The organism is Streptomyces sp. LUP30, assembly GCF_001746365.1.
In the GTDB taxonomy this organism is placed as follows: domain Bacteria; phylum Actinomycetota; class Actinomycetes; order Streptomycetales; family Streptomycetaceae; genus Streptomyces.
The window spans coordinates 1-105,483 of the sequence record NZ_MJAJ01000027.1 but is presented as its reverse complement, the minus strand read 5'-3'; the positions used below and the strand labels follow the sequence as shown (position 1 = coordinate 105,483).

Below are 105,483 nucleotides of genomic sequence, written 5' to 3'. Positions count from 1 at the left end.
CGCCGCCCGGCCGACGGGCGCGCGGCGCGGCGCCGGTCCGCGCGCCCGCCCACCGCCTCGGGCGGCGGAACCCGGGGAAGCCGCTGCGTCTCGTCGTACGCGTTCTCCCACCCGTGGGCCGCCGCCGGGTCGGCGTACCGCTCGTACGGGGCCGGGTCGGCAACGGTGTACGGGTGGTACACGTTCGGCCCCACCCGGGGCACGTCTTCTTCACCTGACCTGGACATGACCCGGGATTGTAGGGACAGGCGTGACACCTGGGACAACCGTCGACGACTCCGTCGGCGATAACGCACCAAATCACCCGTCTCGCGTGGCGGAAAACACGCCCCACGGAGCGTTACCGGGCCGTAAGCTCCCAGACATGCAGGTGATCCAGTCGACCAAGCTCGCCAACGTCTGTTACGAGATCCGGGGGCCAGTTCTCGAGGAGGCGATGCGCCTGGAAGCGGCCGGCCACCGCATCCTCAAGCTGAACACCGGCAACCCGGCCGCCTTCGGCTTCGACTGCCCGCCGGAGATCCTGGAGGACATCCTCCGCAACGTCTCCTCGGCGCACGGCTACGGCGACGCCAAGGGCCTGCTGGCCGCACGCAGGGCCGTCGTGATGCACAACCAGACGCTCGGCATCGAGACGGACGTCGAGCACGTCTTCATCGGCAACGGCGTCTCCGAGCTGATCGTCATGGCGATGCAGGGCCTGCTGGACGACGGCGACGAGGTCCTGGTCCCGGCTCCCGACTACCCGCTGTGGACCGCCGCCGTGTCGCTCTCCGGCGGCACCGCCGTGCACTACCGGTGCGACGAGCAGTCCGACTGGATGCCCGACCTCGCGGACGTCGAACGCAAGGTCACCGACCGCACCAAGGCGATCGTCATCATCAACCCGAACAACCCGACGGGCGCGGTGTACGACGAGGCGATGGTGCGGGGGCTGACCGACATCGCCCGCCGTCACAACCTGCTGGTCTGCTCGGACGAGATCTACGACAAGATCCTCTACGACGGCGCCACCCACACCCCCACCGCCAAGGTCGCGCCGGACCTGCTCACCCTCACCTTCAACGGCATGTCGAAGGCGTACCGGGTGGCCGGCTACCGGGTCGGCTGGATGGCGATCTCCGGCCCGCGCGCACACGCCGACTCCTACATCGAGGGTCTGACCATCCTGGCGAACATGCGCCTGTGCGCGAACATGCCGGGCCAGCACGGGGTGGTGGCCGCGCTCAGCGGGCGCCAGACGATCGACGACCTGGTGCTGCCGGGCGGACGGCTCAAGGAGCAGCTGGACACGGCGTACGAGCTGCTGACGCAGATCCCGGGGGTGACGTGCGTGCGGCCGAAGGGGGCGCTGTACCTCTTCCCGCGTCTGGACCCGTCCGTCTTCAAGATCAAGGACGACCGGCGGATGGTCCTGGACCTGCTGCGCCGGGAGAAGATCATGGTCGTCCAGGGCACCGGCTTCAACTGGCCGGAGCCCGACCACTTCCGGGTCGTCACCCTCCCCTCGGCGACGGACCTGCGGGACGCGGTCGGCCGGATCGCCCGCTTCCTGGACGGCTACAGCCAGCCTTAAACCCCGTTCCGGCAGAAACTTTATGAGCGACGCAACTTTAGACGGAATCTAAGCTAGGATGGTTTCCTGACAGCACAGGAGGCCATCCTCATGTACGAGCCGATCCGCACCCCGTCTTCCCGTGGGTCTGTCCACACGATGGCCGACACGCCCGCGGACTTCCCCCACCGTTCCCGCGAGGAGGAGCTGGACATCCAGCTCGCCGGTCATCTCGCGGCACTGCTCGCCGTCACCGACGAGCTGCGAACGGTCTCGCCCTCCACCGACCTGGACACCGCGGCCGCCCGGCTCGCGCAGCAGGTGTCCCGGCTGCGGGGAGGCCGGACGCCGGTCCGCTCACCCCTCGCCGCCGACCTCGCGAAGCCGCGCCTCACGGCCGCGCACGAGCGGGCGCACGCCCTCGCCGGTCGCGCGCTCCTGGTCGCCGCCTCCCGCGCCGACACCTCGGCGGCGATCCTGGCGGCCCAGCGCATGGACGCGCACGCCGCCGCGCTGGGCAAAACCGCGGAACTGAGCGCCACCGGCTGACCCCCTCCTCAGGGGCCCCTCGACGGCCCCGGTCCGCGTGCACCCGCAGCGACGCGCGGACCGGGCGCCATTTTTTTCTCCGCCGCCGCACGAGGGCACCATTCGCCGTATCCGCAACGGCCCGGTCGAACGCCCGGATTCCCCTCGCCCGCCCGGGCCGCTCCTGCGAGAAACGGCAGGCCGAGCGGCTGACGGCCGGGCTCCGGGAGATCGAGGCGCGGCGGCGGGAGACGCACACCCGCTACCTGGAGGACAGGAAAACCGGTGGGGACGGGCGAAGGCCTGTCGCCGTCCTCCCGTCGGGGCGGACGGGGAGACGACGACAGGCCCATGGCCGCGTACGCCGTTGTACGCGGCTCGCCGGTTCGCACCGCGGCCGGCCGTGACGATCACTGGTCAGGGCTCATCCATGCCGGCCGCGGAGTCTTCGGGGCGGGTGTCAGCCCAGGCGCTCCACCAGCGCGCGGTACTCGTCCCACAGTTCCTTCGGGGTGTGGTCGCCGAAGGTGTTGAGGTGCTCGGGGACCAGGGCGGCCTCCTCGCGCCAGATCTCCTTGTCGACGGTGAGGAGGAAGTCGAGGTCCTCGTCGGCGAGTTCGAGACCCTTGGTGTCCAGGGCCTCCTTCGTCGGCAGGACGCCGATCGGGGTCTCGACGCCCTCGGCGCGGCCGTCCAGACGCTCCACGATCCACTTCAGGACGCGGCTGTTCTCGCCGAAGCCGGGCCAGACGAACTTGCCCTCGTCGTTCTTGCGGAACCAGTTGACGTAGTAGATCTTGGGCAGCTTCGCCTGGTCCTTGCCCTTGGCGACGTCGACCCAGTGACCCATGTAGTCACCCATGTTGTAGCCGCAGAACGGCAGCATGGCGAAGGGATCGCGGCGCAGCTCGCCGACCTTGCCCTCGGCGGCGGCGGTCTTCTCGCTGGCCACGTTGGCGCCGAGGAAGACGCCGTGGTTCCAGTCGAAGGACTCCGTCACCAGCGGGACCGCGCTCGCACGCCGGCCGCCGAAGAGGATGGCGGAGATCGGCACGCCCTTCGGGTTCTCCCACTCCGGCGCGATGATCGGGCACTGGGCGGCGGGAGTGGTGAAGCGGGCGTTGGGGTGTGCGGCCGGGACGCCGGACTCGGGGGTCCAGTCGTTGCCCTTCCAGTCCGTGAGGTGGGCGGGAGTCTCCTCCGTCATCCCCTCCCACCAGACGTCGTTGTCGTCGGTGAGAGCGACGTTGGTGAAGACCGAGTTGCCCCACAGCGTCTTCATCGCGTTGGCGTTGGTGTGCTCACCGGTGCCGGGCGCGACGCCGAAGAAGCCCGCCTCGGGGTTGATGGCGTACAGCCGGCCGTCCTCGCCGAAGCGCATCCAGGCGATGTCGTCGCCGATGGTCTCGACGGTCCAGCCGGAGATCGTCGGCTCCAGCATGGCGAGGTTGGTCTTGCCGCAGGCGCTCGGGAAGGCCGCGGCCACGTACTTGGACTCGCCGGTGGGCGGGGTGAGTTTGAGGATCAGCATGTGCTCGGCGAGCCAGCCCTCGTCGCGGGCCATGACGGAGGCGATCCGCAGGGCGTAGCACTTCTTGCCGAGCAGCGCGTTGCCGCCGTAGCCCGAGCCGTAGGACCAGATCTCGCGGCTCTCGGGGAAGTGCGAGATGTACTTGGTGGAGTTGCACGGCCACGGGACGTCGGCCTCACCCTCGGCCAGCGGTGCGCCGAGCGTGTGCACGGCACGCACGAAGAACCCGTCGGAGCCGAGTTCGTCCAGCACCGGCTGTCCCATGCGGGTCATGGTGCGCATGGACACGGCGACGTAGGCGGAGTCGGTGATCTCGACGCCGATGGCGGAGAGGTCCGAGCCGAGCGGGCCCATGCAGAAGGGCACGACGTACATGGTGCGGCCGCGCATCGAGCCGCGGAACAGGCCCTTGTCACCGGCGAAGATCTCCCGCATCTCGGCGGGGGCCTTCCAGTGGTTGGTCGGGCCCGCGTCCTCCTCCTTCTCGGAGCAGATGAAGGTGCGGTCCTCGACGCGCGCGACGTCGGTGGGATCGGAGGCGGCGTAGTAGGAGTTGGGGCGCTTGATCGGGTCGAGCCGCTTGAAGGTGCCCTTCTCGACGAGCTCCCCGCACAGGCGCTCGTACTCGGCCTCGGATCCGTCACACCAGACCACGTTGTCCGGCTGGGTCAGTTCGGCGATCTCGTTCACCCAGGAGACGAGTTCCTGGTGGTCGGTGGGGATGACGGGGGGAGCCGCGATGTCGCGCGCCACGATTGCTCCTAAAAAGAGGGATTTTTTGTTGGAGGCCCCGTGGGGGCTGCGACCCGGATGCTTCTCAATGTTGACCTTGGGCGCTCATCCGGTGTCGACCGCACTCATTTGATCATCCGATGGTACCGCCCATATGTCCAGAGGGCCTCACAGGTGAGCGGAGTGAGGATGGCCACGTGTAGAGCCGCCACTTTGCGTCCACTTGACGTTCAGCCGATCGTCCGTTGACCGAACTCCCCTGAGACGCCCACCACTCCCGGCACTCGCACGACCGCGATGAGCCGTGACTTACGGGCGCGTAGGTACGATTGAGTGCATGACAGCGCCCGTTCCCGACGCGCCCACGGACACGCCGGCCGCCGGCCGCGGCCCTGTGGCGCTCTCCCTGCCGCATCCGGTCAAACCCAAGCTCCGCGGCTGGCTGCACCTCGGAATGTTTCCGGCCGCCCTCATCGCGGGTCTCGTGCTCACCGCCCTCGCCGACTCGACCCGCGGCCGCATCGCCTGCGGCATCTACGCCCTCACCGCCTGCCTGTTGTTCGGCGTCAGCGCCCTGTACCACCGGGGCGACTGGAGTCCGCGCATGGACCGCATCCTGCGCAGGCTCGACCACGCGAACATCTTCCTGATCATCGCGGGCACCTACACCCCGCTCGCCCTGCTGCTCCTGCCGAGCTCCACCGGGCGCTGGCTGCTGTGGGGCATCTGGGCGGCGGCGCTCGCCGGGATCGCCTTCCGCGTCTTCTGGGTCGGCGCCCCGCGCTGGCTCTACACCCCGTGCTACATCGCGATGGGCTGGGCGGCGGTCTTCTTCCTGCCGGACTTCATGCGCACCGGCGGTGTCGCGGTGCTGATCCTGGTGGTCATCGGCGGACTCCTGTACAGCGCGGGCGGCGTGATCTACGCCATCAAGCGCCCCAACCCCTCCCCGCGCTGGTTCGGCTTCCACGAGGTGTTCCACTCCCTCACGCTCGCCGCGTTCGTCGCGCACTACGTCGGCATCTCCCTGGTGGCGTACCGGCACGGCTGAGGCCCCCGCACGCTCCTCCGATCCGCCCCCGCCCTTCCGGCGACTCCTCTCGGCCACGGCTCCAGCCGTGGCCGTTTTCCGTATGCCGAAAGTACCCACCAATTGACATGGACTATATTTTGAGAGCTACTCTCATTTCATGGCTACTGTCACTGTACCGTCCGGGACGCAACGCGACCCGCGCCGCTGGTGGGCCCTCGGGGCCCTGGTCGCGAGCATGCTCGCGCTCGGCTTCGACACCACGATCCTCAACGTCGCCCTCCCGACCATGGCCGAGGAGCTCGGCGCCACCACGGGGCAGCAGCAGTGGATGGCCGACGCCTACGTCGTCGTCTTCGCGGCGCTGATGCTTCCCGCCGGCCTCCTCGGCGACCGGTTCGGCCGACGCCGGATGCTGATCGTCGGGCTCGGGATCTTCCTCGTCGGCTCCCTGGCCGGCGCGCTGGCCCGGGACGTCCACGCGGTGATCGCCGCCCGCGCGGCGATGGGCGTGGGAGGCGCCCTGGTCACCCCGCTCGCCCTGTCCGTGCTGCCGTCGCTGTTCGCGCCCGAGGAGCGGACCAAGGCCGTCGGCATCGTCTCCGCCGGCTCGACGCTGGGCCTGCCGCTCGGACCGATCGTCGGAGGCTGGCTGCTCAACCACTTCTGGTGGGGCTCGGTCTTCCTGATCAACCTGCCGATGGCCGCGCTGGGCATCGCCGCCTGCGTGTTCCTGCTGCCCGAGACCCAGGACCCCGCCTCCCCGCGGGTGGACGCCGTCTCCGCCGCGCTCACCGCCGCCGGGCTCGGCGCCCTCGTCTACGCGATCATCGAGGCGCCCACCCGCGGCTGGGGCGACCCGCCGGTACTGGCCGTGTTCGCGGTGGCCGCCGCCCTGATCGCCGCGCTGGTACTGCGCGAGCGGCGGGTGGCACGGCCCATGCTCGACATGACGCTGCTCGCCCACCGCGGCTTCCTGTTCAACACGCTCGCCGCGACCCTGGTGATGTTCGTCCTGTCCGGGCTGCTCTTCGTGCTGCCCCCCTACCTCCAGTCCGTCCTCGGCCACGACGCCCTCGGCACCGGCCTGCGACTGGCGCCCATGATGGTCGGCCTGATGCTCGCCGCGCGGGCCGCTCAGCCCGTGGTGGCCCGCTTCGGGGCGCGGGCCGCCGTCAGCGCGGGCCTGGTGGTGCTCGCCTTCGCCGCACTGCTGGGCAGCCGCACGACCGTCGACTCCGGTTACGGCTTCACCGCGCTGTGGCTGACCGTCGCCGGGATCGGCTTCGGCTTCGCCGTCGTGCCCGCGATGGCCGGCGCCCTGGAGACCCTGCCCGCCGACCGCGCCGGCAGCGGCTCCGGCCTGCTGATGACCCTGCGCCAGGTGGGCGGCGCCGTCGGCATCGCGCTGCTCGGCAGCCTGCTCGCGGGCGTCTTCCGCGACCGGCTCGACGTCAGCGGCCTGCCCGCCGGCGTCGCCGACACCGCCGGAGGCTCGGTGGTCGCCGCCCATGTGATCGCCGAGAAGGCCCACGCGGCCGGACTCGCCGCCTCCGCGAACGACGCCTACGTCCACGGCATGGACGTCGTCATGCTGGTGTGCGGGATAGCCGCCCTCGTCTCCGCGCTGCTGGCGGCCGCGTTCCTGCCCGGCAGCGGGCCCGCCCGGGCCGCCGGATCCGAGGACGCCGGTCCCGGCAGGGCGGCCGCGAAGGCCGATGCCCGACAATGAGTTACATGACGGCCGCACGCATCAGCCCTCCCGCCGACCGCCCCCGACCGGGTCTGCGCGAGCGCAAGAAGATCAAGACCCGCGAGGCGATCCGCGCCGCGACCTACGCGCTGGTCGAGGAACAGGGCTACGACGCCACGACGATCGACCAGATCGCCGAACGCGCCGAGGTGTCGCCGTCGACCGTCTTCCGCTACTTCCCGACCAAGGAGGACATCGTCCTCACGGACGAGTACGACCCCGTCTTCCTGGAGGAACTGCGGGCCCGCCCGAAGGACGAGGCCTGGACGGACTCCATCCGCCACGTGATGCTGGCCGCCGCCCGCATCGGCGTCGAGGACGACGCCGAGGTGGCCCGGCTGCGCACCCGCCTGCTCGTGGACGTCCCGGCCGTGCGCTCGCGCATGATGGAGAGCATGTCGGTCACCGGCCGGCTGCTCTGCGTCGCGATCGCCGAGCGCACCGGCCGCGATCCGGACGGCCTGGAAGTCCGCGTCCACGCGATGTCGCTGATCGGAGGCCTGATGGAGACCTCCCTGTACTGGGCGGAGAACGGCCACCAGGGCGACTTCGCCGCCCTCCTCGACCGCGCCCTGGACGTCCTGGAACACGGCCTGGGCCGGGAAAAGAGCTGAGCCCCGACGGCTCCCCCGTGCCATCCTGACCAGGTGAACGCACACCGGATCCGCGTCGAAGTCGCGCCCGAGCTGGCCCTGTTCGTCCCGCACGCCCGGCGCGCCGGCGCCACCGACCTCGCCGTCGACGGCGTCTMGACCCTCGGCCACGTCGTCGAGTCGCTCGGGGTGCCCCTCACCGAGGTCGGCGCTCTGCACGTCGACGGGCAGGAGAGGCCCGTCTCGCACATCCCCGCCGACGGCGAGTCGGTGAGCGTGCGCCCGGTCGCCCGCCCCCAGCGGGTGCCGGGCGCCCCGCTGCGCTTCCTCCTCGACGTCCACCTCGGCACCCTCGCCCGTCGGCTGCGCCTGCTCGGTGTGGACGCGGCCTACGAGTCGACCGACATCGGAGACCCGGCCCTCGCCGCCCTCTCCGCAGCCGAACAACGGGTCATGCTCAGCCGCGACCGGGGTCTGCTGCGCCGCCGTGAGCTGTGGGCCGGCGCCTACGTCTACAGCACCGCCCCCGAGGAACAACTCCGCGACGTCCTCGACCGGTTCGCGCCCGAACTGCTCCCCTGGACCAGGTGCACCGCCTGCAACGGCCTGCTGCGGCAGGCCACCAAGGACGAGGTCGCCGACCAGCTGCGCCGAGGCACCCAGCAGTCCTACGACGTCTTCGCCCAGTGCCGGTCCTGCGGCCGCGCCTACTGGAAGGGCGCGCACCACGAGCAGCTGGTCGCCATCGTGGAACGCGCCCTTGCGGAGTTCGCGAGCCGGCCGGAGCCGGGGCCCGTCAGCCGCTGAGCGCGTCGCGCAGTCGCGTCGGGTCGGTGGTCGGGGCGTCGCAGGTGAAGCCGCGGCAGACGTAGGCGGCCGGCTCGCCGTCGACCAGCGGCCGGCCGGCGAGCAGCGGGAACTCGTCGCTGCCCGCGGAGCCGAACGCGACGACGGCTCCGGGCGCGGTGCCCAGAAGCGCCGTACGGTGCAGCTCCTTCGCGGCCCCGTCGTCCGGACCCGTGCCGACGACCGCGACCTCACGCGGGCCGTCGAGCAGCGCCTCGGCCGCGGCCAGCCCCCAGCCGATGAACCGGGGGACGCGCGGACCGAGCGCCTTCACCACGCCCAACGCCCGTTCGGCGGCGGCGCGATGGGGCTCCGAGCCGGTGTGCGCCGCATACCCGAGCAACGCTCCGGCGGCGGCCGTCCACCCGGAGGGCACGGCGTTGTCGGTCGGATCCTGCGGACGCCGGATGAGCTGCTCGGCGTCCGCGGCCGTGTCGTAGAGGGAGCCGGACCCGGCGTCCACGAACCGGGTCAGGACGTGGTCGAGCAGGAACCCGGCGAACTCCAGCCAGACGCCCTCCCCGGTGACCGAGGCCAGCGCGAGAAAACCCTCGGCGACGTCGGCGTAGTCCTCCAGGACGCCCGCGTTGGCCCCGACCTGCCCGTCCTTGCTGGTGCGGGCGATGCGGGCCTGGTCGTCGAGGTGCAGCCGGACGAGGAGATCGGCGGCGGCGAGGGCCGCGTCGACGAGATCGGGCCGGTCGAAGTACGCGCCCGTCTCGGCGAGTGCGGCGATCGCCAGCCCGTTCCACGCGGCGACGACCTTGTCGTCCCGGCCGGGAGCGGGGCGTCCGTCCCGGGCCCGAAGCAGCCGGCTCCTGATCGACTCGATCCTCGCGGCGTCGAACAGTCCGTCCTGTTGCGGGAGTTGAAGAACCGAGGAGCCGTGCTCGAAGGTGCCCTCCTCGGTCACCCCGAAGTGGCGGGCGGCGAGCTCGGCGTCCTCCTCGCCCAGCACGTCCTTCAACTGCCCGGGCGTCCACGCGTAGTACGCGCCCTCGACATGCCGGCCGGCGCCGTCGTCGCTGTCGGCGTCGAGCGCGGAGGCGAACCCGCCCTGCTCGGTGCGCAGTTCCCGCACCATGAAGTCGGCCGTCTCCAGGGCGACCCGCCGCGCGAGCTCCGAGCCCGTCGCGCGCCAGAGGTGCGCGTAGACCCGGCACAGCAGCGCGTTGTCGTAGAGCATCTTCTCGAAGTGCGGCACGATCCAGTCACGGTCCACGGAGTACCGGGCGAACCCGCCGCCGAGCTGGTCGTAGATCCCGCCGCGGGCCATGCGTTCACACGTGTCCCGGGCCATCTGCAGAGCGCCCTCGGCCCCGGTGCGCGCGTGGTGCCTCAGCAGGAACTCGATCACCATGGACGGCGGGAACTTCGGCGCCCCGCCGAACCCGCCGCGCTGCGGGTCGTACTCCCGGGTGAGCCCGAGCAGCGCCTGCGACAGCTCCTGCTCGCCCGGAGCCTGGCTGTCTCCGTAGGAGATCTCCCGCCCCGCCAGATCCCGGACGATCTTCCCGGCGACCTCGGCGACCTCGTCCGGCCGGTCCGTCCAGGCCTGCCGGACCCCTTCCAGGACCTGCTTGAAGGAGGGCATCCCGTGGCGGGGCTCGGGCGGGAAGTACGTGCCGAAGTAGAAGGGCTCGGCGTCGGGCGTCAGGAACACGGTCATGGGCCAGCCGCCCTGTCCGGTGGCCGCCTGGACGGCCTCCATGTAGACGGCGTCGACGTCGGGCCGCTCCTCCCGGTCGACCTTGACGCTGACGAAGTGCTCGTTGAGACGGTCTGCGGTCTCCTGGTCCTCGAAGGACTCGTGCGCCATCACATGGCACCAGTGACAGCTCGCGTACCCGACGCTGAGCAGCACCGGGACGCCCCGCCTGCGCGCCTCCTCGAACGCCTCCGCCGACCAGGGCCACCAGTCGACCGGGTTGTCGGCGTGCTGGAGCAGGTACGGGGACGTTTCATGGGCCAGTCGGTTCGCCATGGAGTCCATCCTGCCGCAGTACCCGCCCCGGGAGGCGGCAGGCATGTCCCGCCGGGGACGTCACCCCCGCGACGGTGACCGCCTTCCGGCCGTCGGAGAAAGGGCCCGCGCTCCGGCCGTCGGCGGTGCGGCGGCCCGGCGGTCCGGCGATCAGGGGGTCTGCGCCCCCTCGCGCCGCGCGGCCGACCGCAGCACACTTGACCAAGGAAAGCGGTGACCGCCGGAGGGGGACGGTACATGCGGGACGGTCATAGGGCGGACGCAGAGCGGTTGTTGGCGCGGGCAGTGGAGGAGGAGGTGCGTCGCTCCGGCGGGCGCGCCGACCGGCAGGCGCTGATGACGCGGGCGCGCGGCGCGCTGGACGTCATGGCGCAGACGGCCGCCGAGGAGTACGAGGCGTATGCGCGGGCCCTGGACGAGACGGAGGCCCGGCGCGTCAGTTTCGGGCAGCGCTACGCGCGCGAGGGCGGCCGAACCCCCCTGCTGGTGGCAGGCGTCGCCGCCGTGACGGCCGCGGTCGCGGACCTCGCGCTGGGCACCGGACCGGGCACGGCTCTGGGCGCCGGGGTGACCGTCGGGGTCGTCGGGGCCGCCGCGACCGTCGTCAAGGTGGCCGGGTCGCATCTGCCGGCCGCGCATCACCGGGCCGGCGAGGCGGGACAGCCCGGCGGCGCCGAACAGCTGCGGCTGCAGTGGCTCACGGCGCTGGAGGTGCGCGGTATCCGCCCCTTCCTCGACCAGCAGCGGGTGCTGCGTGCGACGACCGGCTCGAAGAAGCTCCCCGGACCGCGACTGCGCGGCACGGACAAGAGCGCGGCGGCCCGCGGACGCAACCTGCTGCAGCAGTCGTTCGCCCAACTTCCGGAGCCCGCGGGCCCGTTCGCCGGACGCCGGACGGAGCTGGCGCAGATCCGGCAGTGGGTGCAGGCGTCACGCGCCGGTACCGAGACCCGGCCCACCGTGGTCGTGCTGCACGGCGATCCCGGCAGCGGCCGCACCACGCTCGCGGTGCGGGCCGCACACGACCTGCGCGACCAGTTCCGCGGCGCGTGCGTGGTGGACCTGCGCGGCGACAGCGCCCAGGAGACGCCGCTGCCCACCCGGGACGCCCTGCTGCATCTGCTGAACCGCCTCGGCGCGCCCCGCGAGCAGCTCCTCTTCCGTGAGCGCTCCTCCGCGGAGCAGCAGGTCAAGCGGCTCGGCGAGCTGTATCACCAGCATCTGACCGGGCTCCCGGTCACGGTGATCCTGGACGACGCCTCCGACCCCGAGCAGGTCCGCGCGCTCGTCCCGGAACGTTCCGAGAGCCTCGTCCTGGTCACCGCCCGCTCCCCCCTCGCGCTGCCCGCCGAGCTGTCGCCCTGGGTGCACGAGCTCGCCGTGCGGCCCCTGGAGGCGGCGGGCGCGGAGGAGCTGCTGGCCGCGGCGGCGCAGGACGTCTCCGGTCCCTACGACGCCGAGTCCGCCGACCTGATCACCCGGTTGTGCGGTGGGCTGCCACTGGCGCTGCGCGTCGCGGGCTCCTCGCTGGGCCCGCGTTCGCCGCGGGCGCTGGCGGCGGACCTCGGCGCATACGGTCCGGTGCAGCCCGTCGAGCGTGCGCTGTGGCTGCGCTACACCGACCAGCCGGACCCGGCCCGCACGCTCCTGCGCCGGCTGGCGCTGGCCGGGCGGGCCTCCCTCGGCGCGGCGGCGGCGGCCGCGCTGCTCGCCACCGACCGCGCGGAGGCGGCCCGCCACCTCACGGCCCTCGCCGACGCCGGGCTCGTCGACCACGTCCGCGGCGACCGCTACCGCCTGCACGACCTGGTCCGCGCCTTCGCGCAGGCCCGCCTCCAGGACGAGGAGCCGCAGAGCGAGCGCGCGGCGGCCCAGGAACGTCTGATCGTCAGCTACGCCGAACTCGCCGACTCGGTGCTGCGGCTGGTCGACGGGAACATGTCGACCCGCTCGGACCGGTTCACCCCGCACGGCTTCACCTCCCTGGACGAGGCCCTGCGCTGGCTGGACGACGAGTCGAGCTTCATCACGGCGACGCTGCGGCACGCCGAGGGCGTCGACCAGAACGCCGTGATGAGTCTGCTGGGCGCGCTGTGCGACTACTGCCTGCTGCGCGGCGACCTCTACCGGCTCGGCGAGATCAGCGAACTGGCCCAGTCCGTCGGCCAGGACCTGCTGGTGCGGTCGGTGCAGTGGCGCACCGGCATCGCGGCGCGTCAGCTGGGCGAGCTGGACAAGGCCCGCACGACCCTCAGCTCGGTCGTCGACCTGTACCTCCAGGCCCACCACGACGCGGGCGCGGCGCGCGCGCTGTGCTCGCTGGGCATCACCCTGCACCATCAGGGGCAGCTCACGGAGGCCGCGGCGAAGCTGCGGGAGGCGATGGATCTGCAGGCCGGACCGGAGCTGGCCACGGACCGTGCCTGGACGATGCACGCGCTGGCGGCGGTGGAGCGCGACCGGGCGCATCTGGCCGAGGCCCTGGATCTCCTCACGCGCTCGCTGGTCCTGCACCGTGCGGGCGGCTCCGTGCACGGCGAGGCCTGGGCCCACTTCCAGCTGGGTCAGCTGCACCTGCGTCGCGGCGACGTCGGGCGGGCGCAGACCGACCTGCGACGGGCCCTCGACCTGTACGGCCGCACCCGTGACGCCCGGGGCGAGGCCTGGGCCCACACCCAGCTGGCCCGGGCCCGGCTGATCGCCGGGGATCCCGGCCCGGCGGCGGAGGACCTGCGCCGGGCGGCGGCCCGGCACCGGGACAACGAGGACGCGCGCGGCGAAGCCTGGACGGTGTACTACCTGGGCCTGGCCCTGGAGGAGACGGGCGATCTGGACCACGCCGTCCGCGAGCTGGAACGTTCCCGCTCCCTGTTCTCCCGGATGCGGGACGTCTACGGTCTGGCCTGCGCCCGCCATCACTCGGCCCGGGTCACCCGCGACCAGCGCGCGGCCCAGACCGGCTCCCTGCGCAACTCCGGGTTCGCCCGGCAGCTCCTGGTCGACGCCCGCGCCGACTTCCAGCGCATCGGCGTCGCCCACGGCGAGGCCTGGACCTGCCTGGAGCTCGCGATCGTCGACGCGGGCAACGCGCGCGCGCAGGCCGCGCTGGCCCTGTGTGAGGAGGCGGCGGCGCTGTTCGCGTCCTACGGCGACCGGCGCGGCGAGGACTGGGCGCGCTTCCTGCGCTGCACCCTGCTGCCGTACGCGGCGCCGGGCGGCGTCGAGGTCGGCACGGCGGTGGCCCAGGAGGAGCTGGCTCAGCTGGTCCGGGCGGACCACCCGCTGCGTGACACCGGGCTGACCGAGTGCCTGGAGGCCTATGGCCTGCTGCTGGAACGAGGCGTGCGCCTGGAGTCGGGCTGGCAGGCCTGGCGCCTGGGCCTCGTCCCGGGCAGACCCGCCCGCGAGGTGATGGGCGTGGCGGTGAACGCCGCTGCGGACCCCGCAGCCGCACCCGAGACCCACCCCGGCTGAGCGCGGGCCCGGGGTGGGGGCCTGCCCCGAGTCGGACGGACTCGGGTGAGCGGCCACTCGGGTCAGGGGCGACCCCCGGCCGGGGCGGCCGGGCATGAGGCCGCGCTCCCGGTCGGCGCGCCCCGGCCGCAGGCCGGGCGTGAGCAGGCGTGGACGGACTGCCCGCGCCCTTGCTCACGGGCTGCTCTTCGCTCGCCGCGCCCGGCCGCCGGTGTTGCCGCCGTCAGGGCCTCAGGTCGCCGACGAAGGCTTGCCCGTCGTCCTGCCCCCGGCCTCGGGGCCCGGCGCCGCGGTCGCGGAGGAGTTCGCCGTCGTGCCGTCCGGGACGCTCTCCTGGTCCGCCGGATCCTTGAAGTCGACCTTGCCCATGTGCTTGCTCATGGACCTCATCAGGCCCCACACCGCCACCGCCATCGCCGCGAAGACGATGAAGCCGAGGACGCCGGGGGTGACCTTGTTCTCGTCGACCTCCTTGGCGAGGGGGACGAGATGCGTCATTGCCAGGCTCACGCTTGCGCTCATGTCAGGCATTGTCGCGGATGCCCGCAAAGAGGTCGTCCTCGGGGAGGGAGGTATCGACGCGGGACTTCGCGAGCTCGTACTCCTCGGTCGGCCAGACCTCCCGCTGGACGTCCATCGGCACGCGGAACCAGCCGCCGTCCGGGTCGATCTGCGTGGCGTGGGCGATCAACGCCTTGTCGCGGATCTCGAAGTAGTCGGCGCACGGGATGTGCGTGGTGAGCGTGCGCTCGCGCTGCCCGAACTCCGCCCAGCGCTTGAGCCACTCGCCGTAGGGCGACTCCATGCCGCGCTCGATCAGCGCGTGGTGCAGCGCCTCGGTGCGGGGACGGTTGAAGCCCTGGTTGTAGTACAGCTTCAGCGGCCGGTACGCGGGCCCGAACTCTGCCTCGGGGTACTTCTCGGTGTCGTCCGCGCCCTCGAAGGCCACCATCGAGATCTTGTGGGTCATGATGTGGTCGGGGTGCGGGTAGCCGCCGTTCTCGTCGTAGGTGGTGATCACCTGGGGACGGAAGGAGCGGATCTGCTTCACCAGTTCGCCGGCCGCCCGGTCGACGTCCTCCAGGGCGAAGCAGCCCTCGGGCAGCGGCGGCAGCGGGTCGCCCTCGGGCAGCCCGGAGTCGACGAAGCCGAGCCATTCCTGCTTGACGCCGAGGATCTCCCTGGCCTCGTCCATCTCCTTCTTGCGTACCTCGTGGATGTGCTCCTCGATGTACTTGTCGCCCTGCAGCTTGGGATTGAGGATGGAGCCGCGCTCCCCGCCCGTGCAGGTCACGACCAGCACGTCCACCCCCTCGGACACGTACTTCGCCATGGTGGCCGCGCCCTTGCTCGACTCGTCGTCGGGGTGGGCGTGGACGGCCATCAGTCGCAGCTGGTCAGTCAAGACTCAATCCTCGGTAAGTCGGCGCCCGGAGTGACCCGGCGCGATCGCAGGCTTCTATAGTGACCGAATCGGGGGACGAAAAATTCCGCGCCGAGAGGACGATCATGAGCACGGCGAGCACGCGACTGCCCGAGGGCCGCTACGGCCGTTCCTCGGACGAGCGCGCCGACCACAAGCTCAAGATCGCCGGCGCCGTCCTGGGCGCACTGCTCCTGGCCTTGATGGGCTACTTCGCCTATCACTACGTCGGCCAGAACAAGATCAGCGCCGAGGTGATCGCGTTCAAGGCGACCTCGGACGACGCCGTGGAGGTCCACCTCGAGGTCCGCAAGGACTCCGGCACGAGCGGCTACTGCACGGTGCGCTCACAGTCCGCCGAGGGCGCCGAGGTGGGCCGGGCGGACTTCCGCTTCTCCGGCGCGGACTCGCGCATCGACAAGGTGGTCACGCTGCGCACGACGGCGAAGGGCACGACGGCGGAGCTGCTCGGCTGCCACGCGGACTGACTCCGGGCCGTTCACACGTTCCGGTCTCCCCCGCAATACGTCCACGCTGACCAGCGCCGACGTAATTCTGGTGGCTTATGTCCTCCCCCTACGGCCGCTGAATTGTTAGGCTCGTGGTTTCGCCCATCACCTGAGGAACATGCTTCTGGGTAGGGCGATGCTTTGTATTCCCAGTACCGACGAGGAGCACCTGTGACCCAGACCAGCGAGTCCGTCACCTGGCTGACCCAGGAGGCGTACAACAAGCTCAAGGTCGAGCTTGAGTACCTGACTGGTCCTGCGCGCACGGAGATCGCCCAGAAGATCGCCGCCGCGCGCGAGGAGGGGGACCTGCGCGAGAACGGTGGGTACCACGCGGCCAAGGAGGAGCAGGGCAAGCAGGAGCTCCGTGTGCGCCAGCTGACCCAGCTTCTCGAGAACGCCAAGGTCGGCGAGGCCCCGGCCTCCGCTGACGGTGCGGTGGCGCCGGGCATGGTCGTGACGATCGCCTTCGACGGCGACGAGGACGACACCATGACCTTCCTGCTCGCCTCTCGCGAGTACGCGAGCTCCGACATCGAGACCTACTCGCCGCAGTCCCCGCTGGGCACCGGCGTGATCGGTCACAAGGTCGGCGAGGACGCGGAGTACGAGCTGCCGAACGGCAAGAAGGCCTCCGTGCGCATCCTCAAGGCCGTGCCCTACGACGGCTGAGCCGCCCTCCTACCTGGACCTTTCTCTCTCCGGGCAGTCCCGACGAGCCCCCGGCGCCTCGCGCGCGGGGGGTTTCGCCGTACCGGGCCCCTCATGCGCGCCCGGCCGTGCTTCCCCCACGGGTCGCCTTCTCACGCCGTCGCCGAGCGGTACTTGCGTACCGCCAGCGTCCGGAAGAGCACGATGATCAGCACGGAGTAGATCAGCGAGGCCCAGACCGGGTGCTGCATCGGCCAGGCCCCGGACTGCGACTGGCCGGGGTTGGCGAACAGCACCCGGCAGGCCTGGACGGTGGCGCTGAACGGGTTCCACTCGGCGACGTGTCGCAGCCAGGGCGTCATGTTGCTGGTGTCCACGAACGCGTTGGAGATGAAGGTCACCGGGAAGAGCCAGATCAGCCCGCCGGAGGTGGCCGCCTCGGGCGTGCGGACGCTCAGGCCGATCAGGGCGCCGATCCAGGTGAACGCGTAACCGAGCAGGAGCAGCAGTCCGAAGGCTCCCAGCACCCGGCCGGCGTCGGTCTCGCCGTCGGAACCGACCCGCCAGCCGACCAGGAGCGCGACGATCGCCAGGACCAGCAGGGTCAGCGCCGTCTGGACGAGGTCGGCCAGGGTGCGGCCGGTGAGCACCGCGCCGCGCGCCATGGGCAGGGAGCGGAAGCGGTCGATGAGGCCCTTGTGCATGTCGTCGGCGATGCCGGCGCCGGCGCCCGCCGTGGCGAAGGTGACGGTCTGCGCGAAGATGCCCGCCATGAGGAAGTTCTTGTAGTCGGTGGCGCTCGTGCTGCCCCCGATCCGCATGGAACCGCCGAACACATAGGTGAAGAGCACGACGAACATGATGGGCTGAATCAGCCCGAAAATGACCACTTCCGGAATTCGGGCCATGCGGATCAAGTTGCGTTTTGCAACGACCAGCGAGTCCCGGATCGGCTGCCCGAGAGAGCGGGCGGACTGGGGCGCCGCGCCGCCCGCGGCGTCGGTGACGGCACTCATCTGACGGTCTCCCTCTCGCTCTGTCCCTTGTCCTGGCTCTCCTCCGCCTTCGCCTCGGCCACGTGTCCCGTCAGGGACAGGAAGACGTCGTCGAGGGTGGGGCGGCGCAGGCCTATGTCGTCGATCTCGATGCCGCGCGCGTCGAGCTCGCGGATGACCTCGGCGAGCAGCTTGGCGCCGCCGGTCACCGGCACGGTGAGCCTGCGGGTGTGCTGCTCGACGGTGGTCTCGCCCTTGCCGAAGCCGGACAGCACCTGCCGGGCCACGGCGATGTGCTCGCGCTCGTGCACCACGACCTCCACGCGCTCGCCGCCGGTGCGGGCCTTGAGCTCGTCGGAGGTGCCTCGGGCGATGACCCGGCCGTGGTCGACGACGGCGATGTCGTGCGCCAGATGGTCGGCCTCTTCGAGGTACTGCGTGGTCAGCAGGAGCGTCGTGCCGCCGGAGACCAGACGCTTGATCACCTCCCACAGCAGCTGGCGGTTGCGCGGGTCGAGGCCGGTCGTCGGCTCGTCCATGAACATCACGGGCGGCGAGACCACCAGGGCCGCGGCCAGGTCGAGGCGGCGGCGCATGCCTCCGGAGTAGGTCTTGGCGGTGCGGTCGGCGGCGTCCGCCAGGTCGAACTGGTCGAGCAGCTCGGCGGCCCGGGCCTTCGCCGCGCCGGCTCTCATCTGGTAGAGCCGGCCGACCATCTGCAGGTTCTCGCGACCGGTGAGGTATTCGTCGACCGCGGCGAACTGGCCGGACAGGCCGATCGAGCGGCGCACCTCGTCGGGATGCTTCAGCACGTCGAAGCCGGCGACCACGGCCCGGCCCCGGTCGGGGCGCAGCAGGGTGGTCAGACAGCGGACCGCGGTGGTCTTGCCCGCGCCGTTCGGCCCGAGCAGACCCAGGACCGTGCCCTGCGGCACGTCCAGGTCGACGCCGTCCAGAGCCTTTACGTCACCGAAGGTCTTCACCAGACCTTCGGCGTAGATGGCGCCTGGCATATGAGTCTCCACCTCGTCGGGGATTCTTCGGGGTCGGGGATTCTTCGGAAAGCCTAGGTTTGCACTTTTCGTGCGGCCTGATGGGGTAATCGGCCGAGCAGCGCAGGAGACACACCATAACGCGATGTATCGCGTCTCACAATGGACTTACCCGAACGAGTGATCGGAAGGATCCTGACCTGCGCCGGGCCGGGCTGGCCGTGCCGGGCCGGGCCACGGCCGCCTCAGTCGATGACGGTGTATCCGGCGTCGCGCAGCGCCCGGCCGACCTCGGCGCAGTGCGCCGGCCCCTTCGTCTCGAGGTGCAGTTCGACCTCCGCCTCCGTCAGCCCGAGCCGGGGGTCGGTGCGCAGGTGGCTGACGTCCAGGATGTTGGCGTCGACCCCCGACAGCGCCCCGAGGAGCGAGGCGAGGGCGCCGGGCCGGTCCGTCAGCCGCAGACGTACGGCCAGGTAGCGGCCCTGTGCGGCCATGCCGTGCCGCAGGACGCGCTCCATCAGCACCGGGTCGACATTGCCCCCGGACAGCACCGCGACGACCGGGCCCTCGAACGCGTCGGGCGTGCTCAGCAGCGCGGCCACCGGGCTCGCCCCGGCCGGCTCGACGACCAGCTTGGCCCGCTCCAGGCACAGCAGCAGCGCCGCGGCCAGCTCGTCCTCCGTGACCGTGCGGACCTCGTCCACCAGATCGCCGACGATGGCGAACGGCACCTCGCCCGGACGGCCCACCTTGATCCCGTCGGCCATCGTCGCCGGGTTGTCGAGCGCCACCGGCCGCCCGGCCGCCAGCGAGGGCGGATACGCCGCGGCCCCCGCCGCCTGCACGCCGACGATCCGCACGTCCGGCCGCAGCGCCTTCACCGCGACCGCGATGCCCGCCGCCAGTCCGCCGCCGCCGATCCCGACGACGATCGTGCGCACCTGCGGGCACTGCTCCAGGATCTCCAGGCCGACCGTGCCCTGCCCCGCGATGACGTCGGGGTGGTCGAAGGGGTGGATGAACACCGCGCCGGTCTCGGCCGCGTACTCCTGGGCCGCGGCCAGCGTCTCGTCGACCACCTGACCGTGCAGGCGCACCTCGGCCCCGTACTCGCGGGTTGCGCTGATCTTCGGCAGCGGCGCGCCCTTCGGCATGAACACCGTGGAACGCACGCCCAGCAGCGACGACGCCAGCGCCACGCCCTGCGCGTGGTTGCCCGCGCTCGCCGCGACCACCCCGGCCGCCCGCTCCTCCGGCAGCAGCCCGGCGATGCGCACGTAGGCCCCGCGCAGCTTGAAGGACCCCGTCCGCTGGAGGTTCTCGCACTTGAAGTGCACCGGCGCCCCGACCAGCTGGGTCAGGTGCCTGCTGCCCTCCACCGCGGTCGCCCGTGCCACGCCCGCCAGCATCTTCCGGGCGCCGCGCACGTCGTCGAGGGTGACGGGGCGAAAGGAGTCAGCCGTGCCGTAGCTCATGACACCAGCATCGCAGTTCACAGGCGGGAACGGCCGCTGTGACCAACCTCCGAGATCGGTTTGCGCAGCGCCGGTACGACCCGCCTTCCAGCCGCGTACTCTGTCCCCCATTCCAGCAGCCCCTTGATGAAGTGAGCCTCCGGCCATGCCCACAACACCTGAAATGTCGATGGACATGACGACAGTCGGTGACACCGGTCTTCTCGACACGTTGCAGCACGAGGTCGCGGTGTTCGCCCGCCGGGCCGAGCAGACCCGGCTCGGCGGCGTCGGGCAGGTGCGCAACTCCATGGACCGCGCCGCGTACCTGCTGCTCAACCGCCTCGACAAAGAGGGCCCCATGGGCGTCAAGGCGCTCGCGGCGAGCATGGGCATCGACTCGTCCACGGTCACCCGACAGGTGGCTCCGCTCGTGGACACCGGTCTGGTCAAGCGGACCTCGCACCCCGAGGACGGGCGGGCCGTGGTCCTTCAGCTGTCCCCGCGCGGGCAGGCGCGGCTGGAGGAAGTCCGTTCCTCGCGGCGGCAGTTGATGGCCGAGCTGACGGACGACTGGGCCCCGGAGGAGCGCGAGACGTTCTGCGCGCTCCTCACCCGCTTCAACACCGCCCTGTCCTCGCGGATGTCCGCTCAGGGCATTCCGGGTGCGGAGTCCACGCCGACCGCCTCCTGAAACCGGGCACGCGCGCGAGGGGCGACTTTCCGACGGGGGTGCGCGACTCTTGACCGAAAGCCCGCCCCGGGCCTCATATGAGACCGGGGCATATGGCCGCCCAGGGGGACGCCGTCAGGCGGGAGGCTCGGTGTGCGGGACAGTCGTGCGGCCCAGGAGACCCGCCGGGCCAGGGAGTTCGAGGCGTTCGTCGCGGGCGCGGGCGGTCGGCTGCTGCACGCCGCCACACTGCTCACGGCGGAGTCCCCCGCGGACAACCCGCGCGCGCGTCACCTGCTGACCCTCGCCCTCGCGCGCACGTACGCGTGCTGGGGCCGGCTGCACGGCGAGGACCCCTACAACCGCGCCCGCGAGCAGCTGGCGACCAGCTTCGCCCACGGCGCCTGGCACGAGTACGCGTGGCGCCTGTACGACGTGCTGCCGCTCGGCCGCGTCCCGCTGCTCGGCCGTGGCCCGTCCCCGAACCGCGGTCAGCCCCAGGGACGTCCCCGGCGGCGCCCGGCGGCCGTCGGCGCGCTGGCCCGTCTCGCCCCGCAGGAACGTCTCGTGCTGGTCCTCAGGCTGTACGAGGGTGTCGCCGAGGAGCAGACGGCGGCCCTGCTCGGCCTGCCTGCGGACCGTGTCCGCACGCTCTGCGACCGGGCGACGACGAACTTGCTGCGCCCGCCCCGCGCGCAGCCGCCCGTGGCGCCCCGGGCGAAGGCGACCGCCTCGTGAACCGCGCCGAGCGGGAGGCCGCCGCCCGCCGGGTCATGGAGCGGACGCCCCCGCATGTGCCGGCGGAACTCCACCTCGAGATCGTGCGCCGGGGCAGCCGCATGGTGCGCCGCCGCAGGATCGCCCGGCGGCTGGTGTGGCTGCTGCTGTGCGCGGCGATCGTGGCGTTCGTGGTCTGGGCGGTGGTGGTGCAGCCCTGGGTGGAGCCGCCGTCGCAGACGACTCCACCGCTCACGGACTGGTGAGCCGCGGCGCTCGCTCCAGGACCGGCCGCCCGGGGGCCCGCCCGGCGGCCCGTCCTGCCGTGCGGCCTAGCCGAGGGCCTGCTGCAGGTCCTGGAGGAGGTCGTCGACGTTCTCGATGCCCACGGAGAGGCGGACGAGGTCGGCGGGCACCTCCAGGGCGGAACCGGCGACGGACGCGTGCGTCATGCGCCCCGGGTGCTCGATGAGGGACTCGACGCCGCCCAGGGACTCGCCGAGGGTGAACACCTTGGCCCGGTTGCAGACCTCGACGGCCGCTTCCTCGCCGCCGGCGACCCGGAAGGAGATCATGCCGCCGAAGGCCCGCATCTGCTTGGCCGCGACCTCGTGCCCGGGGTGCTCCGGCAGGCCCGGGTACAGCACGTGCGTCACGCGCGCGTGGCGGGTCAGCATGTCGGCGACCTTGCCGGCGTTCTCGCTGTGACGGTCCATGCGCACCGACAGCGTCTTGGCGCCGCGCAGCACGAGCCAGGAGTCGAAGGGCCCGGCGACCGCGCCCATCGCGTTCTGGTGGTACGCCAGCTCCTCGCCCAGCTGGGCGTCGCCGGTGATCAGCGCGCCGCCCACGACGTCCGAGTGACCGCCCATGTACTTGGTCAGGGAGTGCACGACGACGTCCGCGCCGAGCGACAGCGGCTGCTGCAGGTACGGCGTGGCGAAGGTGTTGTCGACGACGAGCTTCGCGCCCGCGTCACGGGCGACCTGGGCCAGGGCGGCGATGTCGGTGATGCCGAGGAGCGGGTTGGAGGGCGTCTCCACCCACACGGCCTTGGTCTTGGGGGTGATCGCGGCGCGCACGGCGGCCGGGTCGCTGGTGTCGGCGACCGACCACTCCACGCCCCACCGGGCGACGACCTTCGCGAAGAGGCGGAACGTGCCGCCGTAGGCGTCGTTGGGGATGACCACGTGGTCGCCGGGGCTGAGCAGCGTACGCAACAGGCAGTCCTCGGCCGCCAGTCCGGAAGCGAACGCGAGACCCCGGCGGCCGCCCTCCAGGGCCGCGAGGTTCTCCTCCAGGGCGGTCCTGGTCGGGTTGGCGCTGCGGCTGTACTCGTAACCGCCGCGCAGGCCGCCGACGCCGTCCTGCTTGTAGGTCGAGACCTGGTAGATCGGTGGGACGACCGCGCCCGTGAGGGGATCGGCGGTGTTGCCCGCATGGATCGCGAGGGTCTCGAAATGCTGACTGATGTGCCTGTCGCTCATGGGCACCGAGGGTAGTCCGCTCGCGGCCCCGGCGCGGGCCGGCCGCCCGGCACAGGGGGGCGAGCCCGGCCGGGACGGAGGTTTTCCACAGGGTCGGGGGGCGGGTTGGCCAATTGTCGGCGCGGTCTGGTTCGCTTGTGGCATGGAGATTCTGTGGGGCCTGGTGTCGCTGGTCTTGATCGGCTACGTGGTGCTGTCGCTCGTACGGCGCCGGCGCGGTGTCGTCGGGCTGGTGCCGGCGGACCACCCGGACGCGGCGGACCCGGCGACCTACGGTTTCGTGCGCACCGAGGAGCTGGACATCCGCATGCCCGGCCCGGACCCTGATCTGCTCGACGTCCTGGACGTGGTGCAGCACACGCAGGACTACCGGGCCGCGCAACAGCTGCTGGCCGGCACCGAGACGCGGGGCGAGCTGCGCTGGCAGCGCGTGCAGGCCTTCGCGGGCGCGGCGGCGCTGGAGCTGCAGCAGCGGCCGGGTGGCGTCAGCGAGGCCCCCGGCGGGCAGTGGCTGCGGGTGTGGCGCACCGAGGCGCCCAAGGACGCGGGCGGTGCGGCGGTGCACGCCGAGTTCCTGGTGCAGCAGGCCTGGCGGACGTCGACGCCGGGCACGGACGACTTCCGGATCATCATGGAGGAGGCGAGGGACGCCTGCGGACAGGCGGCGCTGCTGTCCCCCGACGACCCGATCCCGTACATCGTCGAGCTGTCGGTGGCTCGTGGTCTGCGGTACTCGCAGGCGGAGTTCGAGCAGCTCTGGCTGAACATCCTGGACCGCGACCCGGCGCACATGGGGGCGCATCTGGCGGCCCTGCACTACTGGTGCGAGAAGTGGCACGGCTCGCGCGAGCTGGCGTACGCCTTCGCGGAGTCCGCGGCGGCACGGGCCCCACGGGGCTCCCTGCTCGCGGCGATGCCCCTCTTCGCGGTCTTCGAGCACCTCCCCGAGGTGAACCTGGTCCGCAGCTTCTACCAGAGCGAGGTCGTGACCAAGGCGGTGCACGGCGCGCTGTTCGCGGTGCAGGCGGCCCGGCACGACGACCCGATGCTGGCGCACGTACGCCATCTGCTCGTGCTCTTCCTGGTGCGCTCCGAGCGCTGGTCGGAGGCGATGAGCCAGCTCATCCACGTGGACGGCCACGTCGGCGCCCTCCCCTGGACGCTCTCCCCCGACCCGGCCGGGGAGTTCGCGGTCTACCGGGCGATGGCGGTCGCCGGGTACGAGGCGAACGGCGGCAGCCCGGCGACGATGCCCCACTGACCCCGGGCGGCGGGCGGCCTGCGGGTCACCGGACGGTGAAGCCGGCCGCCTCGGTGTCCAGCGTGGTGGTGCCGTTCTGTGCGGTGGCCAGCACGGAGACGTGCCAGGCGCCGCGCGGGGACGCGTTGGCGTAGGCCCGGGTGACCGGGACGGTGTAGGTGCACCGCACGGTGTGCGTGCCGGAAGGCCTGCAGACGGCCGCCTCCACGTCGGCCATGTCCTCGGCCGTCAGCCCCTTCCCGGCGAAGGAGGAGTTCTCCGGCCATGCCAGGACCTTGACGCTCTTGACGCCGGAGGACGCCGTCACGTCGGTGACGAACGTCAACGAGCCGGCACGGTCGCCGTCGGGAGCGGCGTAACGGGCGGTGCCGTGCGCCAGCGTCGGGGACTGCTCGCCGGCGTGGGCGAGAGCGAAGGCTCCCGCGCCGCCGAGCACGACGACGCCGGCTGCCACGGAAAGAGCGATACGTCGGGACATGGGGGTTCTCCGCAACTGTCTGGGCTGATTCGGGCCGGCGCTCCTCGCCTGCGGCCGCTGTGCCGATACTCGCCGCGCAAGGGACCGCGGGGCATGAGCGCGGATACTCAACTCTCCCTGAGTAAGCCGTGCTTGGCCGCCCGCGAGGCAGCCGGGAGAAACGGGTGACCGCCCGGCCGCGCCGCGCTTCAGGCTGTACGCCCAGGGAAGCGCCACGGGACCGGCCGTCGCGCCGGACAGCCGGTCAGGGACGCAGGTGGGCGAGCAGCTCTTCACCGGCGGGGTATCCCTGCTCCCGGGGGAGCAGGCGGGCGGCTGCGTCCGGTGCACCGTCCCTGACGAGTGCGTGGATCTCGTCGGCGAGCGGAGTCACGTCACTGACGGACACGATCCACTCGTCCGCGTAACGCGACGACGCCTCACCCGAGAGCCCCAGTTGCAGCGAGCGGTGCGGCAGGGCACGCAGATGCAGATCGCGTTCGGGATCCCACTGGACACGGGCCGGTGCGCGCTTGAGGTCCCGCTGCCAGGCGCCGCGATCGGCATGCAGTCCGGGGACGTAACTCGCCAGGCAGGCATGGCGCAGCGCCCACTCGAAGCCGTCGCGAGTGATCTCGACGGCGAGGACGGTCTCCTGACCCTCCTTCGTGCCCCAGCCGGAGCGGTACATCATCCACAGGAAACTGGGCTTGATCCACGTCATGCGGCCGGGCTTCCACGCGGCGGGAAAGCGGCCGTCCCGGATGGCGGGCAGTCCTATCTCAGGGGAGTACGCCTGGTAGACGGTGATCGTGGACGCCGTGTGGAGCGCGCGGATCCTGCGGTGCGGTTCTTCCATGGCGTACAGCGTGGGCTCCGTCGGCTCAGGCGACCACCGATTTTCGACCGGCCGAAATCCGGCGTTCCCCGGTCACGGGGCAAGGGTTCGGCGGACGCTCGAGCTATGGCGTCGGGCCTCGTGTGCGCAGGGCCGTGCGGCCGGGGTCGTGACCGCTGTACGGATCACGCGAGACGGCCCTTCAGGTGATTGCGGGACGCCGCACGGGCCGGGCGGCCGTCGCGGGGGTACGCGTCCCGGCGGAGGACCGATCCAGAACGCCGTGAGGAGCTTGGTGATGTACGCAGCAGTCCGGCGGTACGAAGGGGTGACCGATTCGGCCGAGGCCGCACGTCTGGTGAACGAGGGGTTCGTGCCGCTCATGCGCCAGGTCCCCGGCTTCGTGGCCTACTACTGGATCGACACCGGGGACGGAGCGATGGTCTCGACCAGCGTCTTCCAGGACCAGGCGGGTGTCGACGAATCGATCTCGAGGGCCGCGCACTTCGTGCGGGACAACCTTGCGTCGCTGCTCCCCAACCCTCCCCAGGTCATGGCCGGCGAGGTGGTGGCCTTCGCCTGACAGCGTTCGGACCGGCCACATGAGATGGCCTCCCTCCGTGCGCTCCATGCGCTCCGTGCTCTCCGTGCGCTCCGTGTCAAGCATTTCGACCTCGTTCAAAATGCGTTCCCGCCGTACCCGCCCCGACCTACGATCGCTCGCATGCTGATTCGCCGGACATTACAGATGATCGTCGTGTTCGCTGTGGCTCTCGTCGGAGCGATCGGGGGTGGGGTGGGGACGGCGCAGGCCGAGGGGAGCCGGTCCTCGTACGACCGGCAGTTGTTGTTCTTCAACCACTCCTACGGCGTCCTCGACCGGGAGACCGCCGATGCCATCGAGCACTCGGACTACCTGAGGGACTTCGCCAACTTCCAGGTCCGCACCACGACCGGTACGGGCGGACAGACCTGGACCGGCCGCTACCTGATGGGCCGTGAGACCTACCTGGAGCTGTTCGGAGTCGGGGACCTCCCCGGCCCGGACGGCGTCCTGGGCGCCGCCGGGATGGGCCTGTCGACCGAACGGGACGGAGACCTGGCGACCGTCGCGGAGCGCATGAAGAGCGAGGGGGCCACCCCCGTCGACTTCCTCCAGACCAAGGACTTCGGCGACGGTGTGCCCGTGCCGTGGTTCGACGCCCTCCTCACCAGCACCGAGTACGACGCCTTCCAGGCGTGGGCGATGGAGTACCGGCCGGAGTACTTCGCCGATCCTCGCGGCCACACCGAGCCGGCGAGCTTTCCGGGTGACGTCGGCCGGGAGCGCTACCTCTCCGACGACTACCGCACCCATCTGATGCGCGACGTGACCGCCGTACGCCTCGCGGTCACCGAGGGCGACCTCGCCGACACCATGCCGCTGCTGCGGGCCGGCGGGTTCGCCGTCCGGACCCTGCCGGACGGCGGCGTCGTCGCGGAGTGCGGCGGCACCACGATCCGGCTCGACGCCGTCCCGCGCGGACAAGCGGGGTTGCAGCGGGTCGAGATGTCGCTCAACCGGCCCGTGAAGGACCGTCACGTGGAACGGATCGGCCGCTCGACGCTCACCGTCGGCCCCGGCAGCCACGCCGTGTGGACGTTCACCGACAGCGCCACCCGGTAGAGACCCTTACGGAGCGGTTGCCGTCGGCGGCCACGACACCGCAGACGCCGTACCGCTGCCGCCTGCCCCTCCGGGCGGGCGGCAGCTCCGGCTCCGGCTCCGGCTCCGGCTCCGGCTCCGGCTCCGGGGGAATTCACTCCACCTCGATGCCGAAGTCCTGGACGAGCTCCTCCAGGCCGCCCGGGTAGCCCTTGCCGCCCAGGACGAAGTCCCAGTCGCCGTTCGCTCTGCGGCGGAAGGAGCCGAGCACCAGGGCGGTCTCGCCGGGCCGGCCGTCGGAGACCTCGAGTCGCCCCAGCTCGGCGAGCCCCGGGTCGAGGAGGCGAATGCGGGCGTCGGTGAAACCCGACAGGTCGGCGTCCGGGTCGGTGTCCGGGTCGATGGCGGCCACGAGCACGAACCGGTCGGCCTCGTCGGGCAATCCGTCGAACGAGACGCAGATCGCGGCCTTGTCCGGTGCGGTGCCGGGAAGGGCGCGCACGGAACCGTCCGGCGTCTGCGGGTTGTTGAAGAAGACGAAGTGATCGTCGCTGAGGACCCGGCCGCCGCGGCAGACGAGGGCACAGACGTCCAGAGCGACGCTTCCGGTCCACGACATCCCGAGGACGTTGTAGTCGTCGGGCAACCGGGCGCCCGGTCCCGAGGGCGTCGCCCGGGCCGAAGGCCGCCGGCCGCTCTCCCCCAGTCGGCCGCGCAGTCCATGGCGATGCAGCAGGTCGACGAGTTCGGCGCCCGATATGAGTTCCAGCGGTTTGCCGTTGGCGAAGGCGTGCGAGCCGGGGCCGAACCCCGACGTCGTCACGAGGACGCCCTTGTTGGCGCCGGCGTCCTGCACGGTTCCGTACAGGTCCCGTACCGCGGTGGGCGGCACGGTGTTGCGGTAGCGCTTCACCTGCACGACGATCTTGCCGCCCCGGATCGGCGTCGGATCCAGCGCGTCGACGTCCACACCGCCGTCGTTGGAGCGTTGGGTGGTCACCGCCTGCATCCCCATGGCGCGGAAGAGGTCGGCGACGAGGTCCTCGAAGGCGATCGGGTCCATGGCGAACAGGTCCGGTTCCTCGTCGCCGCCGTGCGCGACGACCCGGTTCCCGACGTCCTGGGGCCTCCTGCCCGGCCGCACGGGTGCGAGCTGGTCCGGTCGCGCGGAGAGCTGGCCGCGCAGTGCGTCGGCCAGGCAACTGCCCGCCTCGACCTGTGCCAGATACAGGTCACGGAACGAGGAGCGCGAGGCCATGACGGTCGCGAGAACGATCTGGCCCGGCCGGCCCGTCGTCGGGTCATGGCCGTCGACGAACCCGTTCAGAGCCACTGACTCGAGCGCGCCCGGCTCATCCGCGCCGTACAGCTCGTGCAGCACGAGCAGCATGCACTGGGCGAGGACCTCCCGGTATAGAGCCCGGCGCTGACCCGCCGGCCGGGGAGTCTCCTTGTCCTGGTCGGCCCCGGACAGGTACCGAACGGCCTTGACCTCCGGCACGATGCCGTAGCCGGGCAGCTCCCAGTCCAGCACCAGCTGCCGTGCCGCCGGGTCGTAGGCCGCTGCCACCTGCCGTGGGAAACCTTCCGGCCATGCCGTCGAGGCGTAGAGGGCGGCGGAGAAGTACTCGACCACGGAGTCGGGATCCTGGCGTCTCACGCCTTCGGTCATCGCGCCGATGCCGGCGTTGTGCCGCCGTACATCTGCCAGCTGAGCGTCGACCCACTGCCGGTACTCCCGCTCGTACGACGCCAGTTGCTGCCGGCGCCGCGTCTCCGCGGCCTGGGCGGCCTGCAGGTCGCGCTCGAAGCGTGCTTGCGCCTCGGCCTGCGCCTGGGCCCTGCGGCTCGCGGTCCAGCCGCTCTGCGTCTGGTAGTGATCGATGTTCGGCAGGGGTACCGGCTGCGCCAGTGGTCCCGGAGCGAAGGGCTGAACCTCCTCGGGTCGCAGCAGGGAGGCGGCCCTGAAGGCCGGCGCCCGGCAGCCCGCGGCGAGCAGCCCCTGCAGCGAAGCGACCTGCGCGTCGAGTTCCTGCGTGCGTCGCAGCGCCTCTGCCTGCCGGTATTCGCGGTGGCTCTGGGCGGCCCGCCGCTGATAAGCCCGCGCTTCCTGTTCCTGCTGTCTGCGCTGCCTGGCCTCGGCTTCCCGCTGGCGCTGCTGCTGCCGTTGCATCTCGGCCCAGATGCCGACAGAACCGGTAGAACGACGACTCATGTGCCGCAGGCCCTCCCCAGGGACGGGGGCAGCCGCAAGGCATTTTGGTTGCCCCCGCAACCAATTGTCACGAGACGACTCTATACAGCAATGGCCGTCCCGCCTATCCGCGCGTCTCCCCCACGGGACCCCGGCGGCGCCCGGTTCGGAATTGGGTTGCCCGGGGTGGGTCGGCGGGGGCTAGATGGCGTCATGGCTGACATTCAGGGGTCGTACGACGAACTGTTCGCCGCGGTGCCCACCGCGCTGGCCGCGTTGCTGGACGAGGGGGACGTCGGCGGCTCGGTGGCCGTGTTCGTGGACGGTGAACCGGTGGTCGACGTCTGGGGCGGGTTCGCCGACACGGAGCGCACGATTCCCTGGCAGCGGGACACCCTCGTCAACGTCTGGTCCGTCACGAAGACGATGACGGCGCTGTGCGCGCTGGTGCTGGCGGACCGGGGCGAGCTCGACATGGACGCGCCGGTGGCCCGGTACTGGCCGGAGTTCGCCGCGGCGGGCAAGGAGGGGGTCCTGGTCCGCCATGTGCTCTCGCACACCGCGGGGCTGCCCGACTGGGTCTGGCCGGTGGCGGAGCTCTACGACTGGCCGACCGCAACGGCGCGGCTGGCCGCGCAGCCGCCGCAGTGGGAGCCGGGCAGCGCGGCCGGGTACCACTCGCTCACCCAGGGGTTCCTCGTCGGCGAGGTCGTCCGCCGGATCACCGGCCGTACGCCGGGCGGCTTCTTCGCCGACGAGATCGCGGGCCCGCTGGGCGCGGACTTCCACATGGGACTGCCGGCCGGGCACGACCACCGGGTGGCCCCGGCGGTCCCGCCGCCCTCCCACGACGAGGACTACACCGCGAGCGCGGCCGCGGGCGACGCGGCCGGGGACGCGTCGACGGCCCCGGACTCCACGGACCGGTCGACCGCTCCGCAGGCCACGCCCGCCGCGACCGCGCTGCGGGTGCGGGACGGCAACAGTGCGGCCTGGCGGCGGGCGCAGATCCCCGCCGCGAGCGGCTTCGGCAACGCCCGCTCGGTCGCCCTGGTCCAGTCGGTCCCGGCCTGTGGCGGGGCGGTGGGCGGGGTGCGGCTGCTGTCCCGGGCGGGGTGCGAGCGCGCCTGGGAGGAGCAGTTCGGCGGCCGGGACCGTCGTCTGAACATGCCGGTCAGCTGGGGCCTGGGCTACGGCCGCTTCGGCGGCACCTACGGGTGGGGCGGCTGGGGCGGCTCGATGGTCATGATCGAGCCCGAGTCGCGGATGACGGTGGCGTACGTGACGAACCAGATGCGCGAACCCGCGGCCGACACCCGGGGCATGGGGATGGTGATGGCCGCCTACGACGGACTGCAGGGGTTGCGCCCATGAGCGGCAGGGCGGGCGGGGCGGCGGCGTTCCTGGTCGGCGGCGGCTGGGACGAGTCCGTGGCCGGCGTCGTCCACGGGCCGTTCCTGCGGGCCGCGGCGGCGCGTTCCCGCCGGGGCGCGGGGGCCGTGCCCCGGATCCTGTGCGTGCTCGTCGACGAGGGCGCCGGGGCCGAGGAGTTCGACCGGTACGACGTCGCACTGCGCCGGGCGGGAGCGTGTACGCCCGTGCCGCTGCTGCTGCCGGTCGGAGAGCGGTTCGACGCGGGGGCGTTGCCCGGGGAGTCCCCGGACCCCGAGGACCCCGAGAACCCCGAGGACCCCGGGAGCGTGGACGGGGTGTTCGTCTGCGGTGGCCTGACCCCCGCCTATCAGGAGGCTTTCGGCGGTGGGGCGGGCCGGGCGCTCGCCGCGCGGGGCATCCCGTACGCCGGTTTCTCCGCCGGGGCCGTGGTCGCGGCGCGGGACGCGGTGGTCGGGGGGTGGCTGGTGGACGGGGTCCCGGTGTGTCCGCCGGACGCCGCCGAGGACCTGGAGGAGGTCGAGGTACGGCCCGGGCTGGGGCTCGTGCCCTTCGGGGTGGACGTGCACGCCGCGCAGTGGGGCACGTCGGGCCGGCTGGCCGCCGTCGTGGCCGGCGGGCGGCTCGCGCACGGGGTGGCCGTCGACGAGAACACCCTGGTCGAGGTGGCGGATGGGCGCGTGCGCGTGGCGGGGCTCGGGCAGGCCCACTCCATGCGTCCGGCTCCGGGCGGTGGGATCGTCGTACGGTCCTACGGCCACGGGGAGTCGTTCGCCGTCACCCGCTGATCCGCCCGCCAGGCACGGACGCCGCCCCGGCGGCCCTCGCCGGGACTCGCTCGCCGCTCAGGGCCCCCGGAAACGCGTTCCGGGGGCCCTGAGCGCTGCGTGATCCCGTCAGCCCGGTCCGCCCTCCGCGCCCCGCCCTGCCCTGCCCTGCCGGGGACGCGGACGCAAACGCAGACGCGGACGCGGACGCGACCGTCAGATCGTCGAGGTGTCGATCACGAACCGGTAGCGGACGTCGCTGGCGAGCACCCGCTCGTAGGCGTCGTTGATCTCCTGCGCGGCGATCAGCTCGATCTCGGCGCCCAGGCCGTGCTCGGCGCAGAAGTCCAGCATCTCCTGGGTCTCCGCGATGCCGCCGATCATGGAGCCGGCGAGGGTCTTGCCGCCGCCGATCACCGAGAAGAGGTTGAGGGAGATCGGCTCCTCGGGGGCGCCCACGTTCACCAGCGCGCCCTCCGCCTTCAGCAGGGACAGGTAGGCGTTGAAGTCCAGCGGGGCCGAGACCGTCGAGAGGATGAGGTCGAAGGAGCCGCGCAGGTCCTGGAAGGTCTTCTCGTCGCTGGTGGCGTAGTAGTGGTCGGCGCCCAGCTTCAGGCCGTCGTCCTTCTTGCGCAGTGACTGGGACAGGACGGTCACCTCGGCGCCGAGCGCGTGGGCGATCTTGACCGCCATGTGGCCGAGGCCGCCCATGCCGAGGACGGCGACCTTCTTGCCGGGGCCGGCGTTCCAGCGCTTCAGCGGGGAGTACGTGGTGATGCCGGCGCACAGCAGCGGCGCGGCGACGTCCAGGGCGAGGCCGTCGGGGATGCGGACGACGAAGTTCTCGTCGACCACGATGTTCTGGGCGTAGCCGCCGTACGTGGGCTCGCCGTCCTTGCCGACGGCGTTGTAGGTGCCGACGCTGCCCCCGGTGCAGTACTGCTCCTGACCGGCCTTGCAGTTGTCGCACTCACGGCAGGAGTCGACGAGGCAGCCGACGCCCACCCGGTCGCCGACGGCGAACCTGGTGACGCCGGGGCCTACCTCGGAGACGACGCCCGCTATCTCGTGGCCGGGCACCATCGGGAAGATCGCCTCACCCCAGCCCTCCCTGGCCTGGTGGATGTCGGAGTGACAGATGCCGGCGAACTCGATGTCGATCAGAACGTCGAACTCGCGGACCGTACGACGTTCGATGGTCGTGCGCTCCAGGGGAGCCTTGGCGGCGGGGGCGGCGTACGCGGCGACGGTGGTGGTCATGCCGGGGTTCTCCTAGGGGGGTTGCGTCGTGTCCGGCCTGCCTTCCGGCCGGACACGACGTCCAGTCTGCCCCGCGTCGTGGGATTCACCCAGGTCACACCTCTGCGTACGTCTGCCGTGCCTACCACTGGCGGGGTCAGGATGCCGTGCGTACGACCATGAATACTGGACGACATGGACGAACGCCCCGAACCCGTCGGCGCCTCGCTGGACCGGCGAGCCGAGCTCAGCGAGTTCCTGCGCACCCGGCGGGCCCGGCTCAAGCCGGAGGACGTGGGGCTGCCCGACTTCGGCCGGCACCGCAGGGTGCCGGGGCTGCGTCGTGAGGAGCTCGCGCAGCTGGCCGGGGTCTCGGTGGCGTACTACACGCGCCTGGAGCAGGGCAACGGGCGCAACGTGTCGGCGGAGGTGCTGGACGCCATCGCCCGCGCCCTGCGGCTGACGGACGCCGAGCACGCGCACCTCACGCACCTCGCCAAACCGAAGCACAAGAAGAAGCAGACGGCGCGGTCGCCGCAGACGCGGCCGGCGCTGCAGCAGCTGCTGGACGCGATGGACGCGGTGCCGGCCTACGTCATCGGGCGGCGCTCGGAGATCCTCGCGTGGAACCGGCTGGCGGCGGCCCTCTTCGGCGACTGGGGTGAACTGCCGGCGGCGGAGCGCAACTGGGCCCGGCTGACGTTCCTGCGCCCCGATTACCACGATCTCTTCGTGGACTGGGAGCAGAAGGCGATCGACATCGTCTGCGTCCTGCGCATGGAAGCGGGCTGCTATCCGGACGATCCGCGGCTGTCCGCGCTGGTGGGCGAGCTGTCGGTGAAGAGCGATGACTTCCGGCGGCTGTGGGCGACGCACGACGTCAAGGAGAAGAGCCATGGCGTGAAGCGCATGAGGCATCCGCTGGTGGGCGAGCTCTCCCTGAACTTCGAGGGGTTCAGGCTGTCGGACGACAGTGAGCAGGTAATGGTGACGTATCACGCGGAACCGGGATCGGCGTCGGCGGAGGCACTGCGGCTGCTGGCGAGCTGGGGCGCCGACGCCACCCGGGCGGGATCCCAGACGCCGTCCGCCTGAGGGTGCGGCGCCGCCGGGGGGTGCCGGGAGGGGGCTGTCGGGAGGGTGGCGGGGGTTGCCGATCCCGGGCCCCGACCGCGTCACCGGCGTGCGACGCGCCGTCCGCCCGCCGCTCCCCAGCCCCCGGCCGGCTCAGCCCCGGTAGGGGGGAGCCGCGCCCCAGCCCCACTGGGGCACCGGCTGCTCGGCGGGCGGTTTGGCGTCCGGCCCCGAGAAGTGCACGGCGAGCCGGGTGCCCCACTCGACGTAGGCGAGGAACGCCGAACGGAACTCGGGGTCGGTGGGCAGGGCGGCCTCGTCGGCGGCGTCCTGGATGAGGTTGACCCAGCGGCGGCGCTGGGGCTCGGTGATGTCGCGGCCGAAGTGCTTGGCCACCATGTGGCTGTGGCCGCCCTGGGTCGCCGAGTAGGTGTGCGGGCCGCCGAAGACCTCGGCGAGCCAGAGGGCCACGTGCTCGGCGTGCTCGGGGGCGAGGCCCGCGAAGACCGGGGCGAGCACGTCGTCCTGGAGCACCTTGGCGTAGAACGCCTCGGTCAGCCGGGCGAAGGCCTCCGCGCCGCCGGCCCACTCGTACAGCGTGGGCACGGCGGACCCGGCTCCGCGCACGGATGTGGCCTTGTAGTGGCGCATCTCGGCGATGTCGCCGACGTACGGGCGGATCTCCGCGAGGAACGCCGGGAACAGGTCGGAGGTGCGGAAACCCTGCAGGTGGTCCTCGGTCGAGGTCCAGGTGATGCGCAGGATGAAGTGGCCGAAGTCCTCCTCGCAGCGCGCGAGTTCGTAGTCGACGCAGTGCGGGGAGGCCGCCAGTTCGCGTGCTGCCCGGCTGTACGCGGCCAGGAACTCCGCCGAGCGGTCCTCCGGGATGGCGTACCGGATGTACTCGACGGTGGTGGGCGTGGTGGGCGTCTGATCCGTCTGTGGTGCCGTCATGGGGCCACGCAAGCACGAACGGCCCGCCGGAGGCTTCTCTTCCGGCGGGCGTTCTCTCAGGGCTCAGCGAGCCGCCCGCGGCGGCTGCCCGAAGCGGGCGGCCGCACCGCGGGCCCGGGGTGCTCTCGCGGGCGGCTCACTGAGCCGCCGCGTTCTCCCTCACCGTGATCCTCCCCTTGCGGATGGTCGCCACCCGCGGGGCCTTTCGGGCGATCGCGGAGTCGTGGGTGACCATGACGAAGGTCAGCCCGTGCTCCTTCCACATGGCGTGCAGCACGTCCATGATCTCGTCGCGCATGCTCTCGTCGAGGTTGCCGGTGGGCTCGTCGGCGAGCAGCACCTTCGGCTGTTTGACCAGCGCGCGGGCGATCGCGACGCGCTGCTGCTGACCGCCGGACATCTCGGACGGCAGATGCCCGAGGCGCTCGCCGAGTCCCACGGACGTCAGCGCCTCGGCGGCCCGCTCGCGCCGCTCCCCGCCCTTCACGCCGAGCGGGACGAGCGCCGTCTCGACGTTCTCCTGCGCGGTGAGCGTCGGGATGAGGTTGAAGGACTGGAAGACGAAGCCGATGTTCTCGCTGCGCACCTTCGTCAGCCTGGCCTCGGAGAGCTTGGCCAGGTCGACGCCGTCGAAGATGATCTCGCCCTCGGTGGGCCGGTCGAGCGCGCCGATCATCTGCAGCAGCGTGGACTTGCCGCCGCCGGTGGGGCCCTGGATGACGAGCCGGTCGCCGTCCGGGACGGTCAGGTCGACGCCGTCGAGGGCGTGGACGGTGTCCTTGCCGCGGGTGTAGCGCTTGGTGACGCCTCTGAGTTCGTACATGGGACTGCAACTCCTGGGTTCGGTGGGGTGGGTCGGCTACTCGACGCGGCGCAGCGCGTCCGCCGGGCGCAGCCTCGACGCCCGCCAGCCGCCGAAGGCACCCGCGATCAGACCACCGGCCACGGCGAGGCCCACCGCGACGGCCACCGTGGTGACGCTCACCGGCGCGGTCAGGGCGACGTCGAGGGTCCTGGCCGCCGCCCGGCGACCGCCCCCGCCGAAGCCGCCGGGGCCGCCCTGGCCGCCGCCACCGCCCAACTGGGCCTGCAGGGTGGGGCTGATCGCGGTCACGGCGTACGCCCCCGCCAGGCCGAGCGCGATGCCCAGGGCCCCGCCGAGCAGGCCGTTGACCATGGCCTCGCCGACCACCTGCCGGGTGACGCGGCCGGACTTCCAGCCCAGCGCCTTCAGCGTGCCGAACTCGCGGACGCGCCGGGAGACCGCCGAGGAGGTGAGCAGGCCGGCGACCAGGAACGCGGCGATCAGCACCGCGACGGACAGCCACTTGCCGACGGTGGCGGCGAGGGAGGAGGCCGTGGAGAGGGAGCCGGAGACGGTGTCCGCGAGATCGGCGGAGGTCGTCACCGTCGTCCCCGCGACGTTCTTCTGGATGGTCGACTTGACGCTGTCGATCTTCTTCGAGTCGGTCGCCTTGACGTAGATCGTGGTGACCTTGTTCTTCGAGTCGCTGAGGGTCTGGGCCTGGGCCAGCGGGATGTAGACGTTGGCGGCGGCGTCGCCGCTGTCGGCCGTGGCGACGCCGATCACCGAGAACTTGACGCCGCTGACGGTGAGCGTGGAGCCGACCTTGAGCGACTTCTCCTTGGCGTACGCGGAGTCCACGACGGCGACCTTGCCGTCGGTCTCGGAGGCCTTGAAGGTGCGGCCGCCGGTGATCCTCGAGGAGGTCAGCGGGCCGAGCTCGGGCTCGGCGACGTCGGCGCCGTAGACGGAGTAGTTGTCGACGTCGAAGTCCGCGCCGCCGCCCCGCACTTCGCCCTGCGGCCCGCCGCTCTCCTGGCCGCCGCGAGCGCCCTGGCCGCCGCCCGTGGCGCCGCCGCCGTTCTGCTGGAACTGGCCGCGGGTGAACTGGCCGTCGATCTTGATGACCCGCAGGCTCAGCCCGCCGACCGCGTCGGCGACCCCGCTCTGCTTGCCGACCTGGGCGACGGTCGCCGTCGACAGGGTCTGGAAGCCCTGCACCATGACGCGGTCGGTGCTCTGCTGCGCGCCGGAGCCGTCGTTCTGCGCGTCGAACTGGAAGCGCGGACGGTCGGAGGCGTTCGCGGTGGGCGAGGCGGCCTTGGTGACGGTCATGTCCGTGCCCAGGCCGTACAGGGACTGCAGGACCTCGTCCTGGGCCTTCCCCATGCCGGACGAAACGGAGGAGACCACGACGACGAGCGCGATGCCGAGGGCGAGACCGGAGGCGACGACGAGGGCCGCTCTTCTGCGGCGGCGCAGTTCGCGCCTCAGGTAGGTGAAGAACATGGCCGCAAGCTAGGTACGGCGCGTGATGACTGGATAAGGCCGGGATAAGAGACCGATGAGAACCTGAGAAGGCTGTGGCGGACCCGGAAAACACCGGTGCCGCCCCCTGGAGGGCGGCACCGGAAAGCTGTGAACGGACTGTCAGGACGACCCGTCAGACGGCCGAACCCGCCTTCCACTGGGCCCAGTCCATGTTCCAGCCGTTGAGGCCGTTGTCCGGGGCCACGGTCTTGTCGCCGGTGTTCTTGACCACCACGACGTCGCCGACGATCGAGTTGGTGTAGAACCAGTAGCCCGCCGTGCCCTTGTCGTCGGCGCCCTTGGTGTCGGACAGGCCCACGCAGCCGTGGCTGGTGTTCACCGAGCCGAAGACGGACTTCGCGCCCCAGTAGTTGCCGTGCACGAAGGTGCCGGAGTTGGTGAGGCGGATGGCGTGCGGGACGTCCTTGATGTCGTACTCGCCCTTGCCGTCGTCGTCGGTGAAGCCCACGGTCGCGCCGTTCATGCGCGTCTCCTTGAACTTCTCCGACATCACCATCTGGCCCTCGTACGTCTTGTTGTCGGGCGAGCCGGCGGAGATCGGGATGGTCTTGATGACCGCGCCGTTGTGCGTGACCTTCATCTGCTTGGTCTTCGCGTCGACGTAGGAGACCTGGTTACGGCCGACCTTGAAGGTGATCGTCTTCTGCTGGACGCCGAAGACGCCCTTGGCGCCCTCCACACCGTCGAGCGCGAGCTTCAGCGTGACGGTGGAGTTCTCCTTCCAGTAGTCCTTCGGACGGCAGTCCATGCGCTGGGTGGAGAACCAGTGACAGACGACCTCCTGACCGCTGGTGGAGGTGACGCTGACGCCCTTCTGCACGGCCGCCTTGTCGGTGATCGACTTGTTGAAGTTGATCGACACGGGCATGCCCACGCCGACGGTCGAACCGTCCTCCGGCGTGAAGTTGCCTATGAAGCTGTTGTCCGGGGAGACCGTGGTGAAGGAGGCGTTCTCGTGGGCCACCAGACCGCCGGAGTCCTTCGCCTCGGCCGCCACCTTGTAGGTGGTGGAGCGCTCCAGCTGCTGGTTCGGCTTCCAGCTGGTCTTGTCGGCCGAGAGCGCGCCCTCGACCGCCTTGCCGTCGGCGGTGGTCATCGTCACGGCGGAGAGCGTTCCCTTGCTCACCGTGACGGTCGCCGAGTTGTTGATGGAGGCGTTGTTCGAGCCGTCCGCGGGTGTGATCTTGATCTGGGCCGCGGAGGACTTCTGCGCCGCCGCCTCGTCGGCCTTGGCCTGCGAGGAGCTGCCTCCGCCGTCCGAGGCGCCGTCGCCACCGCCGGAACACGCAGAGAGCACCAGAACACCGCCGAGCAGGGCGGACGCGGTCATCAGACCTCGACGCCGCCTACTGTCCGTCATCACACGCTTCTCCATCGTTGCCATTGCCTGAAAACCCCGAGAGTCCCCGTTTGGAAACTTCAACGCTACGAGCGGTGCGTCCCGTTCCACATTCTCCGAAGGTGTGGGGCATGCCACGTTCGTGGCACGCATGGTGCGGGTGTCGGCTCGTGCGCCCCCCTAAGACGGCGTGACCCCGGACGGCGGTCGCCGTCCGGGGTCACGGGTTTCCCGCAACGCTCAGCCGATGCCGACCTGTTCACCGTCGGACTCGTCGTCCTGGTCCCCATCCTCGTCGACATCATCGTCGTCGAGGTCCCACTCCGGCGAATCCGGGTCGTACTCGACCCGCTCGCTGGACCAGGAGGCCTGCTGGAGCTCCACTCCGTCGACCCCGCCGACCAGGTCGAACGGATCGACGAGGTAGGCCAGGGCCTCCGCGGTGTCCTCCGTCACAGCGCCCTCGGCATGGGCGCGCTCGGCGTCCGGGATCCCCTCGTCCTCGGCGAGCCGTCGCAGCGCGGCCGCGGTCACGGCGTCCTCGTCATGAACCTCGAGGAGAATTTCCACCCGAATCCGAACAAAACGTGATGACTCTTCAGTGCTCATGGCCGGAGCGTACGACTCATGGCTCCCGCAACTTTCCCGCGACCCGCGCCTTTCATTAGCATCGGGCCACACGGCCAATTCGCCAGCGTCACAAGGGGATCGATATTCCGTGTCATCCGCTCGCCGTCCGTTGCTGACCGCCACCGCCGCGGGGACCCTGCTGGGCGCCCTGTGGTTCGTCCCGTCCGCCAACGCGTCCCAGGACGCCCCGGTCAGAACGGAGACGACGACGCAGGTCACGACCCAGGCGCGAGCCGCGTCGACGACCACGGCCGACGCGGCGGACGCGACCCGGGCGACCCGGGCGACCGCCGACAACGCGTCGACCCTGACGGCCGTCCGGACCGCGGCCGACACCACGACCGACACCACGACCGGCGACGGCACCCGGCTCGCCGACACCGGAAGCTTCGACACGACCCCCTATGTCGTGGGCGGGACCACGCTGCTCGCCCTCGGCGCGGGCTTCGTTTTCTACTCGATTCGCCGGGAACGTCTGGGTTTTTGAAATAACTTGACTGATCTTTGACGGCTTCCTCATAGTTCGCTCATGAAGAGATCACCGGGGACACGGCTGTGCGCCACCGCCGCCATCGGCGCGCTGTCGCTCTCCCTCCTGACCGCCTGCTCCGACGGGGCGAAGGACGCCGGCGACGCCAAGGGCCCGGCGTCCTCCGCGGCCTCCGGGGGCTCCACGACCGCCTCCGACGCCAAGGCGCTGCCCACGGCCGAGCTGGAGAAGCTGCTGCTCGCCCAGGGCGAGGTCAAGGGCTACAAGGTCACCTCGGGCGACGACACCCTGCCGGCCTCCAAGAGCGTGGTGAAGACCGACAAGGAGGCGTGCGCGCCGCTCGCCTACGCCATGTCCGGTCTCGCGCCCGGCGACACGGAGTCCCATGCGAGCAACACGCTGACGGAGGACAACGCGTCGGCCGCCGCCACCAAGTCCCCCGGGGACATCAGCCAGTCCGACCTCGAGGGCGCCTTCAAGGTCAAGCTGACCTTCGTGGGCCTCTCCTCGTACGAGGGCGACGGCGCGGAGAAGGCCTTCAAGTCGGTCTCCGACGGCGTCGCGGCCTGCTCCGGCGGGTTCGGGGTCACCGCCCAGGGCGAGAAGCAGAAGATCACCAAGGTCGCCCCGGAGCAGGGGGCGCGAAGCGGTGACGAGTCCGTGGCGTTCACGGTCGACTCCGACGTCGACGGCGACGGCACGGCCACCTTCCACACCCAGGTGGTGCGCAAGGGCAACACCGTGGCCTCGTTCTACACGGTGGACTTCGCCTCGCTCACGTCCACCGGCAAGTCGTCCGCCGTGCCGGCCGCCGTCGTCGCCGCGCAGGTCGCCAAGCTCAAGTGACTCCCGGCGCACACCGGGGCCCTGTCCTCGCGCCGCACGGACGCGCGGGCAGGGCCCCGTACGGTGCCGGCGCTACCGCAGCGGCCCGGTGACCGTCTCCACGGCGGCGACCACGCCTCCGTCGCGCACGAACGCGTCCGCCGCCGCGAGGTCGGGCGCGAGGAACCGGTCCGGGCCGGGGCCCTGGACGCCCGCCTTGCGCACGGCCTCGATCACGGCCCGGCTCGCCGGCGCCGGGGTCAGACCCTCGCGCAGTTCGAGGCCGCGCGTGGCGGCGTACAGCTCGACGGCGATCACCCGCGTGAGGTTGTCGACGGCGGTGCGCAGCTTGCGGGCCGCGGACCAGCCCATCGACACGTGGTCCTCCTGCATGGCGGAGGACGGGATCGAGTCGGCGGACGCCGGCACGGCCAGCCGCTTCAGCTCGCTGACCAGCGCGGCCTGCGTGTACTGGGCGATCATCAGCCCGGAGTCGACGCCGGCGTCGTCCGCGAGGAACGGCGGGAGGCCGTGGCTGCGGTTCTTGTCCAGCAGCCGGTCGGTGCGCCGCTCGGCGATGGAGGCGAGGTCGGCGACGGCGATGGCGAGGAAGTCCAGCACGTAGGCGACCGGCGCGCCGTGGAAGTTGCCGTTGGACTCGACCCGCCCTCCCCCGGTGCCGAAAGCCTGTGAGGTGTCCCCAGGCAGCACCACCGGGTTGTCGACGGCCGAGGCCAGCTCTCGCTCGGCCACCAGACGGGCATGGGCCATGGTGTCGCGGCCGGCGCCGGCGACCTGCGGGGCGCAGCGCACGGAGTAGGCGTCCTGGACGCGCGGGGCGTCGTCCTGGTGGTGGCCGGTGAGCTCCGAACCCGCCAGCACCGCGAGCATGTTGGCGGCCGAGGCGCCCTGGCCCGGGTGCGGGCGGATGGCGTGCAGCTCGGGGGCGAGGACCTTGTCGGTGCCGAGCAGGGCCTCCAGCGACAGCGCCGCCGTGACGTCGGCGGACTTGTAGAGCATGTCGAGGTCGGCGAGGGCCATGACCAGCATGCCGAGCATGCCGTCGGTGCCGTTGAGGAGCGCCAGGCCCTCCTTCTCGCGCAGTTCGACGGGGGCGATGCCGTGCTCGGCGAGCAGGTCGCCGGCGGGCCGGACGACGCCGTCCGGGCCCTCCGCGTCGCCCTCGCCCATGAGGGTGAGGGCGCAGTGCGAGAGCGGGGCCAGGTCGCCGGAGCAGCCGAGGGAGCCGTATTCGTGGACGACCGGGGTGATGCCGGCGTTCAGGATGTCGGCCATGGTCTGCGCGACCTGGGGCCGCACGCCGGTGTGTCCGGAACAGACGGTCTTCAGCCGCAGGAACATCAGGGCCCGGACGACCTCGCGCTCCACGCGCGGGCCCATCCCGGCCGCGTGCGAGCGGACGATGTTGCGCTGCAGCTGGGCGCGCAGCTCCGGGCTGATGTGCCGGGTGGCGAGGGCGCCGAACCCGGTGGAGACGCCGTAGACCGGCTCGGGCTTGGCCGCCAGCGCGTCCACGATCTCGCGGGCCGCGGCGAGTGCCGCCACCGCCTCCTCGGAGAGCTCGACGCGGGCGCCGCCGCGCGCCACGGCGAGCACGTCGGACGCGGTCACGCCGTGCGTCCCCACCACCACAGTGTGCATATCCATATTCAGGAGCGTAGTGACTGAAGACCACGATGTCACCAGTGGAGGCGGGGTTCGCCCCTTACCGACTGCGTCACACTCTCAGGGCCGCCCCCGGAACCTGCGCCGCTCGGCGGTCCGCTCCCGCTCCGGGGGCGGCTCGTCGGCCAGCCGCACCACGGGATCGTCCGGCCCCTCCCGCCCGGCGACCACCGGCCGGGCGGCCCGCACCGCCTTGGCCCGGTACTGGGCGGCGTCGGCCAGCCGGAACAGCCGCCGCGCCGAGCCCACCGGCCCGATGGGGTCCTGGGTGGAGGCGACTCCGCAGGCCACCCCCTCGCCGAGCTCCAGCTCGCCGGCCCGGCGGCAGAGCTCACCGGCGACCTCGACGACGTCGTCGGCGGGCGGGCCCACGGCCAGCAGACAGAACTCGTCCCCGCCCAGCCGGGCGGCCAGCGCGCCCGGCAGCATCGCCCCGCACAGCGAGAGCACCGACCCGAACCGCTCCAGCAACCGGTCCCCGACCGCGTGCCCCCGGGTGTCGTTGACCCGCTTCAGCCCGTTGAGATCGCACACGACGAGGCTGACGACGACCCCCTCCGCACGGTGCCGCTCGACCGCCTCCTCCAGCCGCACGTCGACGGCCCTGCGGTTGGCCAGACCGGTCAGGGCGTCGGTGAAGGCGAGTCGGCGGGCCTCCTCCAGCCGCTCGGTCTGGGCGAGCCCGGCCGCGACGACGGCGGCCAGCACGGTGGCGAAGTCGGCGTCGGCGCGGTCGAGGACGGGGGCGCCGGCGGAGCGCGCCACATACAGCTCGCCCCAGGCCCGGCCGTGCAGCACGATCGGCGCGACCACGCAGGAGCCGCGGCCCCGGCGGCGGAGGGCGGCGACCCTCTGATGACAGTAGCCGGGGCGGCCTGCGGCCGGTCCCTGGGCGGTCTCCACCCAGGCGTTGGGTTCGCCGCCGGCCGCCCAGCGCTCGTGCAGGAACTCGGTGATCTCGGGGAACTGGTGCACCGGGTAGGCCTCGGCCTCCGGGAACTCGTCCTCGTCGGCGGCCCGGTCGCCCACGTTCGCCAGGACGCGCAGCCGCCCGAGGTCGCGTTCCCACACCGAGAGGGCGGCGAAGTCCCCGGCCAGCGCGCGGCACGCGCCGAGCGCCGCGGCCCGCCACGACTCGCGGGGGGTGCGCGCGGCGGCCATGCCCTGCGCGAGCGCCACCACGGCCACAAGGCGTCCGTCCTCACCCATCGCCCTCACCCACTGCCCTCGCCCATCACCCCAGGCTAGGGATATTTGGGTGAAAAAGAGACACGGAGGGGGCACTTAGAGTGACAGCGGCCGTCCCCGCGGACTCACTCGCCCGGCCACTGCGGCTTCCGCTTCTCGTTGAACGCGGCCACCCCCTCCGCCCGGTCCCCCGAGAACGCCACCGACCGCCACGCCGCGTCCTCGACCTCCAGCCCGGCCCGCAGGTCCAGCCCCTGCCCGAGCCGCAGAGCCCGCTTCGCCGCCCGCAGCCCCACCGGCGAGTTGGCGCCGATGCGCGCGGCCAGCGCCAGAGCCTCCTCCCGGTCCCGCCCGTCCTCCACCAGCACGTCCACCAGGCCCAGCTCACGCGCCTCGGCCGCCTGCACCCGGCGGGCGGTGAAGACCAGCTCGGCCGCCCGCGCCGCCCCCACCCGGCGCGGCAGCAACTGCGTCCCGCCGCCGCCCGGGATCACGCCCACCGACACCTCGGGCAGCCCCACCACGGCCGTGCCGTCGGCCACGATCAGGTCGCAGGCGAGCGCCAGCTCGAAGCCGCCGCCCAGCGCGAAACCGTGCACCGCGGCGACCGTGGGGACCGGCAGTTCCAGCACGCCGGTGTAGGCCCCGCGCGCCACCGGCCGCTGGCGGACCAGCTCGGCGTCGCTGAGGGAGTTGCGCTCCTTGAGGTCCGCGCCGACGCAGAACGCCCGCTCGTGCGTCGAGGTCAGCACGACCACCCGGACCGCCCGGTCCCCGCCCAGCGCCGCACAGGCCCCCGCGATCGACCGGGCCATGTCGGTGGACACGGCGTTCATGGCCTTCGGCCGGTCCAGGGCCAGCTCCGCGACATGGCCGCCGTCCCCGTGCCGGCGCACCGCCACGAACTCCCCGAACCGCTCCTCGCCCCCGACGCCCACGACACCGCTCACGACACCCTCCGGGTTAACGATGGTTAACAACTGTGGTCCGATCATCGCAGCCGAGGCCCGGCAGCGAAAGAGTGAACCCGTCCCCGTCGAGAGTCCCGTCCACCCGTTCGAGTGACATCCCGCCCAACTCGCCCCGCACCACTCACAGGAGCGCATAACGTGCGTCCGCCCCGGCGCAGCGGGGGCGCGATCGCATCCGGGAGGAAACGCGATGACGAGCACGCGGACCGGGCCGGACGTGACGGCACACGACGTGACGGCCCCGACGGAGGCCGAGGCCGACCGGCCGTGGGCGCCGCGCCCCCGTGGCCGGCATCGCCGGCCCCGCCCCCACAAGGTGCTGTTCGCCGCCGGCGGCCTCGCTCTGGCCGCGGGGGTGCTGAGCTTCGTACGGCTGACCCCCGACGCGGGTGGGCCCGCCGGTGTGGGCGCCGCCGAGGCCGATCCGCAGCCCGATCCCGTCGCGAGCACCGGGGCCGACGACGACCCCGGCCGCTCGGTCGACACCGCGGCCACCGTCGCGCCCTCCCCGACCGCGCCCAGCGCGATGGGCGGCGCGAGTGCCGGTCCGGCCCCCGAGGTCGGCCTTCTGCCGGGCGCCCCCGGCTCACCGACGTCCGTCGCCCTCACTCCGGGCGCCACCTACACCCAGGCACCGCCCGGCGCGGCGCCCACGCGGCCTGCGGCCGACACGCCCCGGGAGCCCGACGCGCCACAGCCCGCGCCCACGTCGACCACGGCTCCCCGGCCCTCGGCGACGCCGGCCCCCGCCCCGGCCACGACGCCGCCCGCGCCCCAGCCGGGGCACACCGGGACCCCGCGGCAGCCGGGCGTCTGCGTCCCGGTCGTCGGCCTGTGCGTGGACCCGCTGGGAGCCACCCTGCCGAAGCTCTAGAGAGGTTCGCGGCGCCCATGAGGACACCGGAAGGCAGGGGTCTAGTCGTCCGGGTCGCCGCGGCGGGTGAGCAGCCAGGGTTCGACCACGCCCAGGCCGCGCACCGGGCGCTGCCACATCGGCTGCAGCGCGAAGCGGTACTTCGGGGGCTCCTCGCCCTCCTTCTCCGCCGCGGCCGCCTCCTCGGCGGCCTCCGCCTCGGAGGAGGGTGCGTCGCCGGTGCGGATGAGCTCCTCGGCGAAGGCGCTGTCGACCAGGACGGCGTCGCGGGGAGCTATCGACGTCAGGCGGGAGGCCAGGTTGACCGTGGTGCCGAAGACATCGCCCATCCGGGTGGTGACCGTGCCGAACGCCATGCCGACGCGCAGTTCGGGCATCGTCTCGTCGTTGCTCATCGTCTCGACCAGCAGCAGCGCGATGTCGGCGGCGGTGCCCGCGTCGTCGGCGGCGTACAGCACCTCGTCGCCGAGGGTCTTGATCAGTCGCCCGCCGCGGGCGGCCACCAGGTCGGCGGAGGTGGTCTCGAAGGCCTCCACCAGTTCGCCGAGCTCCTCCTCCTCCATGCGACGGGTCAGCCGGGTGAAACCGACCAGGTCGGCGAAGCAGACGGCGAGCCGGCGGTCGACCATCTCCTCGTCGTCCGCCGCCTGCACGACCCGGCCCGCCGAGGCGGCGAGCTGCCGGCGCCAGACGTAGACGAGGAACTCCTCCAGCTCGGGCAGCAGCAGCTCGACGATGGGATAGGTGACCTCGGTGCGGGTCATGCCCGGCTCGGGCGGCTCGGTCAGGCCCTCCAGGAAGGAGTCGATCTGCCACTCCGCCAGCCGGGCGGTGGTCTGGCCGGTGGAGCGCGCCACCTGCACGGCCATCGCCTCGCTCAGCAGTCCGGCCTCGACGAGACCGGCCAGTCGGCGCAGGGCGAGGACGTCGGCCTCGGTGAGCGCCCTGGCCTGCCCGATGTCGGCGAAGCCCATGGCCCGCCAGAAGCGCGACGCCAGCTCCATGGAGACGCCCGCGCTGCGGGCGGCCTGGAAGGGGGTGTAACGGCGCTCGGCACCGAGGATGAGCTGTTCGAGGCGCAGCGCGAGAGGATGCGGGTCCTCACCTGGGTCGCCCGGCTCGCCCGGGTCGGCGGCCGGCAGGTTGCCCCGGCCGTCCTCGCCCGCGCCGGAGCCCGTGTCGTCGACGGTCACGCCTGCTGCCCTTCCGATCTTCCGCGGTCATGTATCGACCGGCCTCAACTCTACGGCAGGTGTGCGCCAGCTCACTCCGTTCGGTCCGACGAGGGGCGCGGTGCGGTCAGGGCCCCGGAGGCCTTGGCGGCCCCGGCGGCCGCCGAGGCTCACACCGGCCTGAGGTGGACGATGTCGCCCGCTCCCACCGGCTCCTGTACCCCTTCTTCCGTGGCGATCACCAGCCGCCCGTCGCCGTCGACCGCGACCGCCTCGCCGACGATCGACCGGTCCCCCGGCAACTCGGCCCGTACCGTTCGTCCCAGAGTGGCGCACCCGGCCGCGTACGTCTCCTGCAGACCGCTCTCCGCCGGATCGCCGCCGGCCTCCCGCCAGCGCCCGTACCACTCCTCCAGCGACCGCAGCACGCTCCGCAGCAGCGTGTCCCGGTCCGTGCTCACCGCCCCGGCCAGCGCCAGCGAGCCCGCCTGCGGCACCGGGAGTTCCTCCGCGCGCAGGGAGACGTTGATGCCGACGCCCACCACCACCGCGCTCTCGTCGGCCCGCCCGGCCCGCTCCGCGAGGATGCCGCCGGCCTTGCGTTCCTCTCCCCCGACGGTCACCAGGAGGTCGTTGGGCCACTTGAGTGCCGTGTCGACGCCGGCCGCCCGGGACAGCCCCGTCGCCACCGCCACGCCGGTGAGCAGCGGCAGCCAGCCCCAGCGGGCCACCGGCACCTCGCCGGGGGTGAGCAGCACGGAGAAGAACAGGCCGGAGCGCGGGGGCGCCGTCCACCGGCGGTCCAGGCGGCCCCGGCCCGTCGTCTGCTCCTCGGCGACGAGGACCGCGCCCTCGCCCGCCCGTCCCGCGTCCGCCGCCGCGACCAGGTCCGAGTTGGTGGAGCCGGTGCGCTGCACCACGTCCACGCCCGTCCACAGGCCGCCCTCCCGGACCAGCCCCCGGCGCAGGGCCGCCACGTTGAGCGGCGGACGGTCCAGATCGGACCACCGGCCGCCGCCTGCGTCTGATGCATCTCGCGGTGTCATGCAAGCCACCCTAGGTGTGTCGAATGCCGCACTGCCGATCCGTAGGGGCAGCACTACTCTACGGATGAGTAACCGTCCCCCCTTTTGAGCAGGCAGGGAGCCGCGATCCCGATGTCCGAGCCGGAAGAGCGCCAAGAGATCCAACAGTCCCAAGGGATCGACGTCCACACCACCGCGGGCAAGCTCGCGGATCTCCAGCGCCGTATCCAGGAAGCGACGCACGCCGGTTCGGAACGCGCCGTCGAGAAGCAGCACGCCAAGGGCAAGTTGACGGCCCGTGAGCGCATCGACCTCCTCCTCGACGAGGACTCCTTCGTCGAGCTGGACGAGTTCGCCCGGCACCGCTCCACCAACTTCGGCCTGGAGCACAACCGTCCGTACGGGGACGGCGTCGTCACCGGCTACGGCACGGTGGACGGACGTCCGGTCGCCGTGTTCTCCCAGGACTTCACGGTCTTCGGCGGGGCGCTGGGCGAGGTCTACGGACAGAAGATCGTCAAGGTGATGGACTTCGCCCTGAAGACCGGCTGCCCCGTCATCGGCATCAACGACTCCGGCGGCGCGCGCATCCAGGAGGGTGTGGCCTCACTGGGCGCGTACGGCGAGATCTTCCGCCGCAACACGCACGCGTCCGGGGTGATCCCGCAGATCAGCCTGGTCGTGGGCCCGTGCGCGGGCGGCGCGGTGTACTCCCCCGCGATCACCGACTTCACGGTGATGGTGGACCAGACCTCGCACATGTTCATCACCGGTCCGGACGTCATCAAGACGGTCACCGGCGAGGACGTCGGCTTCGAGGAGCTGGGCGGGGCCCGCACCCACAACGCGGTGTCGGGCGTGGCGCACCACATGGCCGGCGACGAGAAGGACGCCGTCGAGTACGTCAAGCAGCTGCTGTCGTACCTGCCGTCCAACAACCTGTCCGAGGCACCGGTGTTCCCCGAGGAGGCGGACCTGTCCGTCACCGAGGAGGACCTGGAGCTGGACTCCGTCGTCCCGGACAGCGCCAACCAGCCGTACGACATGCACACGGTGATCGAACACGTTCTGGACGACGCCGAGTTCTTCGAGACGCAGGCGCTGTTCGCGCCGAACATCCTCACCGGCTACGGCCGGGTCGAGGGCCACCCGGTCGGCATCGTCGCCAACCAGCCGATGCAGTTCGCGGGCTGTCTGGACATCACGGCCTCCGAGAAGGCGGCCCGCTTCGTCCGCACCTGCGACGCCTTCAACATCCCGGTCATCACGTTCGTGGACGTGCCCGGCTTCCTGCCCGGCGTCGACCAGGAGCACGACGGCATCATCCGCCGCGGCGCCAAGCTGATCTACGCCTACGCCGAGGCCACCGTCCCGCTGATCACCGTCATCACCCGCAAGGCGTTCGGCGGCGCGTACGACGTCATGGGCTCCAAGCACCTGGGCGCGGACCTCAACCTCGCCTGGCCGACCGCCCAGATCGCCGTCATGGGCGCCCAGGGCGCGGTCAACATCCTGCACCGCCGCACGATCGCGGAGGCGGAGGCGAACGGCGAGGACCTGGAGGCGGTGCGCGCCCGGTTGATCCGGGAGTACGAGGACACCCTCCTCAACCCGTACGTCGCGGCCGAGCGCGGCTACGTCGACTCGGTGATCATGCCGTCCGACACCCGCCGGCACATCGTGCGCGGTCTGCGTCAACTGCGCACCAAGCGGGAATCCCTGCCCCCGAAGAAGCACGGCAACATCCCCCTCTAAGGAGCCGCTGTGACGATCAAGGTCGTACGGGGCAATCCGACCCCCGAGGAGCTCGCCGCCGCCCTGGCGGTGGTCCGGGCCCGCGCCGCGGCGGCAGTGACGGAGCCGTCCGGCGCGCAGCCCCCGAAGGACGCGTGGTCCGACCCGGCCCGCATCGCGGCACACCGGGTGCCGCAGCCGGGCCAGGCGTCCTGGACCCGCACCTACTGGCCGAGCTAGCGACACCCGGCCCTCGGGGGGCGGCTGGCCGCGTGTGTCGGCCTGCGCCCTCCACGGCCCGCAGCCGACGAACCGCCGAACGGCAGGTGAACGGCTGCGGGCCGGCGATATGAGTACGCCTACTCAGGCAGCGGCCCCCTGCCAGGCTGCACGCTGGTGGCATGCTGTGGTCCGACCCCGAGAACGAGCCCCCGAAGGAACTCCGCGACATGCAGGAGACCCTGCGGAGACTCGGCCTCTTCCTCGCGTTGGCCATGGTGGTGGCGATGATCGTGCTGGGGATCAGATAGCCCGTGCCGCGCCGCTAGGCTGGCCGCATGCGCCGACTCGTCCTCGCCTCCCAGTCCCCCGCCCGGCTGAACCTGCTGCGCCAGGCCGGCCTCGCACCCGAGGTGATCGTGAGCGGGGTGGACGAGGACGCCGTCACCGCGCCCACCCCCGCGGAGCTCGCTCTCGCCCTCGCCGAGGCGAAGGCCTCCGTCGTGGCCGCACGGCCCGAGGTCAAGGGCGCCCTGGTGATCGGCTGTGACTCGGTGCTCGACCTGGACGGCGAGGCGCTGGGCAAGCCGGCGGACGCCGCCGAGGCCACCGCACGCTGGAAGGCCATGCGCGGCCGGGCCGGGACGCTCCAGACCGGCCACTGCGTCTACGACACCGTCAGCGGGCGCTACACCTCCGCGACCGCCTCCACCGTCGTGCGCTTCGGCGAGCCGACCGACGCGGAGGTCGCCGCGTACGTCGCCTCGGGCGAACCCCTGTACGTCGCCGGTGCGTTCACCCTCGACGGCCGCTCGGCCCCGTTCATCGACGGCATCGAGGGCGACCACGGCAACGTCATCGGCATCAGCCTGCCCCTCGTGCGCCGACTGCTGGCGCAACTGGGCGTCGGCATCACGGAGTTGTGGGCGCCGCCGGAGGCGTGACCGGCTCGGCCGCGGCCGGCCGGGGCGGAGGCGGCGGGAGCACGGCGGCCGAACCTCCGCCGTCGCCCCTGCCGTCCCGGGACGCCTCGGCGACGGGCCGCTGCCGGGCGTCGTACGTCATCAGCAGCAGCACGATCAGGGCGAGCACGACCACCATGAACACGAACTGCGGCACGCCCAGCAGCCCCCACGCGAAGGCGCCCAGCAGACCGTGCACGACGGCCGCGCTGATCAGCAGGACCCGGCCGAAGCCGGCGGGCGCGCGGTCGCGCAGGGCCACCAGCAGGGCGACCACGCCGCACAGGGCGAAGTAGAGACCGAAGACGAGCCCGCCGATCTTCGAGGACATCGACATGACGTCCGGGTCCAGGCCGGCCAGGGACATGTCCTGCCGGTCCACCACGACGCCCATGAACCAGTTCAGCGCGGCGATTCCGATCGCCTCGGCGAACAGCACGATCGCCACGACCCACGCCACCGGTCTGCGTACCACCGGTCCCCACCCACTTTCGAGCCGGACCCCAGCGGGGTCGGGCAAGCTAGCTGTTACCTCAAGTACGTTCGAGACACCCGGAACGCTACTAACGGGTAAACGTTGGGACAAGGGTTCCGGGTGCGGCAAAGAATCATTGGGCCATTCGTAGGGACTCGACAAAGAAACGGAGTGGGCCGCAGCACGCTCTCACAGAGACCTTGACCACACAGGAGGGCTAGGGTTTCCCGAAGGAGTGCTGCGTACGGCGGTACTACAAGGGATTTCGCGGTCGAGTGAGCCTGACATCACGCTCCGTGTGGGCAAGCTCACCTTTGGGGACGGGTCGTAGAGCCGTGTCGGCAGTCCCTAAACTCGGCTTGTTTCAAGGAGGGAGCCTCAATCGTGCGCAAGGTGCTCATCGCCAACCGTGGCGAAATCGCAGTCCGCGTGGCCCGGGCGTGCCGGGATGCCGGTATCGCGAGCGTGGCCGTGTACGCCGACCCGGACCGGGACGCTCTGCATGTCCGCGCGGCGGATGAGGCGTTCGCCCTGGGCGGTGACACTCCGGCGACCAGCTATCTCGACATCGAGAAGGTGCTGAACGCGGCGCGGGAGTCCGGCGCCGACGCCGTCCACCCCGGCTACGGCTTTCTCTCGGAGAACGCCGAGTTCGCCCAGGCGGTCCTGGACGCCGACCTGATCTGGATCGGCCCGCCCCCGCAGGCCATCCGCGACCTCGGCGACAAGGTCGCCGCCCGGCACATCGCCCAGCGCGCCGGCGCGCCGCTGGTCGCCGGCACGCCCGACCCGGTCTCCGGGGCCGACGAGGTCGTCGCCTTCGCCGAGGAGCACGGCCTGCCGATCGCGATCAAGGCCGCCTTCGGCGGCGGCGGCCGCGGTCTCAAGGTCGCCCGCACCCTCGAGGAGGTGCCCGAGCTGTACGACTCGGCCGTCCGCGAGGCGGTCGCCGCCTTCGGCCGGGGCGAGTGCTTCGTCGAGCGCTACCTGGACAAGCCGCGGCACGTGGAGACGCAGTGCCTGGCGGACAGCCACGGCAACGTGGTCGTCGTGTCCACCCGCGACTGCTCCCTCCAGCGCCGCCACCAGAAGCTGGTCGAGGAGGCCCCAGCGCCGTTCCTGTCCGAGGCGCAGACGGCCGAGCTGTACGCGTCCTCCAAGGCCATCCTCAAGGAGGCCGGCTACGTCGGCGCCGGCACCGTGGAGTTCCTCGTCGGCCTCGACGGGACGATCTCCTTCCTGGAGGTCAACACCCGTCTGCAGGTCGAGCACCCGGTCACCGAGGAGGTCGCCGGCATCGACCTGGTGCGCGAGATGTTCCGCATCGCCGACGGCGAGGAACTCGGCTACGGCGACCCGGAGCTGCGCGGCCATTCCTTCGAGTTCCGCATCAACGGCGAGGACCCGGGCCGGGGCTTCCTGCCCGCCCCGGGCACGGTGACCCGCTTCGAGGGGCCCTCCGGTCCGGGCGTGCGCCTGGACGCGGGCGTCGAGTCGGGCTCGGTCATCGGCCCGGCGTGGGACTCGCTCCTCGCCAAGCTGATCGTCACCGGCGCCACCCGTGAGCAGGCGTTGCAGCGGGCGGCCCGCGCCCTGGACGAGTTCCAGGTCGAGGGCATGGCCACGGCGATCCCGTTCCACCGCGCGGTCGTCAAGGACCCGGCGTTCGCCCCCGAACTGACCGGCAGCCAGGACCCGTTCACGGTCCACACCCGGTGGATCGAGACCGAGTTCGTCAACGAGATCCCCGCCTTCTCCGCCCCGGCCGACTCCGAGGCCGAGGACGAGACGGACCGCGAGACGATCGTCGTCGAGGTCGGCGGCAAGCGCCTGGAGGTCTCGCTCCCGTCCTCGCTGGGCATGTCCCTGGCCCGCACCGGCCTCGCGGCGGGCGCCAAGCCCAAGCGCCGCGCGGCCAAGAAGTCCGGACCCGTGGCCTCCGGCGACACCCTCGCCTCCCCGATGCAGGGCACCATCGTCAAGGTGGCCGTCGAGGAGGGCCAGGAGGTCAAGGAGGGCGACCTGGTCGTCGTCCTCGAAGCGATGAAGATGGAGCAGCCGCTCAACGCCCACCGCTCGGGCACCGTGAAGGGCCTCGCGGCGGAGGTCGGCGCGTCCGTCACCTCGGGCGCCGCGATCTGCGAGATCAAGGACTGACCGCACCGGTCGATCGTGCCGAGGCGCCCGGACCCCCGGGCGCCTCGCCGCGTTCACGGCCCCGCACGGGCCTGAGGACGGCGCCCCCGGTCACCCGGGAGCGACGGCCGACGTCGACGGCGCACGTCGGCGACTCATGTCGACGACCGGCGTCGTCGACCGCCGAGATCAGCGACGGCGCAGGTCCGCGACCCGGGCCCGCTCCCCGGCGGGGGACTGCTCGCCCAGCATCGAGGCCGCGCGGAGCCCCGCCGGAGTGCCCGGGATCTGGCCCCGCCGGGGGGCCGGCAGCGGTACGTCCCGACGCTGCTGCTGGTGGCGCGCCGGGACCGCGTCACCCCCCTGGCCTCCCGACGCCCCGGCCACGGCGATCTGCACCCCCTGGTCCGCCAGGGCCTGCAGTTCGGTGGCGGCGCGGTCGTCGTGCGCGGGCGGCTCGTCGGTCACCAGCCGGGTGATGAGGTCCGTGGGCACCGTCTGGAACATGGTGTCGGTGCCGAGCTTGGTGTGGTCGGCGAGGACCACGACCTCGGCGGCGGCCTGCACCAGGGCCCGGTCCACGGACGCCGACAGCATGTTGGACGTGGACAGCCCGCGCTCGGCGGTCAGTCCGCTCCCGGAGAGGAAGGCCCGCGACACCCGCAGCCCCTGCAGGGACTGCTCGGCGCCGCTCCCGACGAGGGCGTAGTTGGAGCCGCGCAGGGTGCCGCCGGTCATCACGACCTCCACCCGGTTGGCATGGGCCAACGCCTGTGCCACCAGCAGGGAGTTGGTGACGACGGTCAGTCCGGGCACCCGGGCGAGCCGGCGGGCCAGCTCCTGGGTCGTGGTGCCCGCCCCGACCACGATGGCCTCGCCCTCTTCGACGAAGCCCGCGGCGAGGTCCGCGATGGCGGTCTTTTCAGCGGTCGCGAGATGGGATTTCTGCGGAAAGCCGGATTCTCGCGTGAACCCGCCCGGCAATACCGCACCGCCGTGCCGGCGGTCGAGGAGTCCTTCTGCCTCCAGTGCGCGCACGTCCCGCCGTACGGTCACTTCGGAGGTCTGGACGACGCGGGCGAGTTCACGGAGCGACACGGCCCCGTTCGCTCGCACCATTTCGAGGATCAATTGGCGACGTTCTGCAGCGAACACGAAACTGACAGTAACGCGGACGACCGTCTGCTTTCAGCTCTTTGCGCCGAATAGTAGAAGTTGTTCGCACAGAGGGACGGCCGGTGGTATAAGGCGCAACTCCGGTGCACATGCCTCCCGCACAGTCCGGCGACCGGGTGCGCCCACGCCGTCAACTCCCCATGACCGGGGCGGAGTCCACCGGGCCGCCGCAAGCGGCTGTCAGGCCTCGCCCGCCGTCTTGCGGGTGTGCAGCTGCCGCGCCACCTCTGCGATCGACCCGGAAAGGGACGGGTACACGGTGAACGCGTTCGCGATCTGTTCGACCGTCAGGTTGTTGTCGACGGCGATCGAGATGGGGTGGATCAGTTCCGAGGCGCGCGGGGCCACGACCACCCCGCCGACGACGATCCCGGTGCCGGGGCGGCAGAAGATCTTGACGAAGCCGTCGCGGATGCCCTGCATCTTGGCGCGCGGGTTGCGCAGCAGCGGCAGCTTGACGACCCGGGCGTCGATCTTCCCGCCGTCCACGTCGGCCTGGCTGTAGCCGACGGTGGCGATCTCGGGGTCGGTGAAGACGTTGGAGGACACGGTCTTGAGGTTGAGCGGGGCCACCGCGTCGCCGAGGAAGTGGTACATGGCGATGCGGCCCTGCATGGCGGCGACGGAGGCCAGGGCGAAGATCCCGGTCACGTCCCCGGCGGCGTACACGCCCGGCGCGGTGGTCCGGCTGACCTTGTCGGTCCAGATGTGCCCGGACTCGCGGACCTTGACGCCCGCCTCCTCCAGCCCCATCCCCTCGCTGTTGGGGATGGCGCCGACGGCCATGAGGCAGTGCGAGCCGGTGATGACGCGGCCGTCGGACAGCGTGACCTCGACCCGGTCGCCGACCCGTTTGGCGGACTCGGCGCGCGAGCGGGCCATGACGTGCATGCCGCGGCGGCGGAAGACGTCCTCCAGGACGGCCGCCGCGTCCGGGTCCTCGCCAGGCAGCACGCGATCGCGGGAGGAGACGAGGGTGACCTTGGAGCCGAGGGCCTGGTAGGCGCCGGCGAACTCCGCGCCGGTGACGCCCGAGCCGACGACGATGAGCTCCTCGGGCAGCTCGGCGAGGTCGTAGACCTGGGTCCAGTTCAGGATGCGCTCGCCGTCGGGCTGGGCGTCCGGCAGCTCGCGCGGGTGGGCGCCGGTGGCGAGGAGCACGGCGTCCGCGGTGAGCGTCTCCTCCGTGCCGTCGGCGGCGCTGACCACGACCTTGCGGGAGCCGTCGAGGGCCTGCATGCCCTCCAGCCGGCCGCGGCCGCGCAGGACGCGGGCGCCGGCCCGGGTGACGGAGGCGGTGATGTCGTGCGACTGGGCGAGCGCGAGGCGCTTCACACGGCGGTTGACCTTGCCGAGGTCGACCCCGACGACCCGGGCCGCCTGCTCCAGCGGCGGGGTGTCGTCGGCGACGATGATGCCGAGCTCCTCGTAGGAGGAGTCGAAGGTGGTCATCACCTCGGCCGTGGCGATCAGGGTCTTCGACGGCACGCAGTCGGTCAGCACCGACGCCCCGCCCAGACCGTCGCAGTCGACGACGGTCACCTCCGCGCCGAGCTGCGCGGCCACCAGGGCCGCCTCATAGCCGCCGGGTCCGCCACCGATGATCACGATCCGAGTCACATGTTCCATTCTCCCGTACCGGCCGCGGTGCTACCGCCCCGGGGGCCGCGGACGCCGGGACTGTGACCAGAGTGACGCCCGCGCCCACTGCCGTACTCTCCTTGCATGTCGCTCTACGCCGCGTACGCCGGCAACCTCGACGCGCGGCTGATGACCCGCCGCGCTCCCCACTCGCCGCTGCGCGCCACCGGCTGGCTGAACGGCTGGCGGCTGACGTTCGGCGGCGAGCAGTTGGGCTGGGAGGGGGCGCTGGCCACGGTCGTGGAGGACCCCGGCGCGCAGGTCTTCGTCGCGCTGTACGACGTCGCCCCCATGGACGAGGAGTCCCTGGACCGCTGGGAGGGCGTGGGCCTCGGCATCTACCGGCGGGCCCGGGTGCGGGTGCACACGCTGGAGGGCGAGGAGTCCGCCTGGATGTACGTCCTGAACGGCTACGAGGGCGGTCTGCCGTCGGCCCGGTACCTGGGCGAGGTCGCCGACGCGGCCGAATCGGCCGGGGCGCCACACGATTACGTGATGGAGCTGCGGAAGCGGCCCTGCTGAGAGGCCCGACTCCTACACTCGAGGAATCGACGCGGCAACGGGAGACGGCATGACCCCCACAACGTACGACGTCTACTACACGGTGCAGGCCGCCGAGGCCCGCGACCGGCTCGACGACCGGCAACGCATGGCGTTCGACAAGGGCATCGCCCTGCTGGCCCGGGACCCGTTCCTGTCCGTGTCCCGCCCCATAAGCTCCACCGGTGACGACCGGACGATCCGCCTCACACAGAACGTCCTCGTGGAGTACACGATCAGCCGCGGACGCCTGTTGATCTTCATCGTCGAAGTCTTCAACGACAAGGACGTGCTGATCACGGACGACTGACCGGCGCAGGCGGCCCCTCCTCGTTGGAAACGACAAGACAACGATCGCCATCCCGTCGGCTTCGGCATCTACGCGCGTAGGCCGGAAGCGGCTACCCTCAGTCGCGTGAACGCATCTCTTCTCCCGGACGACATCCAGGGCGACCCGCACGCCGCCGCCGACGCCGCCGCCGCGCGCCTGCGCGAACTGACCGGCGCCGAGACCCACGACGTCGCCCTCGTGATGGGCTCCGGCTGGGCTCCGGCCGTGGACGCGCTGGGCGCCCCCGACGCAGAGTTCCAGGTCACCGAGCTGCCCGGCTTCCCGCCGCCCGCGGTCGAGGGCCACGGCGGCAAGATCCGCTCCTACCAGATGGGCGAGAAGCGGGCGCTCGTCTTCCTGGGCCGCACCCACTACTACGAGGGCCGCGGCGTCGCCGCCGTCGCCCACGGCGTCCGCACCGCGGTGGCGGCCGGCTGCAAGACGATCGTGCTGACCAACGGCTGCGGCGGCCTGCGCGAGGGCATGCGCCCCGGTCAGCCGGTGCTGATCAGCGACCACATCAACCTCACGGCGACCTCTCCCGTCGTCGGCGCGAACTTCGTCGACCTGACGGACCTGTACTCGCCGCGGCTGCGCGCCCTGTGCAAGGAGATCGACGCCACGCTGGAAGAGGGCGTCTACGCCCAGTTCCCCGGCCCGCACTACGAGACCCCGGCCGAGATCCGCATGGCGCGCACCATCGGGGCGGACCTGGTGGGCATGTCGACGGTGCTGGAGGCCATCGCCGCGCGCGAGGCGGGGGCCGAGGTGCTCGGCATCTCCCTCGTCACCAACCTCGCCGCCGGCATGACGGGCGAGCCGCTGAACCACGAAGAGGTCCTGCAGGCCGGTCGCGACAGCGCGACGCGCATGGGCTCGCTGCTGGCGCAGGTGCTCGGCCGCATCTGAGCGCCCCCCGGGGCCACGGAGGGCGTCCGGTGATCCGGATCCGATCAGCGCGGCGGCCGGCGGGGCGCATCGCGACGCGGAGGCCCTCCCGGTGCCCGGCCCCCCGGGCGCACGGGGATCCGACCGCACAGCGGTCCGCCGTCCCGGGTGTCGCCCGCCCGGGAGGGAAGACGCGAGAACCGCCCGCCCCGCCGCGGAGCCCCGCCCGGGAGCCCGCTTCGGCCCCCCAGCAGGCCTCGTCCTCACCACTCGCCCAGAGGGACCCCAGACGGGCCGGACGACACCGGTCCGAGCCGGAAGACAACCGGCGTCCCCACGCAACCGGAGGTTGACTCCCGTGCACGACGATCTCCTCGCCCGCGCCCGGTCCTGGCTCGCCGAGGACCCGGACCCGCAGACCCGCGCCGAGCTGGCCCGGATCATCGAGGCCGGCGACGTCGCCGAACTCGCCGACCGTTTCAGCGGCACCCTCCAGTTCGGCACCGCAGGCCTGCGCGGCGAGCTGGGGGCCGGCCCCATGCGGATGAACCGCTCGGTCGTCATCCGCGCCGCCGCCGGACTGGCCGCGTACCTCAAGGCCAAGGGACAGCAGGGCGGGCTCGTCGTCATCGGCTACGACGCCCGCCACAAGTCCGCCGACTTCGCCCGCGACACGGCCGCGGTCATGACGGGCGCCGGTCTGCGCGCGGCCGTCCTGCCCCGCCCGCTGCCCACCCCCGTCCTGGCGTTCGCCATACGGCATCTGGGCGCGGTCGCCGGGGTCGAGGTCACGGCCAGCCACAACCCGCCCCGCGACAACGGTTACAAGGTGTACCTGGGCGACGGTTCGCAGATCGTGCCGCCCGCCGACGCCGAGATCGCCGCGGAGATCGACGCCGTCGGCGGCCTGGCCGAGGTCCCCCGCCCGGACGGGGGCTGGCAGACCCTCGACGACGCCGTCCTCGACGCCTACCTGGCCCGCACGGACGCCGTCCTCGCCCCGGAGTCCCCCCGCACGGCCCGCACGGTCTACACCGCGATGCACGGCGTCGGCAAGGACGTCCTGCTCGCCGCGTTCGCCCGCGCGGGCTTCCCCGCGCCGGTCCTCGTCGCCGAGCAGGCCGAACCCGACCCGGAGTTCCCGACCGTGGCCTTCCCCAACCCGGAAGAGCCCGGCGCGATGGACCTCGCCTTCGCCGCGGCCCGCGCGAACGCCCCCGACCTGATCATCGCCAACGACCCGGACGCCGACCGCTGCGCGGTGGCCGTCCCGCACGCGGGCGACTGGCGCATGCTGCGGGGCGACGAGGTCGGCTCGCTGCTCGCCGCCCACCTCGTCCGCCGGGGCGCGCAGGGCACGTTCGCCGAGTCGATCGTCTCCTCGTCCCTGCTCGGCCGCATCGCCCAGAAGGCGGGCCTGCCCCACGAGGAGACCCTCACCGGCTTCAAGTGGATCGCCCGCGTCGACGGCCTGCGCTACGGCTATGAGGAGGCCCTCGGCTACTGCGTGGACCCCGAGGGCGTGCGCGACAAGGACGGCATCACCGCCGCCCTGCTGGTCACGGAACTCGCCTCGGAGCTCAAGGAGCAGGGCCGCACCCTGCTGGACCTCCTCGACGACCTCGCCGTGGAGCACGGTCTGCACGCCACCGACCAGCTGTCCGTGCGGGTGCAGGACCTCTCGGTCATCGCCCGCGCGATGGAACGGCTGCGCGCACAGCCCCCGACCTCGCTGGCGGGCCTGGCCGTCAGCCGGGCGGAGGACCTCACCCGGGGCACGGACACGCTGCCGCCCACCGACGGCCTGCGCTACACGCTCGAGGGGGCCCGGGTCATCGTCCGCCCCAGCGGCACGGAGCCGAAGCTGAAGTGCTACCTGGAGGTCGTGATCCCGGTCGCCGCCCACGACGACCTGCCGGCCGCGCGCACCCGGGCGGACGCCGTCCTCGCCACCATCAAGCAGGACCTGTCGGCCGCGGCCGGGATCTGAGGGCCCGCACCGGCGGGCCCGCGCCACAGGGGGTTCCCGGCCCGCCCGCGATGAGTTCCGGCCGCTTCTCCGGTCTCTTCAGGTGACCGTCGTGGGACGTCTCGTACGACGTCCCGCGACGGCGCCCGGCACCAGACCCCACGGAGGACGCCATGACGACCGCCCCGGACCACCCGACCGCCACGCCGCCCGGCCGCCCGCCCGTCGTCGACCCGGCCGCGTGGCAGGCCGCCCGCGACGAGCTCCTGGTCCGCGAGAAGGCCCATACCCGCGAGGGTGACGCCATCGCCGCGGCCCGCCGCCGACTGCCGATGGTGGAGCTCGACGGGACGGCCGAGGTCGTCGGCCCCGACGGCCCGGTCCCGTTCCTGGACCTGTTCCAGGGCCGCGACGAGCTCGTGGTCTACCAGCACATGTGGTACGACGGCGCACCGCACCAGGGGCAGTGCGAGGGCTGCACCATGGCGGCCTGGCATCTGAGGGACGCCGTCTACCTCAACGCCCGCGGCGTGTCGTTCGCCGTCCTGACCACCGGCCCGTGGGACGAGGTGGCCGCGTACGTCGCCTTCATGGGCTACGCCCAGCCCTGGTACTCGGTACGCGACGTGGCCGAGCCGCTCGGCGGCGGCATGGGCCACCTCAGCTGCTTCCTGCGCGACGGCGACCGCGTCTTCCTCACCTACACCACGACGGGCCGGGGCAACGAGCCGTTCAGCGGGTCGTTCGCCCTGCTCGACATGACGCCGTACGGCCGCGGCGAGACCTGGGAGGACAATCCCGAGGGTCGGCCCGAGGGACAGCACCCGTGCTGGTACTGGCGCTCGGACGCGGACGGGAACGCCACCTGGGGCCCGACCAGCCGCCCCGTCCCGCAGTGGACCCGCCCCGACGCGACCCCCGTGGACACCCTCGGCCGACAGGGCCCCTGCCACTGACCCGGCCGCGGTCATGGCCGCCGCCGGCGCCCCGCGGGCCGGCGGCGTCGGTCGTCAGCGCAGGAACACGACCGCGCCCGCCACCGGCACCCCGACGGCGCTCCCCAGCGGCCACCGCCCGCCCGCGCAGCCGCTCTCCGGGCCGCCCGGCCGGCCTGCCGGTGGGCGGGTCCGCCGGAGGGGCCGACGGTGGCGTGGGGGGCGTCGGGGGCTCGGAGCTCAAGGCGTTGCGGGCCCGGAGTGGGCCTTCCCGGCGCTGCCGCTGACTGCGGCGGCTGGACTCGTTCCGTTGGCCGTTGCTGGAGCGCAGGCTCGGGCGGCCGCACCCGGACGAGCGGACGGCCGCCGCAATCACCGTGCTGTGGCGGGACCCGGCGGCGCGCCCCCGCACACCCACGGCGGACGTGCGCGGACGGCCGCGCAGGCCCCCCGCCGGGCGACCCCCGCCGGACGATCCCCGCCGCTCAGCCCACCGCGATCAGGATCGCCAGTACGACGGCTCCCGCCGCGGCCGGGCCGAGGATCTCCCAGGCCCAGCGGACGCTCACCTCGCCCTGCGCGCTCTCGTCCTTCTCGCGCGCCTCCCACAGGTCGCGCAGGTCCTCCATGGCCCGGTCGGAAGCGGCGCGCGCGGAACCGTCCGCCGCGGCGGCGCCCCCGCGCCCCGGGCCGCCGCCGAACGCGCCGAGTCCGGCGGTCCGGCCGCCCCGGCCGTCCTGCCCGGCCGCCGCGCGCGACACCCGGCGGTTCGCCCGCTTGCGGGCGCGCAGCGAGACGGGGATGGACCACAGCTGGAACTTCGTCCCCGCCAGGGTGAGGACCTCGTTGGAGTAGCCGGACCGCAGCGTGGCGATCTGCCCCCAGGGCAGCACGATCACCCGGAAGGGGTTGCGCACCCGCATCCGCTCCTGACCGGCGTACACGGCGGGCCGCAGGGTCAGGGCGACGATCAGCGGGACGAGGAGGATCATCGTCGCGAGCGCCAGCCACGGGGTGCGCCCCTCGCCCGCGACGATCGCGTCGATGCCGAGCCAGCCGACGAGGGCGAGCATCACCACACCGCCGGCGATGCCCGCGGACGACCGGTACACGCGGTCCCTGATCTCGGGACCCGAGGGTTCCGAGGGCCCCGAGGGCCGCGGTGCTGGTGTCTGGTCTTCCGGGCTCGTCATGGGGCCGATTCTGCCCGACGCCCGCCGTCCGCTCATACGCGGAGCCCCGGCCCGCCATGAGCACCGGAACGACTTCCGGGGCTGTACACCCGCTACGCGCGTAGATATGCTCGTCTGGTGACCATGCCCACCAATGCACCCAGCGCGGCCCGCACCCTCTCGGACGTCACCTCGTCCGACAGCACGCTGCGCCGTTTCCTCCACGGGCTGCCCGGCGTCGACGCGGTCGGCCTGGAGGCGCGCGCCGCCGCGCTAGGCACCCGTTCCATCAAGACGACCGCGAAGGCGTACGCCATCGACCTCGCCATCTCGATGGTCGACCTGACGACGCTGGAAGGCGCGGACACCCCGGGCAAGGTCCGGGCGCTCGGCGCGAAGGCGGTCCGGCCCGACCCGACCGACCGCACGGCCCCCGGCACGGCCGCGGTCTGCGTCTACCCCGACATGGTGGCCGTCGCCAAGGAGGCCGTCGCCGGCTCCGGCGTGAAGGTCGCCTCGGTCGCCACCGCGTTCCCGGCCGGCCGCGCCGCGCTCGACGTGAAGCTGGCCGACGTGCGCGACGCGGTCGCCGCGGGCGCCGACGAGATCGACATGGTCATCGACCGCGGGGCGTTCCTCGCGGGCAGGTACATGAAGGTGTACGACGAGATCGTCGCCGTCAAGGAAGCCTCGGGGGCGGCCCGCCTCAAGGTCATCTTCGAGACGGGCGAGCTGTCGACGTACGACAACATCCGGCGGGCGAGCTGGCTCGGCATGCTGGCCGGAGCGGACTTCATCAAGACGTCCACCGGCAAGGTCGCCGTCAACGCCACCCCCGCCAACACCCTGCTCATGCTGGAGGCCGTCCGCGACTTCCGTGCCCAGACCGGCGTCCAGGTCGGCGTGAAGCCCGCCGGCGGCATCCGCACCAGCAAGGACGCGATCAAGTTCCTCGTCCTGGTCAACGAGACCGCGGGCGGGGACTGGCTCGACAACCACTGGTTCCGCTTCGGCGCCTCCTCGCTCCTGAACGATCTGCTGATGCAGCGTCAGAAGCTGGCCACCGGCCGCTACTCCGGACCCGACTACGTGACGGTGGACTGAGACCCCATGAACATGGAAAACACGCCTTCCGCATTCACCTCCGCCTTCGAGTACGCACCGGCCCCCGAGTCCCGCTCGGTCGTCGACATCGCACCCTCCTACGGCCTGTTCATCGACGGCGAGTTCACCGAGGCGGCCGACGGCAAGGTCTTCAAGACCGTCTCGCCGTCCACCGAGGAGGTCCTCTCCGAGATCGCCCAGGCGGGCGAGGCGGACGTCGACCGCGCCGTGCGGGCCGCCCGCAAGGCCTTCGAGAAGTGGTCCGCGCTGCCGGGCGCCGAACGCGCGAAGTACCTCTTCCGCATCGCCCGCATCATCCAGGAGCGTTCCCGCGAGCTCGCCGTCCTGGAGACGCTGGACAACGGCAAGCCGATCAGGGAGACGCGCGACGCCGACCTGCCCCTGGTCGCCGCGCACTTCTTCTACTACGCGGGCTGGGCCGACAAGCTCGGTCACGCCGGGTTCGGGGCCTCGCCGAAGCCGCTGGGCGTGGCCGGCCAGGTCATCCCCTGGAACTTCCCGCTGCTGATGCTGGCCTGGAAGATCGCCCCGGCGCTGGCCACGGGCAACACGGTGGTGCTCAAGCCCGCCGAGACGACGCCCCTGTCGGCGCTGTTCTTCGCGGACGTCTGCCGTCAGGCCGGCCTCCCCAGGGGCGTCGTCAACATCCTGCCGGGCTACGGCGACGCGGGCGCGGCGCTCGTCGCGCACCCCGACGTGAACAAGGTGGCCTTCACCGGCTCCACGGCCGTGGGCAAGGAGATCGCGCGCACGGTCGCGGGCAGCCGCAAGAAGCTCACCCTCGAACTGGGCGGCAAGGGCGCGAACATCGTCTTCGACGACGCCCCGATCGACCAGGCCGTCGAGGGCATCGTCAGCGGCATCTTCTTCAACCAGGGCCAGGTCTGCTGCGCGGGCAGCCGTCTCCTCGTCCAGGAGTCGATCCAGGACGAGCTGCTGGACTCCCTCAAGCGCCGGCTGTCGACCCTGCGTCTCGGCGACCCGCTCGACAAGAACACCGACATCGGCGCGATCAACTCCGCCGAGCAGCTCTCCCGGATCACCACCCTCGTCGAGCAGGGCGAGGCGGAGGGCGCGGAGCGCTGGTCCCCCGCCTGCGAACTGCCCACCTCCGGCTACTGGTTCGCGCCGACGCTGTTCACGAACGTCACCCAGGCGCACACCGTCGCGCGCGACGAGATCTTCGGCCCGGTGCTGTCGGTCCTCACCTTCCGCACCCCGGACGAGGCCGTCGCCAAGGCCAACAACACGCCGTACGGGCTGTCGGCGGGCATCTGGACGGAGAAGGGCTCCCGGATCCTCGCCGTCGCGAACAAGCTCCGGGCCGGCGTCGTCTGGTCCAACACGTTCAACAAGTTCGACCCCACCTCGCCGTTCGGCGGCTACAAGGAGTCGGGATTCGGCCGCGAGGGCGGCCGCCACGGCCTGGAGGCGTACCTCGATGTCTGACCGACTGTCCGTGCTGAAGACCTACAAGCTGTACGTCGGCGGGAAGTTCCCGCGTTCCGAGAGCGGCCGGGTGTACGAGGTGACGGACTCCAAGGGCACATGGCTGGCCAACGCGCCGCAGGCCTCCCGCAAGGACGCCCGTGACGCGGTCGTCGCCGCGCGCAAGGCGTTCGGCGGCTGGGCCGGGGCGACGGCGTACAACCGGGGCCAGGTCCTCTACCGCGTCGCGGAGATGCTGGAGGGCCGCAGGGCCCAGTTCGTCCGCGAGGTCGCCGACGCCGAGGGCCTGTCGAAGACGAAGGCCGCCGAGCAGGTCGAGGCGACGATCGACCGCTGGGTCTGGTACGCGGGCTGGACCGACAAGATCGCCCAGGTCGTGGGCGGCGGGAACCCGGTCGCGGGCCCGTTCTTCAACCTCTCATCGCCCGAGCCGACGGGTGTGGTCACGGTCCTCGCCCCCCAGGAGTCGTCGTTCCTCGGGCTGGTGTCGGTGCTGGCCCCGGTGATCGCCACGGGCAACACGGCGATCGTGATCGCGAGCGAGCGCTCCCCGCTGCCGGCGCTCTCCCTGGGCGAGGTGCTGGCCACCTCGGACGTTCCCGGCGGCGTCGTCAACGTCCTCTCGGGCCGCACGGCGGAGATCGCGGCTCCACTGGCCGCGCACCAGGACGTCAACGCGATCGACCTCGCCGGCGCCGACGAGTCGCTGGCGAAGGAGCTGGAGATCGCGGCGGCCGACAACCTGAAGCGCGTCCTTCGTCCACAGCCTGTGGACGACTGGTCGGCGGTTCCGGGCATCGACCGCCTGACGGCCTTCCTGGAGACCAAGACGGTCTGGCACCCCACCGGTTCGCTGGGCGCGTCCGGATCGTCCTACTAGGCGCCCTCAGGGCACGCCGGGCGCCCTCCGGCACGTCGCCGGCGCCCCCGCGGACGCGGAAGCCGCGCCGCCCCTCCGTCCGGGGGCGGCGCGGCTTCCGTGCGTGTGCCGTGCGGGGCGCGGTCAGCCGCCGAGCACCTTGGTGACGTCCCCCACCACCGGGATCGACCCGATCGACTGGGCCTGGGCCACCGGGCCGGTCAGCATCTGGGACGTCAGCGGCTGGAAGTCGGCCAGCTGGGTGCCTACGCCGTTGTCGAGGGGGTCGACGCCGGTGCCCGCCAGCGGGTTGGGCTTGAGGCCGGAGACCGTGCCCGTGACGTAGGACAGGGAGCCCAGCGCGCCCTGCAGCCCGGCCTGCGGGTCGATCTGGCCGATCGAGGTGGGCCTCGTGCGCACCACGTCGACGGCGGGCTGGCCGGTGGCCGCGGCGGCGGTCCCCGCGCCCGCGCCCAGCGCCACTCCGGCGGTCGCGAGGGCGGCGAGGGCGCGCCGGCCGGTGGGGGTCTGGGGGGAGTCGTGTCGGGCCATCGTCGATGCCGCCTTCTGCTGCGCAAGGTGATCCGGTCGACACGAAGGGTAGTTGAGGTGTGACGCGCGCATCAAAGCCGACCCGCGGGGTCGTTGACGGCCCGGGGGATGCCTCACACTGGTGTCCCGTGACCTCCCCTCCGCCCATACCCACGCGAGTCGTGCTGCTCTGCGGCCCTTCCGGCTCCGGCAAGTCCCTGCTCGCCGCCCGCTGCGGCCTCCCGGTGCTGCGGCTCGACGACTTCTACAAGGAGGGGGACGACCCGACGCTGCCGCTGGTCGCGGGGAGTTCCGACATCGACTGGGACCACCCCGGATCGTGGGACGCGGACGCGGCCGTCGCCGCGATCGTGGAACTGTGCGGCACGGGCCGCACGAACGTTCCCGTGTACGACATCTCGCTCAGCGCCCGCACGGGCGAGGACGAGATCGGGATCGGGCGGACGCCGCTGTTCATCGCGGAGGGCATCTTCGCCGCCGAGATCGTGACCCGCTGCCGGGAGCTGGGCGTGCTGGCCGACGCGCTGTGTCTGAGCCGCGGGCCGGTGAAGACGTTCCGGCGCCGCTTCCTGCGCGATCTGAAGGAGGGCCGCAAGTCGGTGCCCTTCCTGCTGCGCCGCGGCTGGCGCCTGATGCGCGCCGAACGCTCCATCGTGGCCCGCCAGAGCGCGCTGGGCGCGTACGCGTGCGACCGCGACGAGGCACTGGCCCGGCTGGCCGCCGCGGCGTCGGGCGACCTGACCCCGACGGCGCGCACGACCGTCTAGGGCGCGCACACGAAGAAGCGGGACTGGACGGACCCCCCGGCCCTCCAGTCCCGCTCCTCCTCTTTCCCCCGTGTTCCCCCGTGCTTCCCCTTGCTTCCCCCAGGCCCCCCCGGGTGGTGCTTCCCCCGTGCTTGCGCGGTACCGCTCCCCCTCGACGTCCCCCGTCGGGTCCCCCCGGTACCGCTCCCCCGTGTTTCCCCCGTTCACCGGCTCCGCTGAGCGGGTCCGGCCCTTCCCCCGTTCACCCTCAGGCGACAAGCTCCCCGAAGGCGTCCTCCTCGTCACGGCCGAAGCTGAGGACCTCGTCCTCGCGCAGCCGGCGCAGGGAGCGCCAGATGCTGGACTTCACCGTGCCGACACTGATGCCGAGGATCTCCGCGATCTCCGGGTCGGTGCGGCCCTCGTAGTAGCGCAGGACCAGCATCGTCCGCTGGAGTTCGGGCAGCCGGGCCAGCGCCTGCCACAGGACCGCGCGCAGTTCCGTGCCGCGCATCGCGTCCGTGTCGCCGGGCGTCTCCGGCAGTTCCTCGGTCGGGTACTCGTTCAGCTTGCGGCGGCGCCACGCGCTGATGTGCAGGTTGGTCATGGTCCGGCGGAGGTATCCGCCGACCGCGGCCTTGTCGCTGATGCGCTCCCATGCCCGGTAGGTCGAGAACAGGGCGCTCTGCAGCAGGTCCTCGGCCTCGAAGCGGTCGCCCGTGAGGTGGTAGGCGGTGGCGTACAGGGAGGCGCGGCGCTCCTGGACGTAGGCGGTGAACTCCGCCTCGGTCAGCGAGCGACGCTCCCCCGTGTCCTCCCCGTACGCGGCTCCCCCGTGAGCCGCCTGTTCCCCCGCGTCGACCACCGTCATGAAGGCGGTGTGCTGACGCCCGGCGCCGCGACCGCACCCCCGAGCGGTCACCGCACCGGACTTCTCGGAACCCCGGTTCACGTCGTGCAGACGCGTGACGACTGCGACTGCGTTGGTGCTCATACCGTGCAGCGTGTTCATCTCGCGCCCCCCGTCGTGGACTTACGGTGTTCGGTCTCTCGCTCCGGCCCGGCTTCGCTGTGGTGTTCGGCGTCGCCGTGCCTTGTGACGAAAAGATTGCCCGGGCCACTTCATCGCCGTGTCCGCCGACTGTCACAGACCTGTCACAGGGGCCTGTTCACGGCAGGCGCACAGATCGTCCACAGCCGTCCGCGGTACGGCAGTCGGCCCGGTCCTCGCAGGTCATCGGCGTCCGCTGCCGGCTCCTCCGGCCCGGTCCCCGCCGCCGGGCCGGAGCCGGCCGTGTTCGACGGGGACAGCGGCGTCCTGTGCGGGTTCCTGGCGGGTCCGGCCGGGCTCGCGCGCCGGGCCGCGGGGGCGGCCGGTTCCGTCCGATCCGGTGGGCCGCCCCGCTCCGGGCACCCGCCAGACACCCCTCGGACTGTCCGAAACCGCAGGTCCACGGGGTGCGGACCCGCTGGACGTGGGGCGTCGGCGCGGGCGGTCGCGGGACGCGGCCGGGCCGCCGCACGCCGCGCGCGCCGCCGAAACCACCTCGCTCCGGCACCCGCGCCCGGACGGGCACCGCCCCACAGGTCGAACGACAGGCCCCTCATGGGCCAGAATGAGCCCGTGCCTTCCCTGTTGCTGATCGAGGACGACGACGCCATCCGTACGGCCCTGGAGCTCTCACTGACGCGCCAGGGACACCGGGTGGCGACCGCTGCGAGCGGTGAGGACGGTCTGAAGCTGCTGCGCGAGCAACGGCCGGATCTGATCGTGCTGGACGTGATGCTGCCCGGCATCGACGGCTTCGAGGTGTGCCGTCGCATCCGGCGCACCGACCAGTTGCCGATCATCCTGCTCACCGCGCGCAGTGACGACATCGACGTGGTCGTCGGGCTGGAGTCCGGCGCCGACGACTACGTCGTCAAGCCCATCCAGGGCCGGGTGCTGGACGCCCGGATCCGGGCCGTGCTGCGGCGCGGTGAGCGCGAGTCGAGCGACGCGGCCACCTTCGGCAGCCTCGTCATCGACCGTGCCGCGATGACGGTGACGAAGAACGGCGAGGACCTCCAGCTCACCCCGACGGAGCTGCGGCTGCTGCTCGAGCTGAGCCGGCGGCCCGGCCAGGCGCTGTCCCGGCAGCAGTTGCTGCGCCTGGTGTGGGAGCACGACTACCTGGGCGACTCGCGGCTGGTGGACGCCTGTGTCCAGCGACTGCGGGCCAAGGTGGAGGACGTGCCGTCGTCGCCCGTCCTGATCCGTACCGTGCGCGGCGTCGGCTACCGCCTGGACGCCCCTCAGTGACCGAAGCGCAAGGGGGGCTGCGCGGCCGGTCCGCGTCGCGCAGGGGAAGACTGTCACGGCTGCGTCTGACGAGCCTGCGGCTGCGGCTGGTCCTGGTGTTCGGCGCCGTGGCGCTGACCGCCGCCGTGTCCGCGTCCGGCATCGCGTACTGGCTCAACCGCGAGGCCGTGCTGACCCGCACCCAGGGCTCGGTGCTGCGGGACTTCGAGCAGGAGATGCAGAACCGGGCCGGTTCGCTCCCGGAGCATCCCTCGCAGGACGAACTGCAGCACACGGCCGGGCAGATGGCCAACAGCAGCCAGCGGTTCAGCGTGCTGCTGGTGGCCGCGGACAGCAGCGGCCAGACCGTGTACGGCAACTCCGGCGGGCTGAACGGGTTCGCGCTGGAGGACGTGCCCGAGTCGCTGCGCACGGCGGTCAACAGGCAGCAGGACGTCGGCGGCGGCAACAAGTCCCCTTACCACCTGTACTGGCAGCGGGTCGTGGACCACGGGACGCCGTATCTGGTGGCCGGGACGAAGGTGATCGGGGGCGGGCCGACCGGCTACATGCGCAAGTCGCTGGAGCCGGAGGCCAAGGACCTCAACTCGCTGGCCTGGTCGCTGGGGATCGCCACCGGTCTGGCGCTGGTCGGGGCCGCGCTGCTCGCGCAGGCCGCCGCCACGACCGTCCTGAAGCCGGTGCACCGGCTGGGCGTCGCGGCGCGCCGGCTCGGCGAGGGGCGGCTGGACACCCGGCTGCGGGTCTCCGGGACGGACGAACTGGCCGATCTGTCGCGGACGTTCAACCGGACGGCCGAGGCGCTGGAGAAGCGGGTCGACGACATGGCCGCCCGTGACGAGGCCTCGCGCCGGTTCGTCGCCGACATGTCGCACGAGCTGCGGACGCCGCTGACCGCCATCACCACCGTCGCGGAGGTGCTGGAGGAGGAGCTGGACGCCGAGTCGGGCAGCATCGACCCGATGATCGAGCCCGCGGTGCGGCTGGTGGTCAGCGAGACGCGGCGGCTGAACACCCTCGTCGAGAACCTGATGGAGGTCACCCGCTTCGACGCGGGAACGGCCCGGCTGGTCCTGGACGACGTCGACGTCGCCGACCAGATCACCGCCTGCATCGACGCGCGCGCCTGGCTGGACGCCGTGGACCTGGACGCCGAGCGCGGCATTCACGCCCTGCTCGACCCGCGCCGTCTGGACGTCATCCTGGCCAACCTCATCGGCAACGCGCTCAAGCACGGCGGATCGCCGGTGCGGGTGTCGGTGTCGACGGCGGACGACTCGGTCGTGATCGCGGTGCGCGACCACGGGCCCGGCATCCCCGAGGACGTGCTGCCGCACGTCTTCGACCGGTTCTACAAGGCGAGCGCCTCCCGGCCGCGCTCCGAGGGCAGCGGGCTCGGTCTGTCCATCGCCCTGGAGAACGCCCACATCCACGGCGGCGGGATCACCGCCGCCAACTCCCCGGAAGGCGGCGCGGTGTTCACCCTGCGGCTGCCCCAGGGCGTCTCCGAGCGGGCGGAACACGACGGCGAGGAGGGCGACGGCGGTGAGCACGGCGTGCGGGCCGTGCCGGAAAAGGGGGACGCGACGTGACCATGAGCCGTGGAACCGTACGACGGCTGTTCGCCGGGCCCGCGCTGGCCGGCCTGGCGGCCGGTCTGCTCGCCGGCTGCGGCATCCGGGCCACCGAGGTGCCGACCGACTTCGGGCCCGCGCCCTCCCGGGTGCGCTGCTCGCTCACCGAGCCGGACGTCACGACGCAGTCCGCGCGCGCGGGCGTGCCGGTGCAGGTGTTCCTGCTGTGCGGTTCGTCGCTGGTGGCCGTGGACCGGTCGGTGCGGGTGCCGGACGGCGCGGCGGACTCCGCGCGGCGCGCACTGGTCGCGCAGGGCCTGCTGGACGAGCTGGCCGAGTCTCCGTCGGCGGCCGAGAAGGAGGCCGGGTACACGACGGACGTGCGCGGCGGGATGACGGTGCACGGGCCGGGCCGCAAGGACCCGGACGACACGCTGCGGCTGAGCACCCCGCCCGGGACCCTGACCTCGTACGCCCTCGCCCAGCTGGTCTGCACGTTCTCCGACTCGGCGGCCGCCGAGGGGGACGGCTCGGTGGTCCTGGGCGGCCCCGGCTCCACCCCGGTGCGCCGCTACGCCTGCACCGACGAGGTCCGCTCCCGCCCCGGCAGCGCCGAGCCCCCCTCGTCGCCGGTCGCCAACGACGGCTGAGCCGCCCGCCCCCGCGTCGGGTGCGGGGCCGGGGCGACGGCACCGGGCGGCCGTGCAGGACGGCGGGCGGCGGGTGTGGCGGACGCCTCATACGGGGGTCCGCGGCCGTCGTCGTCGCAGGTCACCGTCTGCCGGGGAGCGGCGGGACCCGAGTGCGCCGCCGGTGGCGGGAAGTGGTCCGGAACCGATCGTGCCGGGGGGCGCGTCTTGGGGGGCGTGCAGCGTCAAGGCTCCATCGGCGGCAGCGCCGCGATCCGCATCCGCGCGACCGGGATTGTTCTCCTGGCCGCCCACCTCGTGTTCGTCGCCTGGGTCACGCTGCGCCCACTGGACGTCCCCTGGGTACTGCCGGCCAATCTGCATCCGTTCGACGGGATCCGCGCCGACCTGCGGCTGGGCTGGCCCGAGGCGGCCCGGCGGATCGGCGCGGGGCTGGGGCTGCTGGCCCCGCTGGGCGTCCTGCTGCCGCTGGTGCACGGCAGGGTCCGGGTCTCGCCCCTCGCCTCCCTGATCCGCACGGTCACGGCGGGCGCGCTGCTGTCGCTGGGGATCGAGCTGCTGCAGACCGGCGTGCCCGGTCAGGTCGTGGACGTGGACTCCATGCTGCTGAACACCGTGGGCGTGGCCCTCGCCCATGCCGCGGTGGTGCCGGCGGTGCGCGCGCGGCTGCGTCGCAGGGACGGGCACCGGTCGTCCGCGCCGGTCCGCCAGGAGGATGCGGCTCAGGGTCTGACCCCGAGTTTTCCCAGGGTCGGCATCGCCCCATAGAGCGACGCTTCGTCCCCTTCGTCACCGTAGCGTTGACGTCAGATGGAGCAGCCGCAGGGGCCGCCTCCGTCCCCCACTCTCGACTTCGTTCGAGCGGGTGGGGCCCTCATCGCTCACGAAGGAGCCGCAGATGTCCAGCCTCGCCCGCCCCACCAACGGCCGCATGATCGGCGGAGTGTGCGCCGCGCTGGCCCGGCGCTTCGGCACCTCCGCGACCACGATGCGCGTGATCTTCGTGCTCTCCTGTCTGCTGCCGGGCCCGCAGTTCCTGCTCTACATAGCGCTGTGGGTGCTGTTCCCGTCGGAGGACCGGGCGGCCCGCACGGCCTGGTGACAGCCGTTCGCCGCAGGCGCCGTCGGGGCGCACCCGGGAGGACCGGGTGCGCCCCGACGGCGCGGTGCGCGCAGGGGCGGCGGAGCCGCTCAGCCCAGCGGGATGCCGTTGACCGGCAGACCGTGCGTGGGCAGGCCCTGCAGCGGCAGTCCGCCGAGCAGACCGGCGACGGGCGCGGTGGGGCCCCCGGTGAGCAGCTTCTCGGCGACCGGCTGGGCGGCGGTCAGGCCCGCGGCGAGCGCCGGCTGGGCCTGCGTCAGCGCCTGCCCGGCGCCGGGCAGCGCCTGGGCCACGTTCTCCGCCGGCAGCGTCTTGGTGATGCCGTCCAGCGCCTGGGTGGCGTCCGGGACCGCGGGGGCGGCGTTCGCGGCGCCCGCACCGACGGCGGCGAAGGCGGCGCCGAGAGCGGCGACACCGAGGGTCTTGGCAGCAGACTGCTTCATGATGAATGCGTCCTCGAATGGGATACGGGGAACTGAGCGGTTCTCGACCGTAAACACGTGGAGGGGTCGGCGGCAAACATCGAAATGCGGACGGATGGTGAACACCCGCCCGCATTCCGCACCCGGTAAAACCCGGGAATCAGTCTTCCGCGGACACGGAACCCCTGGTGGAGACGGTCTGCTGGAACAGCCATTCGGACTTGAGCTCGGCATATCCGGGCTTGATCACGTCATTGATCATGGCCAGTCGTTCATCGAAAGGAATGAATGCTGACTTCATAGCATTGACGGAGAACCACTGCAGATCGTCGAGCGTGTAGCCGAATGCGTCGACCAGGTGCTCGAATTCCCGGCTCATGCTGGTGGCGGACATCAGTCGGTTGTCGGTGTTGACCGTGGCCCGGAAGTGCAGGCGGCGCAGCAGTCCGATGGGGTGCTCGGCGTAGGACGCGGCGGCGCCGGTCTGGAGGTTGGAGCTGGGGCACAGCTCCAGCGGGACGCGCTTGTCGCGGACGTAGGAGGCGAGCCGGCCGAGCTTCACGCTCCCGTCGGCGGCGACCTCGATGTCGTCGATGATGCGCACACCGTGTCCGAGCCGGTCGGCGCCGCACCACTGCAGGGCCTGCCAGATGGACGGCAGCCCGAAGGCCTCGCCGGCGTGGATGGTGAAGTGGTTGTTCTCGCGCTTGAGGTACTCGAAGGCGTCGAGGTGCCGGGTGGGCGGGAAGCCCGCCTCGGCGCCGGCGATGTCGAAGCCCACGACCCCCTGGTCCCGGTAGCGGTTGGCGAGTTCGGCGATCTCCAGGGCGCGGGCCGCGTGCCGCATCGCGGTGAGCAGCGCGCCGACCCGGATGCGGTGGCCGTTGTCCCGGGCCGTCCGTTCGCCTTCGCGGAAGCCCTCGTTGACGGCCTCGACGACCTCTTCGAGGCTCAGCCCGCCGTCGAGGTGCTGCTCGGGCGCGTACCGCACCTCGGCGTAGACGACGCCGTCCTCGGCGAGGTCCTCGGCGCACTCGCGGGCGACCCGCACGAGTGCCGCGCGGGTCTGCATCACGCCGACGGTGTGCGAAAACGTCTCCAAGTACCGTTCCAGGGAACCGGAGTCGGCGGCCTCCCGGAACCAGACTCCGAGCTTGTCGGCGTCGGTCTCGGGGAGTCGGCCGTACCCGGCGTCCCGGGCGAGGTCGACGATCGTGCCGGGACGCAGCCCGCCGTCGAGGTGGTCGTGCAGCAGAACCTTGGGTGCCCGCCGGATCTGGTCCGAGCTGGGGGCGGTGCCCGACTGGATGCTCTGGCTCGTCATTGGCGCACTCTAACTCCTACGCGCGTAGACGGCGCGCTGTACAACTGCGCCGATATGTAACGGTGACCGCACGGACGGGTGGAGTACATCGGTGCTTCTGACACTGTTCTGTCATGGGACAGGAAGTGACGCCGGTTCGGACGGTCCGGCTGGGGCGGGCGCTCGGCCCGGAGCCGACGGCGGTGAGCGGAGCGGTGCTGCTGCTCCCCGGCGGCGAGGAGGTCTCCAGCCGCAGACCGTCCTCCATGTGGGCCGCCGCCTCCGTCCGGGGCCTCGGGCGCAGGCTCGCGCGGGCCGGACGCGAGGAGGGCCTGGCCGTCCACGCCGTGCACTACCGCTACCGCGGCTGGAACGGCAGCGAGGCGCATCCGGCGGCCGACGCCGGCTGGGCGGCCGACGAAGTGGTCCGGCGCTACGGGGACGTCCCCGTGTGCCTGGCCGGCGTCGGCATGGGCGCCCGGGCGGCGCTGCGCGCGGGCGGTCACGAGGCCGTCGGCTCGGTGCTGGCGATCGCTCCATGGCTGCCGGAGGAGGACTTGGCCGCGCCGCCCGAACCGGTGAAGCAGCTCGCGGGGAGACGGGTGTTGATCGTGCACGGCACGAACGACGGGCGCTGCGACCCGGAGCTGTCGTTCCGCCTCGCCGCGCGGGCGAAGAAGGCCAACCGGGACGTGTGCCGCTTCGAAGTGCACTCCGACGGCCACCGGTTGCACCAGTACCGGAGCGAAGTCCACGCCCTGGCCGAGGACTTCGTCATGGGCACGCTGTTCGGGCGGGCGCTGTCCCGGCCGGTGGTGGACGCGCTGGCGGCGCCGCCGCCGCTGGGGCTGCGGATGCCGCTCGCGGCCGGATTCGGCAGGTCGCTGCGCCGGTGACGGCGCCCCGGCCCCCTCAGGTCGGCAGCAGGTTGCCCCTCCTCGACAGCAGGAACTTCTTGAACGCGGCAACCGGGGGCGTGTCCGGATGGCCGTCCAGCCAGGCGACGCCGATCTCGCGGGCGGCGCGCGGGGCGGTCACGGTCAGTTCCACGACGCCCGGGCGGGCGACGGCGGGCGGCGGCAGCAGCGCCACTCCCAGACCGGCCGCCACCAGTCCCCTCAGCGTCTCGGCCTCCTCGCCCTCGAAGGCGACCCGAGGACGGAAGCCGGCCTCCTTGCAGAGGTCGTCGGTGATGCGGCGCAGGCCGTAGCCGGGCTCCAGGGTCACGAAACTCTCGTCGGCCGCTTCGGCCAGGCGGACTCGTCGGCGGGCGGCGAGACGGTGGTCGGCCGGGACGACCAGGCGCAGCTTCTGTTCGTCGAGCCGGCGGGCGACCAGGTCGGGGGCGTCCGGGACCGGGGAGGTCAGACAGAGGTCCAGCTCGCCCGCCCGCAGCCGCTCGATCATCGCCTCGCCGTAGTTCTGGACGAGGCTGAAGCGCACGCGCGGGTGGTCCGCGCGGAAGGCGTGGATCAGGCCCGGGACGGTCTCCGCGCCCATCGTGTGCAGGAAGCCGAACGCGACCTTGCCGGTGGCCGCGTCGGCGTCGGCCCGCACCTCGTCGGCGGCCCGCTCGACCTCGGCGAGAGCCCGCTCGACGGAGGCGAGGAAGGTGCGGCCCGCGGGGGTGAGGGAGACCGTCCGGCCGCGGCGGGCGAACAGGTCGACGCCGAGATCGTGTTCCAGACGGACCATGGCCCGCGAGAGCGTCGACTGGGGGACGTTCATCTCCTGGGCGGCCCGCGTGACGTGCTCGGTGCGGGCGACCCCGGCGAAGTACGCGAGCCGGGGGGCGAGCAGTCTCGACATGTCCGTCGTGTCTTCTGTGTCACCGGACGGTGACAGCCGAGCCCGTGACCTCTGCTGATGCGCCATGGGAACGATTATGACGATTCCGTGCATTGGACGGATGAGCGGGGGCGTACATAACTTCGAGGCATGTCTCCCGCCAGTACCGGGGCGTCCACGATCGTGGGCGCCGCCTCGTCCGTCCCCGCCGCCTCCCGCGTCGTCGCCTCCTCCGCCGACGGCTCCCGCACGGCCCCCGCCGACTCCCGTATGACCCCCGGCGGCCCCGGTTACCGCCGGATGAGCTTCGCCCTCTTCCTCGCCGGGGTCGCGACGTTCGCCCTGCTCTACTCCACGCAGGCCCTGCTGCCGCTGATCTCCGGCGACTTCGGGGTGCCGGCGAGCCAGGCGAGCTGGACCGTGGCGGCGGCGACCGGCGGACTGGCCCTGTTCGTGCTGCCGATGAGCGCCCTGTCCGAGCGCTACGGCCGCCGCACGGTGATGACGGCCTCGCTGGCGGTCGCGGTGGCCGTGGGCGTGCTGGTCCCCTTCGCCCCCACGCTGGGCGCGCTGGTCGTGCTGCGGGCGGTCCAGGGCGCCGCGCTGGCCGGGCTCCCGGCCTCGGCGACCGCGTATCTCGCCGAGGAGGTCCGGCCGAAGGCGCTGGTCACGGCCATCGGTCTGTTCGTGGCGGGCAACAGCGTCGGCGGGATGAGCGGCCGGGTCATCACCGGCTGGGTCGCGCAGGAGTGGGGCTGGCGGATCGCGGTCGGCGTGATCGGCGCGCTGGCGGTGGCCTGCGCGATCGCCTTCCGGCTGCTGCTGCCCGCGCCGAAGCACTTCAGGACGGGCTCCCTGGCCCCCCGCGTCCTGGCCCGTACCGTGCGCGGCCACCTGGCCGACCCGCTGCTGCGCCGTCTGTACGCGATCGGCGCGCTGTTCATGACCGTCTTCGGCGGCGTGTACACCGTCATCGGCTACCGCCTGACGGAGGCGCCGTTCTCCCTCCCGCAGGGCATCGTGGGCTCCGTCTTCCTGGTGTACCTGGTGGGCACGGTGTCGGCGTCCACCGCGGGCCGGCTGGTCGGCCGGCTGGGCCGCCGGGGCGCGCTGTACCTGGCGGGCGGCACCACGGCCACGGGGCTGCTGCTGTCCCTGGCGGACTCGCTGGCGCCGGTCCTGCTGGGCCTGGTCCTGATCACGGCGGGCTTCTTCGCGGGGCACGCGGTGGCGTCCTCCGCGGTCAGCAAGACGGCGACCACCGGTCGCGCGCAGGCCTCCGCCCTCTACCAGTCCTCGTACTACGTCGGCTCCAGCGTCGGCTCCACGGTGGGGGCGACGGCCTTCCACGCGGGCGGCTGGTCCGGCACGGTCGCCGTGGGCGTCCTGGCGGTGCTCGGCGTCGTGGCGATCACCGCCCTCGGAACCCGCGCGGCGCGGGTCGCCGCCCGACGGGACGTCCTGGTGGCCGCTCGCTGACCGCCTGACCGCCTCCCTGGTCGCGGACGCCGACAGCCCGGTGCGGCTGGACTTCTCGGCGGACTCGGTTCTGGTGCGCGCCGGCCACGGCGACGACGTGGCCGCACAGCGGCTGCCCGCCGCGCTGACCGGCGCGCGGGAGATCACCGTGGCGTTCGGCCCGGCGTATCTGCCGGACGCGCTGACCTCGTTCGGGACGCCGGCGCTGCGGGTGGCGCTGCTGGAGGCGGGGCAGCGGGCGCGGCGGACGGGCCGCAGGTCCACCGGCATCTGCTGATGTCGGTGCGACAGCTGGTCTGACAGCGGCCCACGCACCGTCTTCCACCTGCGCTTTCGTCGACTCGCCGGGCCATTGTCAGTGGGCTGCGGTAGCTTCCGAAGTGCTGGGCGCGAAGACGCGTGACAGGACGGCCACAGGGGTGGGTGGACGATGGGCAACAGCACCGCGACGACGACGGACCTCGACGTCGCACTGGAGAAGCACCGGACCGAGCTGACCGGTTACTGCTACCGCATGCTCGGCTCCTCCTTCGAGGCGGAGGACGCGGTCCAGGACACCCTGGTGCGCGCCTGGCGGAGCTACGACAAGTTCGAGGGCCGCTCCAGTCTGCGCTCCTGGCTGTACCGGATCGCCACGAACGTCTGCCTGGACATGCTGACGGCCGGCAACAAGCGGGCCCGTCCGATGGACCTCACCGAAGCCACCCCGCTCGCCCGGGCCGCGCTCTCGCCCCGCCCCGACAACACCTGGCTGGAGCCGATGCCCGACGCGCGCGTGCTGCCCACGGTGGAGGACCCGGCCGAGGCGGCCGTCGCCAAGGAGTCGGTGCGGCTGGCGTTCATGGCCGCGCTGCAGCAGCTCCCGCCGAAGCAGCGGGCGGTGCTGATCCTGCGGGAGGTGCTGGCGTGGCGGGCGAGCGAGGTCGCCGAGCTCCTCGACACCTCGGTCGCCTCGGTCAACAGCGCGCTCCAGCGGGCCCGGGCGACGCTCGCCGAGCAGAAGGCCTCCGGCGCGGACGCGGCCGTGTCGGACCCGCTGGACGAGGAACAGCAGAAGCTCCTCGAACGCTATATGGCGGCCTTCGAGGGCTACGACATGACCGCGCTGACGGCCCTGCTGCACGAGGACGCCGTCATGACGATGCCGCCGTTCGACCTGTGGCTGACCGGCCATGACGACATCACCGGCTTCATGACCACGTTCGGCTCCGCCTGTGAGGGCTCGCGGCTGCTGCCGGTCCAGGTCAACGGCCTGCCGGGCTTCGCCCAGTACAAGCCGGACCCGGACAAGGGCGGTCACACGCCCTGGGCGATCCAGGTCCTGGAGATCTCAGAGGGACGCCTCACCGGGTTCCACTTCTACCTCGACACCCAGCGCTGGTTCCCCCTCTTCGGCCTCCCCCTCCACCTCGACGGGGATCCCGACGAGGTCGAGCAGGGCGCGTAGCGCGGGGTCGGGGGCGCGCAGCCGTATCCGCCCGCCGGCCCGCCGGGCGGCCAGCTGGAGCCGCGCCAGCAGCTCGACGGCGGCCAGCCCGGGCGGCCCGATGCCGGCGACGTCGCAGACGACGACCCCGGTCTCCTCGCCGGCGAGCAGCGCGAACACGGCGTCGCCCAGCCCGGTCGCCTGTTCTCGGGCGACCGGTCCGGTCAGGGTGAGCACGGGGGGTGTCGTCGCTTCCACGATCGGTAGACCGTGCCCGACGTCTCAATTCATCGCCGCCGAACGGGACTGGCCTACTCGGCGGGGAACTCAGCGGTGTCGATGACCACGTCGAAGGGCGCGGGAAGCTTGAGGGCCTCGCCGAACTTCGCGGTGCTCAGCAGGCGGTAGACGTCGCCCTTCGGTTCTCCGTAGAGCGTCGCGCTCGCGCCTTCGGGGGCCCAGCGGTCGACGAGGAGGTAGAACGGGATGCCCGCCGAGGCGTAGGCGGCAGGCTTGCTGATGCGGTCGTGCCGGGCGTTGGACTTGGACGTGACCTCCACGACCAGCTCCGCCAGTGCGGCCGGGATGTGGGTGTCCGCCTCCGTGTGCTCCCGCACGGGGGCCACCACGAGGTCGGGGATGAGCATGCCCAGACGGGACGGCACGGCGATGGCGAGCGTCTGGAAGATCCCCCAGTTCTCGGGGATCACCGAGTAGAGGCGACGCTGAATGCGTTCAGCGATCACGTTGTGGCGGTACGCGGGAGCAGGTGACACGGTGACGATTCCCTCGATGATCTCCACCTTGCTGCCCTCGGGCCAGTCCATCTCCTCCCAGAACCGGACGAGGTCGTCCCAGCTCTGCTCGGGGTCGTGGCCCACTGTGAGTGCGCTCATGGCGGTCTCCTTGTCGGTGCGTCACCGAGTCCAGCATGCCGAACGGGACCGGCGGCGGTCCACCGATCCCGTTCACCCGCAGGGGGCTGCGACAGCGGCGTCTGTGGCCGCGGGCCAGGTCAGGCGATGCGTTCCAGCACGACCGGGGACGCGGTGAACGCGGTGCCGGGGGCCTCGACGTCGTACGAGCCCTCGACGGCCTGGAGGGCGTAGTCGAAGCGCTCCGGGGTGTCGGTGTGCAGGGTCAGCAGCGGCTGGCCGGCCGTGACCGTGTCGCCGGGCTTGGCGTGCAGCTCGACGCCCGCGCCCGCCTGCACCGGGTCCTCCTTGCGGGCGCGGCCCGCGCCGAGGCGCCAGGCGGCGACGCCGATGTCGTAGGCGTCGAGGCGGGTCAGCACGCCCGAGGACGGGGCCTTGATCACGTGCTGTTCCTTCGAGGTGGGCAGGGCCGCGTCCGGGTCGCCGCCCTGGGCCGCGATCATGCGGCGCCAGACGTCCATGGCCGAGCCGTCGGCCAGGGCCTTCGCCGGGTCGGCGTCCTTCACGCCCGCCGCGTCCAGCATCTCGCGGGCCAGCGCGAGGGTGAGCTCCACGACGTCCGCGGGACCGCCGCCGGCCAGGACCTCGACCGACTCGCGGACCTCCAGGGCGTTGCCCGCGGTCAGACCGAGGGGGGTGGACATGTCCGTCAGCAGCGCGACGGTCCTCACGCCGTGGTCGGTGCCCAGGCCGACCATCGTCGAGGCGAGCTCACGGGCGTCCTCGATGGTCTTCATGAAGGCGCCGGTGCCGACCTTCACGTCCAGGACCAGCGAGCCCGTGCCCTCGGCGATCTTCTTCGACATGATCGACGAGGCGATCAGCGGGATCGCCTCGACCGTGCCGGTGACGTCCCGCAGCGCGTACAGCTTCTTGTCGGCCGGGGCCAGGCCGTCGCCCGCCGCGCAGATCACCGCGCCCGTGCCGTCCAGCACCGAGAGCATCTCCTCGTTGGAGAGCAGCGCGCGCCAGCCGGGGATCGACTCCAGCTTGTCCAGCGTGCCGCCGGTGTGGCCGAGGCCGCGGCCGGAGAGCTGCGGGACGGCCGCACCGCAGGCCGCCACCAGGGGGGCCAGCGGAAGGGTGATCTTGTCGCCGACGCCGCCCGTGGAGTGCTTGTCGGCCGTCGGGCGGGACAGGGAGGAGAACTCCATGCGCTCGCCGGAGGCGATCATCGCGGCGGTCCAGCGGGCGATCTCGCGGCGGTTCATGCCGTTGAGGAGGATGGCCATCGCGAGCGCGGACATCTGCTCGTCGGCGACCTCCCCGCGGGTGTACGCGTCGATGACCCAGTCGATCTGTGCGTCGCTGAGTTCGCCGCGGTCCCGCTTGGTGCGGATGACGGAGATGGCGTCCATGGCCATGGCTTGGCTTCCTTCCGAGGGTTCCAGAAGCCGCACGGCCCCTCGGAGCGAGTCGCTCGGGCAACTCGGAGGGGCCGCACGGGAATTACTTGGTGAGATGGTCCGGGCCGAAGGCCTGGGGCAGCATCTCGGACAGCGGCAGGATGCCCGCCGGGGTCTCCAGCAGCAGGTCGGGCCCCCCGAACTCGTGGAGCAGCTGCCGGCAGCGGCCGCACGGGACGAGGATCTCGCCCCGGCCGTCGACGCACGTGAAGTGCGTCAGCCGGCCGCCGCCGGTTCGCTGCAGCTCCGAGACCAGCCCGCACTCGGCGCACAGGCCGAGGCCGTAGGAGGCGTTCTCGACGTTGCAGCCGGAGACCGTACGGCCGTCGTCGACCAGGGCGGCGACCCCGACGGGGTAGCCCGAGTAGGGGGCGTACGCGTGGGACATGGCCTCGCGGGCCAGCTCGCGCAGCGCCGCCCAGTCGACGTCGGACGACGGGGTCACTTGCCCTGGCCCTTCCGGTAACGCATGCCGTCGGCCTTGGGCATGCGCAGCCGCTGTGCGGACAGCGACAGCACCAGCAGCGTGACGACGTACGGGGTGGCGCCCACGAAGTCGCTGGGGACCTCGTCGGTGAAGAGGTACCAGACCAGGACGAGGGCGGCCACGATGAGGCAGGTCCCGCCCTGCCAGTGCGCCTTCCGGTAGAGCTTCCAGCCGGCCAGTCCGGCGAGGAGCACGACCAGCAGGAGCAGCAGCGCGTGGACGGTCTCGCCGCCGTTGCGCAGTTGCAGCGCGTCGGAGTAGCCGAACAGGCCCGCGCCCATGGCCAGGCCGCCGGGACGCCAGTTGCCGAAGATCATGGCCGCGAGGCCGATGTATCCGCGGCCGCCGGTCTGGCCCTCCAGGTAGGTGTGGGAGGTGACCAGGGCGAGGAACGCGCCGGCGAGGCCGGCGAGGCCGCCGGAGACGGCCACGGCCGCGTACTTGTACTTGTACACGTTGACGCCGAGGGACTCCGCGGCGATCGGGTTCTCGCCGCAGGAGCGCAGCCGCAGGCCGAAGGCGGTGCGCCACAGCAGCCACCAGCTGCCCACGAACAGCACGAGGGCGAAGAGCGTCACCACGGACAGGTTCGTGACCAGGCCGCCGAGGATGCCGGCGATGTCCGAGATCAGGAACCAGTGGTGGTTCTCGACGGACTGCAGACCGTCCGAGAGACCGGGCACGCTGACGTTGGGCAGCGAATCCACGGGCGGGGACTGCTTGGGGTTGCCGCCCGCCTCGGCCGGCTTGCCCTCGGAGAAGAAGATCTTGGCGAGGTACTGGGTGGTGCCGAGCGCGAGCAGGTTGACGGCGACACCGGAGACGATGTGGTCGACGCCGAAGGTGATGGTCGCGACGGCGTGCACCAGACCGCCGAGAACGCCGAAGCCGATGCCGCACAGCAGGCCGAGCCACGGGTTGGACTGCCAGCCGATCCAGCCGGCGCCGAAGGTGCCGAGGATCATCATGCCTTCGAGGCCGATGTTGACCACACCGGACCGCTCGGACCACAGACCGGCCAGGCCGGCCAGGCCGATGGGCACCGCCAGGCCGAGGGCCGCGGAGACCTGGCCGTCAGAGGTCAGCTGATTGGCCCCGGTGATGACGCGGACCGCGGCGACGAGCAGGAGCGCGCCCGCGACGATCATGAGGATCTGGCCGACCGAACGGCCCGACCGGCCGTCCGTCGCGTCCGCCTTGGGCGCCGCGGGGGGCGGCGTGTCGGTCATCGTGGCAGTCATCACGCCACCTCCTGCTTCTGGGTCGGGGCGGCGGCCTGGGCGGCGAGCTCGGCGCCGACCCGCTGCTGCTGACGCTTGAGGCCGTAGCGGCGGACGAGCTCGTAGGCGATGACGACGCACAGGACGATGACGCCCTGGATGACGCCGAGGATTTCCTTGTCGTACCCCTCGAACTCGAGGTGGTTGGTCGTGCGCTCCAGGAAGCCCCAGAGCAGCGCGCCCAGCGCGATCCCGACCGGGTTGTTGCGGCCGAGCAGGGCGATGGCGATGCCGGTGAAGCCGATGCCCGACGGGAAGTCGTTGCTGAACTGGTGGCTGTCGTTGAGCAGGGTCGGCATACCGATCAGACCGGCCACCGCACCCGAGATGACCATGCTGGTGGCGATCATCTTCTTGACGGAGACACCGCTCGCGGCGGCGGCGCTCTCGGACTGGCCGACCGTGCGCAGGTCGAAGCCGAACCGGGTGCGGCCGAGCACGAACCAGTACGCGACGCCGACGAGCACGGCGATGACGACGAAGCCCCACAGCACGCCGGCCGGGCCGGTGTCGATGCTGAAGAAGTACGAGGACTTCGCCAGCGGCTTGGTCGAGATGACCGTGCCGCCGCTCTGCAGTTCGGCGAGCTTCCCCGGCTGCAGCAGGAAGGCGATGATCGCGGTGGCGATCGCGTTGAGCATGATCGTCGAGATGACCTCGCTGACCCCGCGGGTCACCTTGAGGACGCCGGCGATGCCCGCCCACACGGCGCCGGTCGCCATGGCGCACAGGATGATCAGCGGGATGGAGATCCAGCCGGGCGTGGTCAGCGCGCCGCCGAGAACGGCGGCGAAGAACGCGGCGAGCCGGTACTGGCCGTCGACGCCGATGTTGAACAGGTTCATACGGAAGCCGATGGCCACCGAGACGCCTGCCAGGTAGTACGTCGTCGCCTTGTTGAGGATGTAGACCTGGCTGTCGCTGGCGGAGCCGTAGGTCAGCATGTCGCTGAAGGCGGCGCCCGGGTTCTTGCCGGTGGCCAGGATCACCAGGGCCGTCACGACGATCGCGGCGACGAGCGCCAGCAGCGGTGCCGCGATGCCGAGGAGCAGCCGCTCCTTGTCGATCCGCTTGGTCAGCTTGTTCATCGGGCGTCGTCCTCTGCGTGCTCCAGGTGGCCGGTGGCCGCACCCGTCATGGCGGAGCCCAGCTCCTCGGGGGTGATCGTCGCGGGGTCGGCGTCCGCGACCAGCCGGCCGCGGTACATCACCCGCAGGGTGTCGGAGAGCCCGATGAGCTCGTCCAGGTCCGCGGAGATCAGCAGCACGGCCAGGCCCTCGCGGCGGGCCTCGCGGATGTGGTCCCAGATGGCGGCCTGTGCGCCGACGTCCACACCGCGGGTGGGGTGGGCGGCGATGAGGAGTTTGGGGGCATGGCTCATCTCGCGGCCGACGATGAGCTTCTGCTGGTTGCCGCCGGAGAGCGAGGCGGCGGTCACGTCGATGCCGGGCGTGCGGACGTCGTACGCCTGGACGATGCGCTCGGTGTCGGTGCGGGCGGCCCCGATGTCGAGCAGCTGGCCGTGGGAGTTCGGCCTCTCGGTGACGTGGCCGAGGATGCGGTTCTCCCACAGCGGCGCTTCGAGGAGCAGGCCGTGGCGGTGGCGGTCCTCGGGGATGTAGCCCACGCCTGCCTCGCGGCGGCGGCGGGTGGGGACGTGCGAGATGTCGGCGCCGTCGAGGGTGATGACGCCCGCGTCCGGGTCGCGGATGCCCATGATCGCCTCGACCAGCTCGGACTGGCCGTTGCCCTCCACGCCGGCGATGCCGAGGACCTCGCCCTTGTGGATGGTGAAGGAGATCGCGTCGAGGATGATCCGCTCGACGCCGTCGAGGTCGGTCTGGGTCAGGTGCAGCCCGTCCAGCTTCAGCAGCGGGACGTCGGTGACCGTGGACTCCTCTGTCTCCGGCGTGGGCAGTTCGCTGCCGACCATCAGCTCGGCGAGCTGCTTGGGGGTGGTGCCCGCCGGCTCGACCGTGCCGACGGTCGTGCCGCGCCGGATGACGGTGATCTCGTCGGCGACGGACAGCACCTCGCCCAGCTTGTGGGAGATGAAGATGACCGTGAGGCCCTCGGCCTTCAGCTCGCGCAGGTTGTCGAAGAGGGCGTCGACCTCCTGCGGCACGAGGACGGCGGTGGGCTCGTCGAGGATGAGCGTCTTCGCGCCGCGGTAGAGAACCTTGAGGATCTCCACGCGCTGGCGGTCGGCCACGCCGAGCTCCTCGAGGAGCACGTCGGGCCGGACGTTCAGCCCGTAGGCCTCGGAGATCTCCCTGATCTTCGTACGGGCCTTGGCGCCGATGCCGTGGAGCTTCTCCGCGCCGAGGACGACGTTCTCCAGGACGGTGAGGTTGTCGGCGAGCATGAAGTGCTGGTGCACCATGCCGATGCCGCGGGCGATGGCGTCGGCGGGGTTGCTGAAGGCGACCCGCTCGCCGTTCACCGTGATGGTGCCCTCGTCCGGCTGCTGCATGCCGTAGAGGATCTTCATCAGGGTGGACTTGCCGGCGCCGTTCTCGCCGCACAGGGCATGGACGGTGCCCGTGCGCACGGTGATGTCGATGTCGCGGTTGGCGACGACGCCGGGGAATCGCTTGGTGATGCCGCGCAGTTCGACGGCAGCGGGAGGGCTGGACGCGTTGATGGCGCACTCTCCTCGGGGAAAAGGGGCTGCGTAGGGGAGGGCAGGCGTCGGCGACGCTAGCGCGGCAACTCCGTGCTACACGCGTAGAGTTGACACATTGTTATGGCTCGACGAGGGGGGCTCTCATACACCCCCCTCATCGAGCCGGGGTACGGCGGGGACCGTCAGATCACGGGGTGGTCTTGACCGTGATCGTGCCGTCGACGATCTTCTTCTTGGCGGCGTCCAGCTGGGTCTTGATGTCGTCGATGAAGCCACCGCTGGTGGCGAGCGAGACACCGTTCTTGGCGAGCGTGTAGTTGTTCTGGCCCGTCAGCGGCTTGCCGTCGTGGACGGACTTGATGAAGTCGTAGACGCCGACGTCGACGTTCTTGACCATCGAGGTCAGGATCGCGTTCTTGTACTTGGCCAGACCCGGGATGTTGTACTGGTCGGAGTCCACACCGATGGCCCAGGCGCCCTTGGTGCCGGCGACGGCCTCGATGGCGCCGTTGCCGGAGGAACCGGCCGCCGTGTAGACGACGTCGGCGCCGTTGTCGAGCATGCCGGACGCGGCCTCCTTGCCCTTGTCGGGGCTGGAGAAGCCGGACAGGTCGGAGCCGTGGGTCAGGTACTGGACGTCGACCTTGACCTTCGGGTTGGTGTCCTTGACGCCCTGGGCGTAGCCCGCCTCGAACTTCTTGATCAGCGGGGTGTCCACGCCGCCGATGAAGCCGACGTGGTTCTTCTTGGTCTTCAGCGCCGCGGCGACGCCGGCCAGGTAGGAACCCTGCTCCTCGGTGAAGGTGATGCTGTCGACGTTCTTGGCGTCCACCACCGAGTCGACGATGCCGAAGCTGGTCTTCGGGAACTTCGCGGCGACCTTGGTCATCGACGCGGCGTAGGAGAAGCCGACGCCGACGACGGGGTTGTAACCGGCCTGTGCCAGGTCGGTCAGGCGCTGCTCGCGGTCGGCCTCGGTGTCGGAGTTCTTGGCGGTCAGCTCCTTGGTCGAGCCGCCGAACTCGGACTTGGCCTTGTCGGCGCCGCGCGCGGCGGAGTCGTTGAAGGATCGGTCACCACGGCCGCCGACGTCGAAGGCGAGACCGATCTTGACACCCGAGCCGCTGCCCGCGGAGGCGGAGGACGAGCTGCTGCTGTCGGAGGAGGTGCTGCCACATGCTGTGGCAGTCACTGCGAGAGCTGCGGTCGCGATACACGCAGCAGAAAGCTTGGCTACCCGGCGCACGGGAAGGCTCCTTCACCTGACCTGAGCGCCTCGTCGGCGCTTGATGTGAGCACCATGCCGGTGCTCGAGCCGGACGCCCTGTCGGCGTCGGCTTCGCGGCATCGTAACGCGCGTAGATGTCAGAAAAACACCCCTCGCGGCGCCGTTATCGATTCGAGGCGAACACCGTCTGAACTCGGCCCCTTACAGCTGTGCGGAGTTGATTTCGAACCGGGGACGAATGGCTTACAACAGTGTTGCGCCAGACGGCGGAACGGCCTACGAACCGTCCCGCCGCCGTCCGCTCACCTGCCCGCCGCGTCCAGCAGGGCCGCCGCCGTGAAGAGCTCCACACCGGCGGTGATCGCCGACTCGTCCGCGTCGAAGTCGCCCTGGTGCAGGTCGCGGACGGTGCGCTCGCCGGGCGTGCGGACCCCGAGGCGGGCCATCGCGCCGGGCACCCGCTCCAGGTACCAGGAGAAGTCCTCGCCGCCCAGGCTCTGCTCGGTGCCCTCGACGGCCGTCTCGCCGCGCCGGGCGACCATGGCGTCCCGCAGCAGCTCGGTGACGTCGGCGTCGTTGACGACCGGGGGGACGCCCCGCACGTAGTTGATCTCGGACTTGGCGCGGTGCAGGTTGGCGACCTCGTCGATGGCCGCGACGACGATGTCCGGGGCCTGCCGCCACGCGTCGATGTCCAGGCAGCGGACGGTGCCGGACAGCTCGGCGTGCTGCGGGATCACGTTGGGCGCGTGGCCGCTCTCGATGCGGCCCCAGGTGACCGCGAGCCCGGCGCGGGTGTCGACCCGCCGCCCGACCAGCGCGGGCACGTCGGTGACCACGCGGGCGGCCGCCGTGACCAAGTCGGTGGTGAGGTGGGGGCGGGCGGTGTGTCCGCCGGGCCCGTCCAGGGAGATCTCCAGCCGGTCGCAGGCGGAGGTGATCGCGCCCTGGCGCAGACCGATCCGGCCCGCGTCGACCCGGGGGTCGCAGTGCACGGCGATGATCCGTCCGACGCCGTCCAGCGCGCCGTCCTCGATGGCGTCGGCGGCGCCGCCGGGCAGCACCTCCTCGGCGGGCTGGAAGATCAGCCGCACCGGGCGCGGGAGCAGGCCCTGGCGGTGCAGCTCGGCCAGGACCAGCCCGGCGCCGAGGACGACGGTGGTGTGCACGTCGTGGCCGCAGGCGTGCGCGCGGTCGGGCACGGTGGACCGGTAGGCGCACTCGGTCTTGGTGTCCGGGATGGGCAGCGCGTCGATGTCGGCGCGCATGGCCAGGACGGGGGTGCCGCCGGCCGCGCCCACGGTCCCGATGTCGCAGATGAGGCCGGTCCCGACGGCGAGTACGCGTGGTTCGAGCCCCGCCTTCTCCAGGCGGGCCTTGATCGCGGCCGTCGTACGGAACTCCTGGTTGCCCAGCTCAGGGTGCATGTGCAGGTCGCGGCGGAAGGCCACCAGCTCTGCGCGCAGCGCCTCCGGCAGGACGCCGGGGAGGGTGTCTTCCCCTGAAGGATCGGCCTCGGACTCTCGGGACATCAGTTGCTTCACCCTCTGAAGGGTAGGACGCCGAAGCGGTCGACCGACCTACGATCAACAAAACTTCAACCCGTCAGGCGAAGAAAAGTCGGCCGCGCGGCGCATGGCTGCTGTGGGGGGTGGGTAAACTCCGCCGATTTCGGTTCGGCTCCCACACTTCTTCCTTCCTCTCACGGATACCACGGACCGCTCGAGGCACGCCGTGCCTGTCCACGTTCCGGGATCGATCCCGGAATCATCGCCTGCGCGCGGTCGTCCCGCCACGCGGAGCGACGCAGGGGCGGGGCGCCGGGACCGCTCCGGGCGCCCGCCGACGTGATCCACCGTCCACCCGCGCGGGTGAGGGCTCAGGCCGGGTTCACCGCCGTCAGTCCGTGCGCGGCACGGGCCGTTCCCGTCACCCCCGCCAGGAAGCCCCGCGCCCGCGGTGAGGCGCCGGCGGTCAGCCAGGCCGGGTCGATGTCGCAGACCGTGACGCGGACGTCCGTCCCGGACAGGGCCAGGGGCAGGGTGTGGACGACCGTGGACGGGAAGCTGAGGACCGTACGGCCTGTCGGGCCCCGGCGGGCGATCAGTTCCAGCGGGAGCTCGGGGCGCACGACCTGCAGTCCGGTCTCGACGGCCAGCCGGTGGAGTTTCTCCGCGCTCTCGCGGCGGTGGGCGAAGTAGCGCGTGACGCCGTGGGCGCGGGCCAGGGTCCGCACGGCCTCCAGATAGCGGTCGGCGTCCACCACCCCCGTCTCGACCAGCGAGGTGCCCACCATGTCCGCGCCCTTCGTGACGCGCGGCGGGCCGAAGCGGTCCCGGGTCCAGACGAAGCGGTTGGCCGTCAGGACGACGCCGTCCGGGGCGTCCGTGATCGGCATCGCGGAGAACACCTCGACGCCGTGGTCCGGACCGGGCGTGAGGCGGCGGCGGGCCACCCCGGAGACCGGGGCGAAGAGCAGGTCGCGGGGGCTCGTCCGGCTGCCCTTGCGATGCCAGCGCACCAGTCGTTCGCCGCGGGCCAGCTGGCCGACGAACTCCATCGTCGCCGTGCCGTCGTCCACCACGACGAGCTCACGCGCCCGGGTGAGGGTCAGCAGCAGTTGGACGTAGCGGGAGAACGGGTCGCCCATCACCATCCGTTCCGCGCGCCGCAGCAGCCCGGTGAGGCTGCCGACGGTGCGGAAGGGGGCCGTGGCGCCGTCGCGGGCCTCCTCCCAGCGGACGGTGTGCCCTTCCCGGCGGGCCAGCTCGGCCATCCGGCGCAGCTGGCCGCGGGTCATCGGGTCGTTCGGGGACAGGACGACGAGGGTGAGCCCTGCGCCGGGCTCCCGCCGCCCGTGGAGCAGCCGGGAGTGCGCCCACTCCAGGACGTTCAGGAGCTGCACCGGGCTCTCCACGAAGGCGAGGGTGTGGGGGGTGGGGCCGGTGTTCTTCCCGGCGCGAGGACTCATCGTCGTACGACCATCCCGTGGGGCACTCGGAGGGGCACGCAGGTCACACCGCGAGCGGCTCGCCCGCCGCCGCCGCGATCTCCGCCTCCGCGACGACGCCCGGGACGCGGCGCAGCTTGCGCATCGGGCCGAGCTCGGAGTCGTAGACCTTCTTCACGCCGTCGCCGAGGGAGGCCTCGATGGTGCGGATGTCGCGGACGAGGCGGGTCAGGCCGCCCGGCTCCACGGAGGCCGCCTGGTCGGAGCCCCACATCGCGCGGTCGAGGGTGATGTGGCGCTCGACGAAGACCGCGCCGAGGGCGACGGCGGCCAGGGAGGTCTGCAACCCGGTCTCGTGGCCGGAGTAGCCGATCGGGACGTTGGGGTACTCCCGCTCCAGCGTGTTGATCACACGGAGGTTGAGCTCCTCGGCCCTGGCCGGGTAGGTCGAGGTGGCGTGGCACAGGAGGATGTTGTCCGAGCCGAGGACCTCGACCGCGTGGCGGATCTGCCGCGGGGTCGACATGCCGGTGGACAGGACGACGGTCCGGCCGGTGCCGCGCAGGGCGCGCAGCAGTGCGTCGTCGGTCAGCGACGCGGAGGCCACCTTGTGCGCGGGCACGTCGAACTTCTCCAGGAAGGCGACCGCCTCGGTGTCCCAGGGCGACGCGAACCAGGCGATGTCCTTCTCCTTGCAGTACGCGTCGATCCGGCGGTACTCGTCCTCGCCGAACTCGACGCGGTGGCGGTAGTCGATGTACGTCATCCGGCCCCAGGGCGTGTCGCGCTCGACGTCCCACTGGTCGCGCGGGGTGCAGATCTCGGGCGTGCGCTTCTGGAACTTGACGGCGTCGCAGCCTGCCTCGGCGGCCGCGTCGATCAGCCTGAGGGCGGTGTCGAGGTCGCCGTTGTGGTTGATGCCGATCTCGCCGGTGACGTAGACGGGGTGGCCGGGGCCGACGGGGCGCGTGCCCAGGAGGCGCAGGCGGGCGTTGATGCGGGTGGCGGCGTTGTCGCTGGTGCTCATGGCGGAACGTTCCTTACTGGGGGAGGGTGTCGAGGGAGGGGCCGAGGATCCAGCCGGCGATCTCCCGGATCGCGCCGTCGCCGCCGGGCAGGGCGGTGACCGCGCGGGCGGCGCCGCGTACGACGTCGTGGGCGCTCGCGACGGCCACCGGCCAGCCGACGAGCGCGAAGCAGGGAAGGTCGTTGACGTCGTTGCCGACGTAGAGCACGCGCTCCGGTGCGACGCCCTGTTCCTCGCACCACTGCTTCAGCGCGAGGTCCTTGCGGTCGACGCCGTGCAGGACCGGGAGTTCGAGCTTGCGGGCGCGGGCGGCGACGACCGGGTTGCGTTCGGTGGACAGGATCAGCATCCGCAGCCCGGACCGGCGCAGGGCGGCGATGCCGAGGCCGTCGCCGCGGTGGACGGAGACGAACTCGCGTCCGTCGGAGTCGATCAGCACCCGGTCGTCGGTCTGGGTGCCGTCGAAGTCGAGCACGACGGCGTCGACGTCGTCGGCGGTGGGCAGGGAGCCGGGGAGGTCGGCGTCGAGGAGCGGGGCGAGGGCGCGGGCGCGGGCGAGGTCGTGCGGGTCGTCGATCTCCAGGACGCGGGCGGGGTCGGTGCGGACGAGTTCGGTGCGGCCGAAGAAGCGGTGTCCGTGTCTGCGGAAGCCTGCCGCGTCCATCGCGTAGGCGGCGCCGGTCTCCAGGTAGTCCTGGGGGCGGTCCTGGCGGCGCGGCCGGAAGGACCGGTCGTGGTTGACGCCGGAGCCGCCCTCGCCCGCCTCGTCGGAGCGGCGCCAGAGGAAGCCGTGGAAGGGGGCCACCGTGACGGCCGTGTCGGCGCCCTGTTCGACGACGGCCCCGGCGACGCCGTCGACGTCCTCGCGGGCGAGGAAGGGGCTCGTGCACTGGACGAGCACGACGACGTCCACCGGGGAGCCGCGCAGGGCCTCGTGGGCGTCCAGGGCGTGCAGGACGGCGGCCTCCGAGGTCGCCGTGTCCCCGGCGATGGCGGCCGGGCGCAGCACGACCTCTGCGCCCGCCTCGCGGGCCGCCGCCGCGATGGCGTGGTCGTCGGTGGACACGACCACGTCCGTGACGAGCCGGCTGGCCCGGCACTCGCGGACCGCGCGGGCGACCAGCGGGACGCCGCCCACCGGCGCGAGGTTCTTCGCGGGCACGCCCTTGGAGCCCCCGCGCGCGGGGATCACGGCGAGAACGCGGCGCACGCCGGCTGCTGAGTCGGGCATGGGCACGTCTCCTGGAGAGGTCGCGGGGAAGGTCGGGGAAGTGACGGCCGGGGAGGTCACAGCTCCCCCATGCGGCGGATGACCGGGGCCACGCGCTGGACGCCGTGCCGGTAGACGCCGCGGGCCGCCCTGCGGACGGTCCGGCGGACCGGGCCGGGGGTCCCGGCTGCGGCCGGGGCTCCGGGAAGGGGACTGCCGTCGGGGGCCAGGTGATGGCGGGCGAGGATGCCGGGGAGGTAGCCGGGTGCGGTGGCGGGCGTGTAGTAGGGGGTCAGGGGTGGCGGACCGGCGGGGCTGCCGAGCAGTTCGGCGATGCGTTCGCGGGCCGGGACGAAGGCGTCGTCGTAGGAGCCCGCGTCGGAGGAGGGGCCGCCGGCGGCGACTCCCTGGCGGGCCACCCAGTCCTCGTCGGGGTCGGGGCGGTGGCCGGCGTCGAGCTGGTCCCAGGAGGCCAGGCAGCCGGAGCCGACGAAGTGGTGGTTGCCGAGCGTCTCGCGCACCCCGAGATCGGTGAGGACCACGGTGGGGATCCGGCGGTGCAGGGACTCCAGGGCGGCCGTCGAGCTGACCGTGACCAGGAGGTCGGCGCGGTCCAGGACCTCGCCCATGTGTCCGTACACCAGGCGGAGGTTGGGCGGCAGGTCGAGCCCCCGCGCCAGCTTCTGGTAGGGCAGTTCCTCGATGTGGGTGGTGTGCTCCCCCGGCTTGGAGCGGAGCTTCAGCAGCACATCGCGCTCCGGGTGCAGACGGGCGTGCCGCACCAGCCGGTCCAGCAGGTAGGCGCGGTCCGCGCGGTTCCCGGGCACCGAGGGCTGCGCCGCGAACACCACGGTGAACGGGTCGTGTTCACCGGTGTACGGCGTGCCGCCCAGGAACGGCAGGGCCACTTCGGTCACCGCGGAGGCATCGGCTCCGACCCCCTCGTACACGGCGCGGAAACGCTCCGCGTCCTGGCGGGAGTTGGCCAGGACGAGATCGGCGCCGTGCCGCAGCAGCAGTCCGTCGGCGAGCTTCTCGTAGACGACGCCGACATAGCCGGTGACGACGACGGGACGACGCCTCCCGCCGTTCTCCACGACCCGCTTCAGACCGTGCAGGACGGCCTGGACGCTGCCGCCCACCAGTGCGAGGACGAGGACGTCGTACGGAGTGTCCGCCATGACCCGCAGGAACTCGACGGCGGTGACCTCGCGCAGCGAGGCGGCGCGCACGCCGACCTCGGCCAGCTGACGGGGGGTCGGGGTGGCCCGGCCGCGCAGCAGGAAGCCGTCCAGGACGGGGGCCGAGGGAGCTGTCCGCGTCGCGGTCAGCGCACCCCATTTCCATCGGGTGTCGGAGTCCGCGAGGACGGCAATCCGTGGGGGGTTCGCAGTACTTGCTGGCACACCGAAGACGGTAGAAAGCAAAACACGGGATTTTCCCAATCCCCGATCAACAAGAAGTTAACAACGCGACACCGAATTCCGAACCGGCCCGCCCACTCCCCTGCCGAAGACGGGGTGCACGAATCCGCCACATTCAGTTCACCCCTCGTCCCCTCGTCGATAAGTTCCCCCGCCGGCGGCACTCCTAGGCTTTCCCGTGTGCCCAAGCTCTCTGTGATCGTGCCGTTCTACAACGTCGGCCCGTACGCGCCCGACACGCTCAGAAGTCTTCATATGAACGCCAGTCGGGAATTCGAATTCGTGCTGGTGGACGACCATTCCACGGACGAGACTCCGGAGATTGTCGAACGTGCGGTCGAGGGTCTTTCGAAGGTCGCCCAGGTGCGTCATGTCCGTCACGACGAGAACGGCGGTCTCGCCACCGCCCGCAATACCGGACTCGACGCGGCACAGGGCGAATACCTGACGTTCCTGGACGGCGACGACTGGCTCGCTCGCGGATATCTGGACCAACTCGTCTCCGCGATCGATGAGTTGGGCTGCGACTTCGTGCGCACGGACCACGTCCAGGCCACCGGCCGCACGCGCACGGTGGTCCGACACCCGCACGGGCTGCGCGGAGAGGTCCTCGACCCGCGCCGGGCGATCCTGCCCGCCGACCGCTCCACGTCCGTCGACTACGCCTTCGCCTGGGCCGGCGTCTACCGCCGCAGCCTCCTCGACCGTGGCCTGCTGCACTTCACCGACGGGCTGCGCACCGCCGAGGACCGGCCGTGGATCTGGAAGCTGCACCGGGAGGCGGAGTCGTTCGCGGTGGTGAACCTGCACGGCGTCTTCTACCGCCGGGGCGTCGCCTCGTCCCTGACCCGGATCGGCGACGCCCGGCAGCTGGACTTCATCCGCGCCTTCGACCAGGTCGTCGAGGAGACCGCACGGGACCGGGACGCCGACCTGCTGCTGCCCAAGGCGGTGCGAACCTACTGCGCGATCATCGCCCACCACCTCGCGGACGTCGACAAGTTCGAGCCCGCCGTCGCCAGACAGCTGCGCACGCGAAGCGCCGCCGCCGTACGGCGCATGCCCCAGGAGCTGCTCACCGACGTGCTCGACCGCATGGACCTGCGCCGCTCGGCCACACTGCGGCGGCTGCGCCGGCAGATCATCTCCGCGAAGGCGGCCGCCTGATGTCCCCCGCGCCCCGCGCCCAGCACCGCGCCGAGCCGAGCACCGCGACCCCCGCCGCCGTCGGCACGACCCAGATCTTCTGCGCCTCCACCCTCTACGGCGCCGCCACGCTCGCCGCCGCCCTCGACGCGGACGCCTTCGCGCCCGCCGACCGCCGGCTGCTGCTGGTGTGCAACAACGCGACGACGCCCGAGACCTCCCCCGCCCTCGACGAGATGGCGGGCTTCGCCCCGCTGCGGGACCGCTTCGACGAGGTCCGCTCCTGGAACGAGGCCATCAGCCCCTTCCACCCGGGCGCCTGGTCGCCGCGCCCCGACGACGTGCCCCTCCTGGAGCGGTACCTGCGGCTGCTGTGGGGCCTGGGCGACGACCGGGTGACGATCGTGCTGGAGTCCATCCAGGTCAACCCCGCCCAGGCCATCGCCCAGCTGTTCCCCGGAGCGCCCGTCGAGGTCTACGCGGACGGCCTGATGAGCTACGGCCCCACCCGCGACAAGCTCGACCCGCTGCTCGGCACCCGGGTGCGGCGGGTGCTCCACCTCGACCTGGTGCCGGGGCTGAGGCCGCTGCTGCTCACCGAGTTCGGGGCGCCGGCCGAGACCGTGCCCGCCACCGCCTTCCTGAAGGTGCTGGGGGAGGTCGCCGACGCCGTGCCGGAGGTGCCGTCGCTGCCCGACGACTGCGCGCTGCTGCTCGGCCAGTACCTCTCGGCGCTGGAGATCCTCACCCCGCAGCAGGAGGAGGAGCTGCATGTGCGCATGCTGCGCGGGGCGGTCGCGCGCGGTCACCGTTCGGTCGTCTTCACCCCGCATCCGACCGCGCCGGCCCGCTACAGCCGCGCCCTGGAGGCCGAGGCGGAGCGGCTGGGCGTCACGCTGACGGTCCTCGGCACGCCGGTGCTCGCCGAGGTGCTGTTCGACCGGGCTCGGCCCGCGCTGGTCGTCGGCTGCTTCTCGACGGCCCTGTTCACCGCGTCCTCCTTCTACGGGCTGCCCGTGGCCCGCGTCGGCACCGAGTCGCTGCTGGAGCGGCTGGTCCCCTACCAGAACAGCAACCGCGTGCCCCTCGTGCTGGCCGACGCGCTGCTGCCGGACCTGGAGGACCTGGAGGATCTGAGGAACCCGGGGGACCCGGAGGACCTCGGGAGCCGCCGGCCCGTCGGGGCGGAGGCCGTGGCCGAACTGCTCGCCGCGGTGGGCTTCGTGATGCAGCCCCAGCTCCACCCCGGACTGCGGCCGGTCGCCGAGCGGTATCTGCGCACCCGTCTCGGTCCGCGCACCGGACGGTACTTCAGACGCAGGCGGCTCACGGCGCTCGGGCTGCCGGGAGGCATCCCGCAGCGACTGGCCTTCCTTCCGCGCCACGCCGCCGCGCGCCGGGTGGTGCGACGGGCGAGGGCGCTGCGCAGGGCCGTCCGCCGGCGGAAGTGACATCGACGCGGGAGGTTCACCGGGCGTTTCTTCCGGACACCGCGCTCCGGGGTGAACGGTCGTATCGAGCAACCGGGGCGTCGCGGACCGAGCACACGACAGGCCCCCTGGGCCACTGCGAGGGGTACGAGCATGACCGAGACGGTCGTGAGCAGCACGTCGAAGGCGGCGCTCGCCGCGCCGGCGCCGGTCCACGAGCCGGACGGACCCGGCGGACGGGGCGGACCGGCCGGGCCGGGCGGTCCCGAGGGCCGACTGCGCGCTCTGGACGGGCTGCGGCTGGTCGCCGCGCTGATGGTGGCGGTCTACCACTACGCGGGCCGCGACGGTGAGGTCTCCCGCGCGTGGGGGACCTCACCGAGGCTGCAGTTCCCCACCCTGCACACGTTCGCCGCGTACGGCTGCCTCGGCGTCCAGGTCTTCTTCGTGATCAGCGGGTTCGTGATCTGCATGAGCGGCTGGGGCCGGCCGCTCCGGTCGTTCGCGGCCTCCCGCGTCTCCCGGCTGATGCCCGCGTACTGGGCGGCCGTCCTGCTGGTGACGGCGGTCTTCGCACTGCCGCCGGTCGTCTTCGAGGCGGTGTCCCCGAGCGACGCGCTGGTCAATCTGACCCTGCTCCAGCAGCCGTTGGGCGTGGACCGGGTGCTCGGCGTGTGCTGGACGCTGTGGGCGGAGATCCGCTTCTACGCCCTGTTCGCGCTGTGCGTCGTCCTGCCGGGCGCGAGCCGCCGCCGGGTCGTCGTGTTCTGCGCGGGCTGGACGACGGCCGCCGCGGTCGCGCAGGCGACGCACGAGCCGCTGCTCGACCTGGTCCTGATGCCCGCGTACGCGCCCTTCTTCGTCGGCGGCGTCGGCCTCTACCTCGTCCACCGCGACCGGCGGGACGCCTACGCCTGGGGGATCGTCGCGGCGGGCTTCCTGATCGGCCAGCACTACGCGGTGCGCGAGCTGTCGAACGTCTCGGACCCGAACGCCTTCGCCCACCGCACGAGTCTCGGCGTCATCCTGGTGGTCGCCCTCGGCTTCGCGGCGGTCGGGGCGATCGCGCTGGGCCGCCCGGACCGGGCGAACCGGCGGTGGCTCACCGTCGCGGGCACCCTGACGTACCCCTTCTATCTGGTCCACGAGCATCTCGGCTGGGTGGTGATCCGGTTCCTGCACCGCGGTCTGCGGGTGCCGTCGGCGGCGACGTTCGCCCTGACCCTCGTCTCGATGCTGCTGCTGGCCCTGCTGCTCAACCGCTTCGTCGAGAAGCCGCTGTCGCCCCGGCTGCGACGCGCGCTGTCGCGGGTCTGAAGATCGGGACGCCCTTCCGGGAGGGCGTCGTTCCCGGGGGAATCGACCGGGTCAGAACACGTCCGACGGCACGTACGTCCCCCAGACGTCCCGGAGGGCATTGCACACCTCGCCGACCGTCGCCCGGGCGCGCAGCGCGTCCTTCATCGGGTACAGGACGTTGTCCTGGCCCTCCGCCGCCTTCCTCAGCGCGTCCAGGGCCGCGTCCACCGCCGCCCGGTCGCGCTCGGCCCGCAGCCTCGCCAGCCGCTGCGCCTGCTGGGCCTCGATGGCCGGGTCGACGCTGAGCGGCTCGTAGGGCTCCTCGGCGTCGAGCCGGAAGCGGTTGACGCCGACGACGACCCGCTCGCCGGAGTCGGTCTCCTGGGCGATGCGGTAGGCGTTGTGCTCGATCTCGCCCTTCTGGAAGCCGTGCTCGATGGCCGCCACCGCGCCGCCGAGGTCCTCGATCCTGCGCATCAGCCCGACGGCCGCCGCCTCGACGTCGTCGGTCATCTTCTCGACGGCATAGGAGCCCGCGAAGGGGTCGACGGTCGCCGTCACGTCCGTCTCGTAGGCCAGCACCTGCTGGGTGCGCAGGGCGAGGCGCGCGCTCTTGTCCGTGGGCAGCGCGATCGCCTCGTCGAAGGAGTTGGTGTGCAGGGACTGGGTGCCGCCCAGGACCGCGGCCAGCCCCTGGACGGCGACCCGCACCAGGTTCACCTCGGGCTGCTGGGCGGTGAGCTGGACGCCGGCCGTCTGCGTGTGGAAGCGCAGCATCAGCGACCTGGGGTTCCGCGCGCCGAACTCCTCCTTCATCACCCGGGCCCAGATACGGCGCGCGGCCCGGAACTTCGCGACCTCTTCGAGGATCGTGGTGCGGGCCACGAAGAAGAAGGAGAGGCGGGGCGCGAAGTCGTCCACGTCCATCCCCGCCGACACCGCCGTACGCACGTACTCGATGCCGTCCGCCAGGGTGAAGGCGATCTCCTGCGCGGGGGACGCGCCCGCCTCCGCCATGTGGTAGCCGGAGATCGAGATGGTGTTCCACTTCGGGATCTCGGCCTGGCAGTACCTGAAGATGTCGGCGATCAGCCGCAGCGAGGGCTTCGGCGGGAAGATGTACGTGCCGCGCGCGATGTACTCCTTCAGGACGTCGTTCTGGATCGTGCCCGTGAGCCGGGCCGCCGGTACGCCCTGTTCCTCGCCGACCAGCTGGTACATCAGCAGGAGCAGCGCCGCGGGCGCGTTGATCGTCATCGACGTCGAGACCTCGTCCAGCGGGATCCCGGCGAACAGCACCCGCATGTCGTCGACCGAGTCGATCGCCACACCGACCTTGCCGACCTCGCCGTGCGCGATCGGGGCGTCGGAGTCGTGGCCCATCTGGGTGGGCAGGTCGAAGGCGACGGACAGGCCCGTCGTGCCGTGCGAGATCAGCTGCCGGTAGCGGGCGTTGGACTCGGCCGCGGTGCCGAAGCCCGCGTACTGGCGCATGGTCCAGGGGCGGCCGGTGTACATCGACGGGTACACGCCCCGGGTGAAGGGGTAGCCGCCCGGCCCGCCCAGCTTCTCGGCGGGATCCCAGCCGGCCAGGTCCTGCGGCCCGTAGACCGGCTCGATGGGCAGTCCGGACTCCGACTCACGCGCCATGGGTGCGATGCCTCCCGCTGGTCTGTCCGCTCCGGGACCTTCCTCACAGGATGGCCGCAGGCGCCGGTCCTCACAATGCCGGGAGGGCGCGGGGGGGATGTCCGGGAGACGTCAGGGGCGCGGGCGGGACCGGGGGAACGTGTCCCGCCCGCGCCAGGCGCACGAGCCGAAGGTACGGGGGGAACCCCGGCTCAGTGCAAGGGCCGATGACCAGTCGGCTCACTTGTTACTGCGTTCCACCAGCTGAAAACGTCACACCCCTCGCCGAAAAATTTCGACGATCTGAGAAATCGCAGGTCAGTGGCCGTGATGACGGCGGCCGTCATGGTGGCCGCGGCCGCCGCGGCCACCACCGTCCGCACTGTTCCCGCCGTTCGAGCCGTCTCCGCCGTTTCCGCCGTTTCCGCCGTTTCCGCCGTGGGAGACGCCCTCGTGTCCGTGTCCGTGTCCGTGTCCGTGTCCGTGTCCGTGTCCGTGTCCGTGACCGCCGTCGCGGTCGCCGTCACCATCGCCGTCGTCGCCTCGGCCGGGCTTGCCGTCCGAGCCGCCGCGACCGCCCGCCCCGCCCTGGCTCCCGGCGCCGCCCCTGCCCTGTCCGGCGTCCCGGCCGGCGCCCTTCCCCGTGCCGCGGCCGTCGCCGCGGGAGCTCGCACCGGCGCCGTCGAGAACACCCGCGCAGAACGCCGGCACCCGCTTCAGGCCGCCCGCCCGGTGCTCCAGGGCGCGTCGGTGCTGGGCGTCCGGGTTCCTGCCGGCGCTCAGCTCACGGCAGGACGCGATCACACCGGGCGGCCACGCGCCGCGGGAGCCCGGGGACGCCGAGACGCCGTCGTCCTTCGTCGCGCCTCCCGAGGCTCCGCCGCCGGCGCCCTTGCCGTCGCCCTGCGGCGTCGCCGGGGCCGTGCCGCCGCCGAGCGCGCCCGAGGCGTCGGGGGACGGCGGGACGAGCGCGGGGCCGGGGGACGCCGGGGCGGAGACGGAGGCCACGGGCCGGCCCGGCTCCGTGCGGCCGAACGGGGTCGGCAGGAGGCCCGTCCCGCTCGCCACCGCGACCCCGCCGGCCATCCCGACGGCCAGCGCCGCCACCAGTCCCAGACGCGCGGGGCGGCTCCAGCGGGAGAGCCGGCCGGCCTCCGGGATGCGACCGCCGATGCGCACCAGCCCGGCGTCGGCGGCGAAGTCCCCGGCGCGCGAGGGCTGTTCGCTGCGGCCGGCGTGAGCGGCGCGGAACGCGAGATCGGCGCGGTCCGCGTACACCTTGCGGAAGGCGGCCAGGGCCGCGGCCTCGCCGGGGAGCTCGTCGTCGTCACGCAGGGGCTCGGCAGTCGGCGCGGACAACGCGCCCAGGGCCCGGGCGAGCCGTTCGGCCTCTTCGCGGGCCGGGCCGTCGACAGCGTTGTCGGGTGACTCACCGCGCAGCAGACGCTCCGCCGTTTCTCGGTCGAGCCACCTGTCCTGCTTGTCGGCCATCACATGTCCTTCTGCGTCCGCGGGCGCACATGCGTCACACCCGCGGGGGCCACCGCCCGCGAGCGGGGCCCCCGTTGGGGCGGCAGCGCGTCGAGCGGCCCGGCCGACTCCGGATCCTCGCCGAGCAGTTCGGCGAGCTTCTTCAGGCCACGGTGCGCGGCCGTGCGGACCGCGCCGGGTCGTTTGCCGAGCGTGTCGGCGGCCGTCTTGGCGTCGAGTCCCATGACCACCCGCAGGACCACGGCCTCGGCCTGGTCCTGCGGCAGCCGGGCGATCAGGCCCAGGGTGCGGCCGGTCGCCAGCGCCTCCATGGCCTCGCCCGCGGTGTCGGACGCGGCGGCCCGCCCGGTCAGCTCGGTCTCGTCGGCGACCGTCGCCGGACGTCTGCCGCGCATGCGTATGTGGTCCAGGGCGCGGTTGCGGGCGATCCGGGCGGCCCAGCCGCGGAAGCGGTCCGCGTCCCCGGTGAACCGCTCCAGGTCCCGGGCGACCTGCAGCCAGGCCTCGGAGGTCACGTCCTCGGCGTCGAGATCGCCGACCAGCGTGCGCACGTACCCGAGCAGCCGCGGGTGCACCGCGCGGTACACAGTCCGGAACGCGCTCTCGTCCCCGTTCTGTGCCGCGAGCACCGCGGCTGTCAGCTCCGCGTCGTCCCCCACGTCGTGGTTCCTCGGTCGATGGTGCGCGGCTTCTGAGGACCGCAGGTCGTGTGCGGTGGTCTGCCGCTTGGCCGTCCGGCGCGAAAGGCACGTTACGACCTGAAACAGCCGCACGTCCATGTCCGTAGAACATGCAACTAACTCGTGACGCGGTGGACGTGCTCGGGGTGTGACAGAAAACGCACGCCCGGCGCTGTAGGGAGTACGGGCCGCCGCGCGGCCCGTGCCGCGCGACGGCCGGGGCCTCTCCTGTGGGGGGTGGCGGCCTCGGCCGTTGCCTTGGCGGCCACCGTCATCCGCCGTTACCGGCCCCGGTGTCCTGCGCCTTCGCCTTCGCCGACGAGCCCTCCGGCCTCGCGGACCTCTCGGGCTCCGCGGACGCGTCCGGCCGGGCCGCCCCGCCGACCTCGGCCGTCCTCCCCGTCGTGCCGGTCCCACCGGCCTTGCCGAGCTCACCGGCCTTGCCGGCGTCGCCCGCCCCGCCGGCCTTGTGGGAGCCGCCGTCCTTGCCGGTCCCGTCGTCCTTGGCGGTGGCCGTCCGCCGTCCGGGCACCGCGCAGTACGCCTCGACGTGGCTCTCGCCGCCCGCCGCCGCCACGAGCCCCTGCCACACGAGGGAGCCGAGGTCCTCGCCCCGCCCCCGGGCCTTCTCGTAGGCGCGGCAGCGGGCCGCCGCCTCCTTGCCGCTCTCGGATGTCGCGGGACGGTCCCGGTCGGCGCCGCCCGTGGCGGCCGGGACGGCGGAGAGCGCCCCCGAGGGGCCCGTGGTCCCCCCCGCCGACTGCCGGGGCCGCTCGACGCCCCCGCCCCCGCCGCGGACGCCGACGCCGATGCCGTCGTCGCCGCCCGTGCCGGAGCCGATCGCGGCGAACGCGGCTCCGCCGAGCGCGAGGCCGGCGATCAGCGCGCAGAGCGTGACCCGCAGCGAGCGGGCGGTGTGCCGCCGGGCCTGGGGCCGCCAGTCGTCGCGACGCCGGGCGCGGACCCGGCGCGCCCTCGCGTCCCCGGTGTCACGGGCGGCGCGGAACGCGGCGACGGCCCGCTGCTCGCCCTCGCTGCCCTCCTGCGGACGGTCGCCCGGCGCGCGCAGGGCCCGGACGAGCAGCGCCTCCAGCCCCGACAGGCCGGCGAGGACGTCGTCAGGGCGCGCGCGCCGACGGCCGTGGCCCGCGCCGTCCTTCAGCCGTTCACCCATGTCCGTTTCCGCCTCTGTCCCGAACGTCCGTTCCCGCCGCTCGCCCACCGGTCGCGCAGCCGTCCCCCAGTGATCGATACGGCCCGTGGGCCTCACCGTTCACGTCGACTCCCCCAGCGTCCGGGGGCCGCCATCCGTCACACCCTCCGCGCCGCGGTCGTTCGCGCCCCCCTCGCCCGCGGCGCCCAGCTGTCCGGCCAGCCGCTTGAGCCCCCGGTGCGCGGCCGTGCGCACGGCGCCGGGCCGCTTGCCGAGCACCCGGGCCGCGGCAGGGCCGTCCAGTCCGATGACGACCCTCAGCAGCACGGCCTCCGCCTGGTCCCGCGGCAGCCCGCGCACCAGTTCCAGGGCCTGCGCGGTGGAGAGGGACTCCAGTGCCAGGTCGTGGGTGCTGTGCGGCCCGGGCAGGTCGAGGACGACGTCCTGTTCCAGCGCCGCCGAGCGCGGGCGCACCCGCAGCCGACGCAGGTGGTCCAGGGCCCGATGCCGGGCGATGGTCGCCGTCCAGCCCCGGAACCCGGCCCCGTCACCGCGGAACCGCCCCAGATCCCGGGCTATCTCCAGCCAGGCGTCGGAGGCCACGTCCTCCGCCTCCTCGCCGACGATCCCGCGCAGATAACCGAGCAGCCCGGGCTGGACGATCCGGTACGCCACGGCGAACGCGAGCTCGTCCCCGTCCTGGGCCCGCGCCACGGCCGCCCCCAGTTCCCCGTCGTACGCCTGCGCGCGCCGGGGTTCCCCTCCCTGGCCCAAGACTTTCCTCGTTCGTACGGAGTTCGGTGCGGGCACGCGGCTCCCCCGCCGAACACCGGGTCCGGATGCGGCCGCGCCCCCACGCTCATCAGCGCCACCCCGCACGGAAGTGTCACAGCGCGCGGACCCGTGACCGGCTGCCCCTCACCGCCCCCCGCCCATCGCGTCCCGGCACAGCAGGCGCAGGGAGCCGTGGCCGGCGTGGCAGCGGCGGGCCTCGTCGAGGGGTTCCCAGAGGCGGCCGTCGGGGGTGCGGACCCAGTGGTCGCCGCCGGAGGCCCACCACTCGGCGCCGGTCTGCCGGACGATCACCTCGCCGGCGTACGCTCCGAATCCGCGCAGCACGCCCTCCACGGCGGCGTAGGGCGCGCCCGCGCGTCGCAGGTCGTCGATCAGCCGGTCGACGCGCCACAGGCTCTGCGCCGAGTGGTCGAGCTGCGGGCGCATGCTCTCGGGGACGCCGGCCACCGCCTCGGCCGCCCACCGCACGGGTCTGCCGGCGGCGGAGGGGCGGGCGGGCCGCTCGGCCCGGTTCGCGGCGTCGGCCCGGTCCGGCCGGTCGGGGCGGTCCGGCCGGTCGGGGCAGTCGCTCTCGTGGGCCCGGTCGGGGCGGTCGCTCTCGTGGGCCCGGTCGGGACGGTCGGTCTCGTGGGTCCGGTCGGGGCGGTCGGTCTGGTCGGTCGTCCTGCGCGTCACACTGGGAAGAGCGAGGGCGTCGCGGGTTGTGTCACCCGGATCCGGGACCTTCCCCGGACCGGCGCAGGACCGACCCATGTCCCCCGCACCGCGCTCACGTACGTCCACGAGCGCGCCGTGACACCACCGCCCGCAGCACCCGGCGGCCCTCGACGGACACCTCCAGCGCGCGGCGCAGTCCGCTCGCTCCGTGACCGGCGAGGACCTCCAGGACGGTGACCTGGCGTCGCAGTTCGGCGGCGACGAGAGGGGACATGCCCTCGGTACGGCCCTCCCGGCGCGAATCGACCGGAGCGCCGTCCGCCGTCGGGTCGAGGAGGCGGTGGATCTGGAGCGAGGCGACGGAGCAGGCGTCGGCCCATGCCCTCACCCCGGCGGCGCGGCGGTCGTCCGGGGCGGCGGCCAGCATCCGGTGGGCGAGGAGTCCGGCCTCGTCGCCCTCCGCCGGAGGGGCCCCCAGCTTGTCGCGCGCCCGTTCCACCAGGCCGCCCCAGTCGGCGGCGTCGGAGTCGTCCGTGAGGTTGCCCCACAGCGGGCGCAGGATCTCGTCGTCGCCTCCCAGCAGGGGTATGCAGCGATCCAAACAAGCCAGCCCGCTGGCCGCCAGTCCGCGTTCGTCGGCCTGAGCGATCAGTTCCACCAGGCTCATCCGCGCCTCCCTCGCCAGGGCGCCTTCCTTACGGAGCCCACACTTCCCCTTACTGCGTGCGACGGGCCAGGAGTGTCACAGGGGGGTTGTTTCGGCCAACTCCGAGGGCGTCCGGCGAGGTGTCCGGCGAGGCGCTCAGCCCAGCCTGTTCGCCAGTGCCGTGAACTGCGTCCAGGACAGCTCCGGCGTCCCGGCGTCCCACAGTTTCTGCGAGGTCGCCCGCAGCGGCATCCGGATGCCGGCCGCGACCTGGGCCTGCGTCTGGGAGTTCGCGAGGTCGCACCAGACCGAGAGGGAGCCGCCGAGGATCTGGGAGTCGTACCTCGCGGCCACGGGCGTGGTGCCGCGCAGCACCCGCGGGGTCCACTGCTCGTAGATGCGCCGCCCGGTCGGGTAGGCGAAGTCGTTCGGCTCGCCGAGGACGTAGTAGAGGTACTCGTCGTTGTAGTTGAGCATCTTGCGCCCCGCGCTCAGGTACTCGGACGGCGTGCGGGCCCCGATCTCCTTGCCCGTCCAGTACGCGACCACCAGGTCGGAGGCCGGTTTGACCGACGTGCCGCGGAAGAAGCCGTCGTTCCACACCCGCATGGTCCGGTCGTGGGCGCGGACGGTGTCGGCGCGGTCGTTGAGCCAGCCCGTGGTGAGGTCGGCCACGCCCGCGCCGGAGCCGTACCGGGCGCGCGCGGCGGCGGCGAGCTGGGGGTAGGAGGCGGCCGGGCTGGACACCGTCAGGGCCTGGTACTCGTCGCCGCCGAGATGCCAGTAGGCGCCGGGGAACACGCCGGCGTACTCGTCCAGCAGGTCGTCGAGGAGGTTCGCGGAGTCGTCCTTGGAGATGTCGATCGCCCCGCGGGTGGCCACTCCGCTCGCGTTGCGCAGCTGCAGCTCGGGATGGGCGGCGAGGACGGCGCCCAGGTGCCCCGGCGAGTCGATCTCGGGCACGACGGTGATGTGCCGGCTCGCCGCGAGGTCGACGATCTTCTTCACCTGGGCCTTGGTGAGGTGCCGCGGGGCGACGATCTCCGGGTGGCTGTCGGACTCGATCCGGAAGGACTGGTCGTCGGAGAAGTGCAGGCCGAGCTGGTTGTACTTGAGGTCGCCGAGCTCGCGCACCCGGTCCTCGATCCAGGCGGGGCTGAAGTACTTGCGCGCGATGTCCAGCGTGAACCCGCGCTGCGGTTTGGCCGGCTGGTCGTGCACGACGCCCTCGGGGGCGGTGCCGCCGCCGTGCACCTCCTGCTTGAGGGTGCGGGTGCCGTAGAACACTCCGGCGTCGGAGGGCCCGCTGATGGTGACGCGGCCGCCGCGCACGGTCATGGCGTACGACTCCGGGTTCGCGCCCTCGTCGTCGTTGAGCGCCAGCCGCAGGTCCCCGGCGCGCACGTCGTTCTTCTGCCCGGCGTACTTCAGTCCCAGTTCGCCCGCGATCAGCCGTCCCTCGTCGGCGAGGTCGGCGTCGCTGACCACGACCCGGCGACCGGCCGCGGGACGCCATCCCGGGCCGCGCGCCGGAGTATGGGCGCGGACGGCCGGGATGGTCCGGGGAGCGGTGGACAGGGCGTACGAGCGAGTGGGCGTCGGCGCCGCGGGCGGCGCGGCGGCGGAGGCGACGGGGTCGCCGGCCGAGGTCCCGGCCGTCTGCCGGGAGGCGGCCGACCCGGCCGGCGTCCCGGAGCCCTCCCCCGACGAGGCCCACACGCCCAG

98 protein-coding genes and 2 pseudogenes are annotated in these 105,483 nt (G+C 72.4%); 47 read left to right on the top strand and 53 right to left on the bottom strand.

The features are described 5' to 3' along the window. Positions 1-227: pseudogene (locus BG482_RS22710) on the bottom strand (hypothetical protein); the annotation flags it as partial. Between the two features lie 137 nt (positions 228-364). Here BG482_RS22710 and BG482_RS22705 point away from each other — a divergent pair. Next, entirely contained in the window at positions 365-1,576 is a 1,212-nt protein-coding gene (locus BG482_RS22705) for a pyridoxal phosphate-dependent aminotransferase (protein ID WP_069770929.1), read from the top strand. 90 nt (positions 1,577-1,666) lie between these two features. Further along, positions 1,667-2,104, top strand: a complete 438-nt coding sequence (locus BG482_RS22700) for a hypothetical protein (protein ID WP_069770928.1) — start codon at positions 1,667-1,669, stop codon at positions 2,102-2,104. 439 nt (positions 2,105-2,543) lie between these two features. On the opposite strand, the gene BG482_RS22695 is transcribed toward BG482_RS22700, so the two are convergent. Then, positions 2,544-4,367 carry a phosphoenolpyruvate carboxykinase (GTP) gene (locus BG482_RS22695; RefSeq protein ID WP_069770927.1) on the bottom strand — a complete coding sequence of 608 codons (1,824 nt, stop codon included), beginning with the start codon at positions 4,365-4,367 and terminating at the stop codon, positions 2,544-2,546. Positions 4,368-4,683: 316 nt separating this feature from the next. On the opposite strand from BG482_RS22695, the gene BG482_RS22690 reads away from it, so the two are divergent. The 4 genes from BG482_RS22690 (at position 4,684) to BG482_RS22675 (ending at position 8,529) form a co-directional block, all read left to right on the top strand. Continuing rightward, a complete protein-coding gene (locus BG482_RS22690; protein ID WP_069770926.1) occupies positions 4,684-5,397 on the top strand; it encodes a hemolysin III family protein in 714 nt (237 codons plus the stop codon). Between the two features lie 139 nt (positions 5,398-5,536). Beyond that, positions 5,537-7,108 carry an MFS transporter gene (locus BG482_RS22685; protein WP_069770925.1) on the top strand — a complete coding sequence of 524 codons (1,572 nt, stop codon included), beginning with the start codon at positions 5,537-5,539 and terminating at the stop codon, positions 7,106-7,108. Next, positions 7,105-7,743 (top strand): TetR/AcrR family transcriptional regulator, encoded by a 639-nt coding sequence (locus BG482_RS22680; RefSeq protein WP_069770924.1) that lies wholly within the window; start codon positions 7,105-7,107, stop codon positions 7,741-7,743. Before BG482_RS22685 ends, BG482_RS22680 begins: the two co-directional genes overlap by 4 nt. Before the next feature lie 33 nt (positions 7,744-7,776). Next, entirely contained in the window at positions 7,777-8,529 is a 753-nt protein-coding gene (locus BG482_RS22675; RefSeq protein ID WP_069770923.1) for a Mut7-C RNAse domain-containing protein, read from the top strand. Here the strand turns inward: BG482_RS22675 and BG482_RS22670 are convergent. Further along, positions 8,519-10,552, bottom strand: coding sequence for a thioredoxin domain-containing protein (locus BG482_RS22670; RefSeq protein ID WP_069770922.1), 2,034 nt, complete (start codon positions 10,550-10,552; stop codon positions 8,519-8,521). The genes BG482_RS22675 and BG482_RS22670 overlap by 11 nt on opposite strands. Positions 10,553-10,789: 237 nt before the next feature. On the opposite strand from BG482_RS22670, the gene BG482_RS22665 reads away from it, so the two are divergent. Next, positions 10,790-14,026 (top strand): tetratricopeptide repeat protein, encoded by a 3,237-nt coding sequence (locus BG482_RS22665; RefSeq protein WP_069770921.1) that lies wholly within the window; start codon positions 10,790-10,792, stop codon positions 14,024-14,026. A gap of 231 nt (positions 14,027-14,257) precedes the next feature. Here the strand turns inward: BG482_RS22665 and BG482_RS22660 are convergent, their stop codons facing one another. Then, positions 14,258-14,557: a hypothetical protein gene (locus BG482_RS22660; protein ID WP_079142037.1), complete on the bottom strand. Its 300-nt coding sequence runs from the start codon at positions 14,555-14,557 to the stop codon at positions 14,258-14,260. Continuing rightward, a complete protein-coding gene (gene mca / locus BG482_RS22655; RefSeq protein ID WP_069770919.1) occupies positions 14,550-15,410 on the bottom strand; it encodes a mycothiol conjugate amidase Mca in 861 nt (286 codons plus the stop codon). Before mca ends, BG482_RS22660 begins: the two co-directional genes overlap by 8 nt. 125 nt (positions 15,411-15,535) lie before the next feature. Between mca and BG482_RS22650 the strand changes: the two genes are divergently transcribed. Together BG482_RS22650 and greA are read left to right on the top strand one after the other, a co-directional pair. After that, the gene (locus BG482_RS22650; RefSeq protein ID WP_069770918.1) at positions 15,536-15,937 is read left to right on the top strand and encodes a DUF4307 domain-containing protein; all 402 of its coding nucleotides are present in this window, start codon (positions 15,536-15,538) and stop codon (positions 15,935-15,937) included. A gap of 192 nt (positions 15,938-16,129) precedes the next feature. Beyond that, positions 16,130-16,630 (top strand): transcription elongation factor GreA, encoded by a 501-nt coding sequence (gene greA, locus BG482_RS22645; RefSeq protein ID WP_069770917.1) that lies wholly within the window; start codon positions 16,130-16,132, stop codon positions 16,628-16,630. Between the two features lie 131 nt (positions 16,631-16,761). Here the strand turns inward: greA and BG482_RS22640 are convergent, their stop codons facing one another. From BG482_RS22640 to ilvA, 3 genes are all read right to left on the bottom strand, one after another. Then, positions 16,762-17,625, bottom strand: coding sequence for an ABC transporter permease (locus BG482_RS22640; protein WP_069770916.1), 864 nt, complete (start codon positions 17,623-17,625; stop codon positions 16,762-16,764). Further along, complete coding sequence (locus tag BG482_RS22635; protein WP_069770915.1) at positions 17,622-18,617, bottom strand: ATP-binding cassette domain-containing protein; 996 nt, start codon at positions 18,615-18,617, stop codon at positions 17,622-17,624. Before BG482_RS22635 ends, BG482_RS22640 begins: the two co-directional genes overlap by 4 nt. 224 nt (positions 18,618-18,841) lie before the next feature. Next, positions 18,842-20,071: a threonine ammonia-lyase gene (gene ilvA, locus BG482_RS22630; protein WP_069770914.1), complete on the bottom strand. Its 1,230-nt coding sequence runs from the start codon at positions 20,069-20,071 to the stop codon at positions 18,842-18,844. 163 nt (positions 20,072-20,234) lie between these two features. Between ilvA and BG482_RS22625 the strand changes: the two genes are divergently transcribed. The 3 genes from BG482_RS22625 (at position 20,235) to BG482_RS22615 (ending at position 21,706) form a co-directional block, all read left to right on the top strand. Next, positions 20,235-20,744 carry a MarR family winged helix-turn-helix transcriptional regulator gene (locus BG482_RS22625; RefSeq protein WP_176741441.1) on the top strand — a complete coding sequence of 170 codons (510 nt, stop codon included), beginning with the start codon at positions 20,235-20,237 and terminating at the stop codon, positions 20,742-20,744. A gap of 132 nt (positions 20,745-20,876) precedes the next feature. Next, complete coding sequence (locus BG482_RS22620; protein ID WP_069770913.1) at positions 20,877-21,461, top strand: sigma factor-like helix-turn-helix DNA-binding protein; 585 nt, start codon at positions 20,877-20,879, stop codon at positions 21,459-21,461. Continuing rightward, positions 21,458-21,706 (top strand): hypothetical protein, encoded by a 249-nt coding sequence (locus BG482_RS22615; RefSeq protein ID WP_069770912.1) that lies wholly within the window; start codon positions 21,458-21,460, stop codon positions 21,704-21,706. Before BG482_RS22620 ends, BG482_RS22615 begins: the two co-directional genes overlap by 4 nt. A gap of 66 nt (positions 21,707-21,772) precedes the next feature. Here BG482_RS22615 and BG482_RS22610 read toward each other — a convergent pair whose 3' ends face one another. Continuing rightward, positions 21,773-22,927, bottom strand: a complete 1,155-nt coding sequence (locus BG482_RS22610) for a cystathionine gamma-synthase (protein ID WP_069770911.1) — start codon at positions 22,925-22,927, stop codon at positions 21,773-21,775. A gap of 142 nt (positions 22,928-23,069) precedes the next feature. On the opposite strand from BG482_RS22610, the gene BG482_RS22605 reads away from it, so the two are divergent. Next, positions 23,070-24,188 (top strand): hypothetical protein, encoded by a 1,119-nt coding sequence (locus BG482_RS22605; protein ID WP_069770910.1) that lies wholly within the window; start codon positions 23,070-23,072, stop codon positions 24,186-24,188. A gap of 25 nt (positions 24,189-24,213) precedes the next feature. On the opposite strand, the gene BG482_RS22600 is transcribed toward BG482_RS22605, so the two are convergent. Both BG482_RS22600 and BG482_RS22595 read right to left on the bottom strand, forming a co-directional pair. Beyond that, positions 24,214-24,666 carry a DUF5707 domain-containing protein gene (locus tag BG482_RS22600; protein WP_069770909.1) on the bottom strand — a complete coding sequence of 151 codons (453 nt, stop codon included), beginning with the start codon at positions 24,664-24,666 and terminating at the stop codon, positions 24,214-24,216. A gap of 244 nt (positions 24,667-24,910) precedes the next feature. Continuing rightward, complete coding sequence (locus BG482_RS22595) at positions 24,911-25,504, bottom strand: DUF4291 domain-containing protein (RefSeq protein WP_069770908.1); 594 nt, start codon at positions 25,502-25,504, stop codon at positions 24,911-24,913. A gap of 277 nt (positions 25,505-25,781) precedes the next feature. Between BG482_RS22595 and BG482_RS22590 the strand changes: the two genes are divergently transcribed. Both BG482_RS22590 and BG482_RS22585 read left to right on the top strand, forming a co-directional pair. Further along, positions 25,782-26,066, top strand: a complete 285-nt coding sequence (locus BG482_RS22590) for a hypothetical protein (protein ID WP_069770907.1) — start codon at positions 25,782-25,784, stop codon at positions 26,064-26,066. Between the two features lie 165 nt (positions 26,067-26,231). Then, positions 26,232-27,149: a DUF5829 family protein gene (locus BG482_RS22585; RefSeq protein ID WP_069770906.1), complete on the top strand. Its 918-nt coding sequence runs from the start codon at positions 26,232-26,234 to the stop codon at positions 27,147-27,149. 133 nt (positions 27,150-27,282) lie between these two features. Here the strand turns inward: BG482_RS22585 and BG482_RS22580 are convergent, their stop codons facing one another. Next, on the bottom strand, positions 27,283-29,343 hold the full coding sequence (locus BG482_RS22580) for a restriction endonuclease (protein ID WP_176741440.1): 2,061 nt from the start codon (positions 29,341-29,343) through the stop codon (positions 27,283-27,285). Between the two features lie 192 nt (positions 29,344-29,535). On the opposite strand from BG482_RS22580, the gene BG482_RS22575 reads away from it, so the two are divergent. Next, entirely contained in the window at positions 29,536-30,696 is a 1,161-nt protein-coding gene (locus tag BG482_RS22575) for a serine hydrolase (RefSeq protein WP_069770904.1), read from the top strand. Further along, complete coding sequence (locus tag BG482_RS22570) at positions 30,693-31,502, top strand: hypothetical protein (RefSeq protein ID WP_069770903.1); 810 nt, start codon at positions 30,693-30,695, stop codon at positions 31,500-31,502. The genes BG482_RS22575 and BG482_RS22570 overlap by 4 nt, the downstream gene beginning before the upstream one ends. A 195-nt stretch (positions 31,503-31,697) precedes the next feature. Here BG482_RS22570 and BG482_RS22565 read toward each other — a convergent pair whose 3' ends face one another. After that, positions 31,698-32,741 (bottom strand): NAD(P)-dependent alcohol dehydrogenase, encoded by a 1,044-nt coding sequence (locus tag BG482_RS22565; protein WP_069770902.1) that lies wholly within the window; start codon positions 32,739-32,741, stop codon positions 31,698-31,700. Between the two features lie 174 nt (positions 32,742-32,915). Here BG482_RS22565 and BG482_RS22560 point away from each other — a divergent pair, with 174 nt between their 5' ends. Next, positions 32,916-33,815 carry a helix-turn-helix domain-containing protein gene (locus BG482_RS22560; protein ID WP_069770901.1) on the top strand — a complete coding sequence of 300 codons (900 nt, stop codon included), beginning with the start codon at positions 32,916-32,918 and terminating at the stop codon, positions 33,813-33,815. A gap of 132 nt (positions 33,816-33,947) precedes the next feature. Here the strand turns inward: BG482_RS22560 and BG482_RS22555 are convergent, their stop codons facing one another. The 5 genes from BG482_RS22555 to BG482_RS22535 all read right to left on the bottom strand — a co-directional run bounded on the left by BG482_RS22555 (position 33,948) and on the right by BG482_RS22535 (position 39,013). Further along, the gene (locus BG482_RS22555; RefSeq protein ID WP_069770900.1) at positions 33,948-34,748 is read right to left on the bottom strand and encodes a group II truncated hemoglobin; all 801 of its coding nucleotides are present in this window, start codon (positions 34,746-34,748) and stop codon (positions 33,948-33,950) included. A gap of 136 nt (positions 34,749-34,884) precedes the next feature. After that, complete coding sequence (locus BG482_RS22550; protein ID WP_069770899.1) at positions 34,885-35,571, bottom strand: ABC transporter ATP-binding protein; 687 nt, start codon at positions 35,569-35,571, stop codon at positions 34,885-34,887. Between the two features lie 36 nt (positions 35,572-35,607). Further along, positions 35,608-37,062, bottom strand: coding sequence for an ABC transporter permease (locus tag BG482_RS22545; RefSeq protein WP_069770898.1), 1,455 nt, complete (start codon positions 37,060-37,062; stop codon positions 35,608-35,610). Positions 37,063-37,216: 154 nt separating this feature from the next. Beyond that, the gene (locus tag BG482_RS22540) at positions 37,217-38,464 is read right to left on the bottom strand and encodes an Ig-like domain-containing protein (protein ID WP_256096450.1); all 1,248 of its coding nucleotides are present in this window, start codon (positions 38,462-38,464) and stop codon (positions 37,217-37,219) included. Positions 38,465-38,683: 219 nt separating this feature from the next. Next, positions 38,684-39,013: a hypothetical protein gene (locus BG482_RS22535; RefSeq protein WP_256096449.1), complete on the bottom strand. Its 330-nt coding sequence runs from the start codon at positions 39,011-39,013 to the stop codon at positions 38,684-38,686. A gap of 148 nt (positions 39,014-39,161) precedes the next feature. Between BG482_RS22535 and BG482_RS22530 the strand changes: the two genes are divergently transcribed. Together BG482_RS22530 and BG482_RS22525 are read left to right on the top strand one after the other, a co-directional pair. Beyond that, entirely contained in the window at positions 39,162-39,560 is a 399-nt protein-coding gene (locus tag BG482_RS22530) for an LPXTG cell wall anchor domain-containing protein (protein WP_069770895.1), read from the top strand. A 42-nt stretch (positions 39,561-39,602) separates the two neighbouring features. Then, positions 39,603-40,409, top strand: a complete 807-nt coding sequence (locus BG482_RS22525; protein ID WP_069770894.1) for a hypothetical protein — start codon at positions 39,603-39,605, stop codon at positions 40,407-40,409. Positions 40,410-40,481: 72 nt separating this feature from the next. Here BG482_RS22525 and hutH read toward each other — a convergent pair whose 3' ends face one another. The 3 genes from hutH to BG482_RS22510 form a co-directional block, all read right to left on the bottom strand. Then, positions 40,482-42,050, bottom strand: a complete 1,569-nt coding sequence (hutH, locus tag BG482_RS22520) for a histidine ammonia-lyase (protein WP_069770893.1) — start codon at positions 42,048-42,050, stop codon at positions 40,482-40,484. Positions 42,051-42,134: 84 nt separating this feature from the next. Next, the gene (locus BG482_RS22515; protein ID WP_069770892.1) at positions 42,135-43,283 is read right to left on the bottom strand and encodes a GGDEF domain-containing protein; all 1,149 of its coding nucleotides are present in this window, start codon (positions 43,281-43,283) and stop codon (positions 42,135-42,137) included. Between the two features lie 104 nt (positions 43,284-43,387). Further along, the gene (locus BG482_RS22510) at positions 43,388-44,257 is read right to left on the bottom strand and encodes an enoyl-CoA hydratase/isomerase family protein (protein WP_256096448.1); all 870 of its coding nucleotides are present in this window, start codon (positions 44,255-44,257) and stop codon (positions 43,388-43,390) included. Between the two features lie 166 nt (positions 44,258-44,423). Here BG482_RS22510 and BG482_RS22505 point away from each other — a divergent pair, with 166 nt between their 5' ends. Then, complete coding sequence (locus BG482_RS22505) at positions 44,424-45,107, top strand: hypothetical protein (protein WP_256096447.1); 684 nt, start codon at positions 44,424-44,426, stop codon at positions 45,105-45,107. Between the two features lie 41 nt (positions 45,108-45,148). Here BG482_RS22505 and BG482_RS22500 read toward each other — a convergent pair whose 3' ends face one another. Beyond that, positions 45,149-46,300 (bottom strand): adenylate/guanylate cyclase domain-containing protein, encoded by a 1,152-nt coding sequence (locus BG482_RS22500; RefSeq protein WP_069770891.1) that lies wholly within the window; start codon positions 46,298-46,300, stop codon positions 45,149-45,151. 149 nt (positions 46,301-46,449) lie between these two features. Beyond that, complete coding sequence (locus BG482_RS22495) at positions 46,450-47,325, bottom strand: biotin--[acetyl-CoA-carboxylase] ligase (RefSeq protein ID WP_069770890.1); 876 nt, start codon at positions 47,323-47,325, stop codon at positions 46,450-46,452. 111 nt (positions 47,326-47,436) lie between these two features. Between BG482_RS22495 and BG482_RS22490 the strand changes: the two genes are divergently transcribed. From BG482_RS22490 to BG482_RS22480, 4 genes are all read left to right on the top strand, one after another. Further along, positions 47,437-49,059, top strand: coding sequence for an acyl-CoA carboxylase subunit beta (locus BG482_RS22490; protein ID WP_069770889.1), 1,623 nt, complete (start codon positions 47,437-47,439; stop codon positions 49,057-49,059). A gap of 9 nt (positions 49,060-49,068) precedes the next feature. Continuing rightward, on the top strand, positions 49,069-49,278 hold the full coding sequence (locus BG482_RS22485) for an acyl-CoA carboxylase epsilon subunit (RefSeq protein ID WP_069770888.1): 210 nt from the start codon (positions 49,069-49,071) through the stop codon (positions 49,276-49,278). Positions 49,279-49,439: 161 nt separating this feature from the next. Then, positions 49,440-49,568, top strand: coding sequence for a morphogenic membrane protein MmpB (gene mmpB, locus BG482_RS45360; protein ID WP_107450686.1), 129 nt, complete (start codon positions 49,440-49,442; stop codon positions 49,566-49,568). A gap of 27 nt (positions 49,569-49,595) precedes the next feature. Then, on the top strand, positions 49,596-50,201 hold the full coding sequence (locus BG482_RS22480; RefSeq protein WP_069770887.1) for a nucleoside triphosphate pyrophosphatase: 606 nt from the start codon (positions 49,596-49,598) through the stop codon (positions 50,199-50,201). On the opposite strand, the gene BG482_RS22475 is transcribed toward BG482_RS22480, so the two are convergent. Beyond that, positions 50,170-50,694 (bottom strand): hypothetical protein, encoded by a 525-nt coding sequence (locus BG482_RS22475; RefSeq protein ID WP_069770886.1) that lies wholly within the window; start codon positions 50,692-50,694, stop codon positions 50,170-50,172. The genes BG482_RS22480 and BG482_RS22475 overlap by 32 nt on opposite strands. Before the next feature lie 384 nt (positions 50,695-51,078). Between BG482_RS22475 and BG482_RS22470 the strand changes: the two genes are divergently transcribed. Beyond that, positions 51,079-52,851: a biotin carboxylase N-terminal domain-containing protein gene (locus BG482_RS22470; RefSeq protein ID WP_069770885.1), complete on the top strand. Its 1,773-nt coding sequence runs from the start codon at positions 51,079-51,081 to the stop codon at positions 52,849-52,851. 168 nt (positions 52,852-53,019) lie between these two features. On the opposite strand, the gene BG482_RS22465 is transcribed toward BG482_RS22470, so the two are convergent. Both BG482_RS22465 and BG482_RS22460 read right to left on the bottom strand, forming a co-directional pair. Then, positions 53,020-53,985, bottom strand: coding sequence for a DeoR/GlpR family DNA-binding transcription regulator (locus BG482_RS22465; RefSeq protein ID WP_079142033.1), 966 nt, complete (start codon positions 53,983-53,985; stop codon positions 53,020-53,022). Between the two features lie 201 nt (positions 53,986-54,186). Then, entirely contained in the window at positions 54,187-55,635 is a 1,449-nt protein-coding gene (locus BG482_RS22460; RefSeq protein WP_069770883.1) for an NAD(P)H-quinone dehydrogenase, read from the bottom strand. A gap of 96 nt (positions 55,636-55,731) precedes the next feature. Here BG482_RS22460 and BG482_RS22455 point away from each other — a divergent pair, with 96 nt between their 5' ends. The 5 genes from BG482_RS22455 to BG482_RS22435 all read left to right on the top strand — a co-directional run bounded on the left by BG482_RS22455 (position 55,732) and on the right by BG482_RS22435 (position 60,331). Continuing rightward, the gene (locus tag BG482_RS22455; RefSeq protein WP_069770882.1) at positions 55,732-56,169 is read left to right on the top strand and encodes a gamma-glutamylcyclotransferase; all 438 of its coding nucleotides are present in this window, start codon (positions 55,732-55,734) and stop codon (positions 56,167-56,169) included. Between the two features lie 49 nt (positions 56,170-56,218). Next, entirely contained in the window at positions 56,219-56,497 is a 279-nt protein-coding gene (locus tag BG482_RS22450) for a type II toxin-antitoxin system RelE/ParE family toxin (protein ID WP_069770881.1), read from the top strand. A gap of 105 nt (positions 56,498-56,602) precedes the next feature. Then, positions 56,603-57,427 carry a purine-nucleoside phosphorylase gene (locus BG482_RS22445; RefSeq protein ID WP_069770880.1) on the top strand — a complete coding sequence of 275 codons (825 nt, stop codon included), beginning with the start codon at positions 56,603-56,605 and terminating at the stop codon, positions 57,425-57,427. A gap of 337 nt (positions 57,428-57,764) precedes the next feature. Then, entirely contained in the window at positions 57,765-59,396 is a 1,632-nt protein-coding gene (locus BG482_RS22440) for a phospho-sugar mutase (protein WP_069770879.1), read from the top strand. A gap of 152 nt (positions 59,397-59,548) precedes the next feature. Then, positions 59,549-60,331 (top strand): DUF899 domain-containing protein, encoded by a 783-nt coding sequence (locus BG482_RS22435; RefSeq protein WP_069770878.1) that lies wholly within the window; start codon positions 59,549-59,551, stop codon positions 60,329-60,331. Between the two features lie 464 nt (positions 60,332-60,795). Here BG482_RS22435 and BG482_RS22430 read toward each other — a convergent pair whose 3' ends face one another. Further along, positions 60,796-61,503, bottom strand: a complete 708-nt coding sequence (locus BG482_RS22430; protein ID WP_069770877.1) for a PH domain-containing protein — start codon at positions 61,501-61,503, stop codon at positions 60,796-60,798. Between the two features lie 123 nt (positions 61,504-61,626). Between BG482_RS22430 and deoC the strand changes: the two genes are divergently transcribed. The 3 genes from deoC to BG482_RS22415 are packed head-to-tail and all read left to right on the top strand — an operon-like array spanning position 61,627 to position 64,936. Next, a complete protein-coding gene (deoC, locus tag BG482_RS22425) occupies positions 61,627-62,586 on the top strand; it encodes a deoxyribose-phosphate aldolase (RefSeq protein ID WP_069770876.1) in 960 nt (319 codons plus the stop codon). A 12-nt stretch (positions 62,587-62,598) separates the two neighbouring features. Beyond that, entirely contained in the window at positions 62,599-64,056 is a 1,458-nt protein-coding gene (locus tag BG482_RS22420) for an aldehyde dehydrogenase family protein (RefSeq protein ID WP_069770935.1), read from the top strand. After that, a complete protein-coding gene (locus tag BG482_RS22415) occupies positions 64,049-64,936 on the top strand; it encodes an aldehyde dehydrogenase family protein (RefSeq protein ID WP_069770875.1) in 888 nt (295 codons plus the stop codon). The genes BG482_RS22420 and BG482_RS22415 overlap by 8 nt, the downstream gene beginning before the upstream one ends. A 123-nt stretch (positions 64,937-65,059) precedes the next feature. Here BG482_RS22415 and BG482_RS22410 read toward each other — a convergent pair whose 3' ends face one another. Then, entirely contained in the window at positions 65,060-65,467 is a 408-nt protein-coding gene (locus BG482_RS22410; RefSeq protein WP_069770874.1) for a hypothetical protein, read from the bottom strand. A gap of 59 nt (positions 65,468-65,526) precedes the next feature. Between BG482_RS22410 and BG482_RS22405 the strand changes: the two genes are divergently transcribed. After that, positions 65,527-66,234 (top strand): uridine kinase, encoded by a 708-nt coding sequence (locus BG482_RS22405; RefSeq protein WP_079142031.1) that lies wholly within the window; start codon positions 65,527-65,529, stop codon positions 66,232-66,234. A gap of 247 nt (positions 66,235-66,481) precedes the next feature. Here the strand turns inward: BG482_RS22405 and BG482_RS22400 are convergent, their stop codons facing one another. Then, positions 66,482-67,225: a SigE family RNA polymerase sigma factor gene (locus BG482_RS22400; protein ID WP_069770872.1), complete on the bottom strand. Its 744-nt coding sequence runs from the start codon at positions 67,223-67,225 to the stop codon at positions 66,482-66,484. A 612-nt stretch (positions 67,226-67,837) separates the two neighbouring features. Between BG482_RS22400 and afsQ1 the strand changes: the two genes are divergently transcribed. The 5 genes from afsQ1 to BG482_RS22375 all read left to right on the top strand — a co-directional run bounded on the left by afsQ1 (position 67,838) and on the right by BG482_RS22375 (position 71,841). After that, a complete protein-coding gene (gene afsQ1 / locus BG482_RS22395) occupies positions 67,838-68,515 on the top strand; it encodes a two-component system response regulator AfsQ1 (RefSeq protein ID WP_057584528.1) in 678 nt (225 codons plus the stop codon). Then, on the top strand, positions 68,512-70,107 hold the full coding sequence (locus tag BG482_RS22390) for a HAMP domain-containing sensor histidine kinase (RefSeq protein ID WP_069770870.1): 1,596 nt from the start codon (positions 68,512-68,514) through the stop codon (positions 70,105-70,107). Before afsQ1 ends, BG482_RS22390 begins: the two co-directional genes overlap by 4 nt. Positions 70,108-70,109: 2 nt before the next feature. Then, on the top strand, positions 70,110-70,739 hold the full coding sequence (locus BG482_RS22385) for a hypothetical protein (RefSeq protein ID WP_069770869.1): 630 nt from the start codon (positions 70,110-70,112) through the stop codon (positions 70,737-70,739). A gap of 216 nt (positions 70,740-70,955) precedes the next feature. Continuing rightward, positions 70,956-71,507, top strand: coding sequence for a VanZ family protein (locus BG482_RS22380; protein ID WP_069770868.1), 552 nt, complete (start codon positions 70,956-70,958; stop codon positions 71,505-71,507). A gap of 130 nt (positions 71,508-71,637) precedes the next feature. Next, entirely contained in the window at positions 71,638-71,841 is a 204-nt protein-coding gene (locus BG482_RS22375; protein WP_069770867.1) for a PspC domain-containing protein, read from the top strand. An 89-nt stretch (positions 71,842-71,930) separates the two neighbouring features. Here BG482_RS22375 and BG482_RS22370 read toward each other — a convergent pair whose 3' ends face one another. Both BG482_RS22370 and BG482_RS22365 read right to left on the bottom strand, forming a co-directional pair. Continuing rightward, complete coding sequence (locus BG482_RS22370; RefSeq protein WP_069770866.1) at positions 71,931-72,284, bottom strand: ATP-binding protein; 354 nt, start codon at positions 72,282-72,284, stop codon at positions 71,931-71,933. A gap of 139 nt (positions 72,285-72,423) precedes the next feature. Beyond that, entirely contained in the window at positions 72,424-73,587 is a 1,164-nt protein-coding gene (locus BG482_RS22365) for an adenosine deaminase (protein WP_069770865.1), read from the bottom strand. Positions 73,588-73,700: 113 nt separating this feature from the next. Here BG482_RS22365 and BG482_RS22360 point away from each other — a divergent pair, with 113 nt between their 5' ends. After that, on the top strand, positions 73,701-74,462 hold the full coding sequence (locus BG482_RS22360) for a dienelactone hydrolase (RefSeq protein WP_069770864.1): 762 nt from the start codon (positions 73,701-73,703) through the stop codon (positions 74,460-74,462). A gap of 16 nt (positions 74,463-74,478) precedes the next feature. Here BG482_RS22360 and BG482_RS22355 read toward each other — a convergent pair whose 3' ends face one another. Beyond that, positions 74,479-75,441: a LysR family transcriptional regulator gene (locus BG482_RS22355; RefSeq protein WP_079142029.1), complete on the bottom strand. Its 963-nt coding sequence runs from the start codon at positions 75,439-75,441 to the stop codon at positions 74,479-74,481. A 63-nt stretch (positions 75,442-75,504) separates the two neighbouring features. On the opposite strand from BG482_RS22355, the gene BG482_RS22350 reads away from it, so the two are divergent. The 3 genes and pseudogenes from BG482_RS22350 (at position 75,505) to BG482_RS22340 (ending at position 78,280) form a co-directional block, all read left to right on the top strand. Beyond that, positions 75,505-76,833, top strand: a complete 1,329-nt coding sequence (locus BG482_RS22350; RefSeq protein ID WP_069770862.1) for an MFS transporter — start codon at positions 75,505-75,507, stop codon at positions 76,831-76,833. A 13-nt stretch (positions 76,834-76,846) separates the two neighbouring features. Then, a pseudogene (locus BG482_RS22345) lies at positions 76,847-77,133 on the top strand (DNA polymerase III subunit beta); the annotation flags it as partial. 130 nt (positions 77,134-77,263) lie between these two features. Continuing rightward, on the top strand, positions 77,264-78,280 hold the full coding sequence (locus tag BG482_RS22340) for a sigma-70 family RNA polymerase sigma factor (RefSeq protein WP_069770860.1): 1,017 nt from the start codon (positions 77,264-77,266) through the stop codon (positions 78,278-78,280). Here the strand turns inward: BG482_RS22340 and BG482_RS41300 are convergent. The 13 genes from BG482_RS41300 to BG482_RS22280 form a co-directional block, all read right to left on the bottom strand. After that, positions 78,164-78,517, bottom strand: a complete 354-nt coding sequence (locus BG482_RS41300) for an STAS domain-containing protein (protein ID WP_141746651.1) — start codon at positions 78,515-78,517, stop codon at positions 78,164-78,166. The two genes, BG482_RS22340 and BG482_RS41300, sit on opposite strands and share 117 nt — an antisense overlap. Positions 78,518-78,570: 53 nt before the next feature. Further along, complete coding sequence (locus BG482_RS22335; RefSeq protein WP_069770859.1) at positions 78,571-79,155, bottom strand: Uma2 family endonuclease; 585 nt, start codon at positions 79,153-79,155, stop codon at positions 78,571-78,573. 119 nt (positions 79,156-79,274) lie between these two features. Further along, entirely contained in the window at positions 79,275-80,558 is a 1,284-nt protein-coding gene (locus BG482_RS22330) for a thymidine phosphorylase (RefSeq protein ID WP_069770858.1), read from the bottom strand. 85 nt (positions 80,559-80,643) lie between these two features. Then, positions 80,644-81,045 (bottom strand): cytidine deaminase, encoded by a 402-nt coding sequence (locus tag BG482_RS22325; RefSeq protein ID WP_079142027.1) that lies wholly within the window; start codon positions 81,043-81,045, stop codon positions 80,644-80,646. Then, complete coding sequence (locus BG482_RS22320; RefSeq protein WP_069770857.1) at positions 81,042-82,328, bottom strand: ABC transporter permease; 1,287 nt, start codon at positions 82,326-82,328, stop codon at positions 81,042-81,044. The genes BG482_RS22325 and BG482_RS22320 overlap by 4 nt, the downstream gene beginning before the upstream one ends. Then, a complete protein-coding gene (locus tag BG482_RS22315; RefSeq protein WP_069770856.1) occupies positions 82,328-83,455 on the bottom strand; it encodes an ABC transporter permease in 1,128 nt (375 codons plus the stop codon). Before BG482_RS22315 ends, BG482_RS22320 begins: the two co-directional genes overlap by 1 nt. Beyond that, complete coding sequence (locus BG482_RS22310) at positions 83,452-84,978, bottom strand: ABC transporter ATP-binding protein (protein ID WP_256096451.1); 1,527 nt, start codon at positions 84,976-84,978, stop codon at positions 83,452-83,454. Before BG482_RS22310 ends, BG482_RS22315 begins: the two co-directional genes overlap by 4 nt. A 202-nt stretch (positions 84,979-85,180) precedes the next feature. Beyond that, positions 85,181-86,239, bottom strand: a complete 1,059-nt coding sequence (locus tag BG482_RS22305; protein WP_069770855.1) for a BMP family protein — start codon at positions 86,237-86,239, stop codon at positions 85,181-85,183. Between the two features lie 284 nt (positions 86,240-86,523). Beyond that, on the bottom strand, positions 86,524-87,753 hold the full coding sequence (locus tag BG482_RS22300) for a M20 family metallopeptidase (protein WP_069770854.1): 1,230 nt from the start codon (positions 87,751-87,753) through the stop codon (positions 86,524-86,526). 347 nt (positions 87,754-88,100) lie between these two features. Continuing rightward, the gene (locus BG482_RS22295) at positions 88,101-89,192 is read right to left on the bottom strand and encodes a hypothetical protein (RefSeq protein WP_069770853.1); all 1,092 of its coding nucleotides are present in this window, start codon (positions 89,190-89,192) and stop codon (positions 88,101-88,103) included. 43 nt (positions 89,193-89,235) lie between these two features. After that, positions 89,236-90,198, bottom strand: a complete 963-nt coding sequence (locus BG482_RS22290) for an N-acetylneuraminate synthase family protein (RefSeq protein ID WP_069770852.1) — start codon at positions 90,196-90,198, stop codon at positions 89,236-89,238. 13 nt (positions 90,199-90,211) lie between these two features. Further along, complete coding sequence (locus BG482_RS22285) at positions 90,212-91,429, bottom strand: acylneuraminate cytidylyltransferase (RefSeq protein WP_069770851.1); 1,218 nt, start codon at positions 91,427-91,429, stop codon at positions 90,212-90,214. 56 nt (positions 91,430-91,485) lie between these two features. After that, positions 91,486-92,814: a DUF6716 putative glycosyltransferase gene (locus BG482_RS22280; RefSeq protein WP_069770850.1), complete on the bottom strand. Its 1,329-nt coding sequence runs from the start codon at positions 92,812-92,814 to the stop codon at positions 91,486-91,488. Between the two features lie 198 nt (positions 92,815-93,012). On the opposite strand from BG482_RS22280, the gene BG482_RS22275 reads away from it, so the two are divergent. From BG482_RS22275 to BG482_RS22265, 3 genes are all read left to right on the top strand, one after another. Then, a complete protein-coding gene (locus BG482_RS22275) occupies positions 93,013-93,999 on the top strand; it encodes a glycosyltransferase family 2 protein (RefSeq protein ID WP_069770849.1) in 987 nt (328 codons plus the stop codon). After that, positions 93,999-95,429, top strand: coding sequence for an alpha-2,8-polysialyltransferase family protein (locus BG482_RS22270; protein WP_256096446.1), 1,431 nt, complete (start codon positions 93,999-94,001; stop codon positions 95,427-95,429). Before BG482_RS22275 ends, BG482_RS22270 begins: the two co-directional genes overlap by 1 nt. A gap of 132 nt (positions 95,430-95,561) precedes the next feature. Next, positions 95,562-96,725 (top strand): acyltransferase, encoded by a 1,164-nt coding sequence (locus tag BG482_RS22265; RefSeq protein ID WP_069770848.1) that lies wholly within the window; start codon positions 95,562-95,564, stop codon positions 96,723-96,725. Between the two features lie 51 nt (positions 96,726-96,776). Here the strand turns inward: BG482_RS22265 and BG482_RS22260 are convergent, their stop codons facing one another. The 8 genes from BG482_RS22260 to BG482_RS22225 form a co-directional block, all read right to left on the bottom strand. Beyond that, positions 96,777-98,357 (bottom strand): methylmalonyl-CoA mutase, encoded by a 1,581-nt coding sequence (locus BG482_RS22260; RefSeq protein WP_069770847.1) that lies wholly within the window; start codon positions 98,355-98,357, stop codon positions 96,777-96,779. Between the two features lie 297 nt (positions 98,358-98,654). Next, on the bottom strand, positions 98,655-99,827 hold the full coding sequence (locus BG482_RS22255) for a hypothetical protein (RefSeq protein ID WP_069770846.1): 1,173 nt from the start codon (positions 99,825-99,827) through the stop codon (positions 98,655-98,657). Next, positions 99,827-100,486 carry an RNA polymerase sigma factor gene (locus BG482_RS22250; RefSeq protein WP_069770845.1) on the bottom strand — a complete coding sequence of 220 codons (660 nt, stop codon included), beginning with the start codon at positions 100,484-100,486 and terminating at the stop codon, positions 99,827-99,829. Before BG482_RS22250 ends, BG482_RS22255 begins: the two co-directional genes overlap by 1 nt. 292 nt (positions 100,487-100,778) lie before the next feature. Further along, positions 100,779-101,681 carry a hypothetical protein gene (locus tag BG482_RS22245; RefSeq protein ID WP_069770844.1) on the bottom strand — a complete coding sequence of 301 codons (903 nt, stop codon included), beginning with the start codon at positions 101,679-101,681 and terminating at the stop codon, positions 100,779-100,781. Positions 101,682-101,780: 99 nt separating this feature from the next. After that, complete coding sequence (locus tag BG482_RS22240) at positions 101,781-102,434, bottom strand: RNA polymerase sigma factor (RefSeq protein WP_069770843.1); 654 nt, start codon at positions 102,432-102,434, stop codon at positions 101,781-101,783. A gap of 144 nt (positions 102,435-102,578) precedes the next feature. Next, positions 102,579-102,923 carry a hypothetical protein gene (locus tag BG482_RS22235; RefSeq protein WP_069770931.1) on the bottom strand — a complete coding sequence of 115 codons (345 nt, stop codon included), beginning with the start codon at positions 102,921-102,923 and terminating at the stop codon, positions 102,579-102,581. Between the two features lie 301 nt (positions 102,924-103,224). Then, a complete protein-coding gene (locus tag BG482_RS22230; protein ID WP_069770842.1) occupies positions 103,225-103,779 on the bottom strand; it encodes a hypothetical protein in 555 nt (184 codons plus the stop codon). 135 nt (positions 103,780-103,914) lie between these two features. Then, positions 103,915-105,483, bottom strand: a 1,569-nt coding sequence (locus BG482_RS22225) for a glycoside hydrolase family 20 protein (RefSeq protein ID WP_256096445.1), incomplete at its 5' end; no start/stop codon positions are given.

Coding starts and splice junctions, on each gene's coding strand:
- BG482_RS22705 (WP_069770929.1), top strand. CDS start 365: ATGCAGGTGATCCAGTCGACCAAGCTCGCCAACGTCTGTTACGAGATC.
- BG482_RS22700 (WP_069770928.1), top strand. CDS start 1,667: ATGTACGAGCCGATCCGCACCCCGTCTTCCCGTGGGTCTGTCCACACG.
- BG482_RS22690 (WP_069770926.1), top strand. CDS start 4,684: ATGACAGCGCCCGTTCCCGACGCGCCCACGGACACGCCGGCCGCCGGC.
- BG482_RS22685 (WP_069770925.1), top strand. CDS start 5,537: ATGGCTACTGTCACTGTACCGTCCGGGACGCAACGCGACCCGCGCCGC.
- BG482_RS22680 (WP_069770924.1), top strand. CDS start 7,105: ATGAGTTACATGACGGCCGCACGCATCAGCCCTCCCGCCGACCGCCCC.
- BG482_RS22670 (WP_069770922.1), bottom strand. CDS start 10,552: ATGGCGAACCGACTGGCCCATGAAACGTCCCCGTACCTGCTCCAGCAC.
- BG482_RS22665 (WP_069770921.1), top strand. CDS start 10,790: ATGCGGGACGGTCATAGGGCGGACGCAGAGCGGTTGTTGGCGCGGGCA.
- BG482_RS22660 (WP_079142037.1), bottom strand. CDS start 14,557: ATGCCTGACATGAGCGCAAGCGTGAGCCTGGCAATGACGCATCTCGTC.
- mca (WP_069770919.1), bottom strand. CDS start 15,410: ATGGCCGTCCACGCCCACCCCGACGACGAGTCGAGCAAGGGCGCGGCC.
- BG482_RS22650 (WP_069770918.1), top strand. CDS start 15,536: ATGAGCACGGCGAGCACGCGACTGCCCGAGGGCCGCTACGGCCGTTCC.
- BG482_RS22640 (WP_069770916.1), bottom strand. CDS start 17,625: ATGAGTGCCGTCACCGACGCCGCGGGCGGCGCGGCGCCCCAGTCCGCC.
- BG482_RS22635 (WP_069770915.1), bottom strand. CDS start 18,617: ATGCCAGGCGCCATCTACGCCGAAGGTCTGGTGAAGACCTTCGGTGAC.
- ilvA (WP_069770914.1), bottom strand. CDS start 20,071: ATGAGCTACGGCACGGCTGACTCCTTTCGCCCCGTCACCCTCGACGAC.
- BG482_RS22625 (WP_176741441.1), top strand. CDS start 20,235: ATGTCGATGGACATGACGACAGTCGGTGACACCGGTCTTCTCGACACG.
- BG482_RS22610 (WP_069770911.1), bottom strand. CDS start 22,927: ATGAGCGACAGGCACATCAGTCAGCATTTCGAGACCCTCGCGATCCAT.
- BG482_RS22605 (WP_069770910.1), top strand. CDS start 23,070: ATGGAGATTCTGTGGGGCCTGGTGTCGCTGGTCTTGATCGGCTACGTG.
- BG482_RS22600 (WP_069770909.1), bottom strand. CDS start 24,666: ATGTCCCGACGTATCGCTCTTTCCGTGGCAGCCGGCGTCGTCGTGCTC.
- BG482_RS22595 (WP_069770908.1), bottom strand. CDS start 25,504: ATGGAAGAACCGCACCGCAGGATCCGCGCGCTCCACACGGCGTCCACG.
- BG482_RS22590 (WP_069770907.1), top strand. CDS start 25,782: ATGTACGCAGCAGTCCGGCGGTACGAAGGGGTGACCGATTCGGCCGAG.
- BG482_RS22585 (WP_069770906.1), top strand. CDS start 26,232: ATGATCGTCGTGTTCGCTGTGGCTCTCGTCGGAGCGATCGGGGGTGGG.
- BG482_RS22580 (WP_176741440.1), bottom strand. CDS start 29,343: ATGAGTCGTCGTTCTACCGGTTCTGTCGGCATCTGGGCCGAGATGCAA.
- BG482_RS22575 (WP_069770904.1), top strand. CDS start 29,536: ATGGCTGACATTCAGGGGTCGTACGACGAACTGTTCGCCGCGGTGCCC.
- BG482_RS22570 (WP_069770903.1), top strand. CDS start 30,693: ATGAGCGGCAGGGCGGGCGGGGCGGCGGCGTTCCTGGTCGGCGGCGGC.
- BG482_RS22565 (WP_069770902.1), bottom strand. CDS start 32,741: ATGACCACCACCGTCGCCGCGTACGCCGCCCCCGCCGCCAAGGCTCCC.
- BG482_RS22560 (WP_069770901.1), top strand. CDS start 32,916: ATGGACGAACGCCCCGAACCCGTCGGCGCCTCGCTGGACCGGCGAGCC.
- BG482_RS22555 (WP_069770900.1), bottom strand. CDS start 34,748: ATGACGGCACCACAGACGGATCAGACGCCCACCACGCCCACCACCGTC.
- BG482_RS22550 (WP_069770899.1), bottom strand. CDS start 35,571: ATGTACGAACTCAGAGGCGTCACCAAGCGCTACACCCGCGGCAAGGAC.
- BG482_RS22545 (WP_069770898.1), bottom strand. CDS start 37,062: ATGTTCTTCACCTACCTGAGGCGCGAACTGCGCCGCCGCAGAAGAGCG.
- BG482_RS22540 (WP_256096450.1), bottom strand. CDS start 38,464: ATGACGGACAGTAGGCGGCGTCGAGGTCTGATGACCGCGTCCGCCCTG.
- BG482_RS22525 (WP_069770894.1), top strand. CDS start 39,603: ATGAAGAGATCACCGGGGACACGGCTGTGCGCCACCGCCGCCATCGGC.
- hutH (WP_069770893.1), bottom strand. CDS start 42,050: ATGCACACTGTGGTGGTGGGGACGCACGGCGTGACCGCGTCCGACGTG.
- BG482_RS22515 (WP_069770892.1), bottom strand. CDS start 43,283: ATGGGTGAGGACGGACGCCTTGTGGCCGTGGTGGCGCTCGCGCAGGGC.
- BG482_RS22510 (WP_256096448.1), bottom strand. CDS start 44,257: ATGATCGGACCACAGTTGTTAACCATCGTTAACCCGGAGGGTGTCGTG.
- BG482_RS22505 (WP_256096447.1), top strand. CDS start 44,424: ATGACGAGCACGCGGACCGGGCCGGACGTGACGGCACACGACGTGACG.
- BG482_RS22495 (WP_069770890.1), bottom strand. CDS start 47,325: ATGACACCGCGAGATGCATCAGACGCAGGCGGCGGCCGGTGGTCCGAT.
- BG482_RS22490 (WP_069770889.1), top strand. CDS start 47,437: ATGTCCGAGCCGGAAGAGCGCCAAGAGATCCAACAGTCCCAAGGGATC.
- mmpB (WP_107450686.1), top strand. CDS start 49,440: ATGCTGTGGTCCGACCCCGAGAACGAGCCCCCGAAGGAACTCCGCGAC.
- BG482_RS22480 (WP_069770887.1), top strand. CDS start 49,596: ATGCGCCGACTCGTCCTCGCCTCCCAGTCCCCCGCCCGGCTGAACCTG.
- BG482_RS22460 (WP_069770883.1), bottom strand. CDS start 55,635: ATGGAACATGTGACTCGGATCGTGATCATCGGTGGCGGACCCGGCGGC.
- BG482_RS22455 (WP_069770882.1), top strand. CDS start 55,732: ATGTCGCTCTACGCCGCGTACGCCGGCAACCTCGACGCGCGGCTGATG.
- BG482_RS22450 (WP_069770881.1), top strand. CDS start 56,219: ATGACCCCCACAACGTACGACGTCTACTACACGGTGCAGGCCGCCGAG.
- BG482_RS22435 (WP_069770878.1), top strand. CDS start 59,549: ATGACGACCGCCCCGGACCACCCGACCGCCACGCCGCCCGGCCGCCCG.
- BG482_RS22430 (WP_069770877.1), bottom strand. CDS start 61,503: ATGACGAGCCCGGAAGACCAGACACCAGCACCGCGGCCCTCGGGGCCC.
- deoC (WP_069770876.1), top strand. CDS start 61,627: ATGCCCACCAATGCACCCAGCGCGGCCCGCACCCTCTCGGACGTCACC.
- BG482_RS22420 (WP_069770935.1), top strand. CDS start 62,599: ATGGAAAACACGCCTTCCGCATTCACCTCCGCCTTCGAGTACGCACCG.
- BG482_RS22415 (WP_069770875.1), top strand. CDS start 64,049: ATGTCTGACCGACTGTCCGTGCTGAAGACCTACAAGCTGTACGTCGGC.
- BG482_RS22410 (WP_069770874.1), bottom strand. CDS start 65,467: ATGGCCCGACACGACTCCCCCCAGACCCCCACCGGCCGGCGCGCCCTC.
- BG482_RS22400 (WP_069770872.1), bottom strand. CDS start 67,225: ATGAACACGCTGCACGGTATGAGCACCAACGCAGTCGCAGTCGTCACG.
- BG482_RS22385 (WP_069770869.1), top strand. CDS start 70,110: ATGAGCCGTGGAACCGTACGACGGCTGTTCGCCGGGCCCGCGCTGGCC.
- BG482_RS22375 (WP_069770867.1), top strand. CDS start 71,638: ATGTCCAGCCTCGCCCGCCCCACCAACGGCCGCATGATCGGCGGAGTG.
- BG482_RS22370 (WP_069770866.1), bottom strand. CDS start 72,284: ATGAAGCAGTCTGCTGCCAAGACCCTCGGTGTCGCCGCTCTCGGCGCC.
- BG482_RS22365 (WP_069770865.1), bottom strand. CDS start 73,587: ATGACGAGCCAGAGCATCCAGTCGGGCACCGCCCCCAGCTCGGACCAG.
- BG482_RS22360 (WP_069770864.1), top strand. CDS start 73,701: ATGGGACAGGAAGTGACGCCGGTTCGGACGGTCCGGCTGGGGCGGGCG.
- BG482_RS22355 (WP_079142029.1), bottom strand. CDS start 75,441: ATGGCGCATCAGCAGAGGTCACGGGCTCGGCTGTCACCGTCCGGTGAC.
- BG482_RS22350 (WP_069770862.1), top strand. CDS start 75,505: ATGTCTCCCGCCAGTACCGGGGCGTCCACGATCGTGGGCGCCGCCTCG.
- BG482_RS22340 (WP_069770860.1), top strand. CDS start 77,264: ATGGGCAACAGCACCGCGACGACGACGGACCTCGACGTCGCACTGGAG.
- BG482_RS22335 (WP_069770859.1), bottom strand. CDS start 79,155: ATGAGCGCACTCACAGTGGGCCACGACCCCGAGCAGAGCTGGGACGAC.
- BG482_RS22330 (WP_069770858.1), bottom strand. CDS start 80,558: ATGGCCATGGACGCCATCTCCGTCATCCGCACCAAGCGGGACCGCGGC.
- BG482_RS22320 (WP_069770857.1), bottom strand. CDS start 82,328: ATGACTGCCACGATGACCGACACGCCGCCCCCCGCGGCGCCCAAGGCG.
- BG482_RS22315 (WP_069770856.1), bottom strand. CDS start 83,455: ATGAACAAGCTGACCAAGCGGATCGACAAGGAGCGGCTGCTCCTCGGC.
- BG482_RS22300 (WP_069770854.1), bottom strand. CDS start 87,753: ATGTCCCGAGAGTCCGAGGCCGATCCTTCAGGGGAAGACACCCTCCCC.
- BG482_RS22295 (WP_069770853.1), bottom strand. CDS start 89,192: ATGAGTCCTCGCGCCGGGAAGAACACCGGCCCCACCCCCCACACCCTC.
- BG482_RS22290 (WP_069770852.1), bottom strand. CDS start 90,198: ATGAGCACCAGCGACAACGCCGCCACCCGCATCAACGCCCGCCTGCGC.
- BG482_RS22285 (WP_069770851.1), bottom strand. CDS start 91,429: ATGCCCGACTCAGCAGCCGGCGTGCGCCGCGTTCTCGCCGTGATCCCC.
- BG482_RS22270 (WP_256096446.1), top strand. CDS start 93,999: ATGTCCCCCGCGCCCCGCGCCCAGCACCGCGCCGAGCCGAGCACCGCG.
- BG482_RS22265 (WP_069770848.1), top strand. CDS start 95,562: ATGACCGAGACGGTCGTGAGCAGCACGTCGAAGGCGGCGCTCGCCGCG.
- BG482_RS22260 (WP_069770847.1), bottom strand. CDS start 98,357: ATGGCGCGTGAGTCGGAGTCCGGACTGCCCATCGAGCCGGTCTACGGG.
- BG482_RS22255 (WP_069770846.1), bottom strand. CDS start 99,827: ATGGCCGACAAGCAGGACAGGTGGCTCGACCGAGAAACGGCGGAGCGT.
- BG482_RS22245 (WP_069770844.1), bottom strand. CDS start 101,681: ATGGGTGAACGGCTGAAGGACGGCGCGGGCCACGGCCGTCGGCGCGCG.
- BG482_RS22230 (WP_069770842.1), bottom strand. CDS start 103,779: ATGAGCCTGGTGGAACTGATCGCTCAGGCCGACGAACGCGGACTGGCG.